Here is a 112,066-nt window from a genome sequence, read left to right as displayed (position 1 = left end):
GGAGTCCTCAGCCGCAGTGCTGCAGCACGTTCACCAGCGTCCCCAGCGGATCGCGCAGGAAGAAACGCCGCACGCCCCAGGGTTCGACGGTCAGCGGATAGACGATCTGATGACCGCCCGCCAGCGCACGGTCATGCACTTCATCGAGATTGTCCACTTCGATGGACAGGTCCGGCACCGGCGTACCCGAGCCGCCTTCGCTGGCCAGGCTCAACTGCGCCAGGGCGCTGCCCCCGCTGGCGAGGGTGAGCAGCCAGCCGTGGTCCATGACGATTTCCAGGTCGAAGAGTTCGCGGTAGAAGCGCGCCACTTCGGCGGGCTTGCCGGTGGCGAGGTTGGCGATGATGCGGCGAACGGTCATGGCGGCGCTCCGAAATGGGACGCCGCCAGCATAGACGCTCAGTGCGCCGGACGTGCCGGCGGCATGCGCCGGCGATGGATGCGGTAGAACTGGTAGAGCACGCCGATGACGAAGACCAGCAGCGCGATCATCACTGCCGTTTGCACTGGCGGCGAGTCCGGGCCATGGCCGATGGGGTTGGATGGGGGCAGGCGCGACAGGGATTCGTTGAGCGTCGGGATCATCATCAGGAAGAAGCTGAAGCTCATCGCCGCTGTTTCCAGGTATTCGCCCAGCCCGCCCAGAGCAGTGATGCGCTGCGCATAGCTGCCCACAGCCAGGGCGATCAGGCAGAGGATGCCGATGGCGTGCCCGGCATTGAATCCGCCGGTGCTGGAGAGACCGAAGGCGGTGAGCACCCCGAGGATCATCCCGTACACATACCAGCGCCCCACCGGGCTGCGCGGGGCGATGTGCCCCGCGCGGTAGAACGCCCAGATGCCGGCGACGAGCGGCACCAGGCTGATGGCGGTATGCACGATACCCAGGGTGGAAAGGGGGTTGGCCATGACGAACGCCTCCGCAACGGGACAGGGACATCACGCTTCCACGAGCTGTGCCAGAGGCACGGAACGCGGGACTCTGCCTGAAGCCTAGATGGCCCGTGCCTGCGGGGGAGCCGCAGGCGACGAGCGAGCGGGTGCGGCCCCGGCCGGGGCCGCGCGGGGCGATCAGGCGTCGAGGTCGATGCCGGACTTGCCGGGGGCGAAGATGTTGTTCGGGTCCAGCGCGCGCTTGAGCGCATGGTCCACGCGGCGCTTCACCGGCCCGTAGCTGTCGGCCACGCGGTCCATGAACGCGGTGTTGACCCGGTACACGGCGTAGCCGAGCTTCTCGAACTCATCCAGCAGCTCGCTGAAGCAGGCATGGGCCGCCTGGGTCTGCGCGGGGTCCGTGCGGTCGTAGAGCACGTCGATCACATGGTGCATGTCGCGCCAGCCGACGATGAACTCGCCGACGTAGTCCAGGCCGTGCTTGTTGAGAATCTTCTTGGCCAGCTGCATCTGCTTGTCGGTCTCGCTGCCGCGCGCCTGGCTGACCGGGGCGAACCACATCGAGCCACCGCCGCCGCGCCAGTTGTACAGGCCGAACTCCTGCAGGTTGGGCACGCCCTTCATCAGCTTGGCGCGGTAGTCGAACGGCTGGGTGCCGCCGGCCTGCTCCTCGGTGATCAGGGTGCCCTTGCCGAGCGCGGCGATGGCCTGCTGGACGATCTTCCAGTTGACCTCGACCTGCTCCTCGGTGCCATACAGCGCGGCGTACACGTTCCAGGCGCCCAGGCCCTTGTCCTTCATGATCTGCTGGACCACCGTGTCCGGGGTCGCGCCCGGCTCGCGGGTGTAGTCGCTGCGCCGCACGTTGGCGCTGCCGGCTTCCCACAGCACGTTGGCGATCACCAGGGCGTTGGGAATGATCTGGGCGATGCGCAGCGGCCGCAGCACCTCGACGATCTCGGCGATGTCGCTCTCGTTCTCGAAGCGGATGGCGAAGGGTTTGTACTTCGGCGGCTTGGGCATCAGCCAGAAGCCCATCTTGGTGCAGATGCCGAAGTTGGACTGGGTGAAGATGCCGTCCAGGCTCGGGCCGTAACCCCACTTGAACACCTGCCAGCTGTTCTCGCCCTTGACCCCGCCCATGCCGGTGCGCAACACGTCGCCGTTGGCCAGCACCACTTCCATGCCGCACTGCATGAGGAAATGCTCGCCGTAGGGGGTATAGCCCACGCCACGATCGAGCGTGTTGCCCACGGGGCCGGCGATGGCCGAGGGCGCCGACATCGACAGCATCAGCGGCAGGTTGTTTTCCTCGATGTAGTCGTACAACTGCTGGTAGGTGACACCCGGCTCGACCAGCGCGGTGCACAGTTCCGGGTCGACATGAAGGATCTTGTTCATCTTCTTCAGGTCGAGGATCACCTGGCCGCGCTGGCCGGGGGCCGCCGAGCCATAGCCGAAGTTGCGTCCGGTGGAGATGGTCCAGATCGGGATGCGATGCTCGTTGCAGATCTTCACCACGCCCTGCACCTGCTCCACGGTGGTGGCGGTGAGCGCCGCCGAGGGCGCGTGCTCGGCATCCGGCACCGGCATCATGATCTTCATGTAGGGCACCAGCTGGTCATCCTTGAGCAGCACGTTGTCCTCGCCCAGCAAGGCGCGGAACTTGGTCACGGCCTTGGCGAATTCGGTGTTCTTCACGCCACGCGGGAGCACGGCGTTCTGCTTGGTTGCGGTCATGGGACGGGCTCCTTCAGGCCTGGATCGAGAAAGACACGAAATGGCCGCTCAGCGCGTTGGCGACGGCGCTGGGGGCGAGACGGCCGGGAGCGGCGCCGGCGAGGGTGAAGCCGAGGGCGGAGGCCCATTGCTCCTCCTGGCCTTTGCGGCGGGATGCGGCCTGCAGTTGAAGCGGGGGGCGAGCGCCGGCGAAACGGGCTTCGCTCAAGGCAAAGCCGGCGCCGCACAGCGCCAGGGCGTGACCCAGGCGGCTGGCGCAGCCGTGGCTGGCATCGGCGCTGAGCAGACGGTGGCGCGACTGGCCGCCGTCCACGCTGTGCTGCCCGAGCCAGCGCACCCGTGCGCCGGCGCTGCGGGCGTGCTCCACGGCCAGCAGGGCGCTGGCGTCGTCGAGCAGGCCGAGCACTTGGCCACCGGCGCGCAATTGCGCATCGAGGGCGGCGAGGAAGGCGCCATCGACGGACGCCTGCAGCACGCGTGGCGAAGCGTCCGATGTGGCCGCGAGGATGCCCTGGAGGAAGGCCGAGTCGCGGGCCGGACGCTCCAGCAACACCAGCGCCGGAGCGCTGCCGCGTTGCGCAACGCCAGTGGCGAAGGCGCCCCCCGGCAGGCTCAGCGCCACGCCGGAGGCGGCGCCCAGGGCCATGCCCTTGAGCAGGGTTCGACGTTCGAGATTCATCGCGTGGCCCTCACTTGGCTGCTGGTGCGGCGGATTGCTGGATGTACTGCGCCACGTCCTTGAGTGCGTTGTCGTCGATGTAGGCGGCAGGGAAGGCCGGCATGGCGCGGAAGCCATGGCGCACCACGGCGCTGATGTATTCCACCGGCAGCTGGCGGCCCTTGATCACCGGGCCGACGCCGGCCTCGTGGCAGTGTCCGCAGACCTTGGCGTAGACGTTGGCGCCGCCGTGCCACTGGCCGTCGCCGTCGGCCAGGGCCGGCAACCCGATGCTGGCGAGTGCCAGCGCCAGGCCGGCCGGCAGGATGCGGCGAACGCCGCGGGAAAGGATGCAAGGCATGGGCTTCTCCGTTGTTGTGCTTGTTCGAAGTGGGCGGTCAGAAGGGATAGGGACGTGGGCCGTGCTGCACGCTCAGCCAGTGCTCGGTGGTGAACTCGTCGATCGCCCAGTCGCCGTTGAAGCGGCCGATGCCGGAGTTCTTCTCGCCGCCAAAGGGCGCGTTGGGCGCGTCGTTCACCGGGATGTCGTTCACGTGGGTCATGCCGGCGTGAATCCGCCGGGCGAAGCGCACGGTGCGTTCCAGGTCGCCGCCGAACACCGCGCTGGACAGACCGAACTCGCTGGCGTTGGCCAGCTCCAGCGCGTGCTCGGCATCGCGCGCCGGCTGGATGCCGACCAGAGGGCCGAAGATTTCCTCGCGGGCGATCTCCATCTCCGGACGTACATCGGCGAACACGTGGGGCGGCAGCACGCGGCCGGCCACGGCGCCTTCCACCAGCACCCGGGCGCCCTCGGCGCGGGCCTTGTCGATCTTGCCCAGCAGGCCGTCGAGCTGGCGCTGGTTGATCACCGGGCCGATCACCGTGGCCGGGTCGCTCGGGTCGCCGCAGCGCAGCGCTTTCACGCGTTCGGCATAGCGCTCGCAGAACGCCTCGTAGAGGGGCTGCTCGACGATGATGCGGTTGATCGCCATGCAGATCTGCCCCTGGTGCAGGAACTTGCCCACCACGGCGGCGTGCACCGCGCGCTCAAGGTCGGCGTCGGCCAGCACCACGAACGGGCTGTTGCCGCCCAGCTCCAGGGCCACGTGCTTGAGGTGCGCTCCGCCGCTGGCGATGCGCCCGATGGAGCGGCCCACCGGGGTCGAGCCGGTGAAGGAGATCAGCGCCGGCACCGGGTGCTCGACGAAGGCGTCGCCGATCTCGCTGCCGGCGCCGACCACGACGCTGAGCACACCGGCCGGCAACCCGGCTTCCTCGAACAGGCGCGCCAGCAGCAGCCCGCCGCTGACCGGGGTGTCGCTGGCCGGCTTGACCACCGCCGCGTTGCCCAGCGCCAGGGCCGGCGCCAGGGAACGCTGGGTCAGGTGCAGCGGGAAGTTCCACGGGCTGATGATCCCCACCACGCCCAGCGGGCGGCGGTAGACGCGGCTTTCCTTGCCGGGGATGTCCGATTCGAGGATGCGTCCGTGGACCCGGGTGGGGAACGAGGCCGCCTCCAGGGTGATGGCGCGGGCGGCGCCCCATTCGATCTCGGCCTTGATCCGGGTGCTGCCGGATTCGCGGATGATCCAGCCGATGATTTCCTCGCGGCGCCGGTCGAACAGCTCGACCGCGCGCAGCAGCACCGCGGCGCGCGCCGAGGGGGCTTGCGCGGCCCATTCGGCCTGGGCCTTGCGGGCGGCCCGGTAGGCCTGGTCGAGGTCGTCGCGGGTGGCCAGCGGCAGGCTCAGCAGGCACTGGTCGGTGTAGGGATCGCGCACCTCCAGCAGGCGCGGCGAGGCGCCGTGGCGCCAGTGGCCGGCCAGCGGTTGCAGATCCAGATCGGCATAGGGGGGCAGGGGGATGCTCATGGAGTCCTCTCTCTTGTTGTTCAGTGGGAAAGCGCGAAGCGGATCAGGCCGCCGGCAGCGGACGGCTGATCGGGGGTGTTGGCGGGCAGAGCGGGGAGGGGCAGCAGGTCATGGCACGGGCACCGTCTTGTTGTATGCGCTGGGCGCTTTGCAGAGGGCCTTAACAAGGGGCGTGCCAGAAGCGGTTAATTTAAATAAATATCTTTTAAATCAAGTGCTTGAATTTGGTTCTGGGTGGGCGAACGGAGTCGGGGAAGATTCGCTTCGCGGAATTTTGTGAAGAGATTTCGTCGCCTCGTCGAAATGCCTCGCGAGTGCGGTTCGTTGATCGAACGTCGGCGAACGGCTAGTCGATAGTGGCAATTGACCGCCGGGACCGGGCGGGCATACTGGAGCCGATTCCCTGCCTGTGCCTGCCCGAGATGACAGCCTCAAGACATAACGACAACGACCGCGCGAATCTCGAAGAGCGGTTCCTGGAGCATCTCCTGAAAAGTCGCAAGCGACTGATCGTGGAGAGCACCACCGGCCTCGAGAACCGTGGCTGCCCCTCCGCCGGCGAGCTGGCCGAGACGGTGGCCTTTTCACCTCAGGATGGCTCCATCTGGCTGTGCGGCCAGCGCATGGTGCTGATGCAGACCTCCACCCTCGGCACCCTGCGCCGCGAACTGGTGGAGAATCTCGGCACCCTCAAGGCCCGCGAAGTGTTCACCCGCATCGGCTGGCAGGCGGGGGCGGCCGACGCCTCCCAGGTCAGCGAGCAGTGGCCGCAGGGCGACCCCAGCGCGCTGTTCTCCGCCGGGCCGCGCCTGCACATGCTCGAAGGCATGCTCAACGTCGAGGCGCTGCGCTTCGAGATGGACAACAGCCTGGGCCACTTCGACGCCGAATTCCTCTGGCACAACTCGGTGGAAGCCGACGTGCACATCGCCCAGTACGGCATCGGCAACGACAGCGCCTGCTGGATGGCCATCGGCTACGCCAGTGGCTACGCCTCGTCGCTGCTCGGCCGCCTGGTGGTGTTCCGCGAGGTGGAGTGCCGCGCCTGCGGGCAGTCGGTGTGCCGCATCGTCGGCAAGCCGGCGGAGCAATGGGACGACGTGCAGCGCGACCTGGCCCACCTGGACGCCCGCGATTTCATCAGCCGTGCGCCCCATGCCTTCGCCAGCGAGATGGAGGTCGCCAGGATGGACGAACCGCCGCAGGGCGAGCGGGACGCGCGGAGCATGGTGGGGATTTCCTCGGCCTTCGTCGCCGCCAGCCACCTGCTGCGCTGTGTGGCGCCGACCCAGGCCACGGTGCTGCTGACCGGCGAGTCCGGGGTGGGCAAGGAGCTCTTCGCCGAGAACCTGCACCGCGCCAGCAGCCGCCAGAGCAAGCCGCTGATTTCGCTGAACTGCGCGACCCTGCCGGAAAACCTGGTGGAGGCCGAGCTGTTCGGCGTCGAGCGCGGCGCCTTCACCGGCGCCGAGCGCACCCGCGCCGGACGCTTCGAGCGCGCCGACGGCGGCACGCTGTTCCTCGACGAGATCGGCACCTTGAGCCTGGCGGCGCAGAGCAAGATCCTGCGGGCGCTGCAGGAAGGCGAGATCGAGCGGGTCGGCGGCAACGCACCGATCCGCGTCGATGTGCGGGTGATCGCCGCGACCAACCTCGACCTGCGCGCCGAGGTGGCGGCCGGGCGCTTCCGCGAGGACCTGTTCTACCGCTTGAACGTCTTCCCCATCCACCTGCCGCCCCTGCGCGAGCGGCGGGAGGACATCCCGCTATTGATGAACCACTTCCTCCGCCGCTTCAGCGAGCGGCATGGGCGGCGGCTCGCGGGCTTCACCACGCGCCTGCTCAACGCGCTGCTGACCCACGCCTTCCCCGGCAACATCCGCGAGTTGCAGAACCTCATCGAACGCGGCGTGATCGCCTGCCCGGACGGCGCGGCCATGGACATCAGCCACCTGACCCTGGGCGGCGACCGCAGCATCGCGGCGCCGGTCGGCCTGACCCCGTCCGGTCGGCTCGGCAGCCTGCCGCTGCCTAACGAGCAGCACGCCACCGCGCTGGCCGATGCGCAACTGTTGCAGGCCGCGTTCGAGAGCGAGCAGACCCGAGGCACGTCCGGCGAACCGGTGCTGGCCAGCCTGCAGGCCTTCATCGCCGGCCGCCAGGACGCCCTGGGCACCAGCCTGGATGCCATCGAGAGCCTGCTGGTGAAGCTGGCCCTGGAGCGTAGCCAGGGCAACATTACCGCCGCCGCGCAGATGCTCGGCATGAGCCGCGCCCAGGTCAGCTACCGGCTCAAGCGCTGACGCAGGTGCAGCGATGGCGCCAGCGGGGCGCCGTCGCCGTGCGGGGTCAGAGCGGGAAGGTCCACTTCAGCCAGTAGGCCGCGCCTTCGGGCCGGTTGCGCACATCGCTCTCCTGTTGCCACTTGGTGCTCAGGTGCCAGCCGGACGCGGCGCTGTACTGCACCGACGGGCCGATGGCGAAGGCCCGGCCACGGGTGTCGTCGAGGCGATGGCCGTCCTGTTCGTCGTCGCTCACCTGGCGATAGACGTAGCCACCCACGCCGACCACCCAGCCGTTGCCCAGACCCCAGCCGACAGCGTAGTCGGCGTGCAGTTCCTGGCCCGACAGGTAGTCGGTGGCGTGGTTCTCGAAGTTGTAGTCGTACATCAGGCGCACATCGGCGTTGAGCCCCTGCGGGTCGATGTAGCTCAGCGCGTAGATGGCCTGCAGGGTCGTGTAGTTGCGCCCGAGGTTGACCAGGTCGTGCTTGTCGTAGGAGCCGGTGGGCAGCACCAGGTCGACCCCGGTGGCGGCATGCAGCTTGTCGCTGTAGTGGTAGCCGAGGAACGGCCCCACGTGGATATCGCCCAGACCGCTCTTGCTCTCGCGCTGACCCTCCACCTCTACCCGCATGCGGTTCAGCGGTACCACCGCATGGAAGCCCAGGTTGCCGCCGAGCATCTGCTGTTCGGTGACCCAGATGAAGCGCGGGACGATGGAGCTCACGTGCAGGTCGAAGTCCACCGGTAGTTCGTGGCCGTCGTTGCCGCGCAGGCTGTCGGCGCGGTAGTCGGCGGCGAACACCTGACCGTAGAAACCGGGGGGCGGCACCACGCCCATCAGGTAGTTTTCGATGCCCATGGGCCAGGACGATCCGCCTCCTTCGGTGGCGTGGGCGGTGGGGAGTGTGCTGCTCAGCAGGAGAGCGCAGGACAGACCGAGGGCAGGGTTGAGTCGATTCATGAAGGCACGCCTTTTTGTTGTTGTCGAGGCGCCTTACTCAAGCTTTGTGCCACCTTCCGATTTTTATTTTTAATTCTTTTATATCAACAAGATAGCTGTTTGATTGGCGATCCTTGCCCGAGACCTTCAGGGCAGGCTCGGGGGATTTCGTTAAGAAATTCCATCGCCTGCGGAAAGTTCGCCGTCGACGCGTGCGATCAGCGCCCGGAGTTCGCCCGACGGTGGCATCGGCAGGAGCGCAATCCCGTTAACCTTCGGCGACCCGATCAACCGAGGACTGCATCATGGGACTGTTCGACTGGAAACACTGGCTGGTGCTGCTGGCGGTGGTGGTGCTGGTATTCGGCACCCGCCGCCTGAAGGACGTGGGCGCCGACCTGGGCGAGGCGATCAAGGGCTTCCGCCGCTCGATCGCCGAGGAGGAGACCTCAGAGGCGCCGGTTCAGCCAGCGCGCCAGGCGGTCGCCGCCGAACTGGATCAGGCTCACCAGCGCCACCAGTAGGATGATCACCGTCAGCATCACCTGGGTGTCGAAGCGCTGGTAGCCGTAGCGGTAGGCCAGGTCGCCGAGGCCGCCGGCGCCGAGGCCGCCGGCGCCGAGGCCGCCGGCGCCGAGGCCGCCGGCGCCGATGGCGCCGGCCATGGCCGAGGAGTTGATCATGGTTACCAGGGTGATGGTGAAGCCGGCGACTATGCCCGGCCGCGCCTCGGGCAGCAGGACGTTCCAGATGATGTGCCGGGGCTGGCAGCCCATCGCTTGCGCGGCCTCGATCAGGCCGTGGTCGACTTCGCGCAGGCTGACTTCGGCGATGCGCGCGAAGAACGGCGTGGCGGCGATGGTCAGCGGTACCACCGCGGCCCACACGCCATAGCTGGTGCCGACGATCAGCCGGGTGAAGGGGATCAGCGCGACCATCAGGATCAGGAAGGGAATCGAGCGCAGCACGTTGACCACGCTGCCCAGGCTGCGGTTGACCAGGCGCGCCTGGAAGATCCCGCCGGGGCCGGTGGTGACCAGCACCAGGGCCAGCGGGATGCCCACCAGGAACACGATGGCCGAGGACGCGCCGATCATCAGCAGGGTGTCGAGCAGGCCTTGCAGCAGGCGTTCAGGCATGGGTGAGCACCTCCAGGCGATCGGCGACGTCGCGGGCACGTTCGAGCAGTTGCGGGGCGCTGGCGGCGGGGGCGGCGACGCTCAGCAGCAGGCGGCCGAGGGCGCGGCCCTGGATGCGCTCGATGCCGCCATGCAGCAGGCTGATGCGGCTGCCCAGGGCCTGGGCGATGGCCAGCAGGTCGGGCTCCTGTTCGCGCACGCCGGTGTAGTGCAGGTCGAGGATGACTTCGTCGGCCGACGGATGCTCCAGGCGCGCCAGCAGGTCCGGCGGCAGGTGCTGCTGCAGCGAGCCGAGCAGGGTGCGGCTGACCTCATGCTGCGGGTTGCCGAAGACTTCCCAGACGTCGCCCTGTTCGACGATGCGCCCGCGCTCGAGCACCACCACGCGGTCGCAGATTTCGCGGATGACCGCCATCTCGTGGGTGATCAGCACGATGGTCAGGCCCAGGCGGTGGTTGATGTCGCGCAGCAGCGCGAGGATGGCCTGGGTACTCTCCGGGTCCAGCGCCGAGGTCGCCTCGTCGCAGAGCAGGATTTCCGGCTGGTGCACCAGCGCACGGGCGATGCCGACGCGCTGCTTCTGCCCGCCGGAGAGCTGCGCCGGGTAGGCGTGGCGCTTGTCTTCCAGTCCCACGAGCTGCAGCAGTTCGTCCACCCGCTCGGCGATGCGCGCCTTGGGCACGCCGGCCACGCGCAGGGGCAGGGCGATGTTCTGCGCCACCGTCTTGGCCGACATCAGGTTGAAGTGCTGGAAGATCATGCCCACGCGGCGACGCAGGCCGACCAGTTGCTGGGCATCGAAGGCGCCGATGTCCTCGCCGTCGATCAGCACCTGGCCGATGCTGGGCTGCTCCAGGCGGTTGAGGGTGCGGATCAGCGAGCTTTTGCCGGCGCCGCTGCGGCCGATGATGCCGAACACTTCGCCGCGGCGGACGGAAAGTTCGATGTCGCTCAGTGCCTCCACCGGGCCGTGGTGGCCGGCGTAGGTCTTGCCCAGCCCGCGCAGGGCGATGTGCTGGGTGGCGAGTTCGAGATTGCGGTTGAAGCTGACCATGGTGGGGGCCTGTTCTGTAAGTGCAAAGGTGCTGTCGGTACGCGTGCTCTTCGTAGGAGCGAGCTTGCTCGCGAACAGCACCGCAGCGGGTGGTTGGTTCGCGAGCAAGCTCGCTCCTACAGGGTCAATTCCAGCCCGGCTGGTAGAGCGAGCCGTGGGCCTTGTCCAGTGCGGCGCGGACCTGCGGCGAGTGCTGGTAGAGATCGACGAACTTCTTCAGCTTGCCGTCCGGGTCCTTGAAGTCGTCTCGGGTGACGAACTGGATGACGTATTCCTTGTTCTCGATGCCGTCGAACAGCAGCGCGCTGTTCGGATCGATGGTCCCGGCCAGGCGGATGTAGTGCGGGTAGCCCTGGGCGAGGTCGACGTCGTCCAGCGCGCGCACCAGTTGCACGGCTTCCAGCTCGATGATCTGGATGTGCTTCGGGTTGGCCACGATGTCGTCCAGCGTTGCCTTGTAGCCCACGCCATCCTCGAGCTTGAGCAGCCCGGCCTTCTGCAGCAGCTGCAGGCCGCGGCCGCCATTGATCGGGTCGTTGGCGATGGCGACCTTGGCGCCCTCGGGCAGGTCGGCGATGGCCTTGTACTTGGTGGAGTACAGGCCGACGTTGTTGATGATCCCCGGCGCGAAGGCCTTCAGGTGCAGGCCGCCCTCGCGGTTGGCGTTCTCCAGGAAGGGCGTGTGCTGGAAGTAGTTGGCGTCGATGTCGCCGTGGTCGAGGGTGATGTTCGGCGCGTTCCAGTCGGTGAACTCCACCAGTTCGACCTTCAGGCCCTGCTGGGCGGCTTCCTTCACCGCCACTTCCAGCGGTGGGGCGAAGGCGGCGGTGGTGCCCAGGCGCAGGGTATCGGCCGCCTGGGCGAGGCCGGCGGCGAGGAGGCTCAGGGAGAGGCCGAGGGTAAGCTTGAAGCGTGCATGCATGGCAACGAATCCTTATGGGTTAAACGGAGAAGGCTGGAGTCGCTCCAGTGGCGGTTGCCTGGCGGAAGCTCGCGCCGACATGCCGCGCGGGCAGTCGGGCGCGGCCGGCGCCGAAGAGTTTTTCCCGCAGGGTGCCGTCCGCGTAGGCGGTCTTGTAGGCGCCACGGCTTTGCAGTTCGGGCACCACGAGGTCGATGAAGTCGGCGTAGCTTTCCGGCTCCACGGTGCGGGTCAGGTTGAAACCGTCGAGGCCCGCCTCGTTGATCCAGCCCAGCAGCTCATCGGCCACCTGCAGCGGGTCGCCCACCAGCGTGGTGTAGCGTCCGCCGAGGGCGAGCTGCTCCAGCAGCTGGCGCACGGTGGCGTCGGTGCGGGCGACGGTCAGGGCCCTGGTGGCGGATTCGATGGCGTTGGTCTTCTCGTAGCGGATCGGCTCGTCCAGCGCGTAGCGCGAGAAGTCGATGCCGGTGGTGCTGGCGAAGTGCGCAAGACCGGCCTCGGCGCTGGCGAAGCCGCGGTACTCGGCGAGCTTGTCGCGGGCCTCGGCCTCGGTCGGCGCGACGATGACGTTGATGCCCATGAACACCTTGATGTCGTCCGGGCGGCGGCCGGCGTCGACCGCCGCCTGGCGGATGCGGTCAATCAGCACGCGGGTCGCTTCGCGGGTCTGCGCCGAGACGAACACGCATTCGGCGTGGCGCGCGGCGAAGGCCAGGCCGCGATTCGATGCGCCGGCCTGGAACAGCAGCGGCGTGCGCTGCGGCGAGGGCTGGCTGAGGTGGTAACCCTCGACGTCGAAGAACTCGCCGTGGTGGCGGACCTTGTGCACCTTGCCCGGCTGCGCGTAGATGCGGCGCTGGCGGTCGGCGAGCACCGCGTCGTCTTCCCAGCTGCCTTCCCAGAGCTTGTAGAGCACCTCCAGGTATTCGTCGGCGCGGTCGTAGCGGCGGTCGTGGTCGATCTGCCGCGCCTGGCCCATGGCGCGGGCGGTGCTTTCCAGGTAGCCGGTGACGATGTTCCAGCCGATGCGGCCGTCGCTCAGGTGATCCAGCGTGGAAAGCCTGCGGGCGAACGGGTAGGGCGCCTCGTAGGTGAGGTTGGCGGTGACGCCGAAGCCCAGGTGCCGGGTGGCGCCGGCCATGGCCGAGACCAGCATCAGCGGGTCGTTCACCGGCAGCTGGATGGCCTCTTTCGCGGTGAGCTCGATGCCGTTCTGGTAGACGTCGTAGACGCCGAGGATGTCCGCCAGGAACAGGCCGTCGAACAGGCCCTTTTCCAGCAGGCGCGCGAGGTCGGTCCAGTGGCTGAGCTTGTTGAAGTCCGTCGAGCGGTCACGCGGGTGGGTCCACAGGCCGTGGTTGATGTGGCCGACGCAGTTCATGCTGAACGCGTTGAGGAGGATCTGCTTCTGGCTCATAGGGTCCCCCGGCGCGGCGGCAACTGGTCGTTGAGGTAGTAGTTGCCCACCGCGAAATACTTCCAGCGTGCCGGGTCGTGCAGGGTATGCACGCGGGCGTTGCGCCAGTGGCGGTCCAGGCCCAGCTCGGCGAGGCTGGCGCGGCTGCCGCCCAGTTCGATGAGTTTGGAGCCGGCCAGCAGCGAGACCTCGGTGGTGATCGCCCGCGCTTCGGCCACCGCGATAGAGGCGGCGGCAACGCTTTCGGCGGTCGGCTCGGCAGTGGCGGCATCGAGCACGCGGCCGGAGCGATCCAGCAGCGCTTCGGCGGCGTGCAGGCGGATCGCCAGGCGGCCGACTTCGTTGATCGCCAGCGGATCGTCGCTGGCCTTGTCCACGCCCGAATCGATCCATGGCCGCGCCTTCTCGCGCAGGAACACCAGCGCATCCTCGTAGGCGCCACGGGCGATACCGACGTCGATGGCGGCGTGCAGGATCTGCGCGAAGGGGCCGACCGTGGTGGGGCGCTCGAAGGCGCTCTGGAACGGCACGACATCGTCCTCATCGACCTGCGCGCCGTCGAACACCACGCTGCCGCTGCCGGTGGTGCGTTGGCCGAAACCGGACCAGTCGTCGATCACTTCCACGCCCTGGGCATCGTGGGCGATGAAGGCGAGCTGCTGCACGCCATCGTCGTCGATCACCAGGGTCGGAATGCGTTGCGCGTAGAGCGCACCGGTGCAATAGAACTTGCAGCCGTGAATGCGCAGGCGGCCGTCCTCGCGCTTGAGGCGGGTGGTGCGGTCGTGGGCGGTGCGCGTGCCGATTTCCGCCAGGGCGTTGCCGAAGCGCACACCGGCCAGCACCTCGGCGAACAGGCGGGCCTTCTGCGCTTCGCTGCCGTTCACCCGCAGCAGTTCGACGGCGTAGAAATGGTTCTGCGGAATCTGTCCCAGCGAGCCGTCGGCGGCGGAGATGATGGCGATCACGCGGGCCACCGTGACACGGGAAACGCCCGCGCCGCCATGTTCGCGCGGCACGCTGATGCCCCACAGGCCGGAGCGGCTGAAGCGCTCCAGTTCCTCCCACGGCAGGCGCCGTTCGCGGTCGCGGGCGATGGCGCCTTCGCGGAAATCGGCGGCCAGGGCGCGGGCCACTTCCAGGGCTTCGTCGTCGCTGCGGATGATATGCACGGGGTTGGCCAGCTCTGGGTTTGTGAAAACGAGACTGTTCATCGGCGCTCCTCAGATCCAGGAATGACGCGCCGGGCGGGCGCCGTTGAGGTGGTAGGCGCCGACCGCCTGGACCTTCCAGCGCACCGGGTCGTGCAGGGTGTGCACGCGGGCGTTGCGCCAGTGGCGGTCGAGGTTGAATTCGGCGAGGGTGGCGCGGCTGCCGGCCAGTTCGAAGAGCTTCTCGCTGGCGGCCAGGCTGATCTCGGTGGTCAGCACCTTGGCTTCGGCCACCGCGATGGACGCGCGAGCGGCGGACTCGTCGTCGATGGGCCGTGCGCTGACTTCGTCGAGCACATGGCCGGCGCGTTCCAGCAGCGCCTCGGCGGCGTGCAACTCGACCTGCAGGCGGCCGATCTCGGCGATGGTGAAGGGTTCTTCGCTGGCGTTCTCGACGCCAGCATCGATGAAGGGCCGGGTGCGTGTGCGGATGAAGTCGATGGCGTCTTCCAGGGCGTTCGCCGCGATGCCGGCATCGATGGCGGCCTGGATCAGTTGCGACACCGCGCCCTGGATGTTGGGCACGTCGGCGAGGCGACCGTTGTGGATCACCAGCGAGCCGGCGACGGGTACGTTGTCCAGCAGCACGGTGCCGCTGGCGGTGGTGCGCTGGCCGAAGCCGGACCAGTCGTCGACGATGCGCAGGCCTTCCACGCCGCGCTCGACGAAGCCCATCACCGCACGGCCTTGCTCGTCGATGGCCTTCACGGCGACCCAGTGGGCGAACAGGGCGCCGGTGGAATAGAACTTCTCGCCGCTGACGCGGAAATTGTCGCCGTCGCGCACCAGCCGCGCCTTGAGTTCGAGGGTGTTGCGGGTGTTGCGCTCGGGCCCGGCATTGCCGATGCGCCGACCGCCCAGCACACCGCCGAACAGCACGCGCTTCTGCGTTTCGCTGGCGACGTTGTCGATGACGTTGAGCAGGCCGAACTGGTTCTGCGGAATCTGTCCCAGCGCCGGGTCGGCGGCGCAGATTACGCGGAACACCTCGGCCACGGTGGCGTAGGAGACCTGGGCGCCGCCGTACTGGCGGGGGATGCTGATGCCGCCCAGGCCGAGAGCGGTGAAGTGTTCCAGCTCGCGCCAGGGCAGGGCGCGCTCGCGGTCGCGGGCAGCGGCGCCGGGTTTTGCCAGGCGGGCCACTTCGTGGGCGGCGTCGAGTGCCTGGGCGTCGTTCTCGATACGGCGCGCCGGGAGTAGCCGGGGTGCCTGGTCACGAAGGTCCTTGGGTGCGGATTCGTTGGTCATGCGATTTCCTGTGGTGACGGAACAGCTCTTCGTAGGAACGCGGGGGACGCCTAGTTCTTGCTCGCGAACAAACCCCGCTGCGGGGCCGAAAGGTTCGCGAGCAAGCTCGCTCCTACAGGTCATGCGCGGCGCTTAGAACGCCGGGGCGATCTCGCCCTTGTAGCGGGTCAGGATGAACTGCCGGACCTCCGGCGAATTCAGCGCCTTGGCCAGCTTCTGGATGCCCGGGTCCTGGATGTTGTCCGGACGGGCGACGAGGAACTCGGCGTAGAGGTCCTTGCCTTTCTCCACGATCAGCGCGCTCTTGGTGTCGATGCCGGCTTCCAGCGCGTAGTTGGCGAAGATGAAGGCCAGGTCCACCTGCTTCACCGCGCGGGCCAGCAGGGCACCTTCCAGTTCACGGATCTTCAGGTGCCTGGGGTTGTCGGTGATGTCGCGCTGGGTGGACTGCGGGTTGCTCGGGTCCTTGAGCTTGATCAGGCCGCTCTCGGCCAGCAGCACCAGGGCGCGACCGGTATTCACCGGGTCGTTGGGGATGGCCACGCTGGCGCCATCGGGCAGCTCGGCGAGGGACTTGACCTTGGTGGAGTAGGCGCCGAAGGGCTCGATGTGGATGCCCACCACCGGCACCAGGTCGGTGTGGCGGGTCTTGTTGAAGTCATCGAGGAAGGGGCGGTACTGGTAGTAGTTGGCGTCGAGGTTCTTCTGCGCGAGCTGCAGGTTGGGCTGTATGAAGTCGGTGAAGACCTTGATGTCCAGGTCGACGCCTTCCTTGGCCAGTTCCGGTTTGACGAACTCGAGGATCTCGGCGTGGGGCACCGGGGTGGCGCCGACCACGAGTTTTTCCCCCGCGTGGGCGGAGAAGGCGACGACGGCTGCCAGGATGGCGATGGCCTTTTTCATGGGTGTTGCTCCTTGAACAGTAGTGGGTGGGCCGTCGTGGGGTGGACGTGGGGCCTTGTTGGCAGCGGGGCCGGCTGCCGGCGGCTGGATCGCAAGTGCCGCTCCCGGGCGGGGAGTGGGCGGGGAATTCAGCGCCTCGTGTAGCGCGCGACGAGGCGGTCGCCGCTCATCTGCAGGGCCTGCACCAGCAGGATCAGCAGGGCGACGGTGATGATCATCACGTCGGTCTGGAAGCGTTGGTAACCGAAGCGGATCGCCAGGTCGCCCAGGCCGCCGCCGCCGATCACGCCGGACATCGCGGTGTAGTCCACCAGCACGATGGCGGTGACGGTCACGGCGGCGATCAGCCCGGTGCGCGCTTCGGGCAGCAGGGTGTGCCAGATGATCTGCCAGGTGCTGGCGCCCATCGCCTGGGTGGCTTCCACCAGGCCGCGGTCGACCTCGCGCAGGGCGGTTTCCACCAGCCGCGCGAAGAACGGCGTGCAGCCCACCACCAGCGGCGGAATGGCACCGGCGACGCCCAGCGAGGTGCCGGTGATCAGCGTGGTGACCGGGATCAGCACGATCAGCAGGATGATGAACGGCAGCGAGCGCAGCATGTTCACCACTACCGAGAGCGCGCGGTACAGGCCGGGTTTCTCATGCAGCTGGCGTTTGCCGGTGAGATAGAGCAGCACGCCCAGCGGCAGGCCCAGCAGCACGGTGAAGGCCAGCGCACCGCCGAGCATGGCGAGGGTGTCCAGGCAAGCCTGGCCGAGGTCGTGCCAGTCGAGATTGCGGAACCAGCCGTCCATCACTGCTCACTCCGGCGCAGCTTCGCCGCACGGTGCGGCGCGCGCAGGCGGTCGCCCTGGCCGAACAGCTTGTGGCGCAGGGTGCCCTGCTCGTACTCGCGCTTGAACAGGCCGCGTGCCTGCAACTCGGGCACCAGCAGGTCGACGATGTCGACGAAGGTTTCCGGCGCCACCAGGCTGGAAAGGTTGAAGCCGTCGACGTCGGTTTCCTCGACCCAGGCCTGCAACTGGTCAGCCACGGTCTGCGGCGAGCCCACCAGCAGCGGACCGTCGCCGCCGAGGGCGCAGTAGTCGGCGATCTCGGCGGCGGTCCACTGGCGCTCCGGGTCGGCGGCGCTGAAGGCATCCACCGCGGACTGGATGGCGTCGCTCTGTACGTGGCGCAACACCTGGTCCGGCGCGTACTGGCCGAAGTCGATGCCGGTCCAGCCGGACACCAGCGCCAGGGCGCCCTCGCGGTCGCTGTACTGGCGGTAGTCCTCCAGCTTGGCCAGCGCCTCGGCGTCGGTCGGCGCGACGATCACCGTGAGCTGGTTCAGCACCAGCACGTCGCTGGCCTGGCGGCCGGCTTCCACGGCGAGGCGGCGCAGGTCGTCGACCTGGTCGCGGAGGATGCGCCTGGTCGGCGCGGCAACGAACACGCACTCGGCATTGCCGGCGGCGAACGCCTTGCCGCGGCTCGACGCGCCGGCCTGGTACAGCACCGGTGTGCGCTGCGGCGACGGCTGGCTGAGGTGGAAGCCGGGCACTTCGAAGTGCTCGCCCTTGTGCTCGATGGGGTGCACCTTGCGCGGGTCGGCATACACGCCGCTGGCGCGATCGGCGACCACCGCGTCGTCGTCCCAGCTGGCTTCCCAGAGCTTGTAGCAGACCTCCAGGTACTCCTCGGCCAGGGCATAGCGCTGCTGGTGGTTGAGCTGCTGCTTCAGCCCCAGGTTGCGCGCGCCGCTGTTCAGGTAGGAGGTGACGATGTTCCAGCCGGCGCGGCCACGGGTCAGGTGGTCCAGCGTGGAAATGCGCCGGGCGAAGGGGAACGGGTGCTCGAAGGACACCGAGGCGGTGATGCCGAAGCCCAGGTGCTCGGTGGCCGCGGCCATGGCCGGGACGATCTGCAGCGGGTCGTTGGCCGGCACCTGCGCGCCGGCGGACAGCGCCGCGTCGGCGTTGCCGTGGTAGACGTCGTAGACGCCCAGCACATCGGCGAGGAACAGCCCGTCGATCTTGCCGCGTTCGAGGGTTTTCGCCAGTTCGATCCAGTAGTGGATGTCCGTGTAGCGCGCGGCCTGCTGATCGCGCGGGTGGCGCCAGAGGCCGGGCGACAGGTGGCCGACACAGTTCATGGCGAAGGCGTTGAGGCGGATCTGCTTGCTCATGCTTCGGCCTCAGTTCCAGTCGTGGCGCGGCGGGCGCTTGTCGTTCAGCAACCAGTTGCCCACCAGGTGGTACTTCCAGCGCACCGGGTCGTGCAGGGTGTGCACGCGGGCGTTGCGCCAGTGACGGTCGAAACCGTGGCGGGCGAGGGTGGAACGGGTGCCGCCCAGCTCGAACAGCTTGTTGGTGGCGTCGATGGCAACTTCGGTGGTCAGCACCTTGGCCTTGGCCACGGCGACCGAGGCGCGGGCCACGCTGTCCTCGTCCGGCGCCGGTCGGGCGGCGTCCATCACCTTGCCGGCGCGTTCCAGCAGGGCGTCGGCGGCTTCGATGCGGATGCCCAGTTCACCGACCTGGATGATGGTCAACGGGTCTTCGCTGGCCTTTTCCACGCCGGCGTCGATCCACGGGCGCGCCTGCTCGCGGACGAAGGCGATGGTGTCGCGCAGCGCGGCGCGGGCGATGCCGGCGTCGATGGCGGCGGTGGTGATCTGGGCGAACGGGCCGGCCAGGGTCGGCACGTCGTAGGAGCGGTGCGTGGGGAACACATTGAACGCCGGCACGCGCAGGCCCTCCACCAGCACGGTGCCACTGGATGTGGTGCGCTGGCCGATGCTGGCCCAGTCGTCGACGATGGCGAGGCCCGGCGTGCCGCGTGGGACGAAGGCGAGTTGGGCGTTGTTCTGCTCGTCCAGGCCGAGCACGCCGATCCAGTGGGCGTAGAGCGAGCCGGTGCAGTAGCCCTTGCGGCCGTCGATCACCACGCTGTCGCCATCGTGGCGCAGGCGGGTCTGGATGTCCTGGACGTTCTTGCCGCCGGTTTCCGACAGCGCGTTGGCGAAGCGGTTGCCCTTGAGCGCGAGGTCGAAGAAGAAGCGCTTCTGCTCGTCGGTGCCTTGCAGGCGGATGTCTTCCAGCAGGCAGTAGTGGTTCTGCGGAATCTGCCCCAGCGACGGGTCGGCGGCGGAAACGATGGCGATGACTTCGGCCAGGGTGGCGTAGGACACCTCGGCGCCGCCGAACTCGCGCGGCACGGTGATGCCCCACAGGCCACTGTTGGAGTAGACCTCGACGACTTCCGGCGGGACTTCGCGGTTGCGGTCGCGCTCGGCGGCGCCTTCGAGCAGGAAGGCGGCGACCTTGTGGGCGACTTCCAGGGCTTCGGCGTCGGAGCCGATCCGGTGCGCGTTGGGTTCGCGGATGTCGTAGTGGGCGGATACGGGGAGTTGGGGCATGGCAGTACAGCGACCTCGGCAGATGAATCGACCCGGTGTTCGGGTCTGTCTGATGAGGTCATTGCACAAGCTGTGCCGGAAATTAATTTCCTTTTAAATCAATGCCTTGATTGTTTTGTCCAACAGTTGATGCGCTGGGCGGACAGCAAAGTGTTGGGTGGGTGTTGCTGGGGCAACAGTGCTGGAGCAGGTGTAGGAGCGGGCCATGCCCGCGATCGCGAGCATGGCCCGCTCCATTAAGGGAATGGTCGGCGTTGGGCGGTTCGCGAGCAAGCTCGCTCCTACGAAGAGCCCATATCTCCGGCTTGGGCTTTGGCTCTGAAGATTTCCAGAGAAATGTCCATGCACTCCGACCGCCCCGTTCAGGAGGCCTCGTTGAAGCGGAGTTTCAGGGGTTGAGCGGCATGGATGCCGCGAGAGCTGCGATGGGCCAGGGATGGCCCTTCGCAGCGTGCCTCTGAAACTCCGATTCAACGAGGGAATTTTTCGCCTAAGCGAAAAACCGGATGTCCGGGGCAAGACCTTTGCCCACTTTGGGTCGTTTGCCAAAGTGGGTCGCCCGAGGGGGCGAAACAGGAAGTCCGCGCGCACACCGAGGCAACGCCGAAATACCCAAGCTGAAGCAGCACGGCCAAGGGCTGACGCAGGTCCTTCCGGCGGATCGCGGGCACGGCCCGCTCCTACAGTTCAGGCGTCTTGGGCGTCAAAGACGATCAGGCCAATTCCTGACAAACATCCACCCAATCCGCCGCCACCAGCTCCGCCAGGCGCTGCGGCTCGATCCGCACCGCGCTGTGCACCGCCCCGGCCGCCGGCAGCACCTCGTCGAATGCCTGCAGCGACACATCGCAATACACCGGCAACGGCGTCGCCAACCCGAACGGGCAGACGCCGCCCACCGGATGCCCGGTCAGTTCCACCACTTCCTCGGCGCCGAGCATCTTGGCCTTGCCGCCCAGGGCCTCCTTGAGCTTGCGGTTGTCCAGTCGCGCATCGCCGCGGGCAACCACCAGCACGGTGCGTTCGCCCACCCGCAGGGACAGGGTCTTGGCGATGCGGCCGGGCTCCACGCCGTGGGCCTCGGCGGCCAGGGCGACGGTGGCGGTGCTGGTTTCCAGCTCGATGATGGCGATGTCGGGGGCCTTTTCGGCGAAGAAGGCGCGAACCGATTCCAGGCTCATGGGCAGGCTTCCTGTACTGGGAAAACGTTCCAATCTAGGGAGCGCAGCGGGGCCTGTCCAGTCGCCGGCGCGGACCTGTCATCGGGTTCGGTGAACGCTCGGGCAATTGCGCTGCCCACGGCTCTGCAGGTTGGTCTGTCTCGGTGGCATTCATGGGGTCGACGCATGGGGGGAGCGACACGCCGCGTGCGCTGGTTCGCTTCTTTTGTCGCGCGCCTCCTGGTGGCCGGGCGTTCCGGTCATTCCCGCCTATGCTCAGCATCCTGCGAGACGCCGCGAAAAAATTTTCGGGCCGATGTCGATTTCATTGCGCGCCCTTCGACTATTTGTCAGGAACCGGGAATGTCCGGCCGCACGATGACCCATACAAAGAGGAGAAAAGCCATGCGTTTCATGGTGATAGTCAAGGCCACCGCCGAGTCCGAAGCCGGCGTGATGCCCAAGGAAGAGCTGCTCGCGGCAATGGGGGCCTATAACGAGGAGCTGGCCAAGGCCGGCGTGATGCTCGCCGGGGAAGGGCTGCACCCCAGCTCCAAGGGCGCGCGGGTTCGCTTCGACGGTACCTCGCGTACGGTCGTCGACGGTCCCTTCGCCGAGACCAAGGAACTGATCGCCGGGTACTGGATCTTCCAGACCGCCTCGCTGCAGGAGTGCATCGACTGGGTCCGGCGCTGCCCCAATCCCTTCGACGGCCCGTCGGAGATCGAGATCCGGCAGATTTTCGAGGCCGAGGACTTCGGTGCCGAATTCACCCCGGAACTGCGTGAACAGGAAGACCGCATCCGTGAGCAGATCGCTCGCAAATCCTGAAATCGGAGGAAACCACCATGTTGATGAATGCCTACCTCACCTTTAACGGCAATTGCGAAGAAGCCTTCCGTTATTACGCCGAAGTGCTGAACGGCAAGCTGCCGGCGCTGATGCGCTTCTCCGACGCGCCGGGCTGCGAAGACATGCCGGCCGAGATGAAGAATCGCATCATCCACGTGCGCCTGGAGGTGGACGGTCACGTGCTGATGGGTTCGGACGCATCGCCCCAGTGCGGCACGTACGAAGGGGTGAAGGGGTGCTCGATCACCCTCAATGTCGATAGCAAGGCCGAGGCCCGGCGCATCTTCGACGCCCTGAGCAGGGGCGGCAAGGTGACCATGCCGCTGGAGCAGACCTTCTGGGCCGCGCTGTTCGGCTCGCTGGAGGATCGCTTCGGGGTGCCCTGGCTGATCAATTGCGAGAAGGACGCCTGATCCGGGCACCTGCAGGAGTGAGCAGGCTCGCTCCTGCAAGGTCATGCTCGCCCTCGATATTGCGGGCAATAAAAAACCGGCCACCGGGGCCGGTTTTTTTCATGGCGCGCCGAACTCAGCGGTATTCGCAGAGGTAGGCGGTGTCCTGGGCGACCTTCAGCTGGAACTTGCTGTTGGCCGGCACGGTGAACTTGCTGCCGGCGGCGAAGGTTTCCCAGTTGTCGCTGCCCGGCAGCTTGACGGTCAGCGCGCCGGCGACGACGTGCATCACTTCCAGCTGGCTGGTGCCGAATTCGTATTCGCCGGGGGCCATCACGCCGATGGTGGCCGGGCCTGCGGTCATGTCGAAGGCGATGGATTTGACGGTGCCGTCGAAGTACTCGTTGACCTTGAACATGGGCTTCTCCTGCTAGAGGGGTGAAAAAGGGCTGGCCAGTATGCCCAAGGGCGCAGGCGGCGTCACTAGAGGCGCAGCAGGGGACCGTGCGGTCGGCAGCGAACCCTGGATTCAGCTGGTGACCGGCAGGGCGAGCGGCAGCAGGCGGGCGGTGTTGCGGGCGTCCTCCAGGGCGCGGTGCTGTTGCCCCTGGAAGTGCAGGCCGGCCAGGTGCAATGCGGCATTCAGGCCGACCGGGCGTTTCAGTTGGCGGGCCTCGGCGAAGCGTTGCTTGAGGTTGATGTGCGGCACGCGGGCGAGATGGCTGTCCAGGCTCTGCCTGCGCCATTCGATCTCAAGCTGGTGGCGGTCGTAGTCGCCCCAGCTGGTCCAGCCGGCCAGGCGCGGGCTGTGCTGCGCGAGCCAGCGTTCGAACTGTGGCCAGACCTCGCGCAAGGGCGCCGCCGCATCGACGTTGGCCTGGCTGATGTGGGTGAGTTCGCGGCAGAAGCTGGTCAGCAGCGGCCGGCGCTGTGGCCGGACGAAGCGCTGGAAGTGATCCAGCTCGCGGCCGTCGGCCTCGGCGACGAGCGTTGCGCCGATTTCGATGATTTCCATTTCTTCGACCGGCCAGCCGCCTTCCTCGGTGGTGGCTTCCAGGTCGATCACCAGCCAGTGGGGCATAGTGGATGCTCGCGGATGAGGGTCTCCGCAGTATGGAAGGGCTTTTCAGGGCCGGCAAACCGCTGTGCTAGGCTCAGCGCCTTTCGATGGCGAGGGGTAGGGCATGGCAAAAGTCGCTTTCATCGGTCTGGGCGTGATGGGGTACCCCATGGCGGGTCACCTGCAGCGCGAGGGGCACGAGGTGTGCGTGTACAACCGCACGGCGTCGCGGGCGGCGCGTTGGGTCGAGCAGTTCGGCGGCAGCTCGGCGGCGACGCCCCGCGAGGCGGCGCAATGGGCGGAGTTCGTGATGTGCTGCGTGGGCAACGACGACGACCTGCGCAGCGTGACGCTGGGCGAGAATGGCGCGCTGGCGGGCATGCAGCCGGGCGCGGTGCTGGTCGATCACACTACCGCCTCGGCGCAGGTCGCCCGCGAGCTGGCGGTGCTGGCGGCGGAGCGAGAGCTGGGCTTCCTCGATGCACCGGTGTCCGGCGGTCAGGCGGGGGCTGAGAACGGTGCGCTGACGGTGATGGTCGGTGGCGATCCGCTGATCTTCAAGCGTGCCGAGTCGGTAATCGCCACCTACGCACGGATGGTGCGGCTGATGGGGCCCGTGGGCAGCGGCCAGTTGACCAAGATGGTCAACCAGATCTGTGTTGGCGGCCTGCTGCAAGGGCTCTCGGAAGCCCTGCACTTCGCCCGCAGCGCAGGCCTCGATGGCATGGCCGCCATGGAAGTGATCAGCAAGGGCGCGGCGCAGTCCTGGCAACTGGAGAACCGCCACCAGAGCATGCTGGAGGGGCGCTTCGACTTCGGCTTCGCGGTGGACTGGATGCGCAAGGACCTGGGCATGGTGCTCGACGAGGCGCGCCGCAACGGCGCCCAGTTGCCGGTCACCGCGCTGGTGGACCAGTTCTACGCCGAGGTGCAGGCCGCTGGAGGCGGGCGCTGGGATACCTCCAGCCTGATCACCCGTCTCAAGGACGGCCCGCAGTCCTGAGCGGGCAGGGTGCCGTGAGCGCCGGCACCCGTTCGCTCTCAGGCGCGGAAGATGAAGTACACCGCGCCGAGCAGGCAGAGGCCGGCCCACAGGTAATCGAGCTTCAACGGTTGCTGCATGAAGTACACGCTGAAGGGTACGAACACCGCCAGGGTGATCACTTCCTGCATGATCTTCAGTTGTCCGACCGATAGTGCTGTGTAGCCGATGCGGTTGGCCGGTACCTGCAACAGGTATTCGAACAGCGCGATCCCCCAGCTGACCAGCGCCGCGACTATCCACGGCTTGGTGTTGAGGGTCTTCAGATGGCCGTACCAGGCGAAAGTCATGAACAGGTTGGAAAGCACCAGGAGGAAGGTGGTTTGCAGCCAGACCGGCATGGTGAAGAGCTCCATCTGAGAGGTGTGCGAAGCCTAATGGATGCGTGGTGAGACAGGAAGGTCCGGGCCACCGATCCGGCCGGCTTGGCGGCGAGCGCGGCGGGCTATATCCTCGACGCCCGTTTCTACCAGCTCGCCCGCCTGAGCGGGCGTCCGACTCGAGAGTCTCCTGATGCAGTGCCGTATCGGCTGTGGCGCCTGTTGCATCGCGCCGTCGATTTCCTCGCCCATTCCCGGTATGCCCGATGGCAAGCCGGCGGGCGTGCGTTGTGTGCAACTGGACGAGCGCAACCTCTGCAAGCTGTTCGGCGACGCGCGCCGGCCAGCCGTCTGCTCGGCATTCGATGCCGACCCCGAGGCCTGCGGCCAGAGCAACGAGCAGGCCCTGCGCATCCTCACCGAATGGGAGCGGATCACCGCGGCCTGAGTGACTTGGAGGTCACGATTTTAGGGGCCATACTGAGCCCCATTCCGCTCAAGACCGCGGATTCCGAAGGGCGAGCGTGCCCGACAAACCAAGAATAAAGAGAGGTATGACGATGCGTGGTGTACTGCGTATGACCCTGCTGGCCACTGCCGTGATGGGGCTGACCGGGACCGCGATGGCGGAAGACTGGCAGCTGGCCAAGGACGAGGATGGCGTCAAGGTCTACCTGAGCAGCGTGCCGGGCTCCAAGTACAAGGCCTACCGTGGCGTCGTCGACATCAAGGCCGACGTGGCGACCATCAACGCCCTGCAGGAAGACGTCAAGGGCTCCTGCAAGTGGATTCACGCCTGCGGCGAGATGCGTCTGCTCAAGAGCGAGGGCGCTGACACCTGGACCTACTCGAAGATCGACATGCCGTGGCCGGTGACCGGGCGTGACGTGGTGATCCACGCGACCACCGAGAAGACCGCCGATGGTGGCCTGATCCGCCACCTGAAGGCCGAGCCGACCTACATTCCGGAAGAGAAGGGTGAAATCCGCGTGCCGAAACTGATCGGCGAGTGGAAGCTGGTGCCCAAGGCTGCCGGCGTGACCGAGGTAACCTACCAGGTGCAGACCGAACCGGGCGGCAGCATTCCGTCCTGGCTGGCCAACAGCTTCGTGGTCGATGCGCCGATGAACACCCTGAAGGGCCTGCGCAGCGCTGCCGAGAAGAAGTAAGCGCTGTTTGCCCTTATGAAAGAAGCCGCCTTCGGGCGGCTTTTTATTGCTCTTTGTTCAAAGGCAATAAAAAAGGCTGCCGAAGCAGCCTTTTTCATCACGCCGTGGCGCTTACTTGCGGTCCTTGAGGGACACGAAGTCGCGCTGGGCGCTGCCGGTGTACAGCTGGCGCGGACGGCCGATCTTGTACGGGCCGGAGAGCATTTCCTGCCAGTGCGAGATCCAGCCCACGGTACGTGCCAGGGCGAAGATCACGGTGAACATGCTGGTCGGAATGCCGATGGCCTTCAGGATGATGCCGGAGTAGAAGTCCACGTTCGGGTAGAGGTTGCGCTCCACGAAGTAGGGGTCGTGGCGGGCGATTTCTTCCAGCTTCATGGCCAGTTCCAGCTGCGGGTCGTTGATGCCCAGCTCCTGGAGAACCTCGTCGCAGGTCTGCTTCATGACCTTGGCGCGCGGGTCGAAGTTCTTGTACACGCGGTGGCCGAAGCCCATCAGTTTGAACGGATCGTTCTTGTCCTTGGCCTTGGCCACGAACTTCTCGATGTTCGAGACGTCACCGATCTCGTCCAGCATGCGCAGAACGGCTTCGTTCGCACCGCCGTGAGCCGGGCCCCACAGGGCGGCGATGCCCGAGGCGATACAGGCGAACGGGTTGGCGCCCGAGGAGCCTGCCAGGCGTACGGTGGAGGTGGAGGCGTTCTGCTCGTGGTCGGCGTGCAGGATGAAGATGCGGTCCATGGCCTTGGCCAGCACGGGGCTGATCGGCTTGGTCTCGCAGGGGGTATTGAACATCATATGCAGGAAGTTTTCTGCATAGTTCAGGTCGTTGCGCGGGTACATCATCGGCTCGCCCTTGGAGTACTTGTACACCATGGCGGCGATGGTCGGCATCTTGGCGATCAGGCGATGCGCCGAGACTTCCCGGTGCTTCGGATTATTGATGTCCAGGGAGTCGTGATAGAAGGCGGAGAGGGCACCGATCACGCCGCACATCACGGCCATCGGGTGCGCATCACGGCGGAAGCCGTTGAAGAAGGTCTTCAGCTGCTCATGAACCATGGTGTGGTTCTTGATGGTGCCGACGAATTGTTCCTTCTGCTCGGCGGTGGGCAGTTCGCCCTTGAGCAGCAGGTAGCAGGTTTCCAGGTAGTCGGAGTTCTCGGCGAGCTGCTCGATCGGGTAGCCACGGTGCAGCAGGACACCTTTATCACCATCGATGAAGGTGATCTTCGACTCGCAGGAGGCGGTGGACATGAAGCCGGGGTCGAACGTGAAGTGGCCGGTGGAGGTCAGGCCGCGAACATCGACAACGTCGGGACCCAGCGTGCCGGAGAGGACAGGCAGTTCGACGGGGGCTGCGCCCTCGATGATCAACTGCGCTTTTTTGTCAGCCATGTAGGCCTCCTATTTATGCTTGAAATCATCTGTACGACCCCCCACGCAGGGCCCGCACCACTATAGAGAGATAAATCCGAATGTCAATTTGCACAATCGGACGATATCGGCTCCTCCAAGCCTCTGTTTTGGCGAAAAAAATTGCCTGTTTACGCCTTTTAGGGGGGTGCGGCAATTAGTCCTTAGGTGAAGGTCTTTCCGTTGTCATTAGGGGCCTAACTGTCTATACTCGGCGACCAGCCGCCAAGGGCCGTCCGGCCTTGCTTGATTGGTGGTTGTCACTCCCGAAGGTGATGGGTACCTGACAAGTGCACCTCCCGACAACTAGCCCTGCTCCTAAAGGGCTCTCAGTGTGAAAAAAGCCGTGAATAGCAAACGACCTGTAAACCTAGACCTAAGGACCATCAAACTCCCTGTCACCGCTTACACGTCCATTCTCCACCGCATCTCTGGCGTCATCCTGTTCGTGGGCATTGCCGTGCTGCTGTTCGCACTCGACAAGTCCCTCGCATCGGAAGAAAGCTTCGAGCAGGTGAAGGCGTGTCTGGCCAATCCGTTGGCCAAACTGGTGATCTGGGGCCTGCTGTCTGCGCTGCTGTACCACCTGGTAGCCGGTGTTCGTCACCTCGTCATGGACGCGGGTGTCGGTGAAACGCTGGAAGGCGGTAAGCGTGGTTCGAAAATCGTACTCGCTGTTGCAGTGGTACTGATCGTTCTGGCGGGGGTCTGGGTATGGTAACTAACGTCACTAACTTCTCGCGTTCCGGCCTCTATGACTGGATGGCTCAACGCGTTTCCGCGGTCGTTCTCGCGGCTTATGTTCTGTTCCTGCTGGGTTACCTGATCGCGCACCCGAACATCTCGTACGCGGAGTGGCGTGGTCTGTTCTCTCACAGCCTGATGAAGATCTTCAGCCTGTTGACGCTGGTTGCCCTGAGCGTGCACGCGTGGGTCGGCATGTGGACCATCACTACCGACTACCTGACTCCGATGGCCCTCGGCAAAGCCGCGACCGTCGTGCGTTTCCTCGTCCAGGCAGTATGCGGCATGGCCATGTTCGCATTCTTCGTCTGGGGTGTGCAGATTCTCTGGGGTAACTGATCCATGGCTAGCAACCGTACTCTTTCTTTCGACGCCATCATCGTTGGTGGCGGCGGCGCCGGCATGCGTGCCGCGCTGCAACTGGCCCAGGGCGGCCACAAGACTGCCGTGGTGACCAAGGTCTTCCCGACCCGTTCGCACACCGTATCCGCCCAGGGCGGCATCACCTGCGCCATCGCTTCGGCCGACCCGAACGACGATTGGCGCTGGCACATGTACGACACCGTCAAGGGCTCCGACTACATCGGTGACCAGGACGCGATCGAATACATGTGCTCCGTCGGCCCGGAAGCCGTGTTCGAACTGGAACACATGGGTCTGCCGTTCTCCCGTACCGAGCAGGGCCGCATCTACCAGCGTCCGTTCGGTGGCCAGTCCAAGGACTTCGGCAAGGGTGGTCAGGCTGCCCGTACCTGCGCCGCCGCTGACCGTACCGGTCACGCGCTGCTGCACACCCTCTATCAGGCCAACCTGAAGAACGGTACCTCCTTCCTTAATGAGTGGTACGCGGTCGACCTGGTGAAGAACCAGGACGGTCACGTCGTCGGCATCATCGCCATCTGCATCGAGACCGGCGAAACCGTCTACATCCGCTCCAAGGCCGTGGTACTGGCCACTGGCGGTGCCGGCCGTATCTACGCCTCCACCACCAACGCCCTGATCAACACCGGCGACGGCGTGGGCATGGCCCTGCGCGCTGGCGTACCGGTCCAGGACATCGAAATGTGGCAGTTCCACCCGACCGGCATCGCCGGCGCCGGTGTACTGGTCACCGAAGGCTGCCGTGGTGAGGGTGGTTACCTGATCAACGCCCATGGCGAGCGCTTCATGGAGCGTTACGCTCCGAACGCCAAGGACCTGGCCGGCCGCGACGTGGTTGCCCGCTCCATGGTCAAGGAAGTGATCGCCGGCAACGGCGTGGGCCCGAACAAGGACCACGTGCTGCTGAAGCTCGACCACCTCGGCGAGGAAGTTCTGCACAGCCGCCTGCCCGGCATCTGCGAACTGTCCAAGACCTTCGCCCACGTCGACCCGGTCGTTGCCCCGATCCCGGTTATCCCGACCTGCCACTACATGATGGGCGGCGTTGCCACCAACATCCATGGCCAGGCCCTGACCCAGGACGCCAACGGCAACGACCAGATCGTCGAAGGTCTGTTCGCGGTCGGTGAAGTGGCTTGCGTATCGGTACACGGTGCCAACCGTCTGGGCGGCAACTCGCTGCTCGACCTGGTGGTCTTCGGCCGCGCAACCGGTCTGCACCTGGAAAAGGCCCTGAAAGAGGGCATCGAGCACCGCGGCGCCTCCGAGAGCGACCTGGAAGCTTCGTACAAGCGCCTGAACGGCGTGAACGAGCGCACCAGCGGCGAAGAAGTCGCCCCGCTCAAGCGCGAGCTGCAATCGTGCATGCAGAACTACTTCGGTGTATTCCGTACCGGCGAATACATGCAGAAGGGCATCGCTCAACTGGCTGAACTGCGCGAGCGCATCGCCCAGGTCAAGATCAACGACAAGAGCCAGGCTTTCAACACCGCGCGTATCGAAGCGCTGGAACTGCAGAACCTCCTCGAAGTGGCCGAAGCCACTGCGATCGCCGCCGAGCATCGCAAAGAGTCCCGCGGCGCCCATGCCCGCGAAGACTTCGAGGAGCGCGACGACGAGAACTGGCTGTGCCACACCCTGTACTTCCCGGGTGAGAAGCGCGTTGCCAAGCGTTCCGTCAACTTCGCGCCGAAGACTGTTCCGGCATTCGAACCCAAGGTTCGTACTTACTAAGGGTGCCCGCCATGTTGCAAGTGAGTGTTTACCGCTACAACCCTGAGAAGGACGCTGCGCCGTACATGCAGGACTTCCAGGTCAATACCGACGGCAAGGACGTGATGGTCCTGGACGTGCTGGCGCTGATCAAGGAACAGGACGAAGGTTTCTCCTACCGTCGCTCCTGCCGTGAAGGCGTCTGCGGTTCCGACGGCATGAACATCAACGGCAAGAACGGCCTGGCCTGCATCACTCCGCTGTCGGCCGCCGGCCTCAAGGGTGGCAAGCTGGTGCTGCGTCCGCTGCCGGGCCTGCCGGTGATCCGTGACCTGGTCGTCGACATGAGCATCTTCTACAAGCAGTACGAGAAGGTGAAGCCGTTCCTGCAGAACGATACTCCGGCCCCGGCCATCGAGCGTCTGCAGACTCCGGAACAGCGCGAGAAGCTGGACGGTCTGTACGAGTGCATCCTGTGCGCCTGCTGCTCGACCTCCTGCCCGTCGTTCTGGTGGAACCCCGACAAGTTCCTCGGTCCCGCTGCGCTGCTGCAGGCCTACCGCTTCCTGGCCGACAGTCGCGACACCAAGACCGAAGAGCGTCTGGCTTCGCTGGATGACCCGTTCAGCGTATTCCGCTGCCGCGGGATCATGAACTGCGTGAACGTCTGCCCGAAGGGTCTGAACCCGACCAAGGCGATCGGTCACGTACGTAACATGCTGCTGCAAAGCGGCACCTGATTCGCGGCCCAAGCCACGAGTCACTGCAAGAGCAACACCTGCGCCGCCGGAACAATCCGGCGGTGCAGTACTGCGGACCCAAGCCCACAAAGCGGGGGTCCTGACTTGAAAACGTATATATGACCAGCAGGGGCATCCGGGCTGGTACCCGGACTATCTGCGGGAATCGGTGGCTAGAAGTCGCTGCGTATGACTTCAAGCCAAGGATTTCTCAGGTGGAGTCCCCTTACCGAGGGTGACCAAGCATGCACGAAAGCGTAATGCAGCGGATGTGGAACAGTGCCCATCTATCCGGTGGTAACGCTGCCTACGTCGAAGAGCTCTACGAGCTCTACCTGCACGACCCGAACGCTGTGCCAGAAGAGTGGCGCACGTACTTCCAGAAGCTCCCCGCCGACGGCAATCCCGCCCCCGACGTCTCGCATTCCTCCATCCGTGATCATTTCGTACTCCTGGCCAAGAACCAGCGCCGCGCCGCGCCTGTTTCCGCTGGCAGCGTAAGCACCGAGCACGAGAAGAAGCAGGTCGAAGTCCTGCGTCTGATCCTGGCATACCGTCTGCGTGGGCATCAGGCTGCGTCGCTCGATCCGCTGGGTCTCTGGGTGCGTACCGCTCCCTCCGATCTGTCGCTCGAACATTACGGGCTTACTGCTGCAGACCTCGACACCACCTTCCGTACCGGTGAGCTCTACATCGGCAAGGAAGAGGCTACCCTTCGCGAAATCCTCGACGCCCTGAAGCAGACCTACTGCAGCACCATCGGCGCCGAGTTCATGCACATCGTCGATTCCGAGCAGCGCCACTGGTTCGCCCAGCGTCTGGAAAGCGTGCGCGGCCGTCCGGCTTACTCCGCCGACGCCCGTTCCCACCTGCTGGAGCGCCTGACCGCTGCCGAAGGCCTGGAGAAATACCTGGGCACCAAGTACCCGGGCACCAAGCGTTTCGGTCTGGAAGGCGGCGAGAGCCTGATCCCGATGGTCGACGAGATCATCCAGCGCTCCGGCTCCTACGGCGTCAAGGAAATCGTCATCGGCATGGCCCACCGTGGCCGCCTGAACGTCCTGGTCAACACCCTGGGCAAGAATCCGCGCGACCTCTTCGACGAGTTCGAAGGCAAGAAGCTGGTCGAGCTGGGCTCGGGCGACGTGAAGTACCACCAGGGCTTCTCCTCCAACGTCATGACCACCGGCGGCGAAGTCCACCTGGCCCTGGCGTTCAACCCCTCGCACCTGGAAATCGTTTCCCCGGTGGTCGAGGGCTCGGTACGCGCCCGCCAGGACCGTCGTAAAGATGGCAGCGGCGACAAGGTCGTGCCGATCTCCATCCACGGCGATGCCGCCTTCGCGGGGCAGGGCGTGGTCATGGAGACCTTCCAGATGTCGCAGACCCGTGCTTACAAGACGGGCGGCACCATCCACATCGTGATCAACAACCAGGTGGGCTTCACCACCAGCCGCCAGGACGACGCTCGCTCCACCGAGTACGCGACCGACGTGGCCAAGATGATCCAGGCGCCGATCTTCCATGTGAACGGCGACGATCCGGAAGCGGTCCTGTTCGTGACCCAGCTGGCCGTCGACTACCGCATGCAGTTCAAGCGTGACGTGGTCATCGACCTGGTCTGCTACCGTCGTCGCGGCCACAACGAGGCCGACGAGCCGAGCGGCACCCAGCCGCTGATGTACCAGCAGATCGCCAAGCAGCGCACCACCCGTGACCTGTATGCCGACGCGCTGATCGCAGCCGGCGTGCAGACCGCCGCGCAGGCCCAGGAGAAGGTCGACGAATACCGCGACGCTCTCGACAACGGCCAGCACGTGGTGAAGAGCCTGGTGAAGGAGCCCAACAAGGAACTCTTCGTCGACTGGCGTCCGTACGTGGGCCATGCCTGGACCGCGCGTCACGACACCCGCTTCGACCTGAAGACCCTGCAGGACCTGTCCGCCAAGCTGCTGGAGACCCCGGACGGCTTCGTCATGCAGCGTCAGGTGCAGAAGATCTACGAAGACCGCGCGAAGATGGCTGCCGGTGGCATGCCGATCAACTGGGGCTTCGCCGAGAACCTGGCCTACGCCACCCTGCTGTTCGAAGGTCACCCGGTACGCATGACCGGTCAGGACGTCGGCCGCGGCACCTTCTCGCACCGCCACGCGGCGCTGCACAACCAGAAGGACGACTCGGTCTACATCCCGCTGGCTCACCTGTTCGACGGCCAGCCGCGCGTCAGCCTGTACGACTCCTACCTCTCGGAGGAAGCCGTACTGGCCTTCGAATACGGCTACGCCACCACCACGCCGAACGCGCTGGTGATCTGGGAAGCCCAGTTCGGTGACTTCGCCAACGGTGCGCAGGTCGTGATCGACCAGTTCATCACCAGTGGCGAGACCAAGTGGCAGCGCCTCTGCGGCCTGACCATGCTGCTGCCGCACGGTTACGAAGGCCAGGGTCCGGAGCACTCCTCCGCTCGCCTGGAGCGTTACCTGCAGCTGTGCGCCGAGCAGAACATCCAGGTCTGCGTGCCGACCACTCCGGCCCAGGTCTACCACATGCTGCGTCGCCAGGTGATCCGTCCGCTGCGCAAGCCGCTGATCGTGATGACTCCGAAGTCGCTGCTGCGCCACAAGCTGGCCATCTCGACCCTGGAAGATCTGGCCAACGGCTCGTTCCAGACCGTGATCGGCGAGATCGACAACCTGGATCCGAAGAAGGTCGACCGCATCGTGCTGTGCAGCGGCAAGGTGTACTACGACCTGCTGGAGAAGCGCCGTGCGGAAGGCCGCGAGGACGTCGCGATTGTGCGTCTGGAGCAGCTCTATCCGTTCCCGGAGGACGATCTGGCCGAGGTGCTGTCGCAGTACAAGAACCTCAAGCACATCGTCTGGTGCCAGGAAGAGCCGATGAACCAGGGCGCCTGGTACTGCTCGCAGCACCACATGCGTCGTGTCATCGCCGCGCACAAGAAAGGTCTCAACCTGGAATACGCGGGCCGCGAAGGCTCCGCAGCTCCGGCTTGCGGCTACGCTTCGATGCACGCCGAGCAGCAGGAAAAACTGCTGCAGGACGCCTTCACCGTTTAACGCCAACGCGCAGTTGATACCGAATTTAAGGAAACACACATAATGGCTATCGAAATCAAAGCCCCAACCTTCCCGGAATCGGTTGCCGACGGCACCGTTGCAACCTGGCACAAGAAGGTCGGTGAGGCCGTCAAGCGTGACGAACTGATCGTCGACATCGAAACCGACAAGGTCGTGATCGAAGTGCTCGCCGAGGCTGATGGCGTCCTGGCTGAGATCGTCAAGGGCGAGGGCGACACCGTTCTCTCCAACGAACTGCTGGGCAAGCTGAGCGAAGGCGGTGCCGCCGCTGCCGCTCCGGCTGCTGCCGCAGCTCCGGCCGCCGCCCCGGCCGCCGCCCCGGCCGCCGCCCCGGCCGCCGCTGCCCCGGCTGCTGCCGCTGACGACAACATCCTGTCGCCGGCCGCTCGCAAGCTCGCCGAAGAAAACGGCATCGATCCGAACAGCCTGGCCGGCACCGGCAAGGGCGGTCGCGTCACCAAGGAAGACGTCGTCGCTGCCGTTGAAGCCAAGAAGAATGCCCCGGCTGCTGCGCCGGCTGCCAAGGCTGCCGCTCCGGCCGCCGAAGCTCCGGTGTTCGCCGCTGGCGATCGCGTCGAGAAGCGCGTGCCGATGACCCGCCTGCGCGCCAAGGTTGCCGAGCGTCTGGTCGAAGCCCAGTCCTCCATGGCCATGCTGACTACCTTCAACGAAGTCAACATGAAGCCGATCATGGACCTGCGCAACAAGTACAAGGACCTGTTCGAGAAGAAGCACAACGGCGTTCGCCTGGGCTTCATGTCCTTCTTCGTCAAGGCCGCCACCGAAGCCCTGAAGCGCTTCCCGGGCGTCAACGCCTCGATCGACGGCAACGACATCGTCTACCACGGCTACCAGGACATCGGTGTCGCCGTATCCAGCGACCGCGGTCTGGTCGTTCCGGTACTGCGTAACGCCGAGTTCATGAGCCTGGCCGAGATCGAGAACGGCATCGCCACCTTCGGCAAGAAAGCCAAAGACGGCAAGCTGTCCATCGAAGACATGACCGGTGGTACTTTCACCATTTCCAACGGTGGCGTATTCGGTTCCCTGCTGTCGACTCCGATCGTCAACCCGCCGCAGACCGCCATCCTCGGCATGCACAAGATCCAGGAGCGCCCGATGGCCGTTAACGGCCAGGTGGTCATCCTGCCGATGATGTACCTGGCGCTGTCCTACGATCACCGCATGATCGACGGCAAGGAAGCGGTAAGCTTCCTGGTCACCATGAAGGATCTGCTGGAAGATCCGGCTCGCCTGCTGCTGGACGTCTGATTCGTCAATTCACACGACGGCCCCGTACTACATGACGGCCCCGAGAGGGGCCGTCCGCTTCACCGGAATAAGGATTGAGATATGAGCCAGAAATTCGACGTGGTTGTGATTGGTGCCGGCCCCGGCGGTTATGTAGCCGCCATTCGTGCCGCCCAACTCGGCCTGAAGACCGCCTGCATCGAGAAGTACATCGGTAAAGAGGGCAAGGTTGCCCTCGGCGGTACCTGCCTGAACGTAGGCTGCATTCCGTCCAAGGCACTGCTGGACAGCTCCTGGAAGTACAAGGAAGCCAAAGAGGGCTTTGAGGTCCACGGTATCTCCACTGGCGGCGTGAAGATGGACGTTCCGGCGATGGTTGCCCGCAAGGCCAACATCGTGAAGAACCTGACCGGCGGCATCGCTACCCTGTTCAAGGCCAATGGCGTGACCTCCTTCGAAGGCCACGGCAAGGTCCTGGCCAACAAGCAGGTCGAAGTGACCGGCCTGGACGGCAAGGTCGAGATCCTGGAAGCCGAGAACATCATCATCGCTTCGGGCTCCAAGCCGGTTGAAATTCCGCCGGCCCCGCTGACCGACGACGTGATCGTCGACTCCACCGGCGCCCTGGAATTCCAGAGCGTGCCGAAGAAGCTGGGCGTGATCGGCGCTGGCGTCATCGGTCTGGAGCTGGGTTCGGTCTGGGCTCGCCTGGGCGCGGAAGTCACCGTCCTGGAAGCCCTGGACAAGTTCCTCCCGGCCGCCGACGAGCAGGTCGCCAAGGAAGCCCTGAAGGTTCTCACCAAGCAGGGTCTGAACATCCGCCTGGGCGCTCGCGTCACCGGTTCGGAAGTGAAGAAGAAGCAGGTCACCGTGACCTTCACCGACGCCAACGGCGAGCAGAAGGAAACCTTCGACAAGCTGATCGTGGCCGTGGGCCGTCGCCCGGTCACTACCGACCTGCTGGCCGCCGACAGCGGCGTGACCCTGGACGAGCGTGGCTTCATCTACGTCGACGACCACTGCAAGACCAGCGTTCCGGGCGTCTACGCCATCGGTGACGTAGTCCGCGGCGCCATGCTGGCGCACAAGGCCTCGGAAGAGGGCGTGATGGTTGCCGAGCGCATCGCCGGCCACAAGGCCCAGATGAACTACGACCTGATTCCGTCGGTGATCTACACCCACCCGGAAATCGCATGGGTCGGCAAGACCGAGCAGCAGCTCAAGGGCGAAGGCGTTGAAGTCAACGTCGGCACCTTCCCGTTCGCCGCCAGCGGCCGCGCCATGGCTGCCAACGACACCACCGGCCTGGTCAAGGTCATCGCCGATGCCAAGACCGACCGCGTACTGGGCGTCCACGTGATCGGCCCGAGCGCCGCCGAGCTGGTTCAGCAGGGCGCGATCGGCATGGAATTCGGCACCAGTGCCGAAGACCTGGGCATGATGGTCTTCTCCCACCCGACTCTGTCCGAAGCGCTGCACGAAGCGGCCCTGGCAGTGAATGGCCACGCCATCCACATCGCCAACCGCAAGAAGCGCTAAGGAACGGGACCACGGCGGGGAGGGCGGCAGTCTTTTGCGAGGGGCTGCCGCCCACCTCGCCGGATCGTTTCTCCCCTGAGGGGGACTCGGTCACAGGTGGCGTGGTGCCACGAGCGCCGCGCCTTATGCGCAATACCCAAGACGAAAACGGTAGACAAGCATGAATCTCCACGAATATCAGGGTAAGCAGCTGTTCGCTGAGTACGGCCTGCCCGTATCCAAGGGCTTCGCCGTCGACACACCCGAAGAGGCCGCAGAAGCCTGTGAAAAGATCGGTGGTACCGAGTGGGTCGTTAAGGCCCAGGTACACGCTGGTGGCCGCGGTAAAGCGGGCGGTGTGAAGCTGGTCAAGAGCAAAGAGGACGCCAAGGCGTTCGCCGCCAACTGGCTGGGCAAGCGTCTGGTGACCTACCAGACTGACGCCAACGGCCAGCCGGTCAGCAAGATCCTGGTGGAATCCTGCACCGACATCGACAAGGAGCTGTACCTCGGCGCCGTTGTCGACCGTTCCAGCCGTCGCATCGTCTTCATGGCCTCCACCGAAGGTGGCGTGGACATCGAGAAAGTCGCTCACGACACTCCCGAGAAGATTCTGAAGGCCACCATCGACCCGCTGGTCGGCGCTCAGCCGTTCCAGGGCCGCGAGCTGGCCTTCCAGCTGGGCCTGAAAGGCGACCAGATCAAGCAGTTCGTTCACATCTTCGTTGGCCTGGCCAAGCTGTTCCAGGACTACGACCTGGCGCTGCTGGAAGTGAACCCGCTGGTGATCAAGAAAGACGGCAACCTGCACTGCCTGGACGCCAAGATCAACATCGACTCCAACGCCATGTACCGTCAGCCCAAGCTGCGCGCCATGCACGACCCGTCCCAGGACGACGCTCGTGAAGCCCATGCGCAGAAGTGGGAACTGAACTACGTCGCTCTGGAAGGTAACATCGGCTGCATGGTCAACGGCGCTGGCCTGGCCATGGGCACCATGGACATCGTCAACCTCCACGGCGGCAAGCCGGCCAACTTCCTCGACGTTGGCGGCGGTGCGACCAAGGAGCGCGTGACCGAAGCGTTCAAGATCATCCTCTCCGACAGCAACGTCGCTGCCGTTCTGGTGAACATCTTCGGCGGCATCGTCCGCTGCGACATGATCGCCGAAGGCATCATCGGTGCCGTGAAGGAAGTTGGTGTGAAAGTTCCGGTTGTCGTCCGTCTGGAAGGCAACAACGCCGAACTCGGCGCCAAGGTACTGGCCGAAAGCGGTCTGAACATCATCGCGGCGACCAGCCTGACCGACGCTGCCCAGCAAGTCGTCAAGGCCGCGGAGGGTAAGTAATGAGCATCCTGATCAACAAAGACACCAAGGTCATCTGCCAGGGCTTCACCGGCTCGCAGGGCACCTTCCACTCCGAACAGGCCATCGCCTACGGCACCAAGATGGTCGGCGGCGTGACCCCCGGCAAGGGCGGCACCACTCACCTGGGCCTGCCGGTGTTCGACACCGTCAAGGAAGCCGTAGCGGCCACCGGCGCTGAAGCCTCGGTCATCTACGTTCCGGCTCCGTTCTGCAAGGACTCGATCCTGGAAGCGGCCTTCGGCGGTATCAAGCTGATCGTCTGCATCACCGAAGGCATCCCGACCCTGGACATGCTGGACGCCAAGGTCAAGTGCGACGAACTCGGCGTTCGCCTGATCGGCCCGAACTGCCCGGGCGTGATCACCCCCGGCGAGTGCAAGATCGGCATCATGCCGGGTCACATCCACCTGCCGGGCAAGGTAGGCATCGTGTCGCGTTCCGGCACCCTGACCTACGAAGCCGTGAAGCAGACCACCGACGCCGGCTTCGGCCAGTCCACCTGCGTGGGCATCGGCGGTGACCCGATCCCGGGCTCCAACTTCATCGACATCCTGAAGCTGTTCCAGGAAGACCCGAAAACCGAAGCCATCGTCATGATCGGCGAAATCGGTGGTTCGGCTGAAGAAGAAGCCGCTGCCTACATCAAGGCCAACGTGACCAAGCCGGTGGTGTCCTACATCGCTGGTGTTACCGCACCGCCCGGCAAGCGCATGGGCCACGCGGGCGCCATCATCTCCGGTGGCAAGGGCACTGCGGACGAGAAGTTCGCTGCCCTGCAGGACGCTGGCGTGAAAACCGTGCGTTCCCTGGCTGACATCGGCAAGGCCCTGGCCGAGCTGACCGGCTGGGCGGTCAAGTAAGCGTCTCGCTTACCGACCGTTAGCTGTGCAGGGGCCACCTTCGGGTGGCCCCTGTCATTTTGCCTGCATCGGACAAAGTTTCGATCAGGCGACACTCCCGTTCATTCCTCGGACTATCTGACGTACGTCAGTGCAGTTCATCGGAATGGATCGTTAGGCTAGCAACTATCTGAAGCGTCGCGTTCCCCACAAGGGAAGGCTCGCTCACCGTCATCTCCTACCCGGAGTGACGGCGATTCCTGACCGTCATGGATGGCGCGTCACCAGCATGCAGGATGCAACCGGGCCACGAGCTCATGGAAAACCTCTGCTATCGGACTTCCAAGAACAATCCTCCGTACCGGAATGACAGCAGCATCACAGGATGCGCAGGCTCGCCCCAAGTGAGTCAGCCAAGCCCGTTCGATGCGGCTTTGTCACGTCTGTACGGTCGTTGTGCCCTGGGAGACCACGTAACCGTTTCAGCACTGTGGTATTTCCCTTCATGAACGTTTTGAAAGGCCAGGACATCCTGGCACTTGGCTTTATGACCTTCGCCCTGTTCGTCGGCGCGGGCAACATCATCTTCCCGCCCATCGTGGGCTTGCAGTCCGGACCGCACGTCTGGATGGCGGCGCTGGGCTTTTTGATCACCGCGGTCGGCCTGCCGGTGATCACCGTGGTCGCGCTGGCCAAGGTCGGCGGGGCGATGGACACCCTCAGCCACCCGATCGGTCGCGTCGCGGGTGGGCTGCTGGCGGCTGTCTGCTACCTGTCGGTCGGTCCGCTGTTCGCCACCCCGCGCACCGCTACCGTCTCCTTCGAGGTAGGCCTGGCGCCGCTGACCGGGGAGGGCGCTCTGCCGCTGTTCCTCTACAGCCTGGTGTACTTCCTGGTGGTGCTGGTGATCTCCCTGTATCCGGGCAAGCTGCTCGATACCGTCGGCCGCTTCCTCGCGCCGCTGAAGATCATCGCTCTGGCCGCCCTGGGCATCGCCGCCTTCATGCTGCCGGCCGGCCCCATCGGCAGCGCGGAGCCGGCCTACCAGGCCGCCGCGTTCTCCCAGGGCTTCGTCAATGGCTACCTGACCATGGATACCCTCGGCGCGCTGGTCTTCGGCATCGTCATCGTCAACGCGATCCGTTCCCGTGGCGTGCAGTCGCCGCGCCTGATCACCCGCTACGCCATCATCGCCGGCCTGATCGCCGGGGTAGGCCTGGCGCTGGTGTACATCAGCCTGTTCCGCCTGGGCGCGGGCAGCCATGACATCGCCGCCGGCGCCAGCAACGGCGCCGCCGTCCTGCACGCCTACGTGCAGCACACCTTCGGCTCGCTGGGCAGCACCTTCCTGGCCGTGCTGATCGCGCTGGCCTGCCTGGTCACCGCCGTGGGCCTGACCTGCGCCTGCGCCGAGTACTTCTGCCGCATCCTGCCGCTGTCGTACCGCAGCCTGGTGATCATCCTCGCGGCGTTCTCGCTGCTGGTGTCGAACCTGGGCCTGACCAAGCTCATCCAGTTCTCGATCCCGGTACTGACCGCCATCTATCCGCCGTGCATCGTGCTGGTGGCGCTGAGCTTCTGCGCCAGCCTGTGGCGTTCGCAGACGCGCATCGTCGCCCCGGTGATGGTGATCTCCTTCGTCTTCGGCATCATCGACGCGCTGAAGGGCGCCAAGCTCGACGCCTGGATGCCGGTCTGGATGGAGCATCTGCCGCTGGCCGAGCAGGGCCTCGCCTGGCTGATCCCGTCGGTGGTCATGCTGGCCGCGATGGCAGTGCTCGATCGTCTGCTGGGCAAGCCCCAGGAAGCGATGGCCTGACGCCCGCCGTGCAAACGAAAAAGGCCGCCCACAAGGCGGCCTTTTTCATGTCTGCATGGTCTTCTACAAGATTACAGACCGTGTCTTTATCCGCATATCTGGCGTCTATCCGCCGCGTATTCCTTCAAAACTTCACGCAAGGACAAGCATGACCGACGTCGTCGACCTGTTCGATATCCAGTACCTGTGGAACCTGTTCGCCATCCTCTGGTTCCTTGTCTGCTGGATCGGCTACACCCGCTATGCCAAGGCCAAGGCCCGCGATACCGCCTGCCTGGCCAGCGTGCTGCACCTCTACCGTCAGGACTGGATGCGCCGGCTGCTGCTGCGCGACAACCGCGTGGCCGACGCCAGCGTGATCGGCAATCTGGAGCGCAACGCGTCGTTCTTCGCTTCCAGCACCCTGATCATCCTCGCCGGCATCCTGACCCTGCTGGGCTCCGCCGAACGCACCATCTCGGTGCTGGCCGACCTGCCGTTCGTGGCGCCGCCGACCCGCGGGCTGTCGGAGCTGAAGCTGCTCTGCCTGGCGGTGGTGTTCGTCTATGCCTTCTTCACCTTCAGCTGGTGCATGCGGCAATACAATTTCGCGGCGGTGCTGGTGGCTTCCGCGCCGATGGTGGGGGAGCGCAGCGTCGGCGAGCAGGAGCGCAAGATGTACGCCGAGCGCGCGGCGCGCGTGGTGTCGCTGGCGGCGCACCAGTTCAACCAGGGCCTGCGTACCTACTACTTCGGCCTGGCGATGCTCGCCTGGTTCATCAACCCGCTGATCTTCATGCTGGTGACCGCCGGAGTAGTGGGGGTGCTGTACCAGCGCGAGTTCCATTCCCGCGTGCTGCATGTGATGGTCTACACGCCGACGCCCCAGGCGGACGCCCCGCGCGACGACGATATCCCGGCCTGAGCTGACGCCGGATGCGACAAGGCCCGCGAATGCGGGCCTTGTGCTGTACAACGCGAGAAGCGGCTTATCGCCAGCTCACGATCTGCTGCGCGTCGGCATAACTGCGTTAAAAACAGGCTCGGAATGCTCATTTACAACTCGTAAACTCCGCTTCCTCGCCTGTTTTTGCCTTGTTCTGCTCTAGCTCGCGAGATCGTGAACAGGCTCTTACTGCTTCTGCTCTTCGCCTGCGGGCTCCTGCGGCGCGGTAGCCGGGGCTGCCGGTGCAGCCGGGGCGGCTTCAGGCGCCGGCGGAGTCGTCGGTGCCGGGGTGGCCGGCTGCTCAGTAGCGGCGGGCGCAGCCGGCGCTTTCGGCTCTTCTTTCTTGCCGCAGGCGGCAAGACCCAGACCGGCGATCAGCATCAGAGCGAGGGGAAGGGTTTTTTTCATGTGGAGCCTCCATGTGCGGCTTTCCTGGTGATAGCCCTTTGAGCAAGCGACCATCGAATAAGTTCAACGAATATTCCTACAGCGTAGGTTTTCATCACTGTAGGTGTGGCAGGGGGCGGGGTATGATGCGGGCCCGTGCAGTCATTCGGTCGCCCACGCCATGAGTGAAAACCCCATTCTTGAGCGCGCCCAGCGCTTTCTTTCGGCGTTGCGCCATTGCCAGTTGCTCGGCATCAGCGCCCATGCCGCCGACACTTCCGGCCTGACGCTGCGCCTGCCGTACAGCGCTGCCATCGTCGGCAATCCGGAAACCGGCGTCATTCATGGCGGGGCGATCACCACGCTGATGGACACCACCTGCGGCATCTCCACCGTCTGCGTGCTGCCGCAATTCGAGATCTGCCCCACCCTGGACCTGCGTATCGACTACATGCACCCGGCCGAGCCCGGCAAGGATGTGTTCGGTTTCGCCGAGTGCTACCGGGTGACCCCGAACATCATCTTCACCCGTGGCATCGCCTACCAGGACGACCCGTCCGAGCCGATCGCCCACGTGGTCGGCACCTTCATGCGCATGGGCAAGGCGGTTTCCGCCGGCAGCGTGAAGCGCAGTGTCGACGGGGAGGCCAGCGCATGAGCACGCCGAGCATCGAGCAACTGGTGCGCGAAGCCCACGAAAGCAAGAATTGCGACGGGCTGATCGAGTCGATTCCCTATGCCAAGCTGATCGGCATCCGCTGCCTGCGCCTGGGCGACGACGCGATCTTCCACCTGCCGGCCAACCCCGACAACATCGGCAACCCGACCCTGCCGGCATTGCACGGCGGCGTCATCGCCGGCTTCATGGAACATTCCGCGCTGCTGCACCTGCTGATGTTCATGAGCCTTCCGCACATGCCCAAGATCATCGACTTCTCCATCGATTACCTGCGCGCCGGGCATTTCCGCGATACCTACGCGCAATGCCAGGTATGGCGACAGGGACGGCGGGTGGCCAACGTGGCGATCACCGCCTGGCAGACCACCCGCGCCGAACCCATCGCCACCGCACGGGCCCACTTCAAGGTCGACGGTGCCTGAATGGATACCCTGCTGATCCTGCTGGGGCTGCTGCTGATCCTCGCCGGCTACGTCTGGCTGGTCATGCAGGCCTTCGGCCGCAGCCTGTTCTGGGGACTCGCCAGCCTGGTGCCGCCGTTGGCGCTGGTGTTCATCCTGCGTCACTGGATGCAGGCGCGCAGTTCGGTGATGCTCGGCGGCCTGGGTTGCATCCCGCTGGTGGTCGGCCTGACGTTGCTGGCGGTCCACGACAGCGCGCGCCTGGAAGCCATCCTGCGTCTCGATTGGTTGCGGCCCGAACAGGTCGCCAAGCCGGAACTGGCCATCCAGTTGCGCGGTGAGCTGAATGGCAAGCCGTTTGCGCCCGAACAGGCCGAGCTGATCGACGGAGTGCTGAGCCTGCGGGAAGGGCAGGACTTCTACGCGCACCGCGAAGTGCGCATTCATTTGCCTGCCGCAGTCGACGGGCCCTTGCGGCTGGATGTACTACCCAACGATTCCGGCATCTTGCCGGAGGTGGAAATCAGCTGGCTGGCTCCCGGCCGGGACCTGCCCGAGGCTGTCCGTATCGCGCGGGGCTACAGCCTGCACCTGGATCTGCAACCGGAAGCGCCCAACCGCATGGTCGGCGACTTCCACCTGGTGCTTCCCGCACAGATGCAGACCACCCTGAGTGGAAAGGTCGAGCTGTACACCAATCACCTGCGCTACCGCGACGGGCAGGTGGATACCCGCGTCGGTTCCCAGGACACCCTGGCCTATGTGGTGCGCGACTACCTGCAACGGCGCTTCGCTCGACGCGATATCGAGCTGGCCCGATTGCCCCGGCTGGACACCCAGCGGTCGGTGCTGGAGGTGCCCGTCAGCTTCAGTGCCGGTGGCGAGCCACAGACGCTGTCGCTCACCCTGGCCAAGACCGATAGCCGGGGTTGGGGGGTCAAGGGCGACAAATATCCGCGCCTGGTCGAAAGCCCGGCACCGGCCCCGGCGCAGCCAGAGCCCCAGCCTGTCGAACCGACGGCCGGCCAGTCACCGGCTGCGCTGGAGGTCGGGTTGATTGCACTGCAGCGCCTGCAGGCCGCGCCGGAGCACTTCGCCAATCGCCGGGTGCGCGTCCAGACCGAACAGGGGCGCACAGCCGATGGGGTTTTCGTCGGTCTGGACGCTGACGGTCGCCTGGTCATTCGCCACAGCCTGAGCGGCGCGGGGGAGGCGAGTTACGTCCTGCGCCCCAGCGAAGTGGTCAGCATCGAATTACTCGCGCAATGAGTCTTCGGGGCAAACCCTTGAATTCGTTCAGGAAGCCCCCATCTCGCTGACATCGGCCGCATGACGCGGTATTTGTCATCCTCGGAGCGAGAAACAATGAGCGTGGAGACTCAAAAAGAAACACTGGGCTTCCAGACCGAAGTGAAGCAGCTGCTTCACCTGATGATTCATTCCCTGTATTCGAACAAGGAAATCTTCCTTCGCGAGCTGATTTCCAACGCCTCCGACGCCGCCGACAAGCTGCGTTTCGAGGCCCTGGCAAAGCCTGAGCTGCTCGAAGGCGGCGCCGAGCTGAAAATCCGTGTGAGCTTCGACAAGGACGCCAAGACCGTCACCCTCGAAGACAACGGCATCGGTATGAGCCGCGAGGAAGTCATCGCGCACCTGGGTACCATCGCCAAGTCCGGCACCGCTGACTTCCTGAAGAACCTCTCGGGCGACCAGAAGAAGGATTCCCACCTGATCGGCCAGTTCGGCGTGGGCTTCTACAGCGCCTTCATCGTCGCCGATAAGGTTGATGTGTTCACCCGCCGCGCCGGTGCGTCGGCCAGCGAAGGCGTGCACTGGTCCTCCAAGGGGGAGGGCGAGTTCGAGGTCGCGACCATCGAGAAAGCCGACCGTGGCACCCGCATCGTCCTGCACCTGAAGGACGGCGAAGACGAGTTCGCCGACGGCTGGCGCCTGCGCAATATCGTCAAGAAGTACTCCGACCACGTCGCGCTGCCCATCGAGCTGCCGAAGGAACACCACGGTGAAGAGGCACCGGCCGAAACCGAGTGGGAAGTGGTCAACCGTGCCAGCGCCCTGTGGACCCGTCCGCGCACCGAGGTGAAGGACGAGGAATACCAGGAGTTCTACAAGCACATCGCCCATGACTTCGAGAACCCGCTGACCTGGAGCCACAACAAGGTCGAGGGCAAGCTCGAGTACACCTCGCTGCTGTACGTCCCGGCCCGCGCGCCGTTCGACCTGTACCACCGCGAGGCACCGCGCGGCCTGAAGCTCTACGTACAGCGCGTGTTCATCATGGATCAGGCCGACCAGTTCCTGCCGCTGTACCTGCGCTTCATCAAGGGTGTGGTGGATTCCAACGACCTGTCGCTGAACGTCTCCCGTGAGATCCTGCAGTCCGGCCCCATCGTCGATTCGATGAAATCCGCGCTGACCAAGCGCTCCCTGGACATGCTGGAAAAGCTCGCCAGCAACGACGCCGAAGCCTACAAGGGCTTCTGGAAGAACTTCGGCCAGGTGCTGAAGGAAGGCCCGGCCGAGGACTTCGCCAACAAGGACAAGATCGCCGGCCTGCTGCGCTTCTCCTCCACCAGCGATGACAGCGGCGAGCAGAGCGTTTCCCTGGCCGACTACATCGGCCGGATGAAGGAAGGCCAGGACAAGATCTACTACCTCACCGGCGAAAGCTTCGCCCAGGTGAAGAACAGCCCGCACCTGGAAGTCTTCCGCAAGAAAGGCATCGAAGTGCTGCTGCTCACCGACCGTATCGACGAGTGGCTGATGAGCTACCTGCCGGAGTTCGACGGCAAGCAGTTCGTCGACGTCGCCCGCGGCGACCTGGATCTGGGCAGCCTGGACTCCGAAGAGGACAAGAAGGCCCAGGAAGAGATCGCCAAGGCCAAAGAAGGCCTGGCCGAGCGCCTCAAGGCCGCGCTGGGCGATGAAGTCGCCGAGGTGCGCGTGTCCCACCGCCTGACCGACTCGCCGGCGATCCTCGCCATCGGCGAACAGGACCTGGGCCTGCAGATGCGCCAGATCCTCGAGGCCAGCGGCCAGAAGGTGCCGGAGTCCAAGCCGATCTTCGAATTCAACCCGGCCCACCCGCTGATCGAGAAGCTCGACGCGGAAGCCGACGAAGACCGTTTCGGCGAGCTGACCCACATCCTCTTCGACCAGGCCGCCCTGGCCGCGGGGGACAGCCTGAAGGACCCGGCCGCCTACGTGCGCCGTCTGAACAAGCTGCTGGTGGAACTCTCCGCCTGAGTCGCCGCCTGAAAAACAAAGCCCGCTTCGGCGGGCTTTGTGCTTTCTTTATCCGCTCCACCTAACCGACAAGCGAAAAGGGGATTACCCAATGAGCCAGATCAGCGTGCAACCGGTCGCCTACAGCCAGGACGGCGTGTCCTTCGAGGGCCAGTTGGTATTCGATGCCGCCAGCAACGCACCGCGCCCCGGCCTGCTGATGGCGCCGAACTGGATGGGCGTCAGCCAGGGTGCCGTGGATATCGCCCGCAAGGTCGCCGAGCGCGGCTACGTGGTGTTGGTGGCCGATCTGTATGGCAAGGATGTGCGTCCCAACGGTACGGAGCAGGCGGCCGCCGCCATGATGCCGCTGAAGAACGACCGCGCGCTGCTGCGCAAGCGCATGCAGCTTTCCCTCGCCACCCTGCTGGAGCAGGCCGGCAAGGCTCCGCTGGACATCACTCGGCTGGCTACCTTCGGCTTCTGCTTCGGCGGCTGCTGCGCCTTGGAACTGGCCCGCGACGGTGCGCCGCTGGCGGCTGCCGTGTCCTTCCACGGCACCCTGGACACGCCGAACCCGGCCGACGCGAAGAACATCAAGGGCTCGGTGCTGGTCCTCGACGGCGCCGTCGACCCCTTCGTGCCCCGTGAGCAGCTGACCGAGTTCGCCAGGGAAATGATCGACGCCAACGTCGACTGGGCACTGACCAGCTACGGCGGCGCCGCGCATTCCTTCACCGATCCGCATGCGCAGATCCCGGGCAAGATGCAGTACGACGCCAAGGTGGCACGCCGCGCGTTTGCCGCGATGTTCGATCTGCTGGATGAGCGCTTCGGCGGCTGAAATCCCCCCCCGGTGAACGAAAACGCCGCGCCCCCATTGGAGGCGCGGCGTTTTTATTTGCTCTTCGTAGGAGCGAGCTTGCTCGCGAACCCTGCCTCGCAGCGGAGATTGTTCGCGAGAAAGCTCGCTCCTACGACAATCCTGTTGTCCCGCAGCGGTCCCTGATCAGGGCGCGTTGGCTGGTCGCTGAGCGGCTCGTTCGTCGGCGCGGTAACCCTTGGCGCCGAACCAGACGATGTACAGGTAGCACAGCAGCGGAACGGCGAAGGAGTGCAGCAGGCCGATGCGGTCGGCGAAGAAGGCTTGCACCAGCGGCATCACGGCGCCGCCGACGATGGCCATGCAGAGCAGGCCGGAGCCCTTGCTGGTGAGGTTGCCCAGGCCCTCCAGAGCGAGGGAGAAGATGGTCGGGAACATGATCGAGTTGAACAGTCCGATCAGGATCAGCGACCACATCGCCACGTGCCCGCCGACGCTGAGCGCCACGGCGATCAGCAGGGTGATCACCAGGGCATTGAAGGCCAGCATGCGGTTGGCCGGAATCGCGCGCATCAGCACGCTGCCGATGAAGCGGCCGACCATGGCGCCGCCCCAGTAGAACGACAGGTACTTGCCGGCCTGTTCGGCGGGCAGCCCGGCGATGTCCGGCTGGCCCATCAGGCTGACCAGGTAGCTGCCGATGGAAACCTCGGCGCCGACGTAGGCGAAGATCGCGATCACCCCGAAGATCAGGTGGCGATGGGCGAACAGCGAATGCTGGCCCGCCGCGGCGCCGTCGCTGGGCTCGCCGTGGTGAATCTTCGGCAGGCGGAACAGGGCGATCAGCACGGCGATGGCGAACAGCAGGCCGGCCAGCACCAGGTAGGGCGTCTTCACCGTGTCCGCCTCGGTGGCGGCGGAGCTGCCGAGCTGCGAAGCGGCACCGGCACCGATGGCGAGAATGGTCACCGAACCCACCAGCGGCCCGACGGTGGTGCCGAGTGAGTTGAAGGCCTGGGTCAGGTTGAGCCGGCTGGCGGCGGTGGCTGCCGGGCCGAGTACGTTCACGTAAGGATTGGCCGCGACCTGCAGGAGGGTGATGCCGGAAGCGAGGATGAACAGCGCAGCGAGGAAGAACGGGTAGGACTGCGCACTCGCCGCCGGGTAGAACAGCAGACAGCCGACCCCGGCAGTGGCCAGGCCGACGATGATCCCGCTCTTGTAGCCGACCTTTTCCACCAGGCGTCCGGAGGGGAAGGACATGATGAAGTAGGCGCCGAAGAAGCAGAACTGGATCAGTGAGGCCTCCACGTAGGACAGAGTGAACACTGCCTTGAGGTGCGGTACGAGGATGTCGTTGAGCGAGGTGATCAGGCCCCACATGAAGAACAGCAGGGTCAGCACGGTCAGGGCGCTGGTGTGGCGGTTGGCGTGCGGTTGGTCCATCGCGGACTCCTTGGGCCGGAAATGTGGCTCTTGCCGTGGCAAGGGGCTGGGGCTCGATGCTGCGCGCAGCGCGCGCCGCGACTCCTCATCCGTCCCCTATTTTTACGACAGGATGAGGGATTCCTGATCCGTTTCTCATTGTGCTCAGCGCGGCAACTCGATGCGCTCCCGTTCGCCCGGCACCGTCGGCCAGTCGCGGGCGGACCAGCGGGTGCGGGCGCTGTCGATCAGCGCCGGGTCGCTGGCGACGAAATTCCAGTTCATCCGCCGCGGCCCATCCAGCGGCGCGCCGCCGATGATTACCGCCCGGCAGTCGGTGCAGGCGGAGAGGGTGAAGGTGGCGCCTTCGGGCAGCACCAGCAGTTCGTGCAGCGGCAGCGGCTCATCGTCGAGCAGGGCCTCGCCCTCGATCAGGTACAGCGCGCGTTGCGGGTGCTCGTCGGGAATCGCCAGGGTGGCGCCGACGCTGAGGGTCAGCTCGGCATAGAGGGTCGGCGAAAGCACCGGTACCGGCGATTCGAGGCAGAAGCCCGCACCGGCGATCATGCGGATGCGCACGCCCAGGGCGTCGCTTTCCGGCAGGCTGGTGGCGGGGTGGTGGCTGTAGCTGGGCTCGCAGCCTTCCTGCTCGCGGGGTAGCGCCAACCACACTTGCAGCCCGTGCAGGCGCGAGCCGTTGTGGCGCAACGTTTCCGGCGTGCGTTCGACGTGGGCGACGCCGCGCCCGGCGGTCATCCAACTGACGTCGCCGGGCAGGACGAGCTGGTCGGAGCCGAGGCTGTCCTTGTGCTGCACCTGGCCTTCGAACAGGTAGGTGAGGGTGGACAGGCCGATATGCGGGTGCTGGCGGATGTCCATGCCGTGGTCGGGGGCGAAGCTGGCTTCCAGCATGTGGTCGAAGAACACGAAGGGGCCGACGCTGCGGCATTGCGCGGACGGCAGCGGGCGGAGGATGGGAACGCCTTCGACGTCTTCGGCGCGTGGGCGGATGCTCAGCAGGGAGTCGCTCATCTTGGTTTCCAACAGGTCTGATCTGGGCATGATAGACGCTCGCCGCCGGCCCGACCCGATTCGCGTCAGCACTCTGCCTGTCATCAGCCTGTCACGCCGATGTCATAGCCTCGCGCGGTCCCCAACAAGGAGCGCGACATGTCCATTTCCCGCCTGCCAGCGGCCCTGGCCCTCACCCTGGTTTCCGCCTTCGCGTCCTCGGCCTTTGCCGAAGTGCGTGTCACCGGCCCGGTCGAGTACGGCGTCTTCGTCAGCAACTACAAGGATTACCAGCCGGGCGAGCGCGTGCTGACCAGCAGCCAGGAGCAGCTCGAGGCCACGACCCGCGTACCGGCCAAGCTGGGCACCAAGTTCGGCCTGCGTTATCAGCTCAGCGGCAAGCAGGAAGGCGACGCCCCGCTGACCCTGCTGTATTTCACGCCCGGCGTGGTCACGCCGGACGGCCAGCGCCACGACAAGTTCGAGGTGGTACAGAAGCTGGTGGTCGGCGCACCGACCGACGTGATGGCCTACCAGTTCACCGAGAACCATGAGGTGGTGCAGGGGCAGTGGCGCTTCATGGTGTTCCAGGGCGATCGCCTGCTGGCGGAAAAGACCTTCACCGTCGAGTGAGTCACGCTGTAAGAAGAAGCCCGGCTACAGGCCGGGCTTTTCTTTGCGTACGAAAAAGGCGGATTGGCAGGCGGGACACAGTTTGTTACTTTGCATGCACGATAGTGCCAAATTGAGCGTGCAGACAGAATCGACAGGGGTACCCGGGCGCCCGCAAGCGCTTCAGCAGGTGAGTTACTGCGTGATGGTCCGGCAGGAGCCGGGCAATCAGCAGCCGAGAAACGAATAAGAACAGCACCGGTTGCAATGACCGGGCAATAAATCTTGGCGGTCAAGGAGGTAATGCTGTCTATGAGCAGTCAGATGGGGGGACGTTCGTCCATTTTCTGGGCGCCCCGGCGTGCGGGCGCGGTGATGGGACTCTTGCCGCTGCTGGTGGCGGGTTCGGCGCAGGCCCTGGAGTTCAAGCTGGCCGACAACGAGGTCACCGGCTCCCTGGACAGCACCCTGTCCTACGGCGCGATGTGGCGCGTGCAGGGTCGTGACAAGAGCAACATCACCGACATCAACGCCGACGACGGCAACCGCAACTTCGATACCGGGCTGGTCTCCCAGGTGTTCAAGCTCACCTCGGACCTGTCGGCCAAATACCAGAACTACGGCCTGTTCATGCGTGGCACCGCGTACTACGACACGCAGATCATGGACAAGCGCAACGACTACTACGACACCACCGATGGCGTGGTGCGGCCCAGCCAGTCGTATCCCCAGGACGATCACTTCACCGAAGACACCCGGCACATCGCCGGCCGCAAGGCCGAGCTGCTGGATGCCTACCTGTCCGGCAGCTGGGATATCGCCGAACACCCGCTCACCGGCCGCGTCGGCCGCCAGGTACTGAACTGGGGCGAGGGCGTGTTCTACCGGGGCGGGGTCAACACCATCAACCCGGTGGACGCCGCGCGTTTCCACCTGCCGGGCTCGGAGCTCAAGGAAGTGCTGGTGCCGACGGAGGCCCTGAGCCTCAACTTCGGCCTGACCGACGACCTGTCGATGGAGACCTTCTACCAGTGGAAGTGGAAGGAAACCCGCCTGGACTCGGTGGGCACCTACTTCTCCGATACCGACCTGTTCAGCGACGGCGGCAACACCGCCTACACCACTGAGGACAACCCGCTGATCAAGGAGCTGCTGGCCGGTTACCCGACCGTGGCGTCCCTTGGCCTGCTGGGCAATGGTCCCCACGGCCCCAATGCCTTCCTCGACCCGAACACCGGCACCTTCAAGGTCGCCAACGTCGGCAAGGACATCGATGCCCGTGACGACGGCCAGTTCGGCGTGGCGTTCCGCTACATCGCCGAAGAGCTGAACTCCACCGAGTTCGGTTTCTACTTCGTCAACTATCACTCCAAGGAACCGCAGATCGCCGTCGACCTGCGCAACTACCAGGGGGTCGATGTCGCCGCCCTGAACTCGCTGCTCGGCCCGCTGGGCCTGGGCGAGGCGGTTCCCGGCCTGTCGACGCTGGACATGGCCAGCAACGCCGAGGCGCGTCGCGACTACGTCGAAGACATCCGCATGTACGGTTTCAGCTTCAACACCACCCTGGGGGATGCCTCGGTGTCCGGCGAGATCGCCTACCGGCCGAACATGCCGATCAGCATCTCCGCCACCGACGACCTGCTCGGCGACCTGCTGACCCAGGGCGTGCTCGGCCAGACCAACCTGTTCGACGCCAACGTCCCCGCCAGCCAGGCCTGTGCGCCGGTGGCCGGCAAGCAGCTGTGCCGTGGCGAGCTGTTCGAGAACTACGAGCGGGCCGAGACCTACAACATCTCGCTGTCGACCATCTACAACTTCGGCCCGCACCTGTCCTTCGACTCCATGACCGGGGTGGCCGAAGTGGCCTCCGAGCACATCCGTGGCAGCAGCCTGAAGTACACCGCCTGGGACGGCAGCGAGCGCAAGTTCGTCGGCGCCCAGGACAAGGCCTATGTCGGCGGCAACGGCGACGACGTGCAGATCGACCGCGACAGCTACGGCTACACCCTGCTGCTCACCGGCAGCTGGAACGATGTCTACGCTGGGGTGAAGCTCTCGCCCTATGTCGTCTACCAGGAGGACTTCAGCGGCAACTCCGACCGTACTGGCAATTTCATCGAGGGGCGCAAGGCCTACACCCTCGGTATCGACGCCAGCTACCTGAACACCTTCGAGGTCGGCACCCAGTACACCAGTTACTACGGCGCCGGCTCCAGCAACTCCATGCGCGATCGGGACAACGTCTCGGTCACGGCGAAATACTCGTTCTGATCCGGAGAGAACCATGTACAAGAAGAGTTCCCTGATCGTCCTTGCGACCCTGGCGGCATTGGCCGTGACCGATGCGCGTGCAGCGGTTTCGGCGGACCAGGCGGCCAGGCTCAAGAGCAGCCTCACCCCGATGGGGGCGGAGAAGGCCGGCAACGCCGCCGGCACCATTCCCGCCTGGACCGGCGGCCTGACCTCCGCGCCAGCGGGCTACAAGGGGCCGGGCGCGCACCATGTCGATCCCTTCGCCGGGGAGAAGCCGCAGTTCGTCATCACCAAGGCCAACCTGGAGCAGTACAAGGCCAACCTGACGCCGGGGCAGATCGCACTCTTCAACGCCTATCCGGACAGCTTCCAGATGCCGGTGTACGCGACCCATCGCACCGGCTCGGCGCCGCAATGGATCTATGACAACATCTTCAGGAACGCCACCAGCGCCAAGCTGGTGGAAGGTGGCAACGGCTTCTCCGACGCCTACGGCGGCGTGCCGTTCCCCATCCCGCAGAGCGGTGTGGAGGCGGTGTGGAACCACATCGCCCGCTATCGCGGCACCTACATCGTGCGGCGTTCCTCCCAGGCCGGCGTGCAGCGCAACGGCGCCTACGCGCTGGTGACTTCCCAGGACGAGGCGCTGTTCCGCTTCTACGACCCCAAGGGCAGCGCCGACAAGCTCGGCAACACGCTGTTCTACTACATGACCTTCACTACCGCCCCGGCGCGCCTGGCCGGTAATGGCGCGCTGGTGCAGGAGACCCTCGACCAGGTCAAGGAACCGCGCCAGGCCTGGGGCTACAACCCCGGCCAGCGTCGCGTGCGTCGGGCGCCGACCCTCGCCTACGACACCCCCATCGAAGACTCCGATGGCCTGCGTACCGCCGATGACACCGACATGTACAACGGTGCGCCGGACCGCTACGACTGGACCCTGGTGGGCAAGAAGGAAATCTACATCCCCTACAACAACTACCAGGTGACCAGCCCCGAGGTGAAGTACAAGGACCTGCTCACTCCCGGCCACATCAATCCCAAGTACACCCGCTATGAGCTGCATCGTGTCTGGGTGGTGGACGGCAAGCTCAAGCCTGGCGCGCGGCATATCTACTCGCGGCGTACCCTCTACCTAGACGAGGACAGCTGGGGGGCCGCCGTGGTGGACCAGTACGACGGCCGCGGCGAGCTGTGGCGCGTGTCCCAGGCCTACCTGAAGAGCTTCTACGAGCAGCCGATGGTGTGGACTGCGCTGGATACCTTCCACGACCTCCAGGCCCATCGCTACAGCATCCAGTGGCTGGACAACGAGGAACCCGGCACCGCCGACTTCAGCCAGCCGGCCCCGGATGACTCCAACTTCAGCCCCTCGGCGTTGCGCCGCAAAGCCTCGCGCTGAGAGCAGAAACGACAAAGGCCCCGAAAGGGGCCTTTGGCTTTTTGCCGGGTGACTTTGCGTCTCGCACGGAACGCGCTTGCTTTTCGTAGGAGCGAGCTTGCTCGCGAACCTGTTTAGCACCTGACCCTGTCGCTGGAGTGCCTTCGCGAGCAAGCTCGCTCCTACACATTCGGCGTCGTGCCAGCAGTTCAGTCCCCGCGATACTCGCAACCGCTGGTGCAGGTCTCGTGCACCCGCACCTTGGACAGTTCCGGCAGCAGCGGCTTGAGCTGTTGCCATATCCAGCGGCAGAGGTTTTCGCTGGTGGGGTTTTCCAGCCCCGGAATCTCGTTCAGGTAGTTGTGATCGAGCTGGTCGTAGATCGGCTTGAAGATCTGCTTGATCTCGGCGAAGTCGCGAATCCAGCCGGTATACGGGTCGACCTCACCCTCGATGTAGATGGCGGCCCGGAAGGAGTGGCCATGCAGGCGGCCGCACTGGTGCCCGGCGGGGACGTGGGGCAGGCGGTGGGCGGCTTCGAAGGTGAACTCTTTGAACAATTCCACGGTGGTGCGCTCTATGACGATCGCCGGCCCGGAGACGGGCCGGCCGGAAAATGGGCACCTAGTCTATCACCAACCCGTAAGCCGGGCCGGACGTTCCGGCCAGCGGCTCAGCGGATCGCCAGCCGTTTCGCCAGGCGATTGAGATTGGCGCGATCCAGTCCCAGCTCGCGAGCGACGGCCGCCCAGTTGCCGTCGTGGCGTTCCAGACTGTGGTTGATCATGCGCCGCTGGAAGGCATCGACCGCCGGGCGCAGTTCGCCTTGCGGGCTGGCCTCCGGGACGCTGTCCGCGATGGCGGAAGCACCGGGGGGCGACTGTTTCTGCTGTTCCAGGCCGAGGTCGTCCAGGCCCAGGCTGAGGATGCGCGAGCGCTGCGGATGGTTCGCCAGCGCCTTGAGCGAGGCACGTCCGATCAGGTGCTCCAGCTCCCGCACGTTGCCCGGCCAGCCGTAGTCGAGCAGGGCGGCCTGGGCCTCGCGGGTCAGGCGCAGGCTGCGCAGCCCCAGGCGCGGGCGGTTCTCCTCGAGGAAGTAACCGGCCAGCAGCAGCACGTCGTTGCCGCGCTCGCGCAACGGCGGCACCCGCAGCGGGTAGACGCTCAGACGGTGGTAGAGGTCGGCGCGGAAGCGCCCGGCACGCACCTCTTCGGCGAGGTCGCGGTTGGTGGCGGCGATCAGGCGCACGTCGACGTGGTGTTCGCGGTCCGAGCCGACCCGCTGCAGTTGTCCGCTCTGCAGCACGCGCAGCAGCTTGGCCTGGATCGCCAGTGGCAGCTCGCCCACCTCGTCGAGGAACAGGGTGCCGCCATCGGCCAGCTCGAACTTGCCGCGCCGCTCGCCCACCGCGCCGGAGAATGCGCCGCGCACGTGGCCGAACAGCTCGCTTTCCACCAGGGTCTCCGGCAGCGCCGCGCAGTTCAGGCTGACCAGTGGCTGCCCGCTGCGCAGGGAGTTGGCGTGGATCGATTGCGCCACCAGCTCCTTGCCCACGCCGGTCTCGCCGGTGATCAGCACGCTCAGGTCGCTGCCGGCCACCAGCTGGATTTCGTTCATCAGCGCCTGGTGCGCCTTGCTCTGGCCGATCAGCTCCCGCGGCTGGTCGCCGGAGGCGCGCTGGTAGGCATCGGCACGCTGTTGCTCGTGCTCGGCGCGCAGGGCGAGGTCGAGCATGCGCTGGCTGGCTTTCACCGTGGCGGCGGCGAGGCTGGCGAAGGCTTCGAGGTTGTCCAGGTCGCCTGTGGAGAAACGCTCCGGGTCGAGCGCATCGAGGGTCAACAGGCCCCAGGGCTGCTCGTCGAGGAACAGCGGGCAACCCAGGCAATCGTGCACTTCCAGATGCCCGTGCAGGCCTTCCACCAGGCCGTCGTAAGGGTCTGGCAGGCCGCAGTCGGCGGCGAAACGGGTCGGGCCGGGGTGTTCGAGGAGGGCGCGCAGACGCGGGTGCTCATTGATCTTGAAGCGGCGGCCGAGGGTGTCGGGGCTGAGTCCGTCGACGGCCAGCGGCACCAGTTGGTCGCCTTCCAGGCGCAGCAGGGCGGTGGCATCGCAGGGCAGCAGTTGGCGCAGCGCTTCCAGCAGGCGCCGATAGCGTTCGCTGTCGGGCAGCTCGCGAGAGAGGTCGGCCACCAGCGGGAGCAGGGTGGCGAGCAAGGGGTTTCGGGTCATTTTGACCTCATTGGAGTCATTATGACTCGTGACGATATGGGTCATTATGACTCAATAAATTCCAAAGGTCCCGGAAATACCGGGCTCCAGGGTTGGCACGTTTTCTGAAACGTCTCTGGCAGAAAGCACAGGCAGACCACTCTCTACCTGGCCAACCCGAGGAGATACCGATGCTGTCCAACGAACACCGTACCCTGGTCAAGGCCACCGTCCCGCTGCTGGAGACCGGCGGCGAGGCGCTGACCCAGCACTTCTACAAGATGATGCTGAGCGAATACCCCGAGGTACGCCCGCTGTTCAACCAGGCGCACCAGGCGTCCGGCGACCAGCCCCGCGCCCTGGCCAACGGTGTGCTGATGTACGCCCGCCACATCGACGAGCTGGAGCAACTCGGCCCGCTGGTGGCGAAGATCGTCAACAAGCACGCCGCGCTGCAGATCCTGCCGGAGCATTACCCGATCGTTGGCAGTTGCCTGCTGCGGGCGATCCGCGAGGTACTGGGCGAGGAAATCGCCACCCAGGCGGTGATCGATGCCTGGGCCGCCGCGTATGGCCAACTGGCCGAGATCCTGATCGGCGCCGAGGAGTCGGTGTACCAGCAGAACGCCGAGCAGCCCGGCGGCTGGCGTGGCGCGCGGCGCTTCCGTATCGCCCGCAAGGAAGTCGAGAGTGAGGAAATCACCTCCTTCTACTTCCAGCCGGTGGACGGCGGCGCATTGCTTGACTTCCAGCCCGGCCAGTACATCGGCCTGCGCCTTGAGCTGGACGGCGAGGAAGTACGCCGTACCTATTCGCTCTCCGATGCGCCCAATGGCCGCGAGTACCGCATCAGCGTGAAGCGCGAGACGGAGGGCAAGGTTTCCAACCACCTGCACGACGAGATCAAGGTGGGCGACGAGATCGAGCTGTTCCCGCCGGCAGGCGACTTCGTCCTGCGCGACGGCGACAAGCCGCTGGCGCTGATCACCGCCGGCGTGGGCATCACTCCGGCGCTGGCGATGCTCAGGCAGGCCCTGGACGGCGGGCGCGAGGTGCACTTCATCCACTGCGCCCGTCATGGCGGTGTGCATGCGTTCCGCGAGTGGATCGAGGCACAGTCCGAGGCCCATCCGCACTTGCTGCATTACTTCTGCTACAGCGAGCCGCGGGAGCAGGACGAGGCCCACGCCGAAGGCTTCCTCAGCCGCGACCTGCTGGCCCAGTGGCTGCCGGCCAACCGTGACCTGGACGCCTATTTCCTCGGGCCCAAGCCCTTCATGGCCCAGGTGAAGCGTCATCTGCGCGAGCTCGGCGTGCCCGAGCAGCAAACCCACTACGAGTTCTTCGGCCCGGCCAGCGTGCTGGAGGCCTGAAGCTGAAATACCCGGCCCGTTCGCGGGCCGGTTCAACCGAGGAGGTGTGTGATGGACGGTCTTTTCGCTTGCCCCAGACGGAGCCTGGTGATGTCGTCGACGCTGCTCGGCAGCGGGCTTGCGCTGTTGCTGGTGGGCCTCACGGGAGCCTATGTCATCGATGCCGGGCTGTCGCTGCTGGCGATAGTCGCGTCCCACGCGCTCACCATCCTCGGTCCTACATTGCTGAAGCTGGGCTATGTGCTACGGCTCATCGCCCAGCATCAGATGCGCAAGGAAGGCTGGGAGGCATGCTGTGTTGCTGGTTGATCGAAAAGCCCTGTTGACCATTCCGGCGCTGTGGCGCCTGGGTTTCCGCCCATTCTTCCTCGGTGGCGCGTTGTTCGCGCTGATCGGCATCGCGGCCTGGGCGGCGGTGCTGCTGGGCCTGCTGCCGGCCTGGGAGCCCTTGGGCGGCTGGCTGGCCTGGCACCGCCATGAAATGCTCTTCGGCTTCGCCAGCGCCATCATCGCCGGCTTCCTGCTGACCGCCGTGCAGACCTGGACCGGCCGGTCCGGCGTCAGCGGCCGCCCGCTGATGATCCTCGCCGGCATCTGGCTGGCGGCCCGGCTCGCCTGGCTCGGCGGCGCGCCACTGTGGCTGGTCACGCCTCTGGAGCTGGCATTCCTGCCGGCGCTGGCGTTTTTCGTCGGGCGCAGCCTGTGGCAGGTGAAGCAGGTGCGCAACTACCCGGTGATCGCGGTGCTGACGCTGCTCACGCTGGCTGATGCGCAAGTGATGCTGGGCCTCTGGGGCGGCCGTGATGACTGGCAGCGCGGCGGGGTGCTGGCAGCGCTCTGGCTGGTGGCGGCGCTGATGGGCTTGATCGGCGGACGCGTCATTCCTTTCTTCACCCAGCGTGGCCTGGGCCGTACCGCACAGGTGCCGGCCTGGCCCTGGCTGGACAATCTGCTGCTGGCCGGCACGATGCTGGTGGCCGTGCTGACGGCGGCTGGCTTCGGTCTGGCGCCACATCCGCTGTTGGGCGCGTTGTTCGCGGTGCTCGCCGTGGGCCACCTGATTCGCCTGTGGCGCTGGCGGGACAAGGGTATCCGGGGTGTGCCGCTGCTGTGGTCGCTGCACCTGGCCTATCTCTGGATGCTGCTGGCCCCGGCGGGCATGGCGGTGTGGAACTTCGGTGCGCCGATTGCCCTCAGCCTGCCGATTCACGCGTTGACGGTCGGGGGTGTGGGTGGCCTGATCCTGGCGATGATCGCCCGTGTCAGCCTCGGTCACACGGGGCGTCCGCTGCAGCCGCCGAAGGTCATGGCCTGGGCGTTTGCGTTGCTCAATCTGGGTGTGCTGTGCCGGGTCGTGTTGGTGCTGTGGCTGCCCATGCAGGGCCTGAGCCTGGCAGCGGCCTGCTGGGTGGTGGCCTTCCTGCTGTTCGCCTGGCACTACGGGCCGATGTTCTGGCAGCCGCGGGTGGACGGGCAGCCGGGGTGATTTCTCTTCGCGGGAGCGCGGATCGCGGACAAGGTCCGCTCCTACGAGAGCGGCAGTGCGCCTCGTTTCCGTTCGCGGCTCACTGCGCCTGGCGCAAGCGCTTGAGCTCGGTGTTCAACCAGGTGGCGGTGTCCTGCGTGCCGCCTGGGCAGCGGACCCGGTAGGGCTTGCCGCTCATGCTGCTCTTGCTGGCGGCGCGCTCGATGAAGTCTTCGGCGCTGCTCACCAGGTCCTTGTTTTCCAGGTAATCGAGCTTCTTCTGCAGATGCGCGCGGGCCTCGCTGCCCGGGTACTCGCTGCCGTTGCGGATGAAGCGGCAGTCGCTGTGCTCGACGAAGTCCAGCAGTTGGGTGACTTCCCTCTGTGCCTTGGCATCGACGGCGGCGTGCGCGCCCGTGCAGGCCAGCAGGAGCGAGGTGAGCAGGAGCGAAGATAGCAGACGCATGGAGAGTTCCTTTCGAGTGCGTGGGGCGCGCCGATCATGTCAGCGGCAGCAGGCGTTCACTCAGTCTGCCGCTGTCCACCAGTTCAAGGAACTCGTCGCCCATCCGCCGGCTTTCGTCCATCGCCGTGTGCCAGTAGCGCTCGCGCCCGGCGTCGTCGCCCAGGTAACGGTGGAAGTCCTTGCGGTCCGGCAGCTTGTTGTGCGGCAGGCGCGCCAGGTACTCCTTCGACGGCGCCAGCAGCAGCACGTCCTGCAGGCGGCCGGCGTCGCCACGGCGCCAGGGCAGACCCTTGTCGAACCAGCCGGGGATCACCTTGTCGGTGAAATGCGGATAAAGCACCACGCCTTCGGGCAGGTAGGGCAGGTCGAGGTGATAGTCCAGCAGACCGCCGTCGCGGTAGGTGCCGGGGCCGGCGCCGGGAATGTCGCGCACGCCTTCCATCACCATCGGGATCGATCCGGAAGCGAGCAGGGCGTGGCGCAGGTTGGCCAGGTCCAGGTGCAGGTAGCGCGAGGGAAAGTCCGACAGCGGCTCCAGCGGTGGCGCCCGGCGCGAGTCGTGGATGATCAACCGCTCGAAGTGCCGGTGCAGATGACGGCGGCCCACCAGGTTGTCGCGGATCACCGCGCCCAGGCCCATGCCGAGGCTGGCCTTGCCGTCCCGGGCGAGGCGGCCATGGCTCTTCACCACCACCACGTTGAGGCGGTACCAGGGGTTGTCGAGGACGCTGGCGTCGCGGCCGTCGAGCAGGTCGTCGAGCATCTTCGCGCAGCTTTTCGAGACGTCGCTGATGCTCGCGTTACGGGCGAAGCGCTGCTGGGTATAGAGCTCGCCGAGGCGGCGGATGCCTTCGGCCGGGTCCGGCAGGCAGGCGCTGGCGAAGCGCCAGGAGCCGATGGAGGCGCCGATCAGCGAACGCTCGCGCGGGGCGCGTGGCAGCCATTCGCCGAACAGCGCCAGGTCCAGGCCCTGGATACCCAGTGCCTTCGGGCCGCCGGCGGCGCCAGGCAGGATACCGACATCGGCAGGGGCGAGGCCCTGTTCACGGATGCGCTTGAGGGCACGGGTGCCGGCCTTGAGGGTAAGGGCGGGGGTCTTGATCTGGATGGCGGTCATGCGGAGCCTCGCGGGTGCAAGCGGCGATTATAGAGCCTGCAGGCGCGGAGCAAGGAGACTTCACCGGGTGAATGATCCTTGCCGATTCAGCTTGAATTAAGTCCTTCACCTTAGTCTGAGGAACATGCCAATTCAGACGAGGTGTTACCCATGAAACCGCTGGTTCTTCTGACTGCCGCCACTGCGCTGCTGCTTGGGGCTGCCGCGGCGATGGCCCACGACATCGGTCCGGACGAGGCACTGCGCCTGCGCGATGCCGGCACCATTCGCGATTTCGAAGCCCTCAACCAGACTGCCCTGAGCAAGCATCCGGGCGGATCGGTGTACGATAGCGAGCTTGAGCTGGAACATGGCCGCTACCTCTACAAGGTCGATCTCAAGGACGCACAGGGCGTGAAATGGGATGTCGAACTCGATGCGGTGAGCGGTGCAATCATCAAGGATCGCCAGGACGACTGATGAAGATCGATTTGCCGCGCGCGGCCCTGCTGGCCATCGCGCTTGCCCTGTCGGCCGGTGTCGCGCAGGCCCATGACCTGAGCCAGGACGAGGCCCTGCGGCTGAGCCGTGAAGGGGTGATCCGCCCGTTCGAGGAAATCCTGCCCATCGCCCAGGGGCTCTATCCCGGCTCCAAGCTGCTGGAGGCCGAACTGGAAAAGGAGCACGACACCTATATCTACGAGGTGGAACTGCTCACCGTCGATGGCGTGGTGCGTGAACTGGAACTGGATGCCCGCAATGGTCGCATCCTCAAGGATAAGGAAGACGACTGATGCGCCTGTTGCTGGTGGAAGACCACGTCCCCCTGGCCGATGAGCTGCTGGCCACCCTGACGCGCCAGGGCTACGCCGTCGACTGGCTGGCCGACGGCCGCGACGCCGCCGTGCAGGGCGCCAGCGAGCCCTATGACCTGATCATCCTCGACCTTGGCCTGCCGGGGCGTCCGGGGCTGGACGTGCTGCGCGAATGGCGCGGCATGGGGCTGGCAACGCCGGTGCTGATCCTCACCGCGCGGGGCTCCTGGGCCGAGCGCATCGACGGCCTTAAGGCCGGCGCCGACGACTACCTCACCAAGCCGTTCCATCCCGAAGAGCTGCTGCTGCGCATCCAGGCGCTGCTGCGCCGAGCCCGTGGACTGGCCAACCAGAGCCAGCTGGAAGTGGCGGGTCTGACGCTGGACGAGGCACGGCAGTGCGTGCAGCAGGGTGGCAAGGATGTCGACCTGACGTCCGCCGAGTTCCGCCTGTTGCGCTATTTCATGCTGCACCCCGGCCAGTTGCTGTCGAAATCCCACCTTGCCGAGCACCTCTATGACGGCGAGACTGAGCGCGATTCCAACGTCATCGAGGTGCACATCAATCACCTGCGCCGCAAGCTCGGCCGGGAGATCATCGAGACCCGTCGCGGACAGGGCTACCGCTTCACCGGCACCGCCGGCGGAGCCGCCCGTTGATGTCGATCCAGCGCCGGCTCGGCCTCGGGCTCGGCGTGGTGCTGGTGGTGATCGGCCTGGTGCTGGCGCAGACCGGGCTCTGGCTGTTCGACCAGGGCCTGCGCCGCTATCTCGCCGAGGGCCTGCAGGACGAGGCGGAAAGCCTGCTGGTGGGCATCATGCGCGGCCCGGCCGGCCTGCAACTGGATGACCAGCGGGTGGACGCTGCCTATGAGCGCCTGTTCTCCGGGCGCTATTTCGTAATCCGTTTCGATGACGTCACCTGGCGTTCCCGTTCGCTGTGGGACCGGGAGCTGGACCTGCCTGAGCACAAGGGCCTGGTCCGGGCGCTGGAGAAAGGCCCGGAGGGCCAGCGATTGCTGGTCTATCGCGGCGACTACAAGCGCTATGGCAAGCAGTTGAAGATCGTCGTGGCGCAGGATTACACGCCGCTCCTCAAGAGCTTCAAACGTCTGCGCAACGTCGGCCTGGCTGCCGGTGGCGTGGCGCTGCTGCTGATCCTGGTCTTCCAGGGCTTCACCGTCCGCCGTGCCTTGCGTCCGCTGGAGCGTGTGCGCCAGCAGATCGCGCAGTTGCAGGAAGGGCAGCGCAGCCAGCTGGACCGGCAGGTGCCGCGGGAGCTGGAGCCGCTGGTGGATCAGGTCAACCACCTGCTGCAGCACACCGAAGATACCCTGCGCCGCTCGCGCAACGCGCTGGGCAACCTCGGACATGCCTTGAAGACTCCCCTCGCGGTGCTGATCAGCCTCGCCGAGCGCGATGAAGTGCGCGAGCACCCGGAGTTGCGCCGCGTGCTGCAGGAGCAACTGGAGCAGATCGAGCAACGCCTGGCCCGCGAACTGGGCCGCGCGCGCCTGGTGGGCGAAGCGCTGCCCGGCGCGCATTTCGACTGCGATGCCGAGCTGCCCAGTCTGTGCGAGATGCTCAGGCTGATCCATGGCGAACACCTGGGCATCGAATGGAAGGCGGCGCCTGGCCTGCGCCTGCCGTTCGATCGCGAGGACCTGCTGGAGATGCTCGGCAACCTGCTGGATAACGCCTGCAAGTGGGCGGATGCCCAGGTCCGGCTGACGGTGGAGAAGGGCGCCGATAGTTATCTGCTGAGCGTGGATGATGACGGTCCCGGCATTGCCGAGGATCAGCGCGAAAGTGTGCTGGAGCGCGGCACGCGGCTGGACGAACAGGTCGCGGGGCATGGCCTGGGGTTGGGCATCGCGCGGGATATTGCGGCGGCGTGTGGCGGCAACCTGAGGCTGGAAGGTAGCGAGCTCGGTGGATTGCGGGTGGTGGTCGAGTTACCGCGCCGCGCGGTGTGAGACGGCTTCCGTAGGAGTGGACTCTGTCCGCGATTGGGCTTTGTGCCGTGCGGTTCGCGAGCAAGCTCGCTCCTACAAGGTTTGCACCGGAGCGATCTTCGTAGGAGCGAGCTTGCTCGCGAACCTGATCTGGTGCCGGCCTTGCCGGCGGATCGCGGACGCTCCTACAGGTAAACCTCGTGCGTAACTGGCTGTTGTAGGAGCGGATCTTATCGGCGATCCGGCCGCCAGGCCGGCTAACGATTGTCCCGGCGGCGCCGGGATTTCGCGGAGAAGCTCCGCTCCTACGAGAGCATCCGGCGTCAGACCCGGAACTGATCCATCAATCCCTGCTGATGGTTGGCCAGCTGGTTCAGCGACTGGCTGACCTGCGCCGACTCCTGCGCCTGGCTGGACAGCGACTCGGTGACGTCACGAATGCCCGCCACGTTGCGGTTGATCTCCTCGGCCACCGCGCTCTGTTCCTCGGCGGCGCTGGCGATCTGCAGGTTCATGTCGGTGATCACGCTGACCGCCTCGCCGATGCGCTTGAGCGCGGCCACCGCCTGCTCCACCTGGCTCACGCTGTCCTGCGCCTGGCGATGGCTGTTGCTCATCGCACCGACCACGTCGCGGGTACCGTTCTGCAGACCTTCGATGACCTGGCGGATTTCCTCCACCGAGTCCTGGGTGCGTCGGGCCAGGTTGCGTACCTCGTCGGCGACCACCGCGAAACCGCGCCCTGCCTCACCGGCACGCGCCGCCTCGATGGCGGCGTTGAGCGCCAGCAGGTTGGTCTGCTCGGCGATGCCACGGATCACCTCCAGCACCGAACCGATCTGCTCGCTGCTCGCCGCCAGGCCTTCCACCTGACTCATGGCGCTGCTCATGTCGCTGGCCAGGGCATCGATCAGGCGCGTGGTGCTGTCGATCACATTGAGGCCGTCGCGGGTCGCACCGTCGGCGCCACGGGCGGCATCGGCAGCCATGGCGGCGCTGTTGGCGACGTCATGGGCGGTGGCGCTCATCTCCTGGGAGGCGGTGGCGACCTGGTCAACTTCGCGGAACTGCTGCTGCATACCGGCGCTGGTCTGGCTGGCGATTTCCGAGGACTGGTCGGCGGTGGCGCGGGCGTCCTGCACCGACGATTTCACGTCGCGGATGATCGGCTGCAGCTTGTCGAGGAAGCGGTTGAACCAGCCGGCCAGTTCGCCCAGTTCGTCCTTGCCGCTGTAGTCCAGGCGCTTGGTCAGGTCACCTTCGCCGCTGGCGATGTTGCGCAGCATGGCGGCGACCTTGAGGATCGGGCGAGTGACGCCGCGGGCGGTGAGCCACATGGCGAACAGGCCGATCAGCACGGCGATCAGGCCGAAGCCGAGCTGGGAGAGGGTGCCCCGGGTGCGCTGCTCGTCGAGCTGCTGTTGCAGGGTGATGGCCGGGCCGAGCAGTGTCTGCTCCGGCACCTCGAGAAGAACGGCCCAGGGTTTGGAGCCGGGAATCGGTTGCAGCGGTTCGATGACGCGCAGTTGAGCGTCCTGGCGCAGCACCTGCTCATGGTTGCTGGCAATGGACTGCAACAGCTGCGCGCCTTGCTGCGGATAGATCTCCTGCAGCTTCTTGCCCAGCAGGCTGGCATCGGCGCTGTGCCCGGCGAGCAGGCCGGCGGCGCTGATGATGCTGACCTTGCCCTGGCCGTCATACAGCTCCTGGCTGCCCTGACGGCTGATCTCCTGGAGCTTTTCCAGGCTGATGTCGAGGCCCATCACGCCGACTATCTTGCCGTCCAGTTCCAGGGGGAAGGCAATGCTGGTCATCAGCAGCTTGTGGCCGCCGGCTTCGTCGAAGTAGGGGTCGAGCACGCAGGGCTGGCCGGTGGTCTTGGGGCAGGTGAACCAGGCGTTGTAGGGCGCGCCGCTCGGGCCGGGAGTGGTGTCGGCGAGCATGGCTTCGTTGGTTGCCTCGGATTCGAGCTGGCCCGGCGTGGCTTGCGACCAGTAGAGCGAGAAGCGCCCGGCGTCGTTGCTGCCGATCTCGGCCTGTCCGGCGAACAGCTGGTCCTTGCCGTCCAGGGCGTTGGGTTCGAAGGCCACGTAGAGCCCCAGCAGTTCGGGGTTGCCTTCCAGGGCGGTCTTCACCTGGCGGGTGAGGTCCTCGCGCAGGTCATAGGCATCGAGGAAGCGCTTCTGTGCCTGGTCGCGCAGGAACATCACCTGCCGCGAGAAGCCCTTGCCGTACTGGTAGGCGTCCATGATGTAGCGCTGGATGCGCATCGCCTGGACTTCGCCGCGCGAGCGCAGGCGGGCCTGGGCGGCTTCGTCGAGCATGCGGGCGCTGGACTCCTTGACCAGCGCGGTGCTGTGCTGGGTGCGGAACACGGAAAGGCCGGACAACAGCGACACCACGCCGAGCAGGCAGAGGCCAGCGAGCAGCGTGATCTTCCACTGGATGGAAAGGCGTCGGAAAAGCATGGTCATGTCCTTGAGCAGGAAAACTCGGGGCTGCCGGGGTTATCGGCCTTTTTCGCCCCTTCTTGATCGATGGCAGGAGGAAACGCCAAAAAACAGGCGATTCTGGTGTACCTGTTTCAATAGCAGCGTTTTCTCAGCAAAAACTGTGCTCGCCAAGGCGAAATTCCTGTCGAAATTGCGCCGTCTGTCATCCGAAAGACTTTGATTCAACAGGCTTTTTGACAGGCCGGATGGGGTTCGGCAGAGTACGCGCCTTTTGCCCGCCCAAGACCCGGCGGGCCCGGTTGTTAAGGAGAATTGAGATGAATGCGGTGCTGATCGCCGTTGGCCTGATGCTGGTGCTGAGCCTGTGTCGCGTGCATGTGGTGGTGGCGCTGATCGCCGGCGCGGTGGCGGGCGGGCTGCTCGGCGGCCTGGGCATGGAGGGAACGCTAAAGGCGTTCAACGCCGGCCTGGGTGGTGGTGCGACGGTGGCGCTGTCCTACGCGATGCTGGGCGCCTTCGCCGTGGCCATTGCGCGTTCCGGCATGGCCCACGCGCTCGCCGACCGTGCGCTGGCGATGCTCGGACGGCACGAAGACGGGGCACCGGCTGGCTTCAAATGGCTGCTGATCGGGCTTCTGCTGCTGGTGGCGATCTCCTCGCAGAACCTGTTGCCGATCCACATCGCCTTCATCCCGCTGCTGGTGCCGCCGCTGCTTTACGTGCTGACCCGCCTGCAGATCGACCGCCGGCTGATCGCCTGCGTGATCACCTTCGGCCTGATCACACCCTACATGTTCCTGCCGGTGGGCTTCGGCAACATCTTCCTCAACGAGATCCTGCTGGCCAACGTCGCGCGCAGCGGCGTGGATGTCAGTGGGGTGGATGTCAGCCGGGCCATGCTCATCCCGGCCCTGGGCATGGTTTGCGGCCTGCTGATCGCGGTGCTGTTCAGCTACCGGCGCAAGCGCAGCTATGACCTGGAGCGTATCGAGCAGGCCGAGCGGGTCAGCACCCCCTACAGCCCGATGAGCCTGACGGTGGCCGGGGTGGCGGTCGTGGCGGCGTTCGTCGTGCAACTGTGGCTGGATTCGATGATCCTCGGCGCGCTGGTGGGGTTCCTGGTGTTCTCCCTGTCGGGTGTGGTGCGTTGGAAGGAGGCGGACGACCTGTTCACCGAGGGCATGAAGATGATGGCGATGATCGGCTTCATCATGATTGCCGCCGCCGGTTTCGCCGAGGTGATGAAGGCGACCGGGCAGGTCGCCACCCTGGTCGAGGCGGCTGCCGCCTGGATCGGCCACAGCAAGGCCTGGGGCGCGTTCCTCATGCTGCTGGTGGGGCTGCTGGTGACCATGGGAATCGGTTCGTCCTTCTCCACGGTGCCGATCATCGCGGCGATCTTCGTCCCGCTGGCGGTGCAGCTGGGGTTCGGCCCGCTGGCCATCGTCAGCATCGTCGGCACCGCCGGCGCGCTGGGCGATGCGGGTTCGCCGGCGTCGGACTCCACCCTGGGCCCGACCTCGGGTCTCAACGTGGACGGCCAGCACAACCATATCTGGGACACCGTAGTGCCGACCTTCCTGCACTACAACCTGCCGCTGCTGGCCTTCGGCTGGGTGGCGGCGATGGTGCTGTAAGGCGGCAATCGCGCCGCAAAAGTTGCACTCGGCAGACCAACTGCTGACTAATGAGCAGGTTTCCCCTACTTCCGGACCTGCTCATGCTCGAATCGAAACTGGAATACCGGACGTTCCTGCTCCTTCTGGCAGTGGTCACCATCGCCTTCGCCTGGCTGTTGTTGCCGTTCTACGGCGCGGTGTTCTGGGGCACCATCCTGGCGATCATCTTCGCCCCGCTGCAACGCCGCCTGCGCGTGCGCCTGAACGGGCGCAACAACCTGGCGGCGCTGATCTCGCTGACGATCTGCCTGCTGATCGTGATCCTGCCCATCACCTTCATCGCCGGTGCGCTGGTGCAGGAGGGTGCGACGGTCTACCAGCAGCTGAAGTCCGGCGACCTCAACCTCGCGGCCTACTTCAAGCAGGCGATGGATGCGCTGCCGCGCTGGGCCTACCACTGGCTGGAGCGCTTCGACCTGACCGATCTGTCCGGTTTTCAGGAGCGGCTTTCCAAGGGCGCCATGCAGGCCAGCCAACTGGTAGCGACCAAAGCCTTCAGCATCGGCCAGAACACCTTCGACTTCGTCATCAGCTTCGGCATCATGCTTTACCTGCTGTTCTTCCTCCTGCGCGATGGCCCGGCACTGGGGCGTCGTATCAAGCAGGCGGTGCCGCTGAGCGTCGACCACAAGCAGCACCTGTTCACCAAGTTCACCACGGTGATCCGTGCCACGGTAAAGGGCAACATCGCCGTGGCCGCGACCCAGGGTGCGCTGGGCGGGCTGATCTTCTGGTTCCTCGGCATCCAGGGTTCGCTACTGTGGGGCACGCTGATGGCCTTCCTCTCGCTGCTGCCAGCGATTGGCGCGGGGCTGATCTGGGTGCCGGTCGCCGCCTACTTCCTGCTCACCGGGGCGATCTGGCAGGGCGTGGTGCTGACGCTGTTCTGCGTGCTGGTGATCGGCCTGGTGGACAACATCCTGCGCCCGATCCTGGTGGGCAAGGACACCAAGATGCCGGACTACGTGGTGCTGATTTCCACCCTCGGCGGCATGTCGCTGTTCGGGCTGAACGGTTTCGTCATCGGCCCGCTGATCGCGGCGCTGTTCATCGCCTCGTGGGACCTGTTCAGCGGACGCGAATTGAATGAGTCGAAGGCGGAGTAGGGGAGAGCGTGGGCGTATGACCGTTCGCGGTTATACGCCCTTCGTTGCCGTATCCGTTGAAGCAGAGCCGTGGAGGAGGCGTCGGTTCTTGTAGGAGCGAGCTTGCTCGCGAACCGCATAACGCCGTGCGTTCCTGAAATACCGTTCGCGAGCCAGCTCGCTCCTACGAAAAGCAGTCTGCGGCTGAGTGAGCCCCGCCCAATAAAAAACCCCGCCGAAGCGGGGTTTTTCATGCCTGTCGATCTCAGCCGGCGATGGCCAGACCCGTGTGCTGCAGGATGTCCAGCAGCGGCTGCGGGTACACGCCGAGGAAGAAGGCGAGCAGGGCGATGGCCACCAGCATGATGCCGCCGGCGCGCTGAGCCCAGTCCAGGGGCGCGTCGTGACGCTTCATGTTCGGCTCGACCAGGAACATGGTCACCATGACGCGCAGGTAGTAGAACAGGCCGATGGCGCTGCCCAGTACCAGGGCGCCGACCAGCCACCACAGGTGGGCCTCGACGCCGGTGGCGACCACGTAGAACTTGCCGATGAAGCCGGCGGTCAGCGGGATGCCGGCCAGGGACAGCATCATCACGGTCATCACCGCGGTAAGCACCGGACGGCGCCAGAACAGGCCGCGGTACTCGAACAGCGCGTCGGCGTCGCGGCCGCTGTACGGAGTGGACATCAGGGTGACCACGCCGAAGGCGCCCAGGGTGGTGACCACGTAGGTGGTCAGGTACACGCCGACGGTTTCCACGGCCAGGCCCTTGCTCGCCACCAGGGCGATCAGCAGGTAGCCGAAGTGGGCGATGGACGAGTAGCCGAGCAGGCGCTTGATGTTGCTCTGGGTCAGCGCCAGCAGGTTACCGATCAGGATCGAGGCGATGGCGATGACCGCGATGGCGTCATGCAGCAGGCCGTTGTGCAGGGCCGCCGGAGCGATCTGGAACAGGCGCAGCAGCACGGCGAACACGGCGACCTTGCTGGCGGTGGCGAGGAACGCGGCCACCGGGGCCGGGGCGCCTTCGTAGACGTCCGGGGTCCACAGGTGGAACGGTGCCAGCGACAGCTTGAAGCCCAGGCCGACGACCATCATGCCGACGCCGATGGACAGCAGCGGACCATGGCTGGTGCCTTCGGCCAGCGAGGCGCCGATGGCGGAGAAACCCAGGCTGCCGGATTCGGCGTAGAGCAGGGCCATGCCGAACAGCAGGAAGGCGGAACCGGCGGCGGACAGCACGGTGTACTTGATGCCCGCTTCCAGGGTGCGCTTGTTGAAGAAGGCGTAGGCCACCATGCCGTAGACCGGTACCGACAGCAGTTCCAGGCCGATGAACAGGCCGGCGAGGTTCTGCGCGCTGACCAGCACCAGGCCGCCCGCGGTGGACAGCAGCAGGAGCAGGTAGAGTTCTTCGCGGTTGCCCGGATAGCTCTCCATGTAGGCATGGGCGAGCGTGGTGCAGGCCAGGGCGCCGACCAGGATCAACGCCATGTAGAAGCAGGCGAAGTTGTCCACCAGCATCAGCGGGGTGACTTCGATCGGGGTGACTTTCAGCACCGGCAGGATCGACAGCAACGCCAGGTTGAGACCGATCACCGAGAGGGTAGCGGTCAGCGAGTGGTTACGCTTCCAGGCCACGGCAAGCATCACCACCACCAGGGTGGCGCTGGTGATGAGCAGCGGCAGGAGCGCGATGAAGTGTTGGATCGTGAAGGTCATGTCGCGCTTACCGTGCTGCCAGGGTGGAGAGGGCAGCGTCCAGCCATTGCTGGACGCCGTGCATGGTTGCGGCGGAGGTGTCGAGGACCGGCTGCGGGTAGACGCCCAGCAGGACCAGCAGCGCCGCGAGGCCCAGTACCATGAAGAGCTCACGGAAGTTCAGGCCGGCGATCGCACCTTCGGACTTGGACGGGCCGAAGTACGCGCGGTGGATCATGATCAGCGAGTAGACCGAACCGAACACCAGGCCGAAGGTGGCGATCACGGTGATCACCGGAACGACCTTGAAGCTGCCCAGCAGGATCAGGAATTCGCCGACGAAGTTACCGGTGCCCGGCAGGCCCAGCGAGGCGGTGGCGAAGAACAGCGCCACGGCCGGCAGGTACGGGATGCGCGACCACAGGCCACCCATCTTGCGCATGTCACGGGTGTGCAGGCGCTCGTACAGCTGGCCGCACAGGATGAAGAGCGCGGCAGCGGAGAGACCGTGGGCGATCATCTGGATCACCACGCCCTGCATCGCCTGCGGGCTGCCCGAGTAGATGCCGATGATGACGAAGCCCATGTGCGACACGGAGGAGTAGGCCACCAGGCGCTTGATGTCGGTCTGTGCGAACGACAGGAAGGCGCCGTAGAAGATGCCGATCAGACCCAGGGTCATGGCGACCGGGGCGAACTCCGCCGAAGCGTTGGGGAACAGCGGCAGGCCGAAGCGGATCAGGCCGTAGGCGGCGGTCTTCAGCAGGATGCCGGCCAGGTCCACGGAACCGGCGGTCGGTGCCTGGGCGTGGGCGTCCGGCAGCCAGGAGTGCACCGGTACCACCGGCATCTTCACCGCGAAGGCGACGAAGAAGCCGAGCATCAGCAGCCACTCGGTGTGCTCCGGCATCTGGGTCTTGAGCAGGTCGGCGTAGTTGAAGGTCAGCACGCCGGTGCTGTTGTAGTGCACGAACACCAGACCCAGGATCGCCACCAGCATCACCAGGCCGCTGGCCTGGGTGAAGATGAAGAACTTGGTGGCGGCGTAGATGCGGGTCTTCTTGCCGTCGTCCGAGCTATGACCCCAGAGCGCGATGAGGAAGTACATCGGCACCAGCATCATTTCCCAGAAGAAGAAGAACAGGAACAGGTCGACGGCGAGGAACACGCCGATCACACCACCCAGGATCCACAGCAGGTTCAGGTGGAAGAAGCCGATGCGGCGCTGGATCTCGTTCCAGGAGCAGAGCACGGACAGCACGCCGAGCAGACCGGTCAGGGCGACCATCAGCAGGGACAGGCCGTCCATTGCCAGGTGCACGCTGATACCGAAGCGCTCGATCCAGGCCAGCTTGAACTCGAGGGTCCATTGCGGCTCGCCACCCGGCGCGGGCGCCAGCTGGAAGTCACCGGTGTGCCACACCCACAGGCTGAGGGCGAGGGTCAGGGTCATCGACCCCAGCGCGACCCAGCGGGGCAGGGTCTTGCTGGTGTACTCGGCGATCCAGCAAAGGAAGCCGCCGATGAAGGGGATCAGGATTAGCCAGGGCAGAATCATGTCGGGCTCAATCTCATTCGTGAAGTTTTAAGCCAGCAGCAGCGCGCCGAGGAGCAGCGCGGCGCCGCCCACCAGGGAAGCGGCGTACCAACGCAGGCGGCCGTTCTCGGTGAGGCTGAGGAGTTTGTGACCACCGCGGGCGGTGAGCGGGACCAGGACAAGCGACTTGTCGATCGGGTCCGCGGCCAGCAGGCGGCAGATCAGCAGATAGGGTTTCACGAACAGCTTGTCGTACACCCAGTCGAAGCCCCAGGCATGGAACCACCAGGTGCCGAAGAAGCGGCCCGGCGCACTCTGGGCGACGGCGCTGACAAAGCGGCGCTTGCCGAGGAACAGCAGGCCGGCCAGCAGGATGCCGGCAATCGCGATGGCACCCGAGGCGAGCTCCAGGCTGTGCTTGGCTTCGCCACCGGCGTGGCCGGCGCTTTCCGGCAGGACGCCGGCCAGCGGCGGGGTGATCAACGCGCCGATGAAGGTGGACAGCACGATCAGCACGCTCAGCGGCAGCCAGTGGCTGATGCCGTGGCCCGCATGCGCTTCGGTCTTCGCTTCGCCGTGGAAGGCGATGAAAATCAGGCGGAAGGTGTAGATCGAGGTCAGGAAGGCGCCCAACAGACCGGCGATCAGCAGGTTCTGGTGACCGCTGGCGAAGGCTTCCCAGAGGATCTCGTCCTTGGAGTAGAAGCCGGCGGTCAGGAAGGGGAGGGCGGCCAGGGCGGCGCCACCGACCACGAAGCTCGCATAGGCCAGCGGCAGCTTCTTCCACAGACCACCCATCTTGAAGATGTTCTGCTCATGGTGGCAGGCGACGATCACCGCACCCGAAGCAAGGAACAGCAGGGCCTTGAAGAAGGCGTGGGTCATCAGGTGGAAGATCGCGCCACCCCAGGCGCCAACGCCCAGGGCCAGGAACATGTAGCCGATCTGGCTCATGGTCGAGTAGGCGAGGATGCGCTTGATGTCGGTCTGCACCAGGGCGGCGAAGCCGGCCAGCACCAGGGTCACGGCGCCGACGATGCCGACCAGCTCCAGGACGTTCGGAGCCAGCTCGAACAGGCCGTGGCAGCGGGCTATCAGGTAGACGCCCGCGGTCACCATGGTTGCCGCGTGGATCAGCGCGGAGACCGGAGTCGGGCCGGCCATCGCGTCGGCCAGCCAGGTCTGCAGCGGCAGCTGGGCGGACTTGCCGACGGCGCCACCGAGCAGCATCAGGGCCGCCAGGTTGACCCACAGGTCGCCCTTGGCGAAGTGCTGCGGAGCCAGGACCAGCAGTTCCTGGATGTTCAGCGTGCCCAGGTGCTGGAACAGGATGAACATGCCGATGGCGAAGAACACGTCACCCACGCGGGTCACGATGAAGGCCTTCAGCGCCGCGTTGCCGTTGGGCACGTGGTTGAAGTAGAAACCGATCAGCAGGTAGGAGCACAGGCCCACGCCTTCCCAGCCGAAGTACACGAACAGCAGGTTATCGCCGAGCACCAGGAACAGCATGCTGGCGATGAACAGGTTGGTGTAGGCGAAGAAGCGTGAATAGCCGGCTTCGCCACGCATGTACCAGGAGGCGAAGAGGTGGATCAGGAAGCCGACGCCGGTGACCACGCCGAGCATGGTGACCGACAGGCCGTCCAGGTACAGGGTGAAGTTGGTCTTGAAGTCACCAACGTTCATCCACTGCCACAGCACCAGGCTGTAGGCGCCACCTTCGGGCGGGTTGCTGTGGAAGCTCCAGATCGCCCAGAAGGCGGAGAGGGCGGCCAGGCCCACGGAGCCGACACCCACCAGTGCCGAGAAGTTTTCCGACCACTTGCCGCGGGAGAAAGACAGCAGCAGGAAGCCGACCAGGGGGAACAGGAATGTAAGGGGCAGCAGGTTCATCCGCGCATCTCGCTTGCAGCGTCGATATCGAGGGTATGGAAGCGGCGATACAGCTGGAGCAGGATCGCCAGGCCGATGCTCGCCTCGGCCGCGGCCAGGCTGAGCACCAGGATGAACATCACCTGGCCGTCGGGCTGGGCCCAGCGGCTACCGGCGACCACGAAGGCCAGCGCGGCGGCGTTCATCATCACTTCCAGGCTCATCAGTACGAACAGGATGTTGCGTCGTACCATCAGGCCTACCAGGCCGAAGCAGAACAGCACACCGGCGAGCGCCAGTCCGTGTTCGAGAGGGATTGCGTTCATGGTGTTATTCCTTCGCTTCGTGGCGGCCGAGGTGGTAGGCGGCGACCAGTGCCGCCAGCAGCAGCATCGAGGCCAGTTCGACGACCAGCAGGTAGGGGCCGAACAGGCTGATGCCCACGGCCTTGGCGTCCACGGTGGTGTGGCCGATGCCGGCACCGCTCGGGGTGCGCGACAGCATCCACAGCAGCTCGACCATCAGCACCAGGGACAGCGCGCCAGGGCCGATCCAGACGCCGGGCTTGAGCCACTTGCGTTCCTGTTCGGCGATGGCCGGGCCCAGGTTGAGCATCATCACCACGAAGACGAACAGCACCATGATCGCGCCGGCGTAGACGATGATTTCCAGGGCACCGGCGAACGGGGCGCCAAGGCTGAAGAAGGTCATCGATACGGCGAGCAGCGAAACGATGAGGTAGAGCAGGGCATGCACCGGGTTGCTGTTGGTGATGACCCTCAGGGTTGCCAGCACGGCGACGCCGGCGGCGAAGTAGAAAGCGAATTCCACGCGACGTCTCCTTACGGCAGCAGGCTCTTGACGTTGATCGGTTCGGCTTCGTTCTGCGCGGCGCCTTTCGGCTTGCCGGCAATGGCCATGCCGGCAACGCGGTAGAAGTTGTAGTCCGGGTTCTTGCCGGGGCCGGAGATCAGCAGGTCTTCCTTCTCGTAGACCAGGTCCTGGCGCTTGAACTCGCCCATCTCGAAATCCGGGGTCAGCTGGATCGCGGTGGTCGGGCAGGCTTCTTCGCACAGGCCGCAGAAGATGCAGCGGGAGAAGTTGATGCGGAAGAACTCGGGGTACCAGCGACCGTCGTCGGTCTCGGCCTTCTGCAGGGAGATGCAGCCGACCGGGCAGGCCACGGCGCACAGGTTGCACGCTACGCAGCGCTCCTCGCCGTCGGGGTCGCGGGTGAGGACGATGCGGCCGCGGTAGCGCGGCGGCAGGTACACGGGTTCTTCCGGGTATTGCAGGGTGTCACGCTTGCGGAAGGCGTGACCGAAGATCATCACCAGGCTGCGCAGCTGGGTGTAGGTGCCGTGCACCACGTCGAAAATGTACTTGATCATGGTCCTACTCCTTACTGGCTGGCCAGCACGACAGCGCCGGTCACCAGCAGGTTGATCAGGGTCAGCGGGAGGCAGAACTTCCAGCTGAAGGCCATCACCTGGTCATAGCGCGGGCGTGGGATCGAGGCCCGCAGCAAAATGAACATCATGATGAAGAAGCCGGTTTTCAGGGCGAACCAGATGAACGGAATCTGCGGCAGGATGCCGAAGGGACCGTGCCAGCCGCCGAAGAACAGGGTCGCCAGCAGCGCGGACACCAGCACGATGCCGATGTACTCGCCAACGAAGAACATGCCCCATTTCATGCCGGCGTACTCGATGTGGTAACCGTCGGCCAGTTCCTGCTCGGCTTCCGGCTGGTCGAACGGGTGACGGTGAGTCACGGCGACGCCGGCGACGAAGAAGGTCATGAAGCCGAAGAACTGCGGGATGATGAACCACATGTGTTCGGCCTGGTAATCGACGATGTCGCGCAGGCTGAACGAACCGACCTGAGCCACGATGCCCATCAGCGACAGGGCCAGGAACACCTCGTAGGAGATGGTCTGGGCCGAGGCGCGCAGGCTGCCGAGGAGGGCGAACTTGTTGTTGCTCGACCAGCCGGCGAACAGCACCGCGTACACGGTCAGGCCAGCCATGGCGAAGAAGAACAGGATGCCGATGTTCAGGTCCGCCACACCCCAGGTCGGGGTGATCGGGATGATCGCGAACGCCACCAGCAGCGCACCCATGGCGATCATGGGGGCGAGGGTGAAGATCATCTTGTCGGCGAACGGCGGGGTCCAGTCTTCCTTGAAGAACATCTTGATCATGTCGGCGCCGAGCTGGAAGGCGCCGAAGGGGCCGACCCGGTTCGGACCGTAGCGGTCCTGCCAGAGGCCGAGCAGACGACGCTCGACCCAGCTCAGCAGCGCGCCGCAGACGACCACGGCGAGCAGGATGACGATAGCCTTGATGACTTCGATCAGGATGTCGACGATGGCGGGTGTCAGCCAGCTCATTGCGCAGCCTCCTGCAGACCTTCAGCGACAGCGCCGATGACACCGGCGGGAATGCCTTGCAGACCGATCGGCAGGGCGACCAGGCCGGCGCCGAGCTCTTCGCTCACACGCAGCGGCAGACGCAGTTCCTGGCCCTTGACGGTCAGGCGGATGATCGCGCCTTCGTTGACGCCCAGACGGTCAGCCTCGGATTTCGCCAGGGTGACGTAGGTCTGCGGGATGCGCTCCTGCACCGGTGCGGCCTTGGCGGAGTTCTCCTCGCTGCCGAACAGGTGATAGAAGGGCACCACCTTGAACTGGCTGGCGGCGGTGTGGAACGGCGCGGGAATCTCGCTGAACCACAGGGCCTGGCCCTTGGCCTCGATCAGGCGCACGCCCGGGTCGCCGGCGCGCAGATGGCCGCCGACTTCGTCCTGGAACTTGTTCCAGGCCTGCGGGGAGTTCCAGCCCGGGGACCAGGCGAACGGAATCTGCTGACGCGGTTCGGCGCTGCCGGCGTAGCCTTCCATGGAGAAGGCGAACGGCGAGTCGATGTCCTGCGAAGCGCGCGGCTCGCTGACATTGATGTTGGCGCGCATGGCGGTACGGCCGGAGTAGCGGTGCGGCTCGCGCGCCAGCTTCAGGCCCTTGATGCGGAACGCGGCATTCGGCGCGGCTTCGCGGATGCCCGCCAGTTGCGGCTTGGCGGCGACGACGGCGTCGATCACGTGGTCCAGCTGGGTCCAGTCGACACGCTTGCCTTCGAGGGTGCTGTGCAGGGCATGCAGCCAGCGCCAGCCTTCGCGGACCAGGTTGTCGGCGTTGTAGTAGGTCGGATCGTAGACCTGGAAGAAGCGCTGGGCGCGACCTTCCTGGCTGACCAGGGTGCCATCGCCTTCGGCGAAGCTGGCGGCCGGCAGCAGGACGGTGGCCTTGGCAGTGGTAGCGGTCTGCTGGTGATCGGCGACGACGACGATCTTCGCGGCGGCCAGGGCAGCGTCGACGACGGCGGCATCGGCACGGCGGTACAGATCGTTCTCCAGGATCACCACGGCATCGGCGGCGCCGGAGGTCAGCTGCTCCAGGGCTTTCTCGACGGATTCACCACCGAAGAGGGCAAGGCCCAGGCTGTTGGCTTCCGGAACCACCAGGCTCAGGGAGCCGTTCTTCTCGCGGTTCTTCAGCGCGCTGGCAATGTTGGCGGCGGCTTCGATCAGGGCGTTGCTGCCCAGCGAAGTGCCGGAGATGACCAGCGGACGCTTGGCAGCGACCAGGGCATCGGCGATGCGCTGGGCCAGGGCGGCGGCTTCGGCATCGAGGCCGGCAACGGCCGGGGCGCTCGGGTCGATGGCGTGGGCTACGGCGAAGCCCAGGCGAGCCAGGTCTTCGGTAGCGGCGTGCACGCACTCGGCGGCGACGTCGTCCAGGCGGGTTTCATCGAGGCTGGCGATGAACAGCGGGTTCATCTCGTGCTGGGCGATGGTCTTCACCGCGGCGTCGAGCCACGGCTGGATCTTCATCGCGGCGGCCATGTCCTCGCCCTTGCCTTTCACCGACTGGCGCAGGGCCAGGGCGATACGGGCAGCGGTCTGGGTCAGGTCTTCGCCGAGCACGAACACCGCGTCGTGGTCTTCGATGTCACGGATGGTCGGCACCGGTAGCGGGCCGTCCTGCATCACCTTCAGTACAAGCTGCAGACGCTGCAGTTCGTCAGCGGAGATGCCGCTGTAGAAGTTCTGCGCGCCGACCAGCGCGGAGAGGGCGTAGTTGCTTTCCAGGCTGGCGCGCGGCGAACCGATGCCGATGACCTTGCGGCCCTTGAGCAGGGCAGCGGTCTGGTCGAGGGCGCCGTCCAGCGAGAGCTTCTGCTTGCTCAGCATCAGCTGCGGCTGGCGCGGACGGTCTTCGCGGTTGACGTAGCCGTAGCCGAAGCGGCCGCGGTCGCACAGGAAGTAGTGGTTCACCGAGCCGTTGTAGCGGTTCTCGATGCGGCGGATTTCACCGTAGCGCTCGCCGGGGCTGATGTTGCAGCCGCTGGAGCAGCCATGGCAGATGCTCGGGGCGAACTGCATGTCCCACTTGCGGTTGTAGCGCTCGGAGTGGGTCTTGTCGGTGAACACACCGGTCGGGCAGACCTCGGTCAGGTTGCCGGAGAATTCGCTCTCCAGCACACCGTCCTCGATACGGCCGAAGTAGACGTTGTCGTGCGCGCCATAGACGCCCAGGTCGGTGCCGCCAGCGTAGTCCTTGTAGTAACGGACGCAGCGGTAGCAGGCGATGCAGCGGTTCATCTCGTGGGCGATGAACGGGCCGAGCTCCTGGTTCTGGTGGGTACGCTTGGTGAAGCGGTACCGGCGCTGGTTGTGGCCGGTCATCACCGTCATGTCCTGCAGGTGGCAGTGCCCGCCTTCCTCGCAGACCGGGCAGTCGTGCGGGTGGTTGGTCATCAGCCATTCGACGACGCTGGCGCGGAACTGCTTGGCCTCTTCGTCTTCGATGGAAATCCAGGTGTTGTCGGTGGCGGGAGTCATGCAGGACATGACGAGACGACCGCGTTTGTCGTTCTCGTCGGTGTACTGCTTGACCGCGCACTGGCGGCATGCGCCGACGCTTCCGAGCGCCGGGTGCCAGCAGAAGTAGGGGATGTCGAGACCGAGGGAGAGGCAGGCCTGCAACAGGTTGTCCGCTCCGTCGACTTCTAACGTCTTGCCGTCTACGTGGATCGTGGCCATGGGTCTAAGTCTTCGTTGGCCCGTTGTCAGCGGGCGTGGCTAATAGAAATCACGGTTTCATCGGGCCGGCGGCACACCGCGGCACTACAACGAAACAACGCCGGGCGACTTTCGCCCGGCGAACAAAGCATCAAGCGCCGACGGTCTGCGGTGCCTGTACGGCCTGAGCCTGGCGGGAAATGCCCGCTTCGAACTCGGGACGGAAATACTTCAGTGCGCTGCCCAGCGGCTCGACGGCACCCGGTGCGTGGGCACAGAAGGTCTTGCCTGGGCCGAGGAAGTTGACGAGCTGCTCAAGGGTTTCCAGGTCGCCCTGGGCGCCTTCGCCTTTCTCCAGCGCGCGCAGGACCTTCACGCTCCACGGCAGGCCGTCGCGGCACGGAGTGCACCAGCCGCACGATTCGCGGGCGAAGAACTCTTCCATGTTGCGCAGCAGCGAAACCATGTTGATGCTGTCGTCCACCGCCATGGCCAGGCCCGTACCCATACGGGTGCCGACCTTGGCAACGCCGCCGGCGTAGAACAGCGCATCCAGGTGCTCCGGCAGGAGGAACCCGGTACCGGCGCCGCCGGGCTGCCAGCACTTGAGCTTGTAGCCGTCGCGCATGCCGCCGGCGTAGTCCTCGAACAGCTCGCGGGCCGGAAGGCCGAAGGGCAGCTCCCAGATGCCGGGGTTCTTCACCTTGCCGGAGAAGCCCATGAGCTTGGTGCCCATATCTTCGCTGCCCGGACGGGCGAGGCCCTTGTACCAGTCGACGCCGTGCTCGACGATCGCCGGCACGTTGCACAGGGTCTCGACGTTGTTCACGCAGGTGGGCTTGCCCCAGACGCCGACGGCGGCGGGGAAGGGCGGCTTGGAGCGCGGGTTGGCGCGGCGGCCTTCCAGCGAGTTGATCAGCGCGGTTTCTTCACCACAGATGTAGCGGCCGGCGCCGGTGTGCACGAACAACTCGAAATCGAAGCCGCTGCCGAGGATGTTCTTGCCCAGCAGGCCTGCTGCCTTGGCTTCCTCGATGGCGCGGTTCAGGTTGCGGGCGGCGTCGACGTACTCGCCGCGCAGGAAGATGTAGCCGCGGTAGGCCTTGAGGGCGCGCGCGGAGATCAGCATGCCTTCCACCAGCAGGTGCGGCAGCTGCTCCATGAGCATGCGGTCCTTCCAGGTGTTGGGCTCCATCTCGTCCGCGTTGCACAGCAGGTAGCGGATGTTGAGGGATTCGTCCTTGGGCATCAGGCCCCACTTCACGCCGGTGGGGAATCCCGCACCGCCGCGGCCCTTGAGGCCGGAGTCCTTGACGGTCTGGACGATGTCGTCGGCGGCCATCTGCGCCAGCGCCTTGCGCGCTGCGGCGTAGCCGTTCTTCGACTGGTATTCCTCCAGCCAGACCGGGGCGCCGTCGTCACGCAGGCGCCAGGTCAGCGGATGGGTTTCGGCCGCGCGCGCGGTGCGGTTGGGCGTGCCGTAGGAGGTGAGGCGACTCATGCGTAGGCCTCCAGCAGTTTGGCGACGCCGTCGGGACGCAGGTCGCCGAAGGTGTCGTCGTCGATCATCATCGCCGGGGCCTTGTCGCAGTTGCCCAGGCAGCACACCGGCAGCAGGGTGAAGCGGCCGTCGGCGGTGGTCTGGCCGAGGCCGATGCCCAGCTGCTTCTGGATCTCGCCGACCACGGATTCGTGGCCACCGATGTAGCAGACCATGCTGTCGCAGACGCGGATGATGTGGCGGCCGACCGGCTGGCGGAAGATCTGGCTATAGAAGGTAGCCACACCTTCGACGTCGCTGTCCGGGATGCCGAGGATCTCGGCGATGGCCGGAATGGCGCCGTCCGGCACCCAGCCGCGCTGCTTCTGGACGATCTTCAGGGCCTCGATGGACGCCGCGCGGGAGTCCTCGTAGTGATGCATCTCGTGCTCGATGGCCGAGCGCTCGGTTTCGCTGAGTTCGAAACGATCAGTCTGGATAAGGGTACTCATGATCAGCGGTCCACGTCGGCCATAACGAAGTCGATACTGCCCAGATAGGCGATCAGGTCGGCAATCATGCTGCCGTTGATCACCGACGGAATCTGCTGCAGGTGCGCGAAGCTGGGCGTCCGGATGCGGGTCCGGTAGCTCATGGTGCTGCCATCGCTCGTCAGGTAGTAGCTGTTGATGCCCTTGGTCGCTTCCACCATCTGGAAGGCTTCGTTGGCCGGCATGACCGGGCCCCAGGAAACCTGCAGGAAGTGGGTGATCAGGGTTTCGATGTGCTGCAGCGTGCGCTCTTTGGGCGGCGGCGTGGTCAGCGGGTGATCGGCCTTGTACGGGCCTTCGGGCATGTTCTTCAGGCACTGCTCGATGATGCGCAGGCTCTGGCGCATCTCACCCATCTTGACCATGCAGCGGTCGTAGGCGTCGCCGTTGTGGGCCAGCGGTACTTCGAACTCGAAGTTCTCGTAGCCGGAGTAGGGGCGGGCCTTGCGCAGGTCGAAGTCGCAACCGGTGGCGCGCAGGCCGGCGCCGGTGGTGCCCCATTCCAGCGCTTCCTTGGTGTTGTACTGGGCAACGCCGATGGTACGGCCACGCAGGATGCTGTTCTTCAGGGCGGCGGTTTCGTACTCGTCCAGGCGCTTGGGCATCCAGTCGAGGAATTCGCGGACCAGCTTGTCCCAGCCGCGCGGCAGGTCGTGGGCGACGCCGCCGATGCGATACCAGGCCGGGTGCAGGCGGAAGCCGGTGATGGCCTCGACGACCTTGTAGGCGCGCTGGCGGTCGGTGAAGGTGAAGAACACCGGGGTCATCGCACCCACGTCCTGGATGTAGGTACCCAGGTAGAGGAGGTGGTTCAGGATGCGGAAGAACTCCGACATCATGATGCGGATGACGTCGACGCGCTGCGGCACCTTGATGCCGGCGAGCTTCTCGACCGAGAGCACGTACGGCAGGTTGTTCATCACGCCGCCGAGGTAGTCGATACGGTCGGTGTACGGAATGAAGCTGTGCCAGGACTGACGCTCGGCCATCTTCTCGGCGCCGCGGTGGTGGTAGCCGATCTCCGGCACGCAGTCGAGGATCTCTTCGCCGTCCAGCTGCAGGATGATGCGGAACGCACCGTGGGCGGACGGGTGGTTCGGGCCGAGGTTGAGGAACATGAAGTCCTCGTTCTCGCCGTGGCGCTTCATGCCCCAGTCTTCGGGCTTGAAGCGCAGGGCTTCCTGCTCGAGCTCCTGCTTGGCGACGGAGAGGGAGTAGGGATCGAACTCGGTGGCGCGCGCCGGGTAGTCCTTGCGCAGCGGGTGACCTTCCCAGGTCGGCGGCATCAGCATGCGGGTCAGGTGCGGGTGACCGTTGAAGGTGATCCCGTACATGTCCCAGACCTCACGCTCGTACCAGTTGGCGTTCGGCCAGATACGGGTGGCGGTGGGCAGGTTGAGGTCGCCCTCGGACAAGGCCACCTTGATCATCACGTCACTATTACGCTCGAGCGACATCAGGTGGTAGAACACGCTGAAGTCGGCGCCCGGCAGGCCGCGACGGTGGGTGCGCAGGCGCTCGTCGACCCCGTGCAGGTCATAGAGCATGACGTACGGCTTGGGTACGTTGCGCAGGAAGGTGAGGACGTCGATCAGGCGCTCACGGGACACCCAGAGCACCGGCATGCCGGTGCGGGTGGCCTGGACGGTGAAGGTCTCGGCGCCAAAGCGGGAATTCAGTTCGACGACGATGTCTTGGTCGTCTGCCTTGTAAGGCGGGATGTACAGAGCGGAGTCTGCATTCATAGTCTTAAGTCACACTCGGTCAACGGTGGAGTGAATACGGGCCTCTCGTGGAGGGCCGGATCACACTTCGTCGGGGCTGCGCAGGTTGGTGACCGCAATGCGCTGTTCGCGCTTGAGATCCTTCTGGGCAGGCATGTCGGCACGATAGATGCCTTGATCGCCTACAACCCAGGACAACGGGCGACGCTCCTGGCCGATGGATTCCTGCAGAAGCATCAGGCCTTGCAGGAACGCCTCAGGACGGGGCGGGCAGCCGGGGATGTACACGTCCACGGGGAGGAACTTGTCGACCCCCTGAACGACCGAGTAGATGTCGTACATGCCGCCGGAGTTGGCACACGAACCCATCGAGATCACCCACTTGGGTTCCAGCATCTGCTCGTACAGGCGCTGGATGACCGGGGCCATCTTGATGAAGCAAGTGCCGGCAATGACCATGAAGTCAGCCTGGCGCGGCGATGCACGGATCACTTCGGCGCCGAAGCGGGCGATGTCGTGCGGCGCGGTGAACGCCGTGGTCATCTCCACGTAGCAGCAGGACAGACCGAAGTTGTACGGCCACAGGGAGTTCTTGCGACCCCAGTTGACCGCACCGTTGAGAACATCTTCCAGCTTGCCCATGAAGATGTTCTTGTGGACCTGCCCTTCGATGAGCGGGTCTTCTACCGTTTCGCGCTGGCCGATCGGGTATTGATCATTGGGCGCATCCGGGTCGATCCGGGTAAGTTTGTATTGCATCGCCAAAGCCTCATTGTTTTAGCTTCGCCTGCCGTGCGCGACGTGCCGCCGGTGCCCAATCGAGCGCGCCGATACGCCACAGGTAGACAAGACCTGCCAACAGAATTGCTATGAAAATGGTTGCCTCGATCAGACCGGCCCAACCGCTTTCACGGACGGACACGGACCAGGCGAAGAGGAAGAGGGCTTCGACGTCGAAGATCACGAAGAGCATCGCGACCAGATAGAATTTTGCCGACAGACGCAGGCGTGCGCTGCCGGTAGGAACGATCCCGGATTCGAACGGTTCGTTCTTGCTGCGACCAAATGCCTTACTGCCAAGCAGGCTGGAAACCCCTAGCATGAAGCCGAGCAGGCCCAGCACTCCTAAAAGGAAGGCGGCGAGTCCCCAGTGTTGAGCTGCAAGTTCAGCTGGATTGGGCATGCCGATACTCCTTCCTACAAATAACGATTGTCTTGGGTTCCGGGCGATGGCCCGACTGCACGAACCCGACAACTCAAGGATAGTGAGCTAAGGGTTCAGGTCATCTTTCCAATTTTATGCCCAAAGCCTTCAGCAAGTAAATTTTTCCAACACAAACAGACGCTTCTAAATCGGGCAAAAGGCTTTTGCATTTCCGTAAGCCCTCTGCCTGTGCGGTCCTCGGCGCCTAGTGTGCCGGCACTTCGGCTTTGGTCGAATGGTACTTTCGAGGTATTTGGCCGCAATAAATCGGCACTCTTTAAATGGTAAATATTATCATTTGCAGTGTCGTATATCCGTAACTTTACTACATATAAGCGGCGAGCCCTTTTCTTCAGTCACTTCTGCAGCATTCAATTATCCCCATCCGGTTTTGTTGGGCGCCTCTCCTTTCGGGATGGTTCATTTATTTTTTGCGATCCAGGCCCAGTGCATTTCACAGCGGATCGGCTCGCCGCCAGTGTCGTCCAGCACGGTCACCTGAATCAGCGCTTCCCCCTTGTCCTCCTCCCGCATTGCGCGGCGTTGCTCCGCTGTCAGCGTAGCGATGGCGCGCAGACCGCCGTTGGCGCGGCGTCGGTAGTCGATCGTGAGGCTCTTGATCAGCGGCAGCTTGTGATCGGGCAGGTTCATGCCGACCATGCAGCCGCTGGCGGACTCGGCGAGCAGCGCCATGGCGGCCGCGTGCACGCCGCCGATGTGATTGCGAACGTGGCGGTGGTTGGCCAGGCTCATTCGCACTTCGTCGCTTGAGAGTTTCTGGATGCGCAGATTGGCGGTGCCAGCGAAACGCACCTGGGAGCAGAACAGGCGGCTGAGCAGTGGCTCGTGAAGACGGCGCGGAAGGCGCTGGATGAGGTGGGCGGCGAGGGCGAGGCGGTTGCGCTTGGGCATGGGCTTTTCCGTGCATATAAAGGAAGCACGAGGCTGGCATGTCGGCGCGGATCTGCCCTTGGCGGGCGGGGAGGGGTTGGCTGGCGGTTCGGCCAAGCGCAAAAAACAAGACCCCGGCTGAGGCCGGGGTCTTGCGGTGCCTGCCGGCCCCGAGGGGCCGGTGAACCAGTTCTTAGTGGAACTGGTTCATGGTGTTGTCTTTACCCGAGGCTTTCAGAGCGGCTTCGCCAGCGAAGTACTCTTTGTGGTTGTCGCCGATGTCCGAGCCAGCCATGTTCTGGTGCTTGACGCAGGCGATGCCCTGACGCAGTTCCTGACGCTGCACGCCCTTCACGTAGGCCAGCATGCCCTGGTCGGCGAAGTAGCCCTTGGCCAGGTTGTCGGTGGACAGCGCGGCGGTGTGGTAGGTCGGCAGGGTGATCAGGTGGTGGAAGATGCCGGCGTGGGCCGAACCGTCGCGCTGGAAGGTACGGATCTTCTCGTCAGCGATCTGGGCCAGTTCGGTCTCGTCGTACTCGACGCTCATCAGCTTGGCGCGGTCGTAGGCGGAAACGTCCTTGCCTTCGGCGACGAACGCATCGAACACCTGCTGGCGGAAGTTCAGGGTCCAGTTGAACGACGGGCTGTTGTTGTAAACCAGCTTGGCGTTCGGGATGACCTGGCGGATGCGGTCAACCATGCCCTTGATCTGGCCAACGTGCGGCTTCTCGGTTTCGATCCACAGCAGGTCGGCGCCGTTCTGCAGCGAGGTGATGCAGTCCAGGACGCAGCGGTCTTCGCCAGTGCCCTTGCGGAACTGGAACAGGTTGGAAGCCAGGCGCTTGGGACGCAGCAGCTTGCCGCCGCGGTTGATCACCACGTCGCCGTTCTGCAGGTCGGAAGCGGAGATTTCTTCGCAGTCCAGGAAGGAGTTGTACTGGTCGCCCAGGTCGCCCGGCTCGCGGGTAACGGCGATCTGCTTGGTCAGGCCGGCGCCCAGGGAGTCGGTACGAGCGACGATCACGCCGTCGTCGATGCCCAGCTCGAGGAACGCGTAGCGAACGGCGTTGATCTTGGCGAGGAAGTCTTCGTGCGGAACGGTCACTTTGCCGTCCTGGTGGCCGCACTGCTTCTCGTCGGAAACCTGGTTCTCGATCTGGATGCAGCAGGCACCGGCTTCGATCATCTTCTTGGCCAGCAGGTAGGTCGCCTCGGCGTTACCGAAACCGGCGTCGATGTCGGCAATGATCGGCACCACGTGGGTTTCGAAGTTGTCGATCTGAGCCTGTACTTCGGCTTCCTTGGCCTTGTCGCCGGCGGCGCGGGCGGAGTCCAGGGCGGTGAACAGCAGGTCCAGTTCGCGGGCGTCGGCCTGGCGCAGGAAGGTGTAGAGCTCTTCGATCAGGCCGGCAACCGCGGTCTTCTCATGCATCGACTGGTCCGGCAGCGGGCCGAAGTCGGAGCGCAGGGCGGCAACCATCCAGCCCGACAGGTAGAGGTAGCGCTTGTTGGTGGTCTTCAGGTGCTTCTTGATGGAGATCAGCTTCTGCTGACCGATGAAGCCGTGCCAGCAGCCCAGGGATTGGGTGTAGACGGAGGAGTCCGCATCGTACTCAGCCATGTCCTTGCGCATGATGGCTGCGGTGTACTTGGCAATTTCCAGACCGGTCTTGAAGCGGTTCTGGACGCGCATGCGGGCAGCGTACTCGGGGTTGATCGCGCTCCAGCTGTTGCCGTTCTTCTCTTTGAGCGCGGCGACTGCTTTGATCTCGTTCTGATATGCGGACATGGCCAATCCTTCAAAAGAATGTGTTTGGTTAAGCACCGACTACCCACATGAAACCGCACCTGAACGGTACTGACTGCGGGTTGCTCGCCGCGGGATGGCGAAGGGGCGACCGAAAGAAGGAGTGACGCTGGAGGAATGGGGTGGCGCGGCGTACAGACGGGTGACTGCAGCGGTGGCATCCAGAATCGCTTGCCGGCTCGTGGCAGCCGTTGGGCGATGGTGGACGGCTGAATCCGTCACTTCGTGCTGTTGCTAAGGCTTGCTTCCCCGTCCCTCAGGACAACCTCTTGCCAGTCGCAACCTCGTCGATCCGCCTTGTGGGCTTAACAACACGAACCGGCGCGACAGGTGCGTCGCTGGCGCGGTCCGGAGGGCTTTGAAGCCCTCTGGTTAGCGGGAGCGAGGCCATCATGCACGTTCAAACGAGCGTTCGTCAAACGTTTTGTAGTGTTTTTTTTGGACTACTACACGAAGGTCTAACGAGGACCGGCAAGTCACCTACGGAAGGATTAGTCGAGCACTTCGACCTTCACCCGCAGGCTGCTGTCGTTGCGGCCCTGGGTGCTGTAGTGGCGGGCGAAACCGCTCTGGGTGCTCTGATTGCTTTCGCTGACGCCGCCGACCTCGATCCACTGGCCGAGCGGGCCGCTGATGCTGGTTTCGGTGGCGCTGGTGTTCATCGAGCCCTGATAGTTGCCGTTGAAGCGGTCGTTGCGGGTGCTGAGGGTGATGTGCACGAGGTTGCCGGTAAGGCTCGCGGTCACGTACATGCCCTGGTTGGCATCGCGGTACTCGGTCTGGCTGTAGACCTGGCCATAGGGGCCGATGCCGGCGTTGGTCACCGGTTGGCTCTGGCCGACCTGGATGAATGCGGGTGAGCCCTCGGTGGCACGCACCTGCTGGGTGCCACCGCCGCGACTGTTGGTGGAGCGGTTGATGATGCGCACCTGGTCGCGGCCATTGACTTCGCCGCGACCGGCCTGGATTTCCACGTTGCCGGCGCTGACCGAGCCATTCACCGAGTAGCCGCTCTGGTCGCTCTGGCTGCCGTCGCTGGTGTCGACGCTGATCAGCAACTGGTGGGGGCGGGTGTCCAGTTGGCTGAGGACCTGTTGCAGTTCGCGGATCTTCGCCAGCTCGGCGTTCACGATCAGTTGGTTGCCATAGGCGGTGACCCGGCCTTCGTTGCCCAATACCGACTGCGCCACCGGCAGCACGTCCTCGGCGGTGCGGTAGTTGAGCGGAATGACCTCGGTGCGGGGGGCGGCGATGGCGGCCAGGCTGAATCCGCAAGCAAGGAGCAGGGCGAGAGGGCGTCGGGTCAAAGCAGGAAGCTCCGCAGATTCGGGTCGAGGAGGCTGGTGTTCCAGGTCTGTTCGAACTGTTCCAGTAGCTGGCGGGCGCGGCCGGGGTTGTTGTAGTGGGCGTAGCCGGCGTAGTCACCCGGCTCCGGGCGCAGCAACAGGCCGCAGTCGTCGGCCAGCAGGAAGGCGTGCTCCTCGCTGGGGTAGTCCGGGTTGATCCGGCGGATCTGGCAGTAGCTGGACAGGCGCCGGCTGAGATTCAGCAGGCGATGGCCGTCCTTTACCGCGCGGGCGCTGTCGCGCACCAGGATCATCAGGCGGTTGCGCGGGTTGCTCAGCAGCAGTTGGGTGCAGGCTGCCTGGATGCTGCTGTGGTGGTACAGCCAGGGCTCCAGGTCGGGGGTGTAGAGGTAGAGGGTGCGCTGCGCCTGCTGCATCAGTGCCAGGGCATGGGCGCGGGCCTCTTCAGGCTTGTTGAAGCGGTGCACCTGGTCGCCTTTGCCAAGGCGGAACGGCGCGGGTTCCAGCGCTTCGGGCGGCAGGGCTTCGCTGGGTGGGTTGTGAATGGCGAAACGTCCCGGAGACTGGAACTCGATGTCCGGCAGTTCCACCGGGAGGTCGTCTTGTTCCGGGACGTTGTCCATTTCGCTGCCTCAGTCGCTTTCGCGCACCATGTCCACGTGGGGAAGGCCGGCGTCGAGGAATTCACCGCTGGCTACCTTGAAGCCTAGCCGTTCGTAGAAGGGAATGGCGTAGACCTGGGCGGTCAGCAGCTGGCGTTTCAGGCCCTGGCTTTCGGCCTGCTCGATGGCGGCGCGCATGAGCAGATCGCCCACCTTGAGGCCGCGCCAGTCCTTGAGGACGGAAACGCGGCCGATGTGCCCGTCCGGCAGGAGGCGGGCGGTGCCGATGGCGTAGTCACCTTCGAAGGCCAGGAAGTGCACGGCTTCGACATCCTCGGCGTCCCATTCGAGTTCCGGCGGAACCGATTGCTCGGCGATGAAAACTGCCTCGCGAATGCGCCGCAGATCGGCATTATCCTTTTGCCAGTCCGCCACGCGAACCCTGATCTTGCTACTCATCGGCGAACTCCAGACTGCCTTGTTTGATCAGCTCTCCAACGAGCTTACGCCCATCCTCATCGGCCAGCCATTGGCCGAGATTCTCTTCGTGCAGCGATTGGGCCGAGCACACCAGCTTGAGCAGGTCGCGCAGTTTTTCCGGCAGGACCACGGTCTGGCCGCTGGCGAACAGCAGCAGGCCGACGTCCACTTCGCTCCAGGCCATGCGCGCGCTGGGGTTGCGGATCAGCACGGCGCCCTCGGCAATCGAGCGGGCCAGTTCGTCTTCCTCGATTTCCTCGCCGGCGACCAGCTCCGGGTAGCGCGGCTCGGTCATGAACTGGCCGAACCAGGTGAGCAGCAGGCGCTCGTCGCTCATGTGCTCCTGCAACAGGTTCTTCAGGCGGTCGAGGGCGTCGCGCTGGATCTTGTGCTGGTCTTCGTCGCCTTTCACCGCGCTCATGCCGGCGTCGCTGTAGCGCTCCTCATCGGAGAGGAACTGGGCGAGGAAGTCGGTGAAATGGGTCAGGACTTCGGCGGCACTGGGGGCGCGGAAACCGACCGAGTAGGTCATGCAGTCGTCTTCGGCGATGCCGTAGTGGGCCACGCGCGGCGGCAGGTAGAGCATGTCGCCCGGTTCCAGTACCCATTCGGCGCTTTCTTCGAATTCGGCGAGGATGCGCAGGTCCTGGTGCGGCAGCAGGGGGCTGCTGGCGTCGCAGGTCTGGCCGATCTTCCAGCGGCGCTGGCCGTGGCCCTGCAGGAGGAACACGTCGTAGTTGTCGAAGTGCGGGCCGACGCCGCCGCCCGGTGCGGCGTAACTGATCATCACGTCGTCGATGCGCCAGCTGGGCAGGAACTTGAAGTGTTCCAGCAGTTCGGCGACTTCCGGGATGAACTGGTCGACGGCCTGTACCAGCAGGGTCCAGTCGCGCTCGGGCAGGTCCTTGAAGGTCTCTTCCTTGAACGGGCCGCGGCGCAGTTCCCAGGGGCTGTCGCCGTGCTCGATGACGATGCGCGACTCGATAACCTCCTCCAGGGCGAGGCCGGCCAGCTCGTCAGGCTCCAGCGGGCTCTTGAAGTCCGGGATGGCCTGGCGTACCAGCAGGGGCTTTTTCTGCCAGTAATCGCGGAGGAATTCTTCGGCGCTGATGCCGCCCAAAAGCTGAAGAGGAATAGCAGGATTCATGGTTAAGTCCTTGAAACAAAAACGCCCGGCACAGCCGGGCGTGCAAAGTCAGGGCGAATCTCAGATGCGCTTGGCCTGGGCGGCGGCGTTACCGATGTAGTTCGCGGGGGTCAGTTTCTTCAGCTCGGCCTTGGCTTCAGCGGGCATGTCGAGGCCGTCGATGAACACCTGCAGGGCGTCGGCACTGATGCCTTTGCCGCGGGTCAGCTCCTTGAGCTTCTCGTAGGGGTTCTCGATGCCGTAGCGGCGCATGACGGTCTGTACCGGCTCGGCCAGGACTTCCCAGCAGGCGTCCAGGTCTTCGGCGATGCGCGCGGCGTTCAGCTCCAGCTTGCCGATGCCCTTGAGGCTGGCCTCGTAGGCGATGACGCTGTGGGCGAAACCGACGCCCAGGTTGCGCAGCACGGTGGAGTCGGTCAGGTCGCGCTGCCAGCGGGAGATCGGCAGCTTGCTGGCCAGGTGCTGGAACAGTGCGTTGGCGATGCCCAGGTTGCCTTCGGAGTTCTCGAAGTCGATCGGGTTGACCTTGTGCGGCATGGTCGAGGAGCCGATTTCGCCAGCGATGGTCTTCTGCTTGAAGTAGCCCAGGGAGATGTAGCCCCAGACGTCGCGGTCGAAGTCGATGAGGATGGTGTTGAAGCGGGCGATGGCGTCGAACAGCTCGGCGATGTAGTCGTGCGGCTCGATCTGGGTGGTGTAGGGGTTCCATGCCAGGCCCAGGTCGCCTTCGATGAATTCGCGGGCGTTGGCTTCCCAGTCCACTTGCGGGTAGGCGGACAGGTGGGCGTTGTAGTTGCCCACGGCGCCGTTGATCTTGCCCAGCAGCTCGACCGAAGCGACCTGCTTGATCTGGCGCTCGAGGCGGTAGACGACGTTGGCCAGTTCCTTGCCCAGGGTGGTCGGGGAGGCCGGCTGGCCGTGGGTGCGCGAGAGCATCGGCACGTCGGCGAACTTCACCGCGAGTTCGCGGATGGAGTCGGCGATCTGGCGCATCAGCGGCAGCAGCACGGTGTCGCGGCCTTCGCGCAGCATCAGGGCGTGGGACAGGTTGTTGATGTCCTCGGAGGTGCAGGCGAAGTGGATGAACTCGCTGACCTTGGCCAGTTCCGGCAGCTTGGCGGCTTGTTCCTTGAGCAGGTATTCCACGGCTTTCACGTCGTGGTTGGTGGTGCGCTCGATGTCCTTGATGCGCTGCGCGTGCTCCAGCTGGAAGTCATCGGCCAGCTGGTTCAGCAGGGCGTTGGCTTCGGCGGAGAAGGGAGCCACTTCGGGGATGCCGGCGTGGGCGGCGAGGCGCTGCAGCCAGCGAACCTCCACCAGGACGCGGAAACGGATCAGGCCGTATTCGCTGAAGATCGGACGCAGGGCGCTGGTTTTGCTGCCGTAACGGCCGTCAACGGGGGAAACCGCGGTAAGGGAGGAAAGCTGCATGGGGCGTTCTCGTGGCTGGAGGTCAACGAAAAGGGCGCACATCATACACGAAAGCGGCGCTCCGGTCGCCTTTGCGGCGACCGGTAGGAGGTGTTTCAGCCGCGTAGCAGGGGACGCAGTTCGTTAAGCATTTTCTTCCGCGCGAACAGCATCTGCCAGCGGTTGCCGCCGAGCTGTCGCCACAGGCGCGCGGAGCGGATGCCGGCCAGCAGCAGGGCGCGGATGCGCGCGGCATTGGCGTTGATCTGCAGGTGGCGCATGTCGCCATGCACCTGGATGCGCTGACGGAAGGTGCTCAGGGTGTCCTGATAAAGGCCGGCGCAGGAAGCGATGACGTTCTCGTGGACCAGGCCGAAGTGCTGCACCTGCTGCTGGATCTGGTCCAGGCGGCTGCCCATCAGGTCGAGCATGTCGTCGCGCTTGTTCAACTGGCGTTCCAGGCCGATCAGCGAGAGGGCATAGCGCAGTGGTTCGCGCTGCAGGCTGTTGGGGTCACGCTCGAGCGCGCTGACCAGGGCGCGGAAGCCTTCGCGCAGGTTGGCGGTGTCGCCGCCGTAGACGTCCAGGGTGGTCTTCGGGTCGCGCACCAGCAGGCTGCCGAGCATGCAGCCCAGCGGTGCCTCGGGGATCTGCCCGGTGCGGGCGAGGCGGTCTACCAGGGCTGCTGATTCGAAAACGCCGGAAAGGGCGATGATCTGGTCGTGCAGATCGCTCATGTACGGTCCTTAGCGAACGCGGGTTCGGCCGATTCGATGACACCGCCGCCGAGGCAGATTTCGCCGTCATAGAAGACCACGGATTGGCCTGGGGTGACGGCGCGTTGCGGCTGGTCGAACACCGCGCGGTAGCCGTTCTCGGTACGTTCCAGCACGCAGTCCTGGTCGGCCTGGCGGTAGCGCACCTTGGCGCGCAGGGCTCTGGGCTGGTCCAGGTCGATGGGGTTGACCCAATAGATGTGCGAGGCGCGCAGGGCGCGGGAGAACAGCCACGGGTGGTCATTGCCCTGGCCGACGACCAGGACGTTGCGCGCCAGGTCCTTCTCCAGCACGTACCAGGGGCTGTCGTCGGCGTTCTTCAGGCCGCCGATGCCCAGGCCCTGGCGCTGGCCGATGGTGTGGTACATCAGCCCGACATGCTTGCCGATGACCGTGCCGTCGGTGGTCTCGATGTCACCCGGCTGGGCCGGCAGGTACTGCTTGAGGAAGTCGCTGAAGCGGCGCTCGCCGATAAAGCAGATGCCGGTGGAGTCTTTCTTCTTCGCGGTGGCCAGGCCGTATTTCTCGGCGATGGCACGCACCTCGGGCTTCTCCAGTTCGCCGACGGGGAACAGGGTCTTGCCGATCTGCTCGCCACCCACCGCGTGGAGGAAGTAGCTCTGGTCCTTGTTCGGGTCCAGGCCCTTGAGCAGTTCGCTGCGGCCGTCGACGTCGCGGCGGCGCACGTAGTGGCCGGTGGCGATCAGGTCGGCGCCCAGGGCGAGGGCGTAGTCGAGGAAGGCTTTGAACTTGATCTCGCGGTTGCAGAGGATGTCCGGGTTCGGCGTGCGGCCGGCCTTGTATTCCTCGAGGAAGTGCTCGAAGACGTTGTCCCAGTATTCCGCGGCGAAGTTGGCGGTGTGCAGCTTGATGCCGATGCGGTCGCAGACGGCCTGGGCGTCGGCCAGGTCGGTCATGGCGGTGCAGTATTCGGTGCCGTCGTCCTCTTCCCAGTTCTTCATGAACAGGCCTTCCACCTGGTAGCCCTGTTCCTTGAGGAGGAGGGCGGAGACGGAAGAGTCCACGCCGCCGGACATGCCGACGATGACGCGGGTGTTCTGGGGGAACTTCGGCGAAGAAGAGGGGGGGGAATCAGACATGGTGGCGCATCACGGGTGCAGGTAAAGACGGGGATTCTACCAGAGCCGAGCGGCTCAGGCTCGGCTGCCGGCTCAGGTGCGGATCAGGCTGAGCGGGAAGCGTTCGCCTTCCAGATAGTCGTCGATGCAGCGCAGCACCAGGTGGCTGCGCCAGCGTTCGGGTTGGGCAGCCAGTTCGTCGCGGGTCATCCAGCGGGCGCCGAGAATGCCGTCGTCCAGGGCGCGCTCGGGGTGGTGGCGCAGCGGACGGGCGGCGAAGCAGACGCGCTGGTAGGTCACGCCATTGCTCGGTGCGGTGTACAGGTAGATGCCGGTGACAGCGGTCAGCTCTACATCCCAGCCGGTTTCTTCCAGGGTTTCGCGCACGGCGGCCTCGAGTAGCGTTTCGTTGGCTTCCAGGTGGCCGGCGGGCTGGTTGAAGACCTGTTTTTTGTCAGCGGAGATTTCCTCCACCAGCAGGAAACGCCCCTGGTCTTCGACTAAGGTGGCGACGGTGACGTGTGCAAGCCAGCGCATGGATGCGGTCTCGTGAGTTGGAAAGGGCGCGAGTTTAGCGCTGCAAGGCGCAGAAAGCAGAACCCCCGGGAGGGCCCGGGGGTTCTGTATTGCACGAAGTGCCTTACGCCAGTGCGTCGATCGCGGCGTTGAAGGTCGCGCTCGGGCGCATGACCTGCGAGGTCAGCTCCGGATTGGAGCGGTAGTAACCGCCGATGTCGGCCGGCTTGCCCTGGACGCCGTTCAGTTCGGCGACAATGGCCGCTTCCTTCTCGGTCAGGGTCTTGGCCAGAGGAGCGAAGTGAGCCTTCAGCTCGGCATCGTCGTTCTGCTCGGCCAGAGCCTGGGCCCAGTACATGGCCAGGTAGAAGTGGCTGCCACGGTTGTCGATCTCACCGATCTTGCGCGACGGCGACTTGTTGTTGTCCAGCAGTTTGCCGGTGGCGATATCCAGGGTCTTGCCCAGCACCTTGGCCTTGGCGTTGTCGGTCTTGATGCCTTCTTCCTCGAAGGAGACGGCAAGAGCCAGGAACTCGCCCAGGGAATCCCAGCGCAGGTAGTTCTCTTCCACCAGCTGCTGTACGTGTTTCGGAGCCGAACCGCCGGCGCCGGTTTCGTACATGCCGCCGCCCGCCATCAGCGGAACGATGGACAGCATCTTGGCCGAGGTGCCCAGTTCCATGATCGGGAACAGGTCGGTCAGGTAGTCGCGCAGCACGTTGCCGGTCACCGAGATGGTGTCCAGGCCGCGCATCTGACGCTCCATGCTGGTGCGGATGGCTTCGTTGTAGCCCTTGATGCTGATGTCCAGGCCGGTCAGGTCGTGGTCCTTCAGGTACAGCTCGACCTTCTTGCGCAGCTCGTTGTCGTGGGCGCGCTCCGGGTCCAGCCAGAAGATGGCCGGGGTGTTGGACTGGCGGGCGCGGGTAACGGCCAGCTTGACCCAGTCGCGGATCGGGGCGTCCTTGGTCTGGCAGGCACGCCAGATGTCGCCGGCCTGCACTTCGTGCTGCATCAGGACCTTGCCGTCGGCGTCGACTACACGCATGGTGCCGTCGGCTTCCATTTCGAAGGTCTTGTCGTGGGAGCCGTATTCCTCGGCCTTCTGCGCCATCAGGCCGACGTTCGGTACGCTACCCATGGTGGTCGGGTCGAACGCGCCGTTGGTTTTGCAGAAGTTGATCATTTCCTGGTAGATGCGGGCGTAGGTGCTTTCCGGCATTACCGCTTTGGTGTCTTTCTGCTTGCCGTCCTTGCCCCACATCTGACCCGAGTTGCGGATCATGGCCGGCATGGAGGCGTCGACGATCACGTCGCTGGGGATGTGCAGGTTGGTGATGCCCTTGACCGAGTCGACCATCGCCATTTCCGGGCGGTGGCTGTAAACCTCGTGGATGTCGTGCAGGATTTCTTCCTGCTGCGAGGCCGGCAGCGACTTGATCTTGTCATAGACGCTGGAGATGCCGTTGTTCGGGTTCACGCCCAGCTCTTCGAACAGCTGGCCGTACTTCTCGAACACGTCCTTGTAGTAGACGGTGACGGCGTGGCCGAAGACGATCGGGTGGGAGATCTTCATCATGGTGGCCTTGACGTGCAGGGACCACATGACGCCGGTTTCCTTGCAGTCCTGCAGGGTCTTCTCGAAGAAGGCGCGCAGCTTGCTGCAGCTCATGAACATGCTGTCGAGGACTTCGCCTTCCTGCATCTTCAGGGTCTTCTTGGTCTCGACCTTGCCGTCCTTGCCGACGAACTCGATGCGGACTTCACCGGCCTTCGGGATGGTGACCGACTGCTCGCTGGAGAAGAAGTCGCCGCCACGCATGTAGTCGGCGTGGGAGCGCGAAGCCATGCTCCACTTGCCCATGCTGTGCGGGTGCTTGCGGGCGTAGGCTTTCACGGCGGCCGGGGCGCGGCGGTCGGAGTTGCCTTCACGCAGGACCGGGTTCACGGCGCTGCCCAGGACCTTGGCGTAACGCGCGCGGATTTCGTTCTCTTCGGCGGTCTGCGGGTCTTCCGGGAAGTCCGGAACGGCGTAGCCCAGCTTCTGCAATTCGGCGATGGCGCCCTTGAGCTGCGGTACCGAAGCGGAGATGTTCGGCAGCTTGATGATGTTGGCTTCGGGGGCGGTGGCCAGTTGGGCCAGGTAGGCCAGGTCGTCTTCGATGGCCTTGTCGCCGAGCTTGTCGGCGAAGGAGGCCAGGATACGGCCTGCAAGAGAGATGTCGCGGGTTTCTACGTCGATGCCGGCGGAGGCGGCGAAGGCTTTTACGATGGGAAGCAGCGAGTAGGTGGCAAGGGCGGGTGCTTCGTCGGTGAAGGTGTAAGTGATCTTCGAGCGGATGGACATCTCGTTCTAACTCTCTTCTTTGCTGGGCGCGCACAGAGTCTCGAATCGCGTTGGTACACGCTTGCGTTCAACGAAGTGGTTGACCGACCTTCGAGATTTGCCGCGGGGATATTGGGGCGCCAGTAGAGCGTTGTACGGCGGGTTCCTGGTGTGGACTCCGTCGCTGCGAGGAGAGAGTCTGGTCCCAGACTGCTCGGACCTCGATGACCATTAAGTCATGCCGGCCAGTATACCACCCTAAAGGCAGGGTGATGCGCGCTGCTTTTTTAGACTAAGGAATGATGTGGTTCGATCATCGACTTGTGAGCTACCCTCAGTGGCTGCAAGAGGGTTTCAACCAAAAAGCGGAGTTCAGCATGGGATACCAAAAGATCCAGGTGCCGGCCGGTGACAAAATCACCGTCAACGCCGATATGTCCTTGAATGTACCGAAGAACCCGATCATCCCCTTCATCGAGGGTGATGGCATTGGCGTCGACATCAGCCCGGTCATGATCAAGGTCGTCGACGCAGCCGTCGAGAAAGCCTACAAGGGCGACCGCAAGATTGCGTGGATGGAAGTCTACGCCGGCGAGAAGGCCACCCAGGTCTACGACCAGGACACCTGGCTGCCCCAGGAAACCCTGGACGCCGTTCGCGATTACGTCGTCTCCATCAAGGGGCCGCTGACCACTCCGGTCGGTGGTGGTATCCGTTCGCTGAACGTGGCCCTTCGCCAGCAGCTCGACCTCTATGTCTGCCTGCGCCCGGTGCGCTGGTTCGAAGGCGTGCCCAGTCCGGTGAAGAAGCCCGGCGACGTGGACATGGTGATCTTCCGCGAGAACTCCGAAGACATCTACGCCGGCGTCGAATGGAAAGCCGGCACCCCCGAGGCCCAGAAGGTCATCAAGTTCCTCACCGAGGAAATGGGCGTCAAGAAGATCCGCTTCACCGAAAACTGCGGCATCGGCATCAAGCCGGTTTCCCAGGAAGGCACCAAGCGCCTGGTGCGCAAGGCCCTGCAATACGCCGTGGACAATGATCGCAGCTCCGTGACCATCGTCCACAAGGGCAACATCATGAAATTCACCGAGGGGGCCTTCAAGGACTGGGGCTACGAGCTCGCCCGCGACGAATTCGGCGCCCAGCTGCTCGACGGCGGCCCATGGATGCAGTTCAAGAATCCCAACACCGGCAAGAACATCGTGGTGAAGGACGTGATCGCCGACGCCATGCTGCAGCAGATCCTGCTGCGTCCGGCGGAGTACGACGTGATCGCCACCCTGAACCTGAACGGTGACTACCTTTCCGACGCCCTGGCGGCGGAAGTGGGCGGTATCGGCATCGCGCCGGGGGCCAACCTGTCCGATTCGGTGGCCATGTTCGAGGCGACCCATGGCACCGCGCCCAAGTACGCGGGGCTGGACAAGGTGAACCCGGGTTCGGTGATTCTTTCCGCCGAGATGATGTTGCGCCACCTGGGCTGGCCGGAGGCGGCCGACCTGATCATCAAGGGCGTGAACGGCGCCATTGCGGCCAGAACTGTTACCTACGATTTCGAGCGCCTGATGGAGGGCGCCAAGCTGCTGTCCTGCTCGGAGTTCGGCGACGCGATCATCGCCAAGATGTAATCAGGGTGATATGCCCATGAAAAAGGCCGGCTGATGCCGGCCTTTTTCGTTCTGCTGATCCGGGGGATCAGGCCTCTGCCGTGATGTTCTGCATCTCGCTGCTCGGGGCAGTCTGGGCGGAGGGTGCGGATACGCTGGCGTTGACGGGTTGAATGTTAACCGCATGCAACCCCTTCGGACCTTGCAGGATCTCGAAGCTTACGGGTTGGCCGGCCTTGAGTGTCTTGTAGCCATCCATCTGGATCGCCGAGTAATGAGCGAACAGGTCCTCATCTCGGCCATCAGCCAGGATGAATCCATAGCCCTTGGCGTTGTTGAACCACTTGACCTTACCGCTGAGCATGCTGATATCCCTCTGCAAAGGACTCCATCGCTGGAGTATCATCCACTACGATTCCGCTACAGCCTTTATCAGAGGCTGGCGTCCGGAACTCCTGATACCCTCCGGGGGGTATCCTTTGGTTGTAACACCCTTTTGCCGTTAGTCAAGGCGGCGTCGTCTGGGCCTGAGAGACGTTTCAAACTCCGGTCGGCCCCCTCATTCACCCACTCGCAAAGCTTTTATTCCAGCATGCATGCAAGTAGCCAGATTCGACTAACATTCAATCAGGACCGCCCGGATCCATTGGAAGACGAAGGGACGGGGCTCGCGGTCGAGGAATCCAAGCCCGCGCTGAAGCCACCGTCCATGTATCGGGTCATCATGTTCAACGATGATTACACCCCGATGGATTTCGTGGTTGAGGTGCTCGAGTTGTACTTCAACATGAACCGCGAGCAGGCAACCAAGGTCATGTTGACCGTGCATACTCAAGGCAAGGCGAACTGCGGGAGCTTTACCCGTGACGTCGCTGAAACCAAAGCCATGCAGGTCAATCAATATGCGAGGGAGAGCCAACATCCACTGTTGTGCGAAATAGAGAAAGAAGGTTGATGCGGATGTTTGGGAGCGAGGTGAAGTCATGTTGAATCGAGAGCTCGAAGTCACCCTCAATCTCGCCTTCAAGGAGGCGCGGGCGAAGCGGCATGAGTTCATGACCGTTGAGCACTTGCTGTTGGCGCTTCTGGACAACGAAGCCGCTGCAACGGTCCTGAGAGCGTGTGGAGCCAATCTGGACAAGCTGCGGCGGGACCTGCAGGAGTTCATCGACTCCACTACGCCACTGATCCCCCAGCATGACGAGGACCGCGAGACCCAGCCGACCCTGGGCTTCCAGCGCGTATTGCAGCGCGCGGTGTTCCATGTGCAGAGCTCCGGCAAGCGCGAAGTGACCGGCGCCAATGTGCTGGTGGCCATCTTCAGCGAGCAGGAAAGCCAGGCGGTGTTCCTGCTCAAGCAGCAGAGCGTCGCGCGTATCGATGTGGTCAACTACATCGCCCACGGCATTTCCAAGGTGCCGGGTCATGCCGAGCATCAGGAAAACGAGCAGGACATGCAGGACGAGGAGGGTGGCGAGTCTTCCACCTCCAGTCATCCGCTGGATGCCTATGCCAGCAACCTGAACGATCTGGCACGCCAGGGGCGCATCGATCCGCTGGTCGGTCGTGAAACCGAGGTCGAGCGTGTCGCGCAGATCCTCGCGCGCCGCCGCAAGAACAACCCGCTGCTGGTGGGCGAAGCCGGCGTCGGCAAGACCGCCATCGCCGAAGGTCTGGCCAAGCGCATCGTCGACGGCCAGGTGCCGGACCTGCTGTCCGACAGTGTCGTCTATTCCCTGGACCTGGGCGCGCTGCTGGCGGGCACCAAGTACCGCGGCGATTTCGAGAAGCGCTTCAAGGCGCTGCTCAATGAGTTGCGCAAGCGTCCGCACGCCGTGCTGTTCATCGACGAAATCCACACCATCATCGGTGCCGGCGCGGCATCGGGTGGCGTGATGGATGCATCCAACCTGCTCAAGCCGCTGTTGTCGTCCGGCGAGATCCGCTGCATAGGCTCCACCACCTTCCAGGAATTCCGCGGCATCTTCGAGAAGGACCGGGCGCTGGCTCGTCGCTTCCAGAAGGTCGACGTCACCGAGCCGTCCGTCGAGGACACCTTCGGTATCCTGAAGGGTCTGAAGCCGCGCTTCGAGCAGCACCACCATGTCGAGTACAGCGACGAGGCGCTGCGCGCCGCCGCCGAGCTGGCCGCGCGCTACATCAATGACCGGCACATGCCGGACAAGGCCATCGACGTGATCGACGAGGCGGGCGCCTACCAGCGCCTGCAGCCGGAAGAGAAGCGCGTGAAGCGCATCGAGGTCCCGCAGGTCGAGGACATCGTCGCGAAGATCGCACGCATTCCGCCCAAGCATGTCTCCAGCTCCGATAAAGAGCTGCTGCGTAACCTCGAGCGCGACCTGAAGCTGACGGTATTCGGTCAGGCGGCTGCCATCGAGTCGCTGTCCACTGCGATCAAGCTGTCCCGTGCGGGTCTGAAGTCGCCGGACAAGCCGGTCGGCTCCTTCCTGTTCTCCGGCCCGACCGGGGTGGGCAAGACCGAAGTGGCTCGTCAGTTGGCCAAGGCGCTGGGCGTGGAGCTGGTGCGCTTCGACATGTCCGAGTACATGGAGCGACACACCGTATCCCGACTGATCGGTGCGCCTCCGGGCTACGTTGGCTTCGACCAGGGCGGCCTGCTCACCGAGGCGATCACCAAGACGCCGCACTGCGTACTGCTGCTGGATGAGATCGAGAAGGCGCACCCGGAGGTCTTCAATCTGCTGCTGCAGGTGATGGATCACGGCACCCTGACCGACAATAACGGGCGCAAGGCGGACTTCCGCAACGTCATCCTGATCATGACCACCAACGCGGGCGCGGAAACTGCGGCGCGGGCCTCCATCGGCTTCACGCTGCAGGATCACTCGACCGACGCCATGGAAGTGATCAAGAAGAGCTTCACGCCGGAGTTCCGCAACCGCCTGGACACCATCATCCAGTTCGGCCGCCTCAGTCTCGAGACCATCAAGAGCATCGTCGACAAGTTCCTCACCGAGCTGCAGGCGCAGTTGGAGGACAAGCACGTGCAGATCGAGGTCAGCGACGCGGCGCGCGGCTGGCTGGCGGAGAAGGGCTACGACCCGCAGATGGGCGCGCGTCCGATGGCGCGGCTGATCCAGGACAAGATCAAGCGGCCGCTGGCCGAGGAGATCCTGTTCGGCGAGCTGGCCGAACACGGTGGTGTGGCCCATGTGGACCTGAAGGATGGCGAGCTGGCCTTCGAGTTCGAAGTGATCGCCGTAGAGCCGGCCTGACGATGCTCAGGTTTAAGAAATAAGGCGCAAACGAAAACGCCCGGCAATGCCGGGCGTTTTTCTGTATGCCGGATTTGACTTCCGGCGCTACCGTCCGTCAGCGGGCGCGGTAGGTAATACGACCCTTGGACAGGTCGTAGGGCGTCAGTTCTACGCGAACCTTGTCGCCGGTCAGGATGCGGATGTAGTTCTTGCGCATCTTGCCGGAGATGTGCGCGGTAACGACGTGCCCGTTCTCCAACTCCACGCGGAACATGGTGTTGGGCAGGGTGTCGACGACAGTGCCTTCCATTTCGAAGCTGTCTTCTTTCGACATGCAGTAGAGCCCTCGGTATCTATGATTGCCTGAAGTTTCAGGCCATTAAAAAAGGCACACATTGTGCCTGAAAATGCGCCAAAACGCCAAGTGGCGTGTAATGGGTCAGTTCAGCACGACCCAGCGCTGGTTCACGAACAGCTCGATTGGCCGGTACTGGGTCTTGTAGTTCATCTTCCGGCAGTTCTTGATCCAGTAGCCGAGATAGACCGCGTGCAGGCCCAGGCGGTGGGTCTCGGCGATCTGCCAGAGGATGGCGTAGCGCCCCAGGCTGCGGCGTTCTTCGTCGGGGTCGTAGAAGGTGTAGACCGCCGAGAGTCCGTTGGGCAGTACGTCGGTGACCGCGACGGCCAGCAGGCGGCCTTGCAGGCGGAACTCGAAGAAACAGCTGAACGGCAGGTCGCGGACCAGGAAGGTGGCGAACTGGTCGCGGCTGGGCGGGTACATGTCCCCGTCGGCATGGCGCTGTTCGATGTAGCGCATGTACAGCGCGTAGTACTCCTCGGTGAAGGTCGGTCGCTTGCGGATGACCTCGAGGTCGACGTTGCGCTTGAGGATGCGCTTCTGCTGGCGGCTGGGCTGGAAGCCGGCGGCCGGGATGCGTGCCGGGATGCAGGCGGTGCAGTGCTGGCAGTGGGGGCGGTACAGGTGTTCGCCGCTGCGCCGGAAGCCGACCTCCGAAAGCGAGGCGTACAGCTGCGCGTCCATGGGCTGGCTGGGGTCGAGGAACAGGGTAGTGGCCTGCTCCTCGGGCAGATAGCTGCATGGGTGCGGCTGTGTGGCGTAAAACTTCAGGCGGGCGAGCTCGGTCATCTTCAACCCCTGCGAGGACCCTCTGGCAAGTTTATGTCAGGCTGGGCTGGTCCGCTTGCGAAGTCCAGTCCTGCAGTGGTGATTGGTCGAGATGGCGGCGCAGATAAGCGGCAAATTCGCGCCGGGAAATGGCCCGCGCGCCAAAGCTGTGCAGGTGCTGGGTCGGCATCTGGCAGTCGATCAGCTCGAAACCGGCAGCCTTGAGGCGCTGCACCAGGGTGACGAACGCCACCTTGGAGGCATTGTCCGCACGGCTGAACATGGATTCGCCGAAGAACAGCCGACCAATGGCCAGTCCGTACAGGCCGCCGACCAGCTTGTCGCCGTCCCAGGCTTCCACCGAGTGTGCGACGCCCAGGCGATGCAGCTCGCAGTAGGCCTGCTGCATTGGCGTTGTGATCCAGGTTCCGTCGGCGTAGTCGCGCGGGCTGGCGCAGCCGTGGATGACCCGTTCGAAGGCCTGGTCGATGCTGACCTGGTAGCGCTGCTGGCGCAGGCATTTGGCCAGGCTGCGGGAGACATGCAGTTCGTCGGGGAAGAGTACGGTGCGCGGATCGGGCGACCACCAGAGGATCGGTTGGCCGTCCTGGTACCAGGGGAAGCAGCCGTGGCGGTATGCCTGGATCAGGCGGCGCGGGTCGAGGTCGCCGCCGGCCGCGAGCAGGCCGTTGGGCTCGTGCAGGGCCTTTTCCAGGGGCGGGAAGTCGAAGTTGTCGCGAGAAAGCCAGTTGAGCATGGGCGGAGGAGGGGAGGGCGGGCCTCCCCTTTGGCCGATCAGTTGTCGTCGAGGAACTTCTCGGCGTCCAGCGCGGCCATGCAGCCGGCGCCGGCGGAGGTGATCGCCTGGCGGTAGACGTGGTCGGCCACGTCGCCGGCGGCGAACACGCCTTCGATGCTGGTCTGGGTGGCGTTGCCTTCAGCGCCGCCCTTGATCTTCAGGTAGCCGTCATGCATGGCCAGTTGGCCGGTGAACAGGTCGGTGTTGGGCTTGTGGCCGATGGCGATGAACACGCCGGACAGGTCCAGCTGGCGAGTTGCGCCGGTTTCGGTGTCCTTCAGGCGTACGCCGATCACGCCCATTTCGTCGCCCAGGACTTCGTCCAGGGTGGTGTTCCAGTGCAGGCGCACGTTGCCGTTCTGGGCTTTCTCGAACAGCTTGTCCTGCAGGATCTTCTCCGAGCGCAGCTTGTCGCGGCGGTGGATCAGGTGCACTTCCTTGGCAATGTTGGAGAGGTAGAGTGCTTCTTCCACGGCGGTGTTGCCGCCGCCGACCACGCAGACCACCTGGTTGCGGTAGAAGAAACCATCGCAGGTGGCGCAGGCGGAAACGCCGCGGCCCATGAAGGCTTCCTCGGAGGACATGCCCAGGTACTGGGCGGAGGCGCCGGTGGCGATGATCAGCGCGTCGCAGGTATAGGTACCGCTGTCGCCCTTGAGGGTGAAGGGCTTGCTCTGCAACTCGGCGGTGTGGATGTGGTCGTAGACGATCTCGGTATCGAAACGCTGGGCGTGCTGCTGCATGCGTTCCATCAGGGCGGGACCGGTCAGGCCTTCGACGTCGCCTGGCCAGTTGTCGACTTCGGTGGTGGTGGTGAGCTGGCCGCCGGGCTGGATGCCGGTGATGACAACAGGCTTGAGGTTGGCGCGAGCGGCGTACACGGCAGCGGTGTAGCCGGCGGGGCCGGAGCCCAGGATGATCAGGCGCGAATGCTTGACTTCACTCATAAAAAGACTCCATAAGCCTTTGTCACGTAAGAGAATGCATGCTCCAATTGAGCAGCCGAAAAACGGTGATGGGCTATGCTACACCGAACCTCGGAAAGCCGGCAAAAGCGCCGTCGGACGCTTCCGGGCTCGCTGGCATCGGCTGGCCAAAGCCGTACAATAGGCCCGTTTTGAGGCTCAACGACTCTCGGACGCGCGTAGAGCGCAGGAATAGACGCGTTTTGAAGGACACCACCACAGCAAGCCATGCCGCCGCCTGGCGTCAGCAACTGCACTATCGCCTGAAGGAAGGGGCGTTGATCGCGCTGGGCGCGCTCTGCCTTTACCTGTGGATGGCGTTGCTCACCTATGATCCGTCCGATCCGGGCTGGAGCCACTCCAGCCACGTCGATCAGGTGCAGAACGCCGCCGGCCGCCTGGGTGCCCTGAGCGCCGACATCCTGTTCATGGTGCTGGGCTATTTCGCCTACCTGTTCCCGCTGCTGCTGGCGGTGAAGACCTATCAGGTCTTCCGCAAGCGGCACATGCCCTGGGAGTGGAGCGGCTGGCTGTTCTCCTGGCGCCTGATCGGCCTGGTGTTCCTGGTGCTGGCCGGCTCCGCGCTGGCCTACATCCATTTCCATGCCAGCGGCAGCCACATGCCGGCCAGTGCCGGCGGCGCCCTGGGCGAGAGCCTGGGGCAACTGGGCATCAATGCGCTGAACGTGCAGGGCAGCACTCTGCTGTTCCTGGCCCTGTTCCTGTTCGGCATGACCGTCTTCGCCGATTTGTCCTGGTTCAAGGTCATGGACGTTACCGGCAAGATCACCCTCGATCTCTTCGAACTGATCCACAATGCCGCCAATCGCTGGTGGAGCGCCCGTAGCGAGCACAAGCAACTGGTCGCCCAGTTGCGTGAGGTGGACGAGCGTGTGGCCGAAGTCGCCGCGCCCATCGTTGCCGACCGCCGCGAGCAGGCCAAGGTCAAGGAACGCCTGATCGAGCGTGAGGAAGCCCTGGTCAAGAGCGTGCAGGAGCGCGAGAAGCGCGTGGCGCCGAAGATCGACGTGCCGCCGCCAGCCGCCAAACCGGCCGAGCCGAGCAAACGTGTGCTGAAGGAAAAGCAGGCGCCGCTGTTCGTCGACACCGCCGTGGAAGGCACTCTGCCGCCGCTGTCGATCCTCGATCCGGCCGCCGAGAAGAAGCAGAGCTATTCGCCGGAATCCCTGGAGGCCATGTCGCGCCTGCTGGAGATCAAGCTCAAGGAGTTTGGCGTCGAAGTGGTGGTCGAGTCGGTCCATCCGGGTCCGGTGATCACCCGTTTCGAAATCCAGCCGGCCGCCGGCGTGAAGGTCAGCCGCATCTCCAACCTGGCCAAGGACCTGGCGCGCTCGCTGGCGGTGATCAGCGTGCGCGTGGTGGAAGTGATCCCCGGCAAGACCACCGTGGGCATCGAGATTCCCAACGAAGACCGGCAGATGGTGCGCTTCTCCGAAGTGCTGATGACGCCGGAGTACGACGAGCACAAGTCCACCGTGCCGTTGGCCCTGGGCCACGACATCGGCGGCAACCCGATCATCACCGACCTGGCGAAGATGCCGCACCTGCTGGTGGCCGGTACCACCGGTTCCGGTAAGTCGGTGGGCGTCAACGCCATGCTGCTGTCGATCCTGTTCAAGTCCACGCCGGAAGAGGCGCGGCTGATCATGATCGACCCGAAGATGCTGGAACTGTCGATCTACGAAGGTATTCCGCACTTGCTCTGCCCGGTCGTCACCGACATGAAGGAAGCCGCCAACGCCCTGCGCTGGAGCGTGGCGGAGATGGAGCGCCGTTACAAGCTGATGGCCGCCATGGGCGTGCGTAATCTCGCCGGCTTCAACCGCAAGGTGAAGGACGCGGAGGAGGCCGGCACACCGCTGACCGACCCGCTGTACCGCCGCGAGAGCATGGACGACGAGGCGCCGCTGCTGCAGACCCTGCCGACCATCGTGGTGGTAGTGGACGAATTCGCCGACATGATGATGATCGTCGGCAAGAAGGTGGAAGAGCTGATCGCCCGTATCGCCCAGAAGGCGCGCGCGGCGGGCATCCACCTGATCCTGGCGACCCAGCGTCCGTCGGTGGACGTGATCACCGGCCTGATCAAGGCCAACATCCCGACCCGTATCGCCTTCCAGGTGTCCAGCAAGATCGACTCGCGCACCATCCTCGACCAGGGTGGCGCCGAGCAGTTGCTGGGTCACGGCGACATGCTCTACCTGCCGCCGGGCACCGGCCTGCCGATCCGCGTCCATGGCGCCTTCGTCTCCGACGACGAAGTGCACCGCGTGGTCGAGGCCTGGAAGCTGCGTGGCGCGCCGAACTACATCGAAGACATCCTCGCCGGCGCCGATGAAGGCGGTGGCGGCGGTTCCTTCGAAGGCGGTGGCGGCGAAGGCGGTGAGGGTAGCGAGGATGATCCGCTCTATGACGAGGCCGTGCGTTTCGTCACCGAAAGTCGCCGTGCGTCCATTTCCGCCGTGCAGCGCAAGCTGAAGATCGGCTACAACCGCGCCGCGCGGATGATCGAGGCGATGGAAATGGCCGGCGTGGTCACCCCGATGAATACCAATGGCTCGCGCGAAGTCATCGCGCCGGCCCCGATTCGTGATTGATTCGACTTCGAGGATATATGCGTCTGATTCGCATGTTGTTCGTTGCTGCGCTGGCCTTTGCCGGCGCGCAGGCCCACGCTGACGATGCCGCCGCCCAGCGCCTGAGCGGTATGCTCAGCAAGGCCCAGACCATGACCGCGCGCTTCTCCCAGCTGACCCTGGACGGTAGCGGCACCCGCCTGCAGGAAACCGCCGGCACCCTGGGCCTCAAGCGCCCCGGGCTGTTCCGTTGGCACACCGATGCGCCGAATGAGCAACTGCTGATCTCCAACGGTGAGAAGATCTGGCTGTACGACCCGGACCTGGAGCAGGTGACCATCCAGAAGCTCGACCAGCGCCTGACCCAGACGCCGGCGCTGCTGCTCTCCGGCGATGTCTCGAAGATCGGCCAGAGCTTCGACATCACCGCCAAGGACGGCGGCAACGTGGTGGACTTCATCCTCAAGCCCAAGGCCAAGGACACCCTGTTCGACAGCCTGCGGATTTCCTTCCGCAGCGGTGTGGTGAATGACATGCAACTGGTCGACAGCGTCGGTCAGCGTACCAACATCCTGTTCTTCGACGTGAAGATGAACGAGGCGATGGACGCCAAGCAGTTCGTCTTCGACGTGCCCAAGGGCGTCGACGTCATCCAGGAATAACCGGCCTCGCGCTGGATTGATCGATAGGTAAGATTCGTGGACCTGTTCCGCTCCGCCCCCGTTTCCCAGCCCCTGGCCGCGCGCCTGCGCGCGACCAGCCTGGACGAGTACGTCGGCCAGGAGCACCTGCTCGCGCGCGGCAAGCCGCTGCGCGAGGCGCTGGAGCAGGGCGCCCTGCACTCGATGATCTTCTGGGGGCCGCCCGGCGTCGGCAAGACCACCTTGGCGAAGCTGCTGGCGCAGGTCACCGATGCGCACTTCGAGACCATCTCGGCGGTGCTCTCGGGAGTGAAGGAAATCCGCCAGTCGGTGGAGGTGGCCAAGCAGCATGCCGCGCAGTACGGCCGCCGCACCATCCTCTTCGTCGACGAGGTGCACCGCTTCAACAAGAGCCAGCAGGATGCCTTCCTGCCCTATGTGGAAGACGGCACCCTGATCTTCATCGGCGCGACCACCGAGAACCCTTCCTTCGAACTGAACAACGCACTGCTCTCCCGGGCCCGCGTCTACGTGCTGAAAAGCCTGGACGAAGCGGCTCTGCGCCGCCTGGTGCAGCGCGCATTGACCGAAGAGAAGGGGCTGGGCAAGCGCAACCTGGGCCTGCCCGACGAAAGCTTCGCCATCCTCATGGCTGCTGCCGACGGCGATGGTCGGCGTCTGCTCAACCTGCTGGAGAACGCCTCGGACCTCGCCGAGGACAATGGCGAGATCAGCCCGGAGCTGCTGCAGAACCTGCTGGGGGATTCCCGCCGTCGTTTCGACAAGGGTGGCGAGGCGTTCTACGACCAGATCAGCGCGCTGCACAAGTCGGTGCGCGGCTCCAGCCCGGACGGTGCGCTGTACTGGTACTCGCGCATGCTCGATGGCGGCTGTGACCCGCTCTACATCGCTCGCCGTGTGGTGCGCATGGCCAGCGAGGACATCGGCAACGCCGATCCCCGCGCGCTGACCCTGTGCCTCAACGCCTGGGATGTGCAGGAGCGCCTGGGCAGCCCGGAAGGTGAATTGGCCATTGCACAGGCTATCGTCTATCTGGCTTGTGCACCGAAGAGCAATGCCGTCTACAACGCCTACAACACGGCGCGCCGTGACGTGGCGGAGAGCGGCTCGCTGGAAGTGCCGCTGCACCTGCGCAACGCACCGACCAAATTGATGAAGAACCTGGGCTATGGCGACGAGTATCGTTACGCCCATGATGAGCCGGACGCCTACGCGGCCGGGGAAGACTACTTCCCCGAGTCCATGGAACCGCGCCAGTATTACCAACCCGTGCCGCGCGGGCTGGAGCTGAAGATCGGCGAGAAGTTGCGCCACCTGGCGAATCTCGACCAGAGCAGTCCGCGCAAGCGCAGAAAATCCTGAAGTGGCGCCCGCGAGCGCCGCCTGACACTAGACACGAGAAGACAGCATGCTCGATTCCAAACTGGTTCGTACCCAGCCGCAGGAAGTGGCCGAACGCCTGGCCACCCGCGGCTTCACCCTGGACGTGGCGCGCATCGAAGCGCTGGAGAGTCAGCGCAAGTCCGTGCAGACCCGCACCGAGACCCTGCAGGCCGAGCGCAACTCGCGTTCCAAGGCCATCGGCCTGGCCATGAAGAACGGTGAAGACGTCGCGCCGCTGAAGGCCGAGGTCAATCGCATGGCCGAGGAGCTGGAATCCGGCAAGCGCGAACTGGACGCCATCCAGGCCGAGCTGGACAACCTGCTGCTGAACATCCCGAACCTGCCCCACGAATCCGTGCCGGTCGGCGAGGACGAAGAGCAGAACGTCGAAGTCCGCCGCTGGGGCACCCCGCGCACCTTCGATTTCGAGATCAAGGACCACGTCGCCCTGGGCGAGAAGCACGGCTGGCTGGACTTCGAGACCGCCGCCCGCCTGTCCGGCGCCCGCTTCGCCCTGATGCGCGGCCCGATCGCCCGCCTGCACCGCGCCCTGGCGCAGTTCATGATCGACCTGCACACCCGCGAGCATGGCTACGAGGAGGCCTACACCCCCTACCTGGTGCAGGCTCCGGCGCTGCAGGGCACCGGCCAGCTGCCGAAGTTCGAGGAGGATCTGTTCAAGATCCAGCGCGAAGACGAAGCCGACCTGTACCTGATCCCCACCGCCGAAGTGTCGCTGACCAACATCGTGGCCGGCCAGATCCTCGACGCGAAGGAACTGCCGCTGAAGTTCGTCGCCCACACCCCGTGCTTCCGCAGCGAAGCCGGCGCCTCGGGCCGCGATACCCGCGGCATGATCCGCCAGCACCAGTTCGACAAGGTCGAGATGGTGCAGATCGTCGAGCCGTCCAAGTCCTGGGAAGCCCTGGAAAGCCTGGTCGGCAACGCCGAGAAGGTCCTCCAGGCCCTGGAGCTGCCGTACCGCGCCCTGGCGCTGTGCACCGGCGACATGGGCTTCGGCGCCGCCAAGACCTACGACCTGGAAGTCTGGGTGCCGAGCCAGGACAAGTACCGCGAGATTTCCTCCTGCTCCAACTGTGGCGACTTCCAGGCCCGCCGCATGCAGGCGCGCTACCGCAACCCGGAAACCGGCAAGCCGGAACTGGTCCACACCCTCAACGGCTCGGGCCTGGCCGTGGGCCGTACCCTGGTCGCCGTGCTGGAGAACTACCAGCAGGCCGACGGCTCGATCCGCGTACCGGAAGTGCTCAAGCCGTACATGGCCGGCATCGAGGTCATCGGCTGAAATGGACTTCCTGCCGCTGTTCCACATCCTGCGCGGACGTCGCGCGCTACTGGTCGGCGGCGGTGATGTCGCACTGCGCAAGGCGCGCCTGCTGAGCGACGCCGGCGCGGTGCTGCGGGTCGTGGCGCCCGAGGTGCATTCCGAGCTGCGTGAGCTGGTCGAGCAGGGGCAGGGCGAGTTGCTGCTGCGCCCGTACGTCTCCGGCGATCTGCAGGACTGCGTACTGGCCATCGCTGCGACCGACGATGAGCCGCTCAACGCACAAGTCTCCCGCGATGCCAACGAGCGTGGCGTGCCGGTCAACGTGGTCGATGCGCCTGCCCTGTGCAGCGTGATCTTCCCGGCCATCGTCGATCGTTCGCCACTGGTGGTAGCTGTCTCCAGTGGCGGCGACGCGCCGGTGCTGGCGCGGCTGCTGCGGGCCAAGCTGGAAACCTGGATTCCCGCGACCTACGGCCAGCTCGCCGGGCTCGCCAGCCGCTTCCGCGAGCGCGTGAAGCAACGCCTGCCGGACCTGCAGCAGCGCCGCAAGTTCTGGGAAGAGGTGTTCCAGGGGCCGGTGGCCGAGCGCATGCTTTCCGGCCAGCCGAACGAAGCCGAACGCCTGCTGGCGGACAAGCTGGACTCGCCCCAGCCCGAATCCCGTGGCGAGGTCTACCTGGTCGGCGCCGGGCCGGGCGATCCCGACCTGCTGACCTTCCGTGCCCTGCGCCTGATGCAGCAGGCCGACGTGGTGCTCTACGATCGCCTCGTAGCGCCGGCCATTCTCGAGCTGTGCCGCCGCGACGCCGACCGACTGTATGTCGGCAAGCGCCGTGCGGACCACGCCGTGCCGCAGGACGAAATCAATCGCCAACTGGTCGAGCTGGCCCTGCAAGGCAAGCGCGTGCTGCGTCTGAAGGGCGGTGACCCGTTCATCTTCGGCCGTGGCGGCGAAGAGATCGACGAACTGGCGGCCAACGGCATCCCCTTCCAGGTCGTGCCCGGCATCACCGCGGCCAGCGGTTGCGCGGCCTATGCCGGCATTCCGCTGACCCATCGCGACTATGCGCAGTCGGTGCGCTTCGTCACCGGGCACCTGAAGGATGGCTCCACCGACCTGCCCTGGGGCGATCTGGTGGCGCCGGGGCAGACCCTGGTGTTCTACATGGGGCTGGTCGGCTTGCCGGTGATCTGCGAGCAGCTGGTGCGCCATGGGCGTTCCGCCGATACCCCGGCGGCGCTGGTTCAGCAGGGCACTACCGTGCACCAGCGGGTGTTCACCGGCACGCTGGCCGATCTGCCCGCGCTGGTGGCGGAGCATGAGGTGCATGCGCCGACCCTGGTAATCGTGGGCGAAGTCGTGCAGTTGCGGGACAAGCTCGCCTGGTTCGAAGGGCAACAATGAAGGCCGTGCGTGGCGTGACACTGGGCGTTGTCTGCGCCTTGGGTTGCGTCGCGCTGCCTGCTCCCGCAGCCAGTTTTGACTGCAGCAAGGCCTCGCAGGCAGATGAGAAGGCCATCTGCGCCGATCGCCAGCTGTCCGAACTGGACGTGCAGATGGCTACCACCTACCGCCTGCTCAGGGGCCTGTTCGCCATGGGCATGCGTGGCAATCTGGGCGACTCTCAGCTCGCATGGCTTGAGCAGCGGCGTGCCTGTGGCGCCAGGAAGGCTTGCCTGAAGCAACGCTATCAGGAGCGCCTCGACGCGCTGCAGAAGCTCTACGACGGCATCGATAAGCCGATCTGATTCCGGCGCAGGGCGTATAACCGTTCGCGGTTATACGCCGTTTGACCTTCACTGCCGACCTGCTCGGATTTGAACTCGGAGCTGCGCTCACCCACGAACTTGGCGAGGGGATAGGCGTATAACGTCGAACCTTATACGCCCTGCGCCAGCCTCAGCCTTTCTGCGCGATGCCCTTGCCCGGCAGATGTTCCCGTCCATGCGGCGCGGTGAAGTCCTGCTGCGGCCCCAGCGGCACGATGCCGGTCGGGTTGATGGTGCGGTGGCTGCCGTAGTAATGGTGCTTGATGTGCTGGAAGTCGACCGTACCGGCGACGCCCTGCCACTGGTACAACTCGCGCAGCCAGCCGGACAGGTTGGGGTAGTCCGCCAGGCGCCGCAGGTTGCACTTGAAGTGGCCGTGGTAGACGGCATCGAAGCGGATCAGCGTGGTGAACAGGCGTACATCGGCCTCGGTCAGGTATTCGCCTGCCAGGTAGCGTTGCTTGCCCAGGCGCTCGTCCAGCCAGTCCAGCTCGTTGAACAGGGTCTCGAAGGCCTCTTCATAGGCCGCCTGGGTGGTGGCGAAGCCGGCGCGGTACACGCCATTGTTCACCGCCGGGTAGATGCGCTCGTTCAGCTCGTCGATCTGTGCCCGCAGCGGCTCCGGATAGAGGTCCAGGCGGTTGCCGGTGAGGTCGTCGAAAGCCGAGTTGAACATGCGGATGATCTCCGCCGACTCGTTGCTGACGATGCGCTGCTCGTGCTTGTCCCACAGCACCGGTACGGTGACGCGGCCGGTGTAGTGCGGGGCGTCCCTGGTGTAGCGCTGGTGGAGGAAGTCCAGGCCGTCGAGCTTGTCGCCGG

General features: G+C 65.0%; 103 protein-coding genes and 2 pseudogenes (1 of these 105 cut by a window edge). 44 read left to right on the top strand and 61 right to left on the bottom strand.

Going from position 1 to position 112,066, the window contains the following annotated elements; translation table 11 throughout:
• Positions 1-7 precede the first annotated feature (7 nt).
• From ACAW63_RS21720 to ACAW63_RS21695, 6 genes are all read right to left on the bottom strand, one after another.
• The gene (locus ACAW63_RS21720) at positions 8-361 is read right to left on the bottom strand and encodes a VOC family protein (protein ID WP_371228635.1); all 354 of its coding nucleotides are present in this window, start codon (positions 359-361) and stop codon (positions 8-10) included.
• A 38-nt stretch (positions 362-399) separates the two neighbouring features.
• Positions 400-909: a hypothetical protein gene (locus ACAW63_RS21715; protein ID WP_371228632.1), complete on the bottom strand. Its 510-nt coding sequence runs from the start codon at positions 907-909 to the stop codon at positions 400-402.
• 162 nt (positions 910-1,071) lie between these two features.
• On the bottom strand, positions 1,072-2,634 hold the full coding sequence (locus ACAW63_RS21710; protein WP_371228630.1) for an FAD-binding oxidoreductase: 1,563 nt from the start codon (positions 2,632-2,634) through the stop codon (positions 1,072-1,074).
• A gap of 13 nt (positions 2,635-2,647) precedes the next feature.
• On the bottom strand, positions 2,648-3,313 hold the full coding sequence (locus ACAW63_RS21705; RefSeq protein WP_371228627.1) for a hypothetical protein: 666 nt from the start codon (positions 3,311-3,313) through the stop codon (positions 2,648-2,650).
• 10 nt (positions 3,314-3,323) lie between these two features.
• Positions 3,324-3,653 carry a cytochrome c gene (locus ACAW63_RS21700; RefSeq protein ID WP_371228624.1) on the bottom strand — a complete coding sequence of 110 codons (330 nt, stop codon included), beginning with the start codon at positions 3,651-3,653 and terminating at the stop codon, positions 3,324-3,326.
• Between the two features lie 37 nt (positions 3,654-3,690).
• Positions 3,691-5,166, bottom strand: coding sequence for an aldehyde dehydrogenase family protein (locus tag ACAW63_RS21695; RefSeq protein WP_371228621.1), 1,476 nt, complete (start codon positions 5,164-5,166; stop codon positions 3,691-3,693).
• Between the two features lie 422 nt (positions 5,167-5,588).
• On the opposite strand from ACAW63_RS21695, the gene ACAW63_RS21690 reads away from it, so the two are divergent.
• Positions 5,589-7,469, top strand: a complete 1,881-nt coding sequence (locus tag ACAW63_RS21690; protein WP_371228618.1) for a sigma 54-interacting transcriptional regulator — start codon at positions 5,589-5,591, stop codon at positions 7,467-7,469.
• A 46-nt stretch (positions 7,470-7,515) separates the two neighbouring features.
• Here ACAW63_RS21690 and ACAW63_RS21685 read toward each other — a convergent pair whose 3' ends face one another.
• A complete protein-coding gene (locus ACAW63_RS21685) occupies positions 7,516-8,412 on the bottom strand; it encodes a transporter (protein WP_371228615.1) in 897 nt (298 codons plus the stop codon).
• 284 nt (positions 8,413-8,696) lie between these two features.
• On the opposite strand from ACAW63_RS21685, the gene tatA reads away from it, so the two are divergent.
• Positions 8,697-8,915, top strand: coding sequence for a twin-arginine translocase TatA/TatE family subunit (gene tatA, locus ACAW63_RS21680; RefSeq protein ID WP_371228612.1), 219 nt, complete (start codon positions 8,697-8,699; stop codon positions 8,913-8,915).
• On the opposite strand, the gene ACAW63_RS21675 is transcribed toward tatA, so the two are convergent.
• The 11 genes from ACAW63_RS21675 to ACAW63_RS21625 all read right to left on the bottom strand — a co-directional run bounded on the left by ACAW63_RS21675 (position 8,841) and on the right by ACAW63_RS21625 (position 20,866).
• Positions 8,841-9,530, bottom strand: a complete 690-nt coding sequence (locus ACAW63_RS21675; protein WP_371228610.1) for a methionine ABC transporter permease — start codon at positions 9,528-9,530, stop codon at positions 8,841-8,843. The two genes, tatA and ACAW63_RS21675, sit on opposite strands and share 75 nt — an antisense overlap.
• The gene (locus ACAW63_RS21670) at positions 9,523-10,584 is read right to left on the bottom strand and encodes a methionine ABC transporter ATP-binding protein (RefSeq protein WP_371228608.1); all 1,062 of its coding nucleotides are present in this window, start codon (positions 10,582-10,584) and stop codon (positions 9,523-9,525) included. The genes ACAW63_RS21675 and ACAW63_RS21670 overlap by 8 nt, the downstream gene beginning before the upstream one ends.
• Positions 10,585-10,708: 124 nt before the next feature.
• Positions 10,709-11,506 carry a MetQ/NlpA family ABC transporter substrate-binding protein gene (locus ACAW63_RS21665; protein WP_371228605.1) on the bottom strand — a complete coding sequence of 266 codons (798 nt, stop codon included), beginning with the start codon at positions 11,504-11,506 and terminating at the stop codon, positions 10,709-10,711.
• Between the two features lie 19 nt (positions 11,507-11,525).
• Positions 11,526-12,923, bottom strand: a complete 1,398-nt coding sequence (locus ACAW63_RS21660; RefSeq protein ID WP_371228602.1) for an LLM class flavin-dependent oxidoreductase — start codon at positions 12,921-12,923, stop codon at positions 11,526-11,528.
• Positions 12,920-14,137: an SfnB family sulfur acquisition oxidoreductase gene (locus ACAW63_RS21655; protein ID WP_371228600.1), complete on the bottom strand. Its 1,218-nt coding sequence runs from the start codon at positions 14,135-14,137 to the stop codon at positions 12,920-12,922. Before ACAW63_RS21655 ends, ACAW63_RS21660 begins: the two co-directional genes overlap by 4 nt.
• 9 nt (positions 14,138-14,146) lie before the next feature.
• Positions 14,147-15,382 carry an SfnB family sulfur acquisition oxidoreductase gene (locus ACAW63_RS21650; RefSeq protein WP_371228599.1) on the bottom strand — a complete coding sequence of 412 codons (1,236 nt, stop codon included), beginning with the start codon at positions 15,380-15,382 and terminating at the stop codon, positions 14,147-14,149.
• A gap of 132 nt (positions 15,383-15,514) precedes the next feature.
• Positions 15,515-16,285 (bottom strand): MetQ/NlpA family ABC transporter substrate-binding protein, encoded by a 771-nt coding sequence (locus ACAW63_RS21645; protein ID WP_371228596.1) that lies wholly within the window; start codon positions 16,283-16,285, stop codon positions 15,515-15,517.
• A gap of 128 nt (positions 16,286-16,413) precedes the next feature.
• Complete coding sequence (locus tag ACAW63_RS21640) at positions 16,414-17,079, bottom strand: methionine ABC transporter permease (RefSeq protein ID WP_371228594.1); 666 nt, start codon at positions 17,077-17,079, stop codon at positions 16,414-16,416.
• Positions 17,079-18,452 carry an LLM class flavin-dependent oxidoreductase gene (locus ACAW63_RS21635; protein WP_371228591.1) on the bottom strand — a complete coding sequence of 458 codons (1,374 nt, stop codon included), beginning with the start codon at positions 18,450-18,452 and terminating at the stop codon, positions 17,079-17,081. The genes ACAW63_RS21640 and ACAW63_RS21635 overlap by 1 nt, the downstream gene beginning before the upstream one ends.
• A 9-nt stretch (positions 18,453-18,461) precedes the next feature.
• Positions 18,462-19,685 carry an SfnB family sulfur acquisition oxidoreductase gene (locus ACAW63_RS21630; RefSeq protein ID WP_371228589.1) on the bottom strand — a complete coding sequence of 408 codons (1,224 nt, stop codon included), beginning with the start codon at positions 19,683-19,685 and terminating at the stop codon, positions 18,462-18,464.
• Positions 19,686-20,398: 713 nt separating this feature from the next.
• Positions 20,399-20,866, bottom strand: a complete 468-nt coding sequence (locus ACAW63_RS21625; RefSeq protein WP_207883018.1) for a YbaK/EbsC family protein — start codon at positions 20,864-20,866, stop codon at positions 20,399-20,401.
• A gap of 384 nt (positions 20,867-21,250) precedes the next feature.
• On the opposite strand from ACAW63_RS21625, the gene ACAW63_RS21620 reads away from it, so the two are divergent.
• Both ACAW63_RS21620 and ACAW63_RS21615 read left to right on the top strand, forming a co-directional pair.
• Positions 21,251-21,676: a YciI family protein gene (locus ACAW63_RS21620; RefSeq protein ID WP_371228586.1), complete on the top strand. Its 426-nt coding sequence runs from the start codon at positions 21,251-21,253 to the stop codon at positions 21,674-21,676.
• 17 nt (positions 21,677-21,693) lie between these two features.
• The gene (locus tag ACAW63_RS21615; protein ID WP_371228583.1) at positions 21,694-22,110 is read left to right on the top strand and encodes a VOC family protein; all 417 of its coding nucleotides are present in this window, start codon (positions 21,694-21,696) and stop codon (positions 22,108-22,110) included.
• 115 nt (positions 22,111-22,225) lie between these two features.
• Here ACAW63_RS21615 and ACAW63_RS21610 read toward each other — a convergent pair whose 3' ends face one another.
• On the bottom strand, positions 22,226-22,507 hold the full coding sequence (locus ACAW63_RS21610; RefSeq protein ID WP_275611379.1) for a pyrimidine/purine nucleoside phosphorylase: 282 nt from the start codon (positions 22,505-22,507) through the stop codon (positions 22,226-22,228).
• 111 nt (positions 22,508-22,618) lie between these two features.
• Positions 22,619-23,170 (bottom strand): exonuclease domain-containing protein, encoded by a 552-nt coding sequence (locus ACAW63_RS21605; protein ID WP_275611380.1) that lies wholly within the window; start codon positions 23,168-23,170, stop codon positions 22,619-22,621.
• Positions 23,171-23,273: 103 nt separating this feature from the next.
• Here ACAW63_RS21605 and ACAW63_RS21600 point away from each other — a divergent pair, with 103 nt between their 5' ends.
• Positions 23,274-24,152, top strand: coding sequence for an NAD(P)-dependent oxidoreductase (locus tag ACAW63_RS21600; protein WP_371228580.1), 879 nt, complete (start codon positions 23,274-23,276; stop codon positions 24,150-24,152).
• Positions 24,153-24,190: 38 nt separating this feature from the next.
• On the opposite strand, the gene ACAW63_RS21595 is transcribed toward ACAW63_RS21600, so the two are convergent.
• Positions 24,191-24,532 carry a DMT family protein gene (locus ACAW63_RS21595; protein WP_275611382.1) on the bottom strand — a complete coding sequence of 114 codons (342 nt, stop codon included), beginning with the start codon at positions 24,530-24,532 and terminating at the stop codon, positions 24,191-24,193.
• A 172-nt stretch (positions 24,533-24,704) separates the two neighbouring features.
• Here ACAW63_RS21595 and ACAW63_RS21590 point away from each other — a divergent pair, with 172 nt between their 5' ends.
• Positions 24,705-24,959, top strand: coding sequence for a YkgJ family cysteine cluster protein (locus ACAW63_RS21590; RefSeq protein WP_371228577.1), 255 nt, complete (start codon positions 24,705-24,707; stop codon positions 24,957-24,959).
• Positions 24,960-25,071: 112 nt separating this feature from the next.
• The gene (locus ACAW63_RS21585) at positions 25,072-25,680 is read left to right on the top strand and encodes an START domain-containing protein (protein ID WP_371234747.1); all 609 of its coding nucleotides are present in this window, start codon (positions 25,072-25,074) and stop codon (positions 25,678-25,680) included.
• A 111-nt stretch (positions 25,681-25,791) separates the two neighbouring features.
• Here ACAW63_RS21585 and gltA read toward each other — a convergent pair whose 3' ends face one another.
• A complete protein-coding gene (gene gltA, locus ACAW63_RS21580; RefSeq protein ID WP_207883036.1) occupies positions 25,792-27,078 on the bottom strand; it encodes a citrate synthase in 1,287 nt (428 codons plus the stop codon).
• A gap of 352 nt (positions 27,079-27,430) precedes the next feature.
• Between gltA and sdhC the strand changes: the two genes are divergently transcribed.
• From sdhC to ACAW63_RS21525, 11 genes are all read left to right on the top strand, one after another.
• Positions 27,431-27,817: a succinate dehydrogenase, cytochrome b556 subunit gene (gene sdhC, locus ACAW63_RS21575; RefSeq protein ID WP_275611385.1), complete on the top strand. Its 387-nt coding sequence runs from the start codon at positions 27,431-27,433 to the stop codon at positions 27,815-27,817.
• On the top strand, positions 27,811-28,179 hold the full coding sequence (sdhD, locus tag ACAW63_RS21570) for a succinate dehydrogenase, hydrophobic membrane anchor protein (protein ID WP_371228573.1): 369 nt from the start codon (positions 27,811-27,813) through the stop codon (positions 28,177-28,179). Before sdhC ends, sdhD begins: the two co-directional genes overlap by 7 nt.
• Positions 28,180-28,182: 3 nt before the next feature.
• Positions 28,183-29,955, top strand: a complete 1,773-nt coding sequence (gene sdhA, locus ACAW63_RS21565) for a succinate dehydrogenase flavoprotein subunit (protein WP_371228571.1) — start codon at positions 28,183-28,185, stop codon at positions 29,953-29,955.
• 11 nt (positions 29,956-29,966) lie between these two features.
• Positions 29,967-30,674 (top strand): succinate dehydrogenase iron-sulfur subunit, encoded by a 708-nt coding sequence (locus ACAW63_RS21560; protein WP_343573293.1) that lies wholly within the window; start codon positions 29,967-29,969, stop codon positions 30,672-30,674.
• Between the two features lie 245 nt (positions 30,675-30,919).
• On the top strand, positions 30,920-33,751 hold the full coding sequence (locus ACAW63_RS21555) for a 2-oxoglutarate dehydrogenase E1 component (protein ID WP_371228568.1): 2,832 nt from the start codon (positions 30,920-30,922) through the stop codon (positions 33,749-33,751).
• Positions 33,752-33,793: 42 nt separating this feature from the next.
• Entirely contained in the window at positions 33,794-35,044 is a 1,251-nt protein-coding gene (gene odhB / locus ACAW63_RS21550; RefSeq protein WP_371228566.1) for a 2-oxoglutarate dehydrogenase complex dihydrolipoyllysine-residue succinyltransferase, read from the top strand.
• A gap of 81 nt (positions 35,045-35,125) precedes the next feature.
• A complete protein-coding gene (gene lpdA, locus ACAW63_RS21545; protein WP_371228563.1) occupies positions 35,126-36,562 on the top strand; it encodes a dihydrolipoyl dehydrogenase in 1,437 nt (478 codons plus the stop codon).
• Between the two features lie 160 nt (positions 36,563-36,722).
• On the top strand, positions 36,723-37,889 hold the full coding sequence (gene sucC / locus ACAW63_RS21540; RefSeq protein ID WP_043251340.1) for an ADP-forming succinate--CoA ligase subunit beta: 1,167 nt from the start codon (positions 36,723-36,725) through the stop codon (positions 37,887-37,889).
• Positions 37,889-38,770: a succinate--CoA ligase subunit alpha gene (sucD, locus tag ACAW63_RS21535; RefSeq protein ID WP_254475735.1), complete on the top strand. Its 882-nt coding sequence runs from the start codon at positions 37,889-37,891 to the stop codon at positions 38,768-38,770. The genes sucC and sucD overlap by 1 nt, the downstream gene beginning before the upstream one ends.
• Before the next feature lie 484 nt (positions 38,771-39,254).
• Entirely contained in the window at positions 39,255-40,568 is a 1,314-nt protein-coding gene (brnQ, locus tag ACAW63_RS21530) for a branched-chain amino acid transport system II carrier protein (RefSeq protein ID WP_371228559.1), read from the top strand.
• A 148-nt stretch (positions 40,569-40,716) separates the two neighbouring features.
• On the top strand, positions 40,717-41,472 hold the full coding sequence (locus ACAW63_RS21525; protein WP_275611393.1) for a DUF599 domain-containing protein: 756 nt from the start codon (positions 40,717-40,719) through the stop codon (positions 41,470-41,472).
• Between the two features lie 207 nt (positions 41,473-41,679).
• Here the strand turns inward: ACAW63_RS21525 and ACAW63_RS21520 are convergent, their stop codons facing one another.
• Positions 41,680-41,901, bottom strand: coding sequence for a hypothetical protein (locus ACAW63_RS21520; protein ID WP_275611394.1), 222 nt, complete (start codon positions 41,899-41,901; stop codon positions 41,680-41,682).
• Between the two features lie 160 nt (positions 41,902-42,061).
• Here ACAW63_RS21520 and ACAW63_RS21515 point away from each other — a divergent pair, with 160 nt between their 5' ends.
• The 5 genes from ACAW63_RS21515 to ACAW63_RS21495 all read left to right on the top strand — a co-directional run bounded on the left by ACAW63_RS21515 (position 42,062) and on the right by ACAW63_RS21495 (position 47,047).
• Entirely contained in the window at positions 42,062-42,538 is a 477-nt protein-coding gene (locus tag ACAW63_RS21515; protein ID WP_275611395.1) for a PaaI family thioesterase, read from the top strand.
• On the top strand, positions 42,535-42,981 hold the full coding sequence (locus ACAW63_RS21510) for a PaaI family thioesterase (protein ID WP_371228555.1): 447 nt from the start codon (positions 42,535-42,537) through the stop codon (positions 42,979-42,981). The genes ACAW63_RS21515 and ACAW63_RS21510 overlap by 4 nt, the downstream gene beginning before the upstream one ends.
• Positions 42,982-44,229, top strand: coding sequence for an MFS transporter (locus tag ACAW63_RS21505; protein WP_371228553.1), 1,248 nt, complete (start codon positions 42,982-42,984; stop codon positions 44,227-44,229).
• Between the two features lie 96 nt (positions 44,230-44,325).
• The gene (gene htpG / locus ACAW63_RS21500; protein WP_371228551.1) at positions 44,326-46,224 is read left to right on the top strand and encodes a molecular chaperone HtpG; all 1,899 of its coding nucleotides are present in this window, start codon (positions 44,326-44,328) and stop codon (positions 46,222-46,224) included.
• Between the two features lie 91 nt (positions 46,225-46,315).
• Positions 46,316-47,047 carry a dienelactone hydrolase family protein gene (locus tag ACAW63_RS21495; RefSeq protein ID WP_331318558.1) on the top strand — a complete coding sequence of 244 codons (732 nt, stop codon included), beginning with the start codon at positions 46,316-46,318 and terminating at the stop codon, positions 47,045-47,047.
• A 165-nt stretch (positions 47,048-47,212) separates the two neighbouring features.
• Here the strand turns inward: ACAW63_RS21495 and ACAW63_RS21490 are convergent, their stop codons facing one another.
• Entirely contained in the window at positions 47,213-48,472 is a 1,260-nt protein-coding gene (locus ACAW63_RS21490) for a sugar MFS transporter (RefSeq protein WP_371228548.1), read from the bottom strand.
• Between the two features lie 144 nt (positions 48,473-48,616).
• Positions 48,617-49,483: a pirin family protein gene (locus ACAW63_RS21485; RefSeq protein WP_371228546.1), complete on the bottom strand. Its 867-nt coding sequence runs from the start codon at positions 49,481-49,483 to the stop codon at positions 48,617-48,619.
• A 138-nt stretch (positions 49,484-49,621) separates the two neighbouring features.
• Here ACAW63_RS21485 and ACAW63_RS21480 point away from each other — a divergent pair, with 138 nt between their 5' ends.
• The 3 genes from ACAW63_RS21480 to ACAW63_RS21470 all read left to right on the top strand — a co-directional run bounded on the left by ACAW63_RS21480 (position 49,622) and on the right by ACAW63_RS21470 (position 53,732).
• The gene (locus ACAW63_RS21480; protein WP_371228544.1) at positions 49,622-50,095 is read left to right on the top strand and encodes a DUF3859 domain-containing protein; all 474 of its coding nucleotides are present in this window, start codon (positions 49,622-49,624) and stop codon (positions 50,093-50,095) included.
• Between the two features lie 303 nt (positions 50,096-50,398).
• The gene (locus tag ACAW63_RS21475) at positions 50,399-52,348 is read left to right on the top strand and encodes a DUF1302 domain-containing protein (protein ID WP_371234745.1); all 1,950 of its coding nucleotides are present in this window, start codon (positions 50,399-50,401) and stop codon (positions 52,346-52,348) included.
• 13 nt (positions 52,349-52,361) lie between these two features.
• A complete protein-coding gene (locus ACAW63_RS21470) occupies positions 52,362-53,732 on the top strand; it encodes a DUF1329 domain-containing protein (protein WP_371228541.1) in 1,371 nt (456 codons plus the stop codon).
• Between the two features lie 188 nt (positions 53,733-53,920).
• On the opposite strand, the gene queD is transcribed toward ACAW63_RS21470, so the two are convergent.
• Both queD and norR read right to left on the bottom strand, forming a co-directional pair.
• Positions 53,921-54,277 carry a 6-carboxytetrahydropterin synthase QueD gene (gene queD, locus ACAW63_RS21465; RefSeq protein ID WP_275611404.1) on the bottom strand — a complete coding sequence of 119 codons (357 nt, stop codon included), beginning with the start codon at positions 54,275-54,277 and terminating at the stop codon, positions 53,921-53,923.
• Between the two features lie 107 nt (positions 54,278-54,384).
• Positions 54,385-55,941 (bottom strand): nitric oxide reductase transcriptional regulator NorR, encoded by a 1,557-nt coding sequence (norR, locus tag ACAW63_RS21460; protein WP_371228538.1) that lies wholly within the window; start codon positions 55,939-55,941, stop codon positions 54,385-54,387.
• A gap of 170 nt (positions 55,942-56,111) precedes the next feature.
• Here norR and hmpA point away from each other — a divergent pair, with 170 nt between their 5' ends.
• The 3 genes from hmpA to ACAW63_RS21445 are packed head-to-tail and all read left to right on the top strand — an operon-like array spanning position 56,112 to position 58,779.
• Entirely contained in the window at positions 56,112-57,293 is a 1,182-nt protein-coding gene (gene hmpA / locus ACAW63_RS21455; protein ID WP_371228535.1) for an NO-inducible flavohemoprotein, read from the top strand.
• A gap of 51 nt (positions 57,294-57,344) precedes the next feature.
• On the top strand, positions 57,345-57,602 hold the full coding sequence (locus ACAW63_RS21450) for a transmembrane sensor/regulator PpyR (RefSeq protein ID WP_371228533.1): 258 nt from the start codon (positions 57,345-57,347) through the stop codon (positions 57,600-57,602).
• Positions 57,589-58,779, top strand: coding sequence for an NnrS family protein (locus tag ACAW63_RS21445; protein WP_371228530.1), 1,191 nt, complete (start codon positions 57,589-57,591; stop codon positions 58,777-58,779). The genes ACAW63_RS21450 and ACAW63_RS21445 overlap by 14 nt, the downstream gene beginning before the upstream one ends.
• A gap of 79 nt (positions 58,780-58,858) precedes the next feature.
• Here the strand turns inward: ACAW63_RS21445 and ACAW63_RS21440 are convergent, their stop codons facing one another.
• Both ACAW63_RS21440 and ACAW63_RS21435 read right to left on the bottom strand, forming a co-directional pair.
• Entirely contained in the window at positions 58,859-59,224 is a 366-nt protein-coding gene (locus ACAW63_RS21440) for a DUF5329 domain-containing protein (RefSeq protein WP_371228528.1), read from the bottom strand.
• A gap of 34 nt (positions 59,225-59,258) precedes the next feature.
• The gene (locus ACAW63_RS21435) at positions 59,259-60,341 is read right to left on the bottom strand and encodes a patatin-like phospholipase family protein (protein ID WP_371228527.1); all 1,083 of its coding nucleotides are present in this window, start codon (positions 60,339-60,341) and stop codon (positions 59,259-59,261) included.
• 150 nt (positions 60,342-60,491) lie between these two features.
• Between ACAW63_RS21435 and ACAW63_RS21430 the strand changes: the two genes are divergently transcribed.
• Genes ACAW63_RS21430 through ACAW63_RS21415 form a run of 4 tightly spaced genes read left to right on the top strand, consistent with a single transcriptional unit; the run spans position 60,492 to position 63,110 of the window.
• Positions 60,492-60,800, top strand: a complete 309-nt coding sequence (locus tag ACAW63_RS21430) for a PepSY domain-containing protein (protein ID WP_275611410.1) — start codon at positions 60,492-60,494, stop codon at positions 60,798-60,800.
• Positions 60,800-61,114, top strand: coding sequence for a PepSY domain-containing protein (locus ACAW63_RS21425; RefSeq protein WP_275611411.1), 315 nt, complete (start codon positions 60,800-60,802; stop codon positions 61,112-61,114). The genes ACAW63_RS21430 and ACAW63_RS21425 overlap by 1 nt, the downstream gene beginning before the upstream one ends.
• Entirely contained in the window at positions 61,114-61,794 is a 681-nt protein-coding gene (locus ACAW63_RS21420; RefSeq protein WP_275611412.1) for a response regulator transcription factor, read from the top strand. Before ACAW63_RS21425 ends, ACAW63_RS21420 begins: the two co-directional genes overlap by 1 nt.
• Positions 61,791-63,110: a sensor histidine kinase gene (locus ACAW63_RS21415; protein WP_371228525.1), complete on the top strand. Its 1,320-nt coding sequence runs from the start codon at positions 61,791-61,793 to the stop codon at positions 63,108-63,110. The genes ACAW63_RS21420 and ACAW63_RS21415 overlap by 4 nt, the downstream gene beginning before the upstream one ends.
• A 302-nt stretch (positions 63,111-63,412) precedes the next feature.
• On the opposite strand, the pseudogene ACAW63_RS21410 reads toward ACAW63_RS21415, so the two are convergent.
• A pseudogene (locus ACAW63_RS21410) lies at positions 63,413-63,922 on the bottom strand (methyl-accepting chemotaxis protein); the annotation flags it as partial.
• A gap of 396 nt (positions 63,923-64,318) precedes the next feature.
• A pseudogene (locus tag ACAW63_RS21405) lies at positions 64,319-65,296 on the bottom strand (chemotaxis protein); the annotation flags it as partial.
• A gap of 563 nt (positions 65,297-65,859) precedes the next feature.
• Here ACAW63_RS21405 and ACAW63_RS21400 point away from each other — a divergent pair.
• Together ACAW63_RS21400 and ACAW63_RS21395 are read left to right on the top strand one after the other, a co-directional pair.
• Positions 65,860-67,179: a Na+/H+ antiporter family protein gene (locus tag ACAW63_RS21400; RefSeq protein WP_371228523.1), complete on the top strand. Its 1,320-nt coding sequence runs from the start codon at positions 65,860-65,862 to the stop codon at positions 67,177-67,179.
• Between the two features lie 83 nt (positions 67,180-67,262).
• Positions 67,263-68,327: an AI-2E family transporter gene (locus ACAW63_RS21395; protein WP_371228521.1), complete on the top strand. Its 1,065-nt coding sequence runs from the start codon at positions 67,263-67,265 to the stop codon at positions 68,325-68,327.
• A gap of 244 nt (positions 68,328-68,571) precedes the next feature.
• On the opposite strand, the gene nuoN is transcribed toward ACAW63_RS21395, so the two are convergent.
• The 24 genes from nuoN to ACAW63_RS21275 all read right to left on the bottom strand — a co-directional run bounded on the left by nuoN (position 68,572) and on the right by ACAW63_RS21275 (position 95,826).
• Positions 68,572-70,032: an NADH-quinone oxidoreductase subunit NuoN gene (gene nuoN / locus ACAW63_RS21390; RefSeq protein WP_371228518.1), complete on the bottom strand. Its 1,461-nt coding sequence runs from the start codon at positions 70,030-70,032 to the stop codon at positions 68,572-68,574.
• 7 nt (positions 70,033-70,039) lie between these two features.
• Positions 70,040-71,569 carry an NADH-quinone oxidoreductase subunit M gene (gene nuoM, locus ACAW63_RS21385; RefSeq protein WP_275611419.1) on the bottom strand — a complete coding sequence of 510 codons (1,530 nt, stop codon included), beginning with the start codon at positions 71,567-71,569 and terminating at the stop codon, positions 70,040-70,042.
• 27 nt (positions 71,570-71,596) lie between these two features.
• Positions 71,597-73,444 (bottom strand): NADH-quinone oxidoreductase subunit L, encoded by a 1,848-nt coding sequence (gene nuoL, locus ACAW63_RS21380; RefSeq protein WP_371228515.1) that lies wholly within the window; start codon positions 73,442-73,444, stop codon positions 71,597-71,599.
• Positions 73,441-73,749 carry an NADH-quinone oxidoreductase subunit NuoK gene (gene nuoK / locus ACAW63_RS21375; protein ID WP_207883115.1) on the bottom strand — a complete coding sequence of 103 codons (309 nt, stop codon included), beginning with the start codon at positions 73,747-73,749 and terminating at the stop codon, positions 73,441-73,443. Before nuoK ends, nuoL begins: the two co-directional genes overlap by 4 nt.
• 4 nt (positions 73,750-73,753) lie before the next feature.
• Positions 73,754-74,254, bottom strand: coding sequence for an NADH-quinone oxidoreductase subunit J (nuoJ, locus tag ACAW63_RS21370; RefSeq protein ID WP_275611421.1), 501 nt, complete (start codon positions 74,252-74,254; stop codon positions 73,754-73,756).
• Positions 74,255-74,265: 11 nt separating this feature from the next.
• Entirely contained in the window at positions 74,266-74,814 is a 549-nt protein-coding gene (gene nuoI, locus ACAW63_RS21365; protein ID WP_015477483.1) for an NADH-quinone oxidoreductase subunit NuoI, read from the bottom strand.
• Between the two features lie 11 nt (positions 74,815-74,825).
• A complete protein-coding gene (nuoH, locus tag ACAW63_RS21360) occupies positions 74,826-75,815 on the bottom strand; it encodes an NADH-quinone oxidoreductase subunit NuoH (RefSeq protein ID WP_371228512.1) in 990 nt (329 codons plus the stop codon).
• Positions 75,812-78,526 (bottom strand): NADH-quinone oxidoreductase subunit NuoG, encoded by a 2,715-nt coding sequence (nuoG, locus tag ACAW63_RS21355; RefSeq protein ID WP_371228509.1) that lies wholly within the window; start codon positions 78,524-78,526, stop codon positions 75,812-75,814. Before nuoG ends, nuoH begins: the two co-directional genes overlap by 4 nt.
• Positions 78,527-78,656: 130 nt before the next feature.
• Positions 78,657-80,006: an NADH-quinone oxidoreductase subunit NuoF gene (gene nuoF, locus ACAW63_RS21350; RefSeq protein WP_371228507.1), complete on the bottom strand. Its 1,350-nt coding sequence runs from the start codon at positions 80,004-80,006 to the stop codon at positions 78,657-78,659.
• The gene (nuoE, locus tag ACAW63_RS21345; RefSeq protein ID WP_259759663.1) at positions 80,003-80,503 is read right to left on the bottom strand and encodes an NADH-quinone oxidoreductase subunit NuoE; all 501 of its coding nucleotides are present in this window, start codon (positions 80,501-80,503) and stop codon (positions 80,003-80,005) included. Before nuoE ends, nuoF begins: the two co-directional genes overlap by 4 nt.
• Positions 80,500-82,281 (bottom strand): NADH-quinone oxidoreductase subunit C/D, encoded by a 1,782-nt coding sequence (nuoC, locus tag ACAW63_RS21340; RefSeq protein WP_275611425.1) that lies wholly within the window; start codon positions 82,279-82,281, stop codon positions 80,500-80,502. The genes nuoE and nuoC overlap by 4 nt, the downstream gene beginning before the upstream one ends.
• 60 nt (positions 82,282-82,341) lie before the next feature.
• Positions 82,342-83,019 carry an NADH-quinone oxidoreductase subunit B family protein gene (locus ACAW63_RS21335; protein WP_015477477.1) on the bottom strand — a complete coding sequence of 226 codons (678 nt, stop codon included), beginning with the start codon at positions 83,017-83,019 and terminating at the stop codon, positions 82,342-82,344.
• Between the two features lie 10 nt (positions 83,020-83,029).
• Complete coding sequence (ndhC, locus tag ACAW63_RS21330; RefSeq protein WP_015477476.1) at positions 83,030-83,443, bottom strand: NADH-quinone oxidoreductase subunit A; 414 nt, start codon at positions 83,441-83,443, stop codon at positions 83,030-83,032.
• Between the two features lie 441 nt (positions 83,444-83,884).
• Positions 83,885-84,376 (bottom strand): DUF4442 domain-containing protein, encoded by a 492-nt coding sequence (locus tag ACAW63_RS21325; protein WP_371228505.1) that lies wholly within the window; start codon positions 84,374-84,376, stop codon positions 83,885-83,887.
• 172 nt (positions 84,377-84,548) lie between these two features.
• On the bottom strand, positions 84,549-86,144 hold the full coding sequence (locus ACAW63_RS21320) for an isocitrate lyase (protein ID WP_371228503.1): 1,596 nt from the start codon (positions 86,142-86,144) through the stop codon (positions 84,549-84,551).
• A gap of 509 nt (positions 86,145-86,653) precedes the next feature.
• Positions 86,654-87,469 (bottom strand): secretin N-terminal domain-containing protein, encoded by an 816-nt coding sequence (locus ACAW63_RS21315; protein ID WP_371228501.1) that lies wholly within the window; start codon positions 87,467-87,469, stop codon positions 86,654-86,656.
• Positions 87,466-88,092 (bottom strand): histone acetyltransferase HPA2, encoded by a 627-nt coding sequence (locus tag ACAW63_RS21310; protein WP_371228498.1) that lies wholly within the window; start codon positions 88,090-88,092, stop codon positions 87,466-87,468. Before ACAW63_RS21310 ends, ACAW63_RS21315 begins: the two co-directional genes overlap by 4 nt.
• A 9-nt stretch (positions 88,093-88,101) precedes the next feature.
• A complete protein-coding gene (locus ACAW63_RS21305) occupies positions 88,102-88,530 on the bottom strand; it encodes a GNAT family N-acetyltransferase (RefSeq protein WP_152224077.1) in 429 nt (142 codons plus the stop codon).
• Positions 88,523-89,698 carry a JmjC domain-containing protein gene (locus ACAW63_RS21300; protein ID WP_371228495.1) on the bottom strand — a complete coding sequence of 392 codons (1,176 nt, stop codon included), beginning with the start codon at positions 89,696-89,698 and terminating at the stop codon, positions 88,523-88,525. Before ACAW63_RS21300 ends, ACAW63_RS21305 begins: the two co-directional genes overlap by 8 nt.
• 60 nt (positions 89,699-89,758) lie before the next feature.
• Positions 89,759-91,129: an adenylosuccinate lyase gene (gene purB, locus ACAW63_RS21295; RefSeq protein ID WP_275611431.1), complete on the bottom strand. Its 1,371-nt coding sequence runs from the start codon at positions 91,127-91,129 to the stop codon at positions 89,759-89,761.
• Between the two features lie 95 nt (positions 91,130-91,224).
• Positions 91,225-91,845, bottom strand: coding sequence for a high frequency lysogenization protein HflD (gene hflD / locus ACAW63_RS21290; RefSeq protein ID WP_371228492.1), 621 nt, complete (start codon positions 91,843-91,845; stop codon positions 91,225-91,227).
• The gene (mnmA, locus tag ACAW63_RS21285) at positions 91,842-92,984 is read right to left on the bottom strand and encodes a tRNA 2-thiouridine(34) synthase MnmA (RefSeq protein ID WP_371228490.1); all 1,143 of its coding nucleotides are present in this window, start codon (positions 92,982-92,984) and stop codon (positions 91,842-91,844) included. Before mnmA ends, hflD begins: the two co-directional genes overlap by 4 nt.
• A gap of 72 nt (positions 92,985-93,056) precedes the next feature.
• Complete coding sequence (locus ACAW63_RS21280) at positions 93,057-93,500, bottom strand: NUDIX hydrolase (protein ID WP_371228487.1); 444 nt, start codon at positions 93,498-93,500, stop codon at positions 93,057-93,059.
• A gap of 103 nt (positions 93,501-93,603) precedes the next feature.
• Positions 93,604-95,826: an NADP-dependent isocitrate dehydrogenase gene (locus ACAW63_RS21275; protein ID WP_371228485.1), complete on the bottom strand. Its 2,223-nt coding sequence runs from the start codon at positions 95,824-95,826 to the stop codon at positions 93,604-93,606.
• 356 nt (positions 95,827-96,182) lie between these two features.
• Between ACAW63_RS21275 and icd the strand changes: the two genes are divergently transcribed.
• The gene (gene icd / locus ACAW63_RS21270) at positions 96,183-97,436 is read left to right on the top strand and encodes an NADP-dependent isocitrate dehydrogenase (RefSeq protein WP_371228483.1); all 1,254 of its coding nucleotides are present in this window, start codon (positions 96,183-96,185) and stop codon (positions 97,434-97,436) included.
• 67 nt (positions 97,437-97,503) lie between these two features.
• On the opposite strand, the gene cspD is transcribed toward icd, so the two are convergent.
• The gene (gene cspD, locus ACAW63_RS21265) at positions 97,504-97,779 is read right to left on the bottom strand and encodes a cold shock domain-containing protein CspD (protein ID WP_371228481.1); all 276 of its coding nucleotides are present in this window, start codon (positions 97,777-97,779) and stop codon (positions 97,504-97,506) included.
• Positions 97,780-98,007: 228 nt separating this feature from the next.
• On the opposite strand from cspD, the gene clpS reads away from it, so the two are divergent.
• Complete coding sequence (gene clpS, locus ACAW63_RS21260) at positions 98,008-98,370, top strand: ATP-dependent Clp protease adapter ClpS (RefSeq protein ID WP_207883143.1); 363 nt, start codon at positions 98,008-98,010, stop codon at positions 98,368-98,370.
• Between the two features lie 28 nt (positions 98,371-98,398).
• Positions 98,399-100,672 carry an ATP-dependent Clp protease ATP-binding subunit ClpA gene (gene clpA / locus ACAW63_RS21255; protein WP_371228478.1) on the top strand — a complete coding sequence of 758 codons (2,274 nt, stop codon included), beginning with the start codon at positions 98,399-98,401 and terminating at the stop codon, positions 100,670-100,672.
• 97 nt (positions 100,673-100,769) lie between these two features.
• Here the strand turns inward: clpA and infA are convergent, their stop codons facing one another.
• From infA to trxB, 4 genes are all read right to left on the bottom strand, one after another.
• On the bottom strand, positions 100,770-100,988 hold the full coding sequence (infA, locus tag ACAW63_RS21250; protein ID WP_002553999.1) for a translation initiation factor IF-1: 219 nt from the start codon (positions 100,986-100,988) through the stop codon (positions 100,770-100,772).
• 105 nt (positions 100,989-101,093) lie between these two features.
• The gene (locus ACAW63_RS21245; RefSeq protein ID WP_275611440.1) at positions 101,094-101,801 is read right to left on the bottom strand and encodes an arginyltransferase; all 708 of its coding nucleotides are present in this window, start codon (positions 101,799-101,801) and stop codon (positions 101,094-101,096) included.
• A 31-nt stretch (positions 101,802-101,832) separates the two neighbouring features.
• Complete coding sequence (gene aat / locus ACAW63_RS21240; protein ID WP_371228475.1) at positions 101,833-102,537, bottom strand: leucyl/phenylalanyl-tRNA--protein transferase; 705 nt, start codon at positions 102,535-102,537, stop codon at positions 101,833-101,835.
• Positions 102,538-102,575: 38 nt separating this feature from the next.
• Positions 102,576-103,526: a thioredoxin-disulfide reductase gene (trxB, locus tag ACAW63_RS21235; protein ID WP_371228472.1), complete on the bottom strand. Its 951-nt coding sequence runs from the start codon at positions 103,524-103,526 to the stop codon at positions 102,576-102,578.
• 170 nt (positions 103,527-103,696) lie between these two features.
• Here trxB and ftsK point away from each other — a divergent pair, with 170 nt between their 5' ends.
• Genes ftsK through ACAW63_RS21205 form a run of 6 tightly spaced genes read left to right on the top strand, consistent with a single transcriptional unit; the run spans position 103,697 to position 111,223 of the window.
• On the top strand, positions 103,697-106,162 hold the full coding sequence (gene ftsK / locus ACAW63_RS21230; RefSeq protein WP_371234743.1) for a DNA translocase FtsK: 2,466 nt from the start codon (positions 103,697-103,699) through the stop codon (positions 106,160-106,162).
• A gap of 17 nt (positions 106,163-106,179) precedes the next feature.
• Positions 106,180-106,803, top strand: coding sequence for an outer membrane lipoprotein chaperone LolA (gene lolA, locus ACAW63_RS21225; protein ID WP_371228470.1), 624 nt, complete (start codon positions 106,180-106,182; stop codon positions 106,801-106,803).
• Between the two features lie 36 nt (positions 106,804-106,839).
• The gene (locus ACAW63_RS21220) at positions 106,840-108,165 is read left to right on the top strand and encodes a replication-associated recombination protein A (protein WP_371228468.1); all 1,326 of its coding nucleotides are present in this window, start codon (positions 106,840-106,842) and stop codon (positions 108,163-108,165) included.
• A gap of 46 nt (positions 108,166-108,211) precedes the next feature.
• A complete protein-coding gene (gene serS / locus ACAW63_RS21215; RefSeq protein ID WP_275611446.1) occupies positions 108,212-109,492 on the top strand; it encodes a serine--tRNA ligase in 1,281 nt (426 codons plus the stop codon).
• Between the two features lies 1 nt (position 109,493).
• Positions 109,494-110,879 carry a siroheme synthase CysG gene (gene cysG, locus ACAW63_RS21210; RefSeq protein WP_371228465.1) on the top strand — a complete coding sequence of 462 codons (1,386 nt, stop codon included), beginning with the start codon at positions 109,494-109,496 and terminating at the stop codon, positions 110,877-110,879.
• Positions 110,876-111,223 carry a lysozyme inhibitor LprI family protein gene (locus tag ACAW63_RS21205; protein WP_371228462.1) on the top strand — a complete coding sequence of 116 codons (348 nt, stop codon included), beginning with the start codon at positions 110,876-110,878 and terminating at the stop codon, positions 111,221-111,223. The genes cysG and ACAW63_RS21205 overlap by 4 nt, the downstream gene beginning before the upstream one ends.
• A 151-nt stretch (positions 111,224-111,374) precedes the next feature.
• Here the strand turns inward: ACAW63_RS21205 and ACAW63_RS21200 are convergent, their stop codons facing one another.
• A protein-coding gene (locus ACAW63_RS21200; RefSeq protein ID WP_371228459.1) for a glutathione S-transferase family protein crosses the window boundary here: on the bottom strand, positions 111,375-112,066 show its 3' portion. Its footprint extends 310 nt past the window's final position; the window shows 692 of its 1,002 coding nt (coding positions 311-1,002); its start codon lies beyond the right edge, outside the window; the stop codon is at positions 111,375-111,377.

The organism is Pseudomonas sp. QE6 (assembly GCF_041379005.1).
Lineage (GTDB): Bacteria > Pseudomonadota > Gammaproteobacteria > Pseudomonadales > Pseudomonadaceae > Pseudomonas.
The sequence above is the reverse complement of the archived record's forward strand: the minus strand, read 5'-3'. Positions and strand labels throughout refer to the sequence as shown.

What these genes read in the sequence shown, in the direction of transcription:
- ACAW63_RS21720 (WP_371228635.1), bottom strand. Translation starts at nt 361, where the DNA reads ATGACCGTTCGCCGCATCATCGCCAACCTCGCCACCGGCAAGCCCGCC.
- ACAW63_RS21715 (WP_371228632.1), bottom strand. Translation starts at nt 909, where the DNA reads ATGGCCAACCCCCTTTCCACCCTGGGTATCGTGCATACCGCCATCAGC.
- ACAW63_RS21710 (WP_371228630.1), bottom strand. Translation starts at nt 2,634, where the DNA reads ATGACCGCAACCAAGCAGAACGCCGTGCTCCCGCGTGGCGTGAAGAAC.
- ACAW63_RS21705 (WP_371228627.1), bottom strand. Translation starts at nt 3,313, where the DNA reads ATGAATCTCGAACGTCGAACCCTGCTCAAGGGCATGGCCCTGGGCGCC.
- ACAW63_RS21700 (WP_371228624.1), bottom strand. Translation starts at nt 3,653, where the DNA reads ATGCCTTGCATCCTTTCCCGCGGCGTTCGCCGCATCCTGCCGGCCGGC.
- ACAW63_RS21695 (WP_371228621.1), bottom strand. Translation starts at nt 5,166, where the DNA reads ATGAGCATCCCCCTGCCCCCCTATGCCGATCTGGATCTGCAACCGCTG.
- ACAW63_RS21690 (WP_371228618.1), top strand. Translation starts at nt 5,589, where the DNA reads ATGACAGCCTCAAGACATAACGACAACGACCGCGCGAATCTCGAAGAG.
- ACAW63_RS21685 (WP_371228615.1), bottom strand. Translation starts at nt 8,412, where the DNA reads ATGAATCGACTCAACCCTGCCCTCGGTCTGTCCTGCGCTCTCCTGCTG.
- tatA (WP_371228612.1), top strand. Translation starts at nt 8,697, where the DNA reads ATGGGACTGTTCGACTGGAAACACTGGCTGGTGCTGCTGGCGGTGGTG.
- ACAW63_RS21675 (WP_371228610.1), bottom strand. Translation starts at nt 9,530, where the DNA reads ATGCCTGAACGCCTGCTGCAAGGCCTGCTCGACACCCTGCTGATGATC.
- ACAW63_RS21670 (WP_371228608.1), bottom strand. Translation starts at nt 10,584, where the DNA reads ATGGTCAGCTTCAACCGCAATCTCGAACTCGCCACCCAGCACATCGCC.
- ACAW63_RS21665 (WP_371228605.1), bottom strand. Translation starts at nt 11,506, where the DNA reads ATGCATGCACGCTTCAAGCTTACCCTCGGCCTCTCCCTGAGCCTCCTC.
- ACAW63_RS21660 (WP_371228602.1), bottom strand. Translation starts at nt 12,923, where the DNA reads ATGAGCCAGAAGCAGATCCTCCTCAACGCGTTCAGCATGAACTGCGTC.
- ACAW63_RS21655 (WP_371228600.1), bottom strand. Translation starts at nt 14,137, where the DNA reads ATGAACAGTCTCGTTTTCACAAACCCAGAGCTGGCCAACCCCGTGCAT.
- ACAW63_RS21650 (WP_371228599.1), bottom strand. Translation starts at nt 15,382, where the DNA reads ATGACCAACGAATCCGCACCCAAGGACCTTCGTGACCAGGCACCCCGG.
- ACAW63_RS21645 (WP_371228596.1), bottom strand. Translation starts at nt 16,285, where the DNA reads ATGAAAAAGGCCATCGCCATCCTGGCAGCCGTCGTCGCCTTCTCCGCC.
- ACAW63_RS21640 (WP_371228594.1), bottom strand. Translation starts at nt 17,079, where the DNA reads ATGGACGGCTGGTTCCGCAATCTCGACTGGCACGACCTCGGCCAGGCT.
- ACAW63_RS21635 (WP_371228591.1), bottom strand. Translation starts at nt 18,452, where the DNA reads ATGAGCAAGCAGATCCGCCTCAACGCCTTCGCCATGAACTGTGTCGGC.
- ACAW63_RS21630 (WP_371228589.1), bottom strand. Translation starts at nt 19,685, where the DNA reads ATGCCCCAACTCCCCGTATCCGCCCACTACGACATCCGCGAACCCAAC.
- ACAW63_RS21625 (WP_207883018.1), bottom strand. Translation starts at nt 20,866, where the DNA reads ATGAGCCTGGAATCGGTTCGCGCCTTCTTCGCCGAAAAGGCCCCCGAC.
- ACAW63_RS21620 (WP_371228586.1), top strand. Translation starts at nt 21,251, where the DNA reads ATGCGTTTCATGGTGATAGTCAAGGCCACCGCCGAGTCCGAAGCCGGC.
- ACAW63_RS21615 (WP_371228583.1), top strand. Translation starts at nt 21,694, where the DNA reads ATGTTGATGAATGCCTACCTCACCTTTAACGGCAATTGCGAAGAAGCC.
- ACAW63_RS21610 (WP_275611379.1), bottom strand. Translation starts at nt 22,507, where the DNA reads ATGTTCAAGGTCAACGAGTACTTCGACGGCACCGTCAAATCCATCGCC.
- ACAW63_RS21605 (WP_275611380.1), bottom strand. Translation starts at nt 23,170, where the DNA reads ATGCCCCACTGGCTGGTGATCGACCTGGAAGCCACCACCGAGGAAGGC.
- ACAW63_RS21600 (WP_371228580.1), top strand. Translation starts at nt 23,274, where the DNA reads ATGGCAAAAGTCGCTTTCATCGGTCTGGGCGTGATGGGGTACCCCATG.
- ACAW63_RS21595 (WP_275611382.1), bottom strand. Translation starts at nt 24,532, where the DNA reads ATGCCGGTCTGGCTGCAAACCACCTTCCTCCTGGTGCTTTCCAACCTG.
- ACAW63_RS21590 (WP_371228577.1), top strand. Translation starts at nt 24,705, where the DNA reads ATGCAGTGCCGTATCGGCTGTGGCGCCTGTTGCATCGCGCCGTCGATT.
- ACAW63_RS21585 (WP_371234747.1), top strand. Translation starts at nt 25,072, where the DNA reads ATGCGTGGTGTACTGCGTATGACCCTGCTGGCCACTGCCGTGATGGGG.
- gltA (WP_207883036.1), bottom strand. Translation starts at nt 27,078, where the DNA reads ATGGCTGACAAAAAAGCGCAGTTGATCATCGAGGGCGCAGCCCCCGTC.
- sdhD (WP_371228573.1), top strand. Translation starts at nt 27,811, where the DNA reads ATGGTAACTAACGTCACTAACTTCTCGCGTTCCGGCCTCTATGACTGG.
- sdhA (WP_371228571.1), top strand. Translation starts at nt 28,183, where the DNA reads ATGGCTAGCAACCGTACTCTTTCTTTCGACGCCATCATCGTTGGTGGC.
- ACAW63_RS21560 (WP_343573293.1), top strand. Translation starts at nt 29,967, where the DNA reads ATGTTGCAAGTGAGTGTTTACCGCTACAACCCTGAGAAGGACGCTGCG.
- ACAW63_RS21555 (WP_371228568.1), top strand. Translation starts at nt 30,920, where the DNA reads ATGCACGAAAGCGTAATGCAGCGGATGTGGAACAGTGCCCATCTATCC.
- odhB (WP_371228566.1), top strand. Translation starts at nt 33,794, where the DNA reads ATGGCTATCGAAATCAAAGCCCCAACCTTCCCGGAATCGGTTGCCGAC.
- lpdA (WP_371228563.1), top strand. Translation starts at nt 35,126, where the DNA reads ATGAGCCAGAAATTCGACGTGGTTGTGATTGGTGCCGGCCCCGGCGGT.
- sucC (WP_043251340.1), top strand. Translation starts at nt 36,723, where the DNA reads ATGAATCTCCACGAATATCAGGGTAAGCAGCTGTTCGCTGAGTACGGC.
- sucD (WP_254475735.1), top strand. Translation starts at nt 37,889, where the DNA reads ATGAGCATCCTGATCAACAAAGACACCAAGGTCATCTGCCAGGGCTTC.
- brnQ (WP_371228559.1), top strand. Translation starts at nt 39,255, where the DNA reads ATGAACGTTTTGAAAGGCCAGGACATCCTGGCACTTGGCTTTATGACC.
- ACAW63_RS21525 (WP_275611393.1), top strand. Translation starts at nt 40,717, where the DNA reads ATGACCGACGTCGTCGACCTGTTCGATATCCAGTACCTGTGGAACCTG.
- ACAW63_RS21520 (WP_275611394.1), bottom strand. Translation starts at nt 41,901, where the DNA reads ATGAAAAAAACCCTTCCCCTCGCTCTGATGCTGATCGCCGGTCTGGGT.
- ACAW63_RS21515 (WP_275611395.1), top strand. Translation starts at nt 42,062, where the DNA reads ATGAGTGAAAACCCCATTCTTGAGCGCGCCCAGCGCTTTCTTTCGGCG.
- ACAW63_RS21510 (WP_371228555.1), top strand. Translation starts at nt 42,535, where the DNA reads ATGAGCACGCCGAGCATCGAGCAACTGGTGCGCGAAGCCCACGAAAGC.
- ACAW63_RS21505 (WP_371228553.1), top strand. Translation starts at nt 42,982, where the DNA reads ATGGATACCCTGCTGATCCTGCTGGGGCTGCTGCTGATCCTCGCCGGC.
- htpG (WP_371228551.1), top strand. Translation starts at nt 44,326, where the DNA reads ATGAGCGTGGAGACTCAAAAAGAAACACTGGGCTTCCAGACCGAAGTG.
- ACAW63_RS21495 (WP_331318558.1), top strand. Translation starts at nt 46,316, where the DNA reads ATGAGCCAGATCAGCGTGCAACCGGTCGCCTACAGCCAGGACGGCGTG.
- ACAW63_RS21490 (WP_371228548.1), bottom strand. Translation starts at nt 48,472, where the DNA reads ATGGACCAACCGCACGCCAACCGCCACACCAGCGCCCTGACCGTGCTG.
- ACAW63_RS21485 (WP_371228546.1), bottom strand. Translation starts at nt 49,483, where the DNA reads ATGAGCGACTCCCTGCTGAGCATCCGCCCACGCGCCGAAGACGTCGAA.
- ACAW63_RS21480 (WP_371228544.1), top strand. Translation starts at nt 49,622, where the DNA reads ATGTCCATTTCCCGCCTGCCAGCGGCCCTGGCCCTCACCCTGGTTTCC.
- ACAW63_RS21475 (WP_371234745.1), top strand. Translation starts at nt 50,399, where the DNA reads ATGGGGGGACGTTCGTCCATTTTCTGGGCGCCCCGGCGTGCGGGCGCG.
- ACAW63_RS21470 (WP_371228541.1), top strand. Translation starts at nt 52,362, where the DNA reads ATGTACAAGAAGAGTTCCCTGATCGTCCTTGCGACCCTGGCGGCATTG.
- norR (WP_371228538.1), bottom strand. Translation starts at nt 55,941, where the DNA reads ATGACCCGAAACCCCTTGCTCGCCACCCTGCTCCCGCTGGTGGCCGAC.
- hmpA (WP_371228535.1), top strand. Translation starts at nt 56,112, where the DNA reads ATGCTGTCCAACGAACACCGTACCCTGGTCAAGGCCACCGTCCCGCTG.
- ACAW63_RS21450 (WP_371228533.1), top strand. Translation starts at nt 57,345, where the DNA reads ATGGACGGTCTTTTCGCTTGCCCCAGACGGAGCCTGGTGATGTCGTCG.
- ACAW63_RS21440 (WP_371228528.1), bottom strand. Translation starts at nt 59,224, where the DNA reads ATGCGTCTGCTATCTTCGCTCCTGCTCACCTCGCTCCTGCTGGCCTGC.
- ACAW63_RS21435 (WP_371228527.1), bottom strand. Translation starts at nt 60,341, where the DNA reads ATGACCGCCATCCAGATCAAGACCCCCGCCCTTACCCTCAAGGCCGGC.
- ACAW63_RS21430 (WP_275611410.1), top strand. Translation starts at nt 60,492, where the DNA reads ATGAAACCGCTGGTTCTTCTGACTGCCGCCACTGCGCTGCTGCTTGGG.
- ACAW63_RS21425 (WP_275611411.1), top strand. Translation starts at nt 60,800, where the DNA reads ATGAAGATCGATTTGCCGCGCGCGGCCCTGCTGGCCATCGCGCTTGCC.
- ACAW63_RS21420 (WP_275611412.1), top strand. Translation starts at nt 61,114, where the DNA reads ATGCGCCTGTTGCTGGTGGAAGACCACGTCCCCCTGGCCGATGAGCTG.
- ACAW63_RS21400 (WP_371228523.1), top strand. Translation starts at nt 65,860, where the DNA reads ATGAATGCGGTGCTGATCGCCGTTGGCCTGATGCTGGTGCTGAGCCTG.
- ACAW63_RS21395 (WP_371228521.1), top strand. Translation starts at nt 67,263, where the DNA reads ATGCTCGAATCGAAACTGGAATACCGGACGTTCCTGCTCCTTCTGGCA.
- nuoN (WP_371228518.1), bottom strand. Translation starts at nt 70,032, where the DNA reads ATGACCTTCACGATCCAACACTTCATCGCGCTCCTGCCGCTGCTCATC.
- nuoM (WP_275611419.1), bottom strand. Translation starts at nt 71,569, where the DNA reads ATGATTCTGCCCTGGCTAATCCTGATCCCCTTCATCGGCGGCTTCCTT.
- nuoL (WP_371228515.1), bottom strand. Translation starts at nt 73,444, where the DNA reads ATGAACCTGCTGCCCCTTACATTCCTGTTCCCCCTGGTCGGCTTCCTG.
- nuoK (WP_207883115.1), bottom strand. Translation starts at nt 73,749, where the DNA reads ATGAACGCAATCCCTCTCGAACACGGACTGGCGCTCGCCGGTGTGCTG.
- nuoI (WP_015477483.1), bottom strand. Translation starts at nt 74,814, where the DNA reads ATGATCAAGTACATTTTCGACGTGGTGCACGGCACCTACACCCAGCTG.
- nuoH (WP_371228512.1), bottom strand. Translation starts at nt 75,815, where the DNA reads ATGAGCTGGCTGACACCCGCCATCGTCGACATCCTGATCGAAGTCATC.
- nuoG (WP_371228509.1), bottom strand. Translation starts at nt 78,526, where the DNA reads ATGGCCACGATCCACGTAGACGGCAAGACGTTAGAAGTCGACGGAGCG.
- nuoF (WP_371228507.1), bottom strand. Translation starts at nt 80,006, where the DNA reads ATGAGTCGCCTCACCTCCTACGGCACGCCCAACCGCACCGCGCGCGCG.
- nuoC (WP_275611425.1), bottom strand. Translation starts at nt 82,281, where the DNA reads ATGAATGCAGACTCCGCTCTGTACATCCCGCCTTACAAGGCAGACGAC.
- ACAW63_RS21335 (WP_015477477.1), bottom strand. Translation starts at nt 83,019, where the DNA reads ATGCAATACAAACTTACCCGGATCGACCCGGATGCGCCCAATGATCAA.
- ndhC (WP_015477476.1), bottom strand. Translation starts at nt 83,443, where the DNA reads ATGCCCAATCCAGCTGAACTTGCAGCTCAACACTGGGGACTCGCCGCC.
- ACAW63_RS21325 (WP_371228505.1), bottom strand. Translation starts at nt 84,376, where the DNA reads ATGCCCAAGCGCAACCGCCTCGCCCTCGCCGCCCACCTCATCCAGCGC.
- ACAW63_RS21320 (WP_371228503.1), bottom strand. Translation starts at nt 86,144, where the DNA reads ATGTCCGCATATCAGAACGAGATCAAAGCAGTCGCCGCGCTCAAAGAG.
- ACAW63_RS21310 (WP_371228498.1), bottom strand. Translation starts at nt 88,092, where the DNA reads ATGGACAACGTCCCGGAACAAGACGACCTCCCGGTGGAACTGCCGGAC.
- ACAW63_RS21305 (WP_152224077.1), bottom strand. Translation starts at nt 88,530, where the DNA reads ATGAGTAGCAAGATCAGGGTTCGCGTGGCGGACTGGCAAAAGGATAAT.
- ACAW63_RS21300 (WP_371228495.1), bottom strand. Translation starts at nt 89,698, where the DNA reads ATGAATCCTGCTATTCCTCTTCAGCTTTTGGGCGGCATCAGCGCCGAA.
- purB (WP_275611431.1), bottom strand. Translation starts at nt 91,129, where the DNA reads ATGCAGCTTTCCTCCCTTACCGCGGTTTCCCCCGTTGACGGCCGTTAC.
- hflD (WP_371228492.1), bottom strand. Translation starts at nt 91,845, where the DNA reads ATGAGCGATCTGCACGACCAGATCATCGCCCTTTCCGGCGTTTTCGAA.
- mnmA (WP_371228490.1), bottom strand. Translation starts at nt 92,984, where the DNA reads ATGTCTGATTCCCCCCCCTCTTCTTCGCCGAAGTTCCCCCAGAACACC.
- ACAW63_RS21280 (WP_371228487.1), bottom strand. Translation starts at nt 93,500, where the DNA reads ATGCGCTGGCTTGCACACGTCACCGTCGCCACCTTAGTCGAAGACCAG.
- ACAW63_RS21275 (WP_371228485.1), bottom strand. Translation starts at nt 95,826, where the DNA reads ATGTCCATCCGCTCGAAGATCACTTACACCTTCACCGACGAAGCACCC.
- icd (WP_371228483.1), top strand. Translation starts at nt 96,183, where the DNA reads ATGGGATACCAAAAGATCCAGGTGCCGGCCGGTGACAAAATCACCGTC.
- cspD (WP_371228481.1), bottom strand. Translation starts at nt 97,779, where the DNA reads ATGCTCAGCGGTAAGGTCAAGTGGTTCAACAACGCCAAGGGCTATGGA.
- clpS (WP_207883143.1), top strand. Translation starts at nt 98,008, where the DNA reads ATGCATGCAAGTAGCCAGATTCGACTAACATTCAATCAGGACCGCCCG.
- clpA (WP_371228478.1), top strand. Translation starts at nt 98,399, where the DNA reads ATGTTGAATCGAGAGCTCGAAGTCACCCTCAATCTCGCCTTCAAGGAG.
- infA (WP_002553999.1), bottom strand. Translation starts at nt 100,988, where the DNA reads ATGTCGAAAGAAGACAGCTTCGAAATGGAAGGCACTGTCGTCGACACC.
- ACAW63_RS21245 (WP_275611440.1), bottom strand. Translation starts at nt 101,801, where the DNA reads ATGACCGAGCTCGCCCGCCTGAAGTTTTACGCCACACAGCCGCACCCA.
- aat (WP_371228475.1), bottom strand. Translation starts at nt 102,537, where the DNA reads ATGCTCAACTGGCTTTCTCGCGACAACTTCGACTTCCCGCCCCTGGAA.
- trxB (WP_371228472.1), bottom strand. Translation starts at nt 103,526, where the DNA reads ATGAGTGAAGTCAAGCATTCGCGCCTGATCATCCTGGGCTCCGGCCCC.
- lolA (WP_371228470.1), top strand. Translation starts at nt 106,180, where the DNA reads ATGCGTCTGATTCGCATGTTGTTCGTTGCTGCGCTGGCCTTTGCCGGC.
- serS (WP_275611446.1), top strand. Translation starts at nt 108,212, where the DNA reads ATGCTCGATTCCAAACTGGTTCGTACCCAGCCGCAGGAAGTGGCCGAA.
- cysG (WP_371228465.1), top strand. Translation starts at nt 109,494, where the DNA reads ATGGACTTCCTGCCGCTGTTCCACATCCTGCGCGGACGTCGCGCGCTA.
- ACAW63_RS21205 (WP_371228462.1), top strand. Translation starts at nt 110,876, where the DNA reads ATGAAGGCCGTGCGTGGCGTGACACTGGGCGTTGTCTGCGCCTTGGGT.